This is a genomic window from Lentzea alba, assembly GCF_011067745.1.
Classification (GTDB): Bacteria; Actinomycetota; Actinomycetes; order Mycobacteriales; family Pseudonocardiaceae; genus Lentzea; species Lentzea alba.
The window spans coordinates 340237-453736 of sequence record NZ_JAAMPJ010000002.1 but is presented as its reverse complement, the minus strand read 5'-3'; the positions used below and the strand labels follow the sequence as shown (position 1 = coordinate 453736).

At 68.5% G+C, this 113500-nt stretch carries 114 protein-coding genes and 1 pseudogene (2 of these 115 running past the window's edge); 52 read left to right on the top strand and 63 right to left on the bottom strand.

Annotated elements, in window-relative coordinates; translation table 11 throughout:
- A protein-coding gene (locus G7043_RS10490) for a hypothetical protein (RefSeq protein ID WP_166045375.1) crosses the window boundary here: on the bottom strand, nucleotides 1–292 show its start. It extends 368 nt beyond the left edge of the window; 292 of the gene's 660 nt are visible here — the first part of the coding sequence; the start codon lies at nucleotides 290–292; the stop codon falls past the left edge of the window.
- Between the two features lie 116 nt (nucleotides 293–408).
- Entirely contained in the window at nucleotides 409–2661 is a 2253-nt protein-coding gene (locus G7043_RS10485; RefSeq protein ID WP_166045374.1) for a helicase-associated domain-containing protein, read from the bottom strand.
- An 86-nt stretch (nucleotides 2662–2747) separates the two neighbouring features.
- Here G7043_RS10485 and G7043_RS10480 point away from each other — a divergent pair, with 86 nt between their 5' ends.
- From G7043_RS10480 to G7043_RS49305, 4 genes and pseudogenes are all read left to right on the top strand, one after another.
- Nucleotides 2748–2933, top strand: coding sequence for a hypothetical protein (locus G7043_RS10480; protein WP_030470874.1), 186 nt, complete (start codon nucleotides 2748–2750; stop codon nucleotides 2931–2933).
- 106 nt (nucleotides 2934–3039) lie between these two features.
- Nucleotides 3040–4422, top strand: a complete 1383-nt coding sequence (locus G7043_RS10475) for an NAD-dependent malic enzyme (protein WP_166045373.1) — start codon at nucleotides 3040–3042, stop codon at nucleotides 4420–4422.
- Nucleotides 4423–4507: 85 nt separating this feature from the next.
- Complete coding sequence (moaC, locus tag G7043_RS10470) at nucleotides 4508–4981, top strand: cyclic pyranopterin monophosphate synthase MoaC (protein ID WP_166045372.1); 474 nt, start codon at nucleotides 4508–4510, stop codon at nucleotides 4979–4981.
- Nucleotides 4978–5870, top strand: a pseudogene (locus G7043_RS49305) (molybdenum cofactor biosynthesis protein MoaE). Before moaC ends, G7043_RS49305 begins: the two are co-directional and overlap by 4 nt.
- Before the next feature lie 120 nt (nucleotides 5871–5990).
- On the opposite strand, the gene G7043_RS10455 reads toward G7043_RS49305, so the two are convergent.
- A complete protein-coding gene (locus G7043_RS10455; protein WP_166045369.1) occupies nucleotides 5991–6629 on the bottom strand; it encodes a transglycosylase family protein in 639 nt (212 codons plus the stop codon).
- Between the two features lie 419 nt (nucleotides 6630–7048).
- Between G7043_RS10455 and G7043_RS10450 the strand changes: the two genes are divergently transcribed.
- The gene (locus G7043_RS10450; RefSeq protein ID WP_166045368.1) at nucleotides 7049–9481 is read left to right on the top strand and encodes an ATP-binding protein; all 2433 of its coding nucleotides are present in this window, start codon (nucleotides 7049–7051) and stop codon (nucleotides 9479–9481) included.
- On the opposite strand, the gene G7043_RS10445 is transcribed toward G7043_RS10450, so the two are convergent.
- On the bottom strand, nucleotides 9445–9987 hold the full coding sequence (locus G7043_RS10445) for a hypothetical protein (RefSeq protein WP_166045367.1): 543 nt from the start codon (nucleotides 9985–9987) through the stop codon (nucleotides 9445–9447). The genes G7043_RS10450 and G7043_RS10445 overlap by 37 nt on opposite strands.
- Nucleotides 9988–10024: 37 nt before the next feature.
- Here G7043_RS10445 and G7043_RS10440 point away from each other — a divergent pair, with 37 nt between their 5' ends.
- Together G7043_RS10440 and G7043_RS10435 are read left to right on the top strand one after the other, a co-directional pair.
- Nucleotides 10025–12445 carry a tetratricopeptide repeat protein gene (locus G7043_RS10440; RefSeq protein ID WP_166045366.1) on the top strand — a complete coding sequence of 807 codons (2421 nt, stop codon included), beginning with the start codon at nucleotides 10025–10027 and terminating at the stop codon, nucleotides 12443–12445.
- Nucleotides 12442–14847, top strand: coding sequence for an ATP-binding protein (locus G7043_RS10435; RefSeq protein ID WP_166045365.1), 2406 nt, complete (start codon nucleotides 12442–12444; stop codon nucleotides 14845–14847). Before G7043_RS10440 ends, G7043_RS10435 begins: the two co-directional genes overlap by 4 nt.
- Here G7043_RS10435 and G7043_RS10430 read toward each other — a convergent pair.
- A complete protein-coding gene (locus G7043_RS10430; RefSeq protein ID WP_166045364.1) occupies nucleotides 14811–15083 on the bottom strand; it encodes a MoaD/ThiS family protein in 273 nt (90 codons plus the stop codon). The two genes, G7043_RS10435 and G7043_RS10430, sit on opposite strands and share 37 nt — an antisense overlap.
- A 4-nt stretch (nucleotides 15084–15087) precedes the next feature.
- The gene (moaA, locus tag G7043_RS10425; RefSeq protein WP_313887788.1) at nucleotides 15088–16146 is read right to left on the bottom strand and encodes a GTP 3',8-cyclase MoaA; all 1059 of its coding nucleotides are present in this window, start codon (nucleotides 16144–16146) and stop codon (nucleotides 15088–15090) included.
- Nucleotides 16147–16261: 115 nt separating this feature from the next.
- Here moaA and G7043_RS10420 point away from each other — a divergent pair, with 115 nt between their 5' ends.
- From G7043_RS10420 to G7043_RS10400, 5 genes are all read left to right on the top strand, one after another.
- Nucleotides 16262–16708 carry a MarR family winged helix-turn-helix transcriptional regulator gene (locus tag G7043_RS10420; protein WP_242642092.1) on the top strand — a complete coding sequence of 149 codons (447 nt, stop codon included), beginning with the start codon at nucleotides 16262–16264 and terminating at the stop codon, nucleotides 16706–16708.
- Between the two features lie 3 nt (nucleotides 16709–16711).
- Nucleotides 16712–17503, top strand: a complete 792-nt coding sequence (locus tag G7043_RS10415) for an HAD-IIA family hydrolase (RefSeq protein WP_242642091.1) — start codon at nucleotides 16712–16714, stop codon at nucleotides 17501–17503.
- A 32-nt stretch (nucleotides 17504–17535) separates the two neighbouring features.
- Entirely contained in the window at nucleotides 17536–18342 is an 807-nt protein-coding gene (locus G7043_RS10410; protein WP_166045361.1) for a metallophosphoesterase, read from the top strand.
- Nucleotides 18343–18451: 109 nt separating this feature from the next.
- Complete coding sequence (locus G7043_RS10405) at nucleotides 18452–19513, top strand: serine hydrolase domain-containing protein (protein ID WP_166045360.1); 1062 nt, start codon at nucleotides 18452–18454, stop codon at nucleotides 19511–19513.
- A gap of 107 nt (nucleotides 19514–19620) precedes the next feature.
- Nucleotides 19621–20013 carry a VOC family protein gene (locus G7043_RS10400; protein WP_166045359.1) on the top strand — a complete coding sequence of 131 codons (393 nt, stop codon included), beginning with the start codon at nucleotides 19621–19623 and terminating at the stop codon, nucleotides 20011–20013.
- 59 nt (nucleotides 20014–20072) lie between these two features.
- Here the strand turns inward: G7043_RS10400 and G7043_RS10395 are convergent, their stop codons facing one another.
- Entirely contained in the window at nucleotides 20073–20447 is a 375-nt protein-coding gene (locus G7043_RS10395; protein WP_166045358.1) for a YccF domain-containing protein, read from the bottom strand.
- Nucleotides 20448–20469: 22 nt separating this feature from the next.
- On the opposite strand from G7043_RS10395, the gene G7043_RS10390 reads away from it, so the two are divergent.
- Nucleotides 20470–21426 (top strand): Gfo/Idh/MocA family protein, encoded by a 957-nt coding sequence (locus G7043_RS10390; RefSeq protein ID WP_166045357.1) that lies wholly within the window; start codon nucleotides 20470–20472, stop codon nucleotides 21424–21426.
- Here G7043_RS10390 and G7043_RS10385 read toward each other — a convergent pair.
- Nucleotides 21405–22610: an Nramp family divalent metal transporter gene (locus tag G7043_RS10385; RefSeq protein WP_166045356.1), complete on the bottom strand. Its 1206-nt coding sequence runs from the start codon at nucleotides 22608–22610 to the stop codon at nucleotides 21405–21407. The genes G7043_RS10390 and G7043_RS10385 overlap by 22 nt on opposite strands.
- A 41-nt stretch (nucleotides 22611–22651) precedes the next feature.
- Nucleotides 22652–23194, bottom strand: coding sequence for a TetR/AcrR family transcriptional regulator (locus G7043_RS10380; RefSeq protein ID WP_166045355.1), 543 nt, complete (start codon nucleotides 23192–23194; stop codon nucleotides 22652–22654).
- A gap of 52 nt (nucleotides 23195–23246) precedes the next feature.
- Between G7043_RS10380 and G7043_RS10375 the strand changes: the two genes are divergently transcribed.
- Complete coding sequence (locus G7043_RS10375) at nucleotides 23247–23864, top strand: HAD family hydrolase (protein WP_166045354.1); 618 nt, start codon at nucleotides 23247–23249, stop codon at nucleotides 23862–23864.
- Here the strand turns inward: G7043_RS10375 and G7043_RS10370 are convergent.
- On the bottom strand, nucleotides 23836–24039 hold the full coding sequence (locus G7043_RS10370; RefSeq protein WP_166045353.1) for a hypothetical protein: 204 nt from the start codon (nucleotides 24037–24039) through the stop codon (nucleotides 23836–23838). The genes G7043_RS10375 and G7043_RS10370 overlap by 29 nt on opposite strands.
- Before the next feature lie 125 nt (nucleotides 24040–24164).
- Here G7043_RS10370 and G7043_RS10365 point away from each other — a divergent pair, with 125 nt between their 5' ends.
- Together G7043_RS10365 and G7043_RS10360 are read left to right on the top strand one after the other, a co-directional pair.
- Nucleotides 24165–24554, top strand: a complete 390-nt coding sequence (locus tag G7043_RS10365) for a cold-shock protein (RefSeq protein WP_166045352.1) — start codon at nucleotides 24165–24167, stop codon at nucleotides 24552–24554.
- A 13-nt stretch (nucleotides 24555–24567) separates the two neighbouring features.
- Nucleotides 24568–25152 carry an HD domain-containing protein gene (locus G7043_RS10360; RefSeq protein ID WP_166045351.1) on the top strand — a complete coding sequence of 195 codons (585 nt, stop codon included), beginning with the start codon at nucleotides 24568–24570 and terminating at the stop codon, nucleotides 25150–25152.
- Here G7043_RS10360 and G7043_RS10355 read toward each other — a convergent pair.
- From G7043_RS10355 to G7043_RS10345, 3 genes are read right to left on the bottom strand one after another with little or no spacing between them, the layout of a single operon-like run.
- Complete coding sequence (locus G7043_RS10355) at nucleotides 25149–25583, bottom strand: DUF2771 family protein (protein ID WP_166045350.1); 435 nt, start codon at nucleotides 25581–25583, stop codon at nucleotides 25149–25151. The genes G7043_RS10360 and G7043_RS10355 overlap by 4 nt on opposite strands.
- Nucleotides 25584–25614: 31 nt before the next feature.
- The gene (locus G7043_RS10350; RefSeq protein WP_166045349.1) at nucleotides 25615–27141 is read right to left on the bottom strand and encodes an MFS transporter; all 1527 of its coding nucleotides are present in this window, start codon (nucleotides 27139–27141) and stop codon (nucleotides 25615–25617) included.
- 4 nt (nucleotides 27142–27145) lie between these two features.
- Nucleotides 27146–27898, bottom strand: a complete 753-nt coding sequence (locus G7043_RS10345) for a glutaminyl-peptide cyclotransferase (protein WP_166045348.1) — start codon at nucleotides 27896–27898, stop codon at nucleotides 27146–27148.
- 58 nt (nucleotides 27899–27956) lie between these two features.
- Between G7043_RS10345 and G7043_RS10340 the strand changes: the two genes are divergently transcribed.
- Together G7043_RS10340 and G7043_RS10335 are read left to right on the top strand one after the other, a co-directional pair.
- On the top strand, nucleotides 27957–28694 hold the full coding sequence (locus tag G7043_RS10340; RefSeq protein WP_313887787.1) for a DUF3027 domain-containing protein: 738 nt from the start codon (nucleotides 27957–27959) through the stop codon (nucleotides 28692–28694).
- Nucleotides 28691–31465, top strand: a complete 2775-nt coding sequence (locus G7043_RS10335) for a sacsin N-terminal ATP-binding-like domain-containing protein (RefSeq protein ID WP_166045347.1) — start codon at nucleotides 28691–28693, stop codon at nucleotides 31463–31465. The genes G7043_RS10340 and G7043_RS10335 overlap by 4 nt, the downstream gene beginning before the upstream one ends.
- A gap of 269 nt (nucleotides 31466–31734) precedes the next feature.
- Here G7043_RS10335 and G7043_RS10330 read toward each other — a convergent pair whose 3' ends face one another.
- Nucleotides 31735–32532, bottom strand: coding sequence for a phosphotransferase (locus G7043_RS10330; protein ID WP_166045346.1), 798 nt, complete (start codon nucleotides 32530–32532; stop codon nucleotides 31735–31737).
- A gap of 93 nt (nucleotides 32533–32625) precedes the next feature.
- Entirely contained in the window at nucleotides 32626–33096 is a 471-nt protein-coding gene (locus G7043_RS10325; protein ID WP_166044999.1) for a glycine-rich domain-containing protein, read from the bottom strand.
- A gap of 890 nt (nucleotides 33097–33986) precedes the next feature.
- Between G7043_RS10325 and G7043_RS47555 the strand changes: the two genes are divergently transcribed.
- The 3 genes from G7043_RS47555 (at nucleotide 33987) to G7043_RS10315 (ending at nucleotide 35890) form a co-directional block, all read left to right on the top strand.
- Nucleotides 33987–34352: a helix-turn-helix domain-containing protein gene (locus G7043_RS47555; protein WP_207310922.1), complete on the top strand. Its 366-nt coding sequence runs from the start codon at nucleotides 33987–33989 to the stop codon at nucleotides 34350–34352.
- A 147-nt stretch (nucleotides 34353–34499) separates the two neighbouring features.
- On the top strand, nucleotides 34500–35222 hold the full coding sequence (locus G7043_RS47550) for a hypothetical protein (RefSeq protein WP_207310921.1): 723 nt from the start codon (nucleotides 34500–34502) through the stop codon (nucleotides 35220–35222).
- An 11-nt stretch (nucleotides 35223–35233) separates the two neighbouring features.
- Nucleotides 35234–35890 (top strand): YdcF family protein, encoded by a 657-nt coding sequence (locus G7043_RS10315; RefSeq protein ID WP_166045345.1) that lies wholly within the window; start codon nucleotides 35234–35236, stop codon nucleotides 35888–35890.
- Between the two features lie 727 nt (nucleotides 35891–36617).
- Here G7043_RS10315 and G7043_RS10310 read toward each other — a convergent pair.
- The 3 genes from G7043_RS10310 to G7043_RS10300 are packed head-to-tail and all read right to left on the bottom strand — an operon-like array spanning nucleotide 36618 to nucleotide 39850.
- Entirely contained in the window at nucleotides 36618–37892 is a 1275-nt protein-coding gene (locus G7043_RS10310) for an MFS transporter (protein ID WP_166045344.1), read from the bottom strand.
- Between the two features lie 58 nt (nucleotides 37893–37950).
- Entirely contained in the window at nucleotides 37951–38376 is a 426-nt protein-coding gene (locus G7043_RS10305; protein ID WP_166045343.1) for a MarR family winged helix-turn-helix transcriptional regulator, read from the bottom strand.
- Nucleotides 38377–38416: 40 nt separating this feature from the next.
- Complete coding sequence (locus tag G7043_RS10300) at nucleotides 38417–39850, bottom strand: NCS2 family permease (protein WP_166045342.1); 1434 nt, start codon at nucleotides 39848–39850, stop codon at nucleotides 38417–38419.
- A 16-nt stretch (nucleotides 39851–39866) separates the two neighbouring features.
- Here G7043_RS10300 and G7043_RS48215 point away from each other — a divergent pair, with 16 nt between their 5' ends.
- Together G7043_RS48215 and G7043_RS10290 are read left to right on the top strand one after the other, a co-directional pair.
- The gene (locus tag G7043_RS48215) at nucleotides 39867–40130 is read left to right on the top strand and encodes a DUF2530 domain-containing protein (protein WP_313887786.1); all 264 of its coding nucleotides are present in this window, start codon (nucleotides 39867–39869) and stop codon (nucleotides 40128–40130) included.
- A 9-nt stretch (nucleotides 40131–40139) separates the two neighbouring features.
- A complete protein-coding gene (locus G7043_RS10290; protein WP_166045340.1) occupies nucleotides 40140–40904 on the top strand; it encodes an ABC transporter permease in 765 nt (254 codons plus the stop codon).
- 126 nt (nucleotides 40905–41030) lie between these two features.
- On the opposite strand, the gene G7043_RS10285 is transcribed toward G7043_RS10290, so the two are convergent.
- Nucleotides 41031–41651 carry a superoxide dismutase gene (locus tag G7043_RS10285; protein WP_166045339.1) on the bottom strand — a complete coding sequence of 207 codons (621 nt, stop codon included), beginning with the start codon at nucleotides 41649–41651 and terminating at the stop codon, nucleotides 41031–41033.
- 90 nt (nucleotides 41652–41741) lie between these two features.
- On the opposite strand from G7043_RS10285, the gene G7043_RS10280 reads away from it, so the two are divergent.
- The 4 genes from G7043_RS10280 to G7043_RS10265 are packed head-to-tail and all read left to right on the top strand — an operon-like array spanning nucleotide 41742 to nucleotide 45720.
- Nucleotides 41742–43394, top strand: a complete 1653-nt coding sequence (locus G7043_RS10280) for an ABC-F family ATP-binding cassette domain-containing protein (protein ID WP_166045338.1) — start codon at nucleotides 41742–41744, stop codon at nucleotides 43392–43394.
- On the top strand, nucleotides 43391–43801 hold the full coding sequence (locus G7043_RS10275; protein WP_045312902.1) for a hypothetical protein: 411 nt from the start codon (nucleotides 43391–43393) through the stop codon (nucleotides 43799–43801). Before G7043_RS10280 ends, G7043_RS10275 begins: the two co-directional genes overlap by 4 nt.
- Nucleotides 43802–43838: 37 nt before the next feature.
- Nucleotides 43839–44705 (top strand): hypothetical protein, encoded by an 867-nt coding sequence (locus G7043_RS10270; protein ID WP_166044998.1) that lies wholly within the window; start codon nucleotides 43839–43841, stop codon nucleotides 44703–44705.
- Nucleotides 44706–44733: 28 nt separating this feature from the next.
- Nucleotides 44734–45720: a hypothetical protein gene (locus tag G7043_RS10265; RefSeq protein ID WP_166045337.1), complete on the top strand. Its 987-nt coding sequence runs from the start codon at nucleotides 44734–44736 to the stop codon at nucleotides 45718–45720.
- Nucleotides 45721–45732: 12 nt separating this feature from the next.
- On the opposite strand, the gene G7043_RS10260 is transcribed toward G7043_RS10265, so the two are convergent.
- The gene (locus G7043_RS10260; RefSeq protein WP_166045336.1) at nucleotides 45733–47229 is read right to left on the bottom strand and encodes a glutamate--cysteine ligase; all 1497 of its coding nucleotides are present in this window, start codon (nucleotides 47227–47229) and stop codon (nucleotides 45733–45735) included.
- A 209-nt stretch (nucleotides 47230–47438) separates the two neighbouring features.
- Between G7043_RS10260 and G7043_RS10255 the strand changes: the two genes are divergently transcribed.
- Nucleotides 47439–48230 carry a TrmH family RNA methyltransferase gene (locus tag G7043_RS10255; RefSeq protein ID WP_166045335.1) on the top strand — a complete coding sequence of 264 codons (792 nt, stop codon included), beginning with the start codon at nucleotides 47439–47441 and terminating at the stop codon, nucleotides 48228–48230.
- Between the two features lie 35 nt (nucleotides 48231–48265).
- Here G7043_RS10255 and G7043_RS10250 read toward each other — a convergent pair whose 3' ends face one another.
- From G7043_RS10250 to G7043_RS10235, 4 genes are all read right to left on the bottom strand, one after another.
- Nucleotides 48266–48877: a DUF2537 domain-containing protein gene (locus tag G7043_RS10250; protein ID WP_166045334.1), complete on the bottom strand. Its 612-nt coding sequence runs from the start codon at nucleotides 48875–48877 to the stop codon at nucleotides 48266–48268.
- A gap of 429 nt (nucleotides 48878–49306) precedes the next feature.
- On the bottom strand, nucleotides 49307–50506 hold the full coding sequence (locus G7043_RS10245) for an HNH endonuclease signature motif containing protein (protein ID WP_166045333.1): 1200 nt from the start codon (nucleotides 50504–50506) through the stop codon (nucleotides 49307–49309).
- Nucleotides 50507–50840: 334 nt separating this feature from the next.
- Entirely contained in the window at nucleotides 50841–52658 is a 1818-nt protein-coding gene (locus G7043_RS10240) for an ABC transporter ATP-binding protein (protein ID WP_166045332.1), read from the bottom strand.
- On the bottom strand, nucleotides 52655–54430 hold the full coding sequence (locus G7043_RS10235) for an ABC transporter ATP-binding protein (protein WP_313887785.1): 1776 nt from the start codon (nucleotides 54428–54430) through the stop codon (nucleotides 52655–52657). The genes G7043_RS10240 and G7043_RS10235 overlap by 4 nt, the downstream gene beginning before the upstream one ends.
- 124 nt (nucleotides 54431–54554) lie before the next feature.
- Between G7043_RS10235 and G7043_RS10230 the strand changes: the two genes are divergently transcribed.
- The gene (locus G7043_RS10230; RefSeq protein ID WP_242642090.1) at nucleotides 54555–54779 is read left to right on the top strand and encodes a hypothetical protein; all 225 of its coding nucleotides are present in this window, start codon (nucleotides 54555–54557) and stop codon (nucleotides 54777–54779) included.
- Here G7043_RS10230 and G7043_RS10225 read toward each other — a convergent pair.
- From G7043_RS10225 to G7043_RS10185, 9 genes are all read right to left on the bottom strand, one after another.
- A complete protein-coding gene (locus G7043_RS10225) occupies nucleotides 54766–55188 on the bottom strand; it encodes a hypothetical protein (protein WP_166045330.1) in 423 nt (140 codons plus the stop codon). The two genes, G7043_RS10230 and G7043_RS10225, sit on opposite strands and share 14 nt — an antisense overlap.
- Complete coding sequence (locus G7043_RS10220; RefSeq protein ID WP_166045329.1) at nucleotides 55154–55354, bottom strand: hypothetical protein; 201 nt, start codon at nucleotides 55352–55354, stop codon at nucleotides 55154–55156. The genes G7043_RS10225 and G7043_RS10220 overlap by 35 nt, the downstream gene beginning before the upstream one ends.
- An 8-nt stretch (nucleotides 55355–55362) precedes the next feature.
- Nucleotides 55363–55668 (bottom strand): hypothetical protein, encoded by a 306-nt coding sequence (locus tag G7043_RS10215; protein WP_166045328.1) that lies wholly within the window; start codon nucleotides 55666–55668, stop codon nucleotides 55363–55365.
- Nucleotides 55669–55718: 50 nt separating this feature from the next.
- The gene (locus G7043_RS10210; RefSeq protein WP_166045327.1) at nucleotides 55719–56138 is read right to left on the bottom strand and encodes a hypothetical protein; all 420 of its coding nucleotides are present in this window, start codon (nucleotides 56136–56138) and stop codon (nucleotides 55719–55721) included.
- The gene (locus G7043_RS10205) at nucleotides 56132–56542 is read right to left on the bottom strand and encodes a hypothetical protein (RefSeq protein WP_166045326.1); all 411 of its coding nucleotides are present in this window, start codon (nucleotides 56540–56542) and stop codon (nucleotides 56132–56134) included. The genes G7043_RS10210 and G7043_RS10205 overlap by 7 nt, the downstream gene beginning before the upstream one ends.
- Before the next feature lie 64 nt (nucleotides 56543–56606).
- Nucleotides 56607–56918 carry a hypothetical protein gene (locus G7043_RS10200; RefSeq protein ID WP_166045325.1) on the bottom strand — a complete coding sequence of 104 codons (312 nt, stop codon included), beginning with the start codon at nucleotides 56916–56918 and terminating at the stop codon, nucleotides 56607–56609.
- Nucleotides 56919–56958: 40 nt separating this feature from the next.
- Nucleotides 56959–57915 carry a septation protein SepH gene (gene sepH, locus G7043_RS10195; protein ID WP_166045324.1) on the bottom strand — a complete coding sequence of 319 codons (957 nt, stop codon included), beginning with the start codon at nucleotides 57913–57915 and terminating at the stop codon, nucleotides 56959–56961.
- Between the two features lie 101 nt (nucleotides 57916–58016).
- Complete coding sequence (locus G7043_RS10190) at nucleotides 58017–59150, bottom strand: sensor histidine kinase (RefSeq protein WP_166045323.1); 1134 nt, start codon at nucleotides 59148–59150, stop codon at nucleotides 58017–58019.
- Complete coding sequence (locus tag G7043_RS10185) at nucleotides 59147–59806, bottom strand: response regulator transcription factor (protein WP_166045322.1); 660 nt, start codon at nucleotides 59804–59806, stop codon at nucleotides 59147–59149. The genes G7043_RS10190 and G7043_RS10185 overlap by 4 nt, the downstream gene beginning before the upstream one ends.
- An 89-nt stretch (nucleotides 59807–59895) precedes the next feature.
- Here G7043_RS10185 and G7043_RS10180 point away from each other — a divergent pair, with 89 nt between their 5' ends.
- From G7043_RS10180 to G7043_RS10165, 4 genes are read left to right on the top strand one after another with little or no spacing between them, the layout of a single operon-like run.
- Nucleotides 59896–60402: a hypothetical protein gene (locus G7043_RS10180; protein WP_166045321.1), complete on the top strand. Its 507-nt coding sequence runs from the start codon at nucleotides 59896–59898 to the stop codon at nucleotides 60400–60402.
- Nucleotides 60399–61436, top strand: a complete 1038-nt coding sequence (locus G7043_RS10175) for a peptidoglycan-binding domain-containing protein (RefSeq protein WP_166045320.1) — start codon at nucleotides 60399–60401, stop codon at nucleotides 61434–61436. The genes G7043_RS10180 and G7043_RS10175 overlap by 4 nt, the downstream gene beginning before the upstream one ends.
- Nucleotides 61433–62083: an ABC transporter ATP-binding protein gene (locus tag G7043_RS10170; RefSeq protein WP_166045319.1), complete on the top strand. Its 651-nt coding sequence runs from the start codon at nucleotides 61433–61435 to the stop codon at nucleotides 62081–62083. Before G7043_RS10175 ends, G7043_RS10170 begins: the two co-directional genes overlap by 4 nt.
- The gene (locus G7043_RS10165) at nucleotides 62083–63225 is read left to right on the top strand and encodes an ABC transporter permease (RefSeq protein WP_242642089.1); all 1143 of its coding nucleotides are present in this window, start codon (nucleotides 62083–62085) and stop codon (nucleotides 63223–63225) included. The genes G7043_RS10170 and G7043_RS10165 overlap by 1 nt, the downstream gene beginning before the upstream one ends.
- 102 nt (nucleotides 63226–63327) lie before the next feature.
- Here G7043_RS10165 and serC read toward each other — a convergent pair whose 3' ends face one another.
- The 6 genes from serC to G7043_RS10135 form a co-directional block, all read right to left on the bottom strand.
- Entirely contained in the window at nucleotides 63328–64455 is a 1128-nt protein-coding gene (gene serC / locus G7043_RS10160) for a phosphoserine transaminase (protein WP_166045318.1), read from the bottom strand.
- Nucleotides 64456–64723: 268 nt separating this feature from the next.
- Nucleotides 64724–65608, bottom strand: a complete 885-nt coding sequence (locus G7043_RS10155; RefSeq protein ID WP_166045317.1) for a hypothetical protein — start codon at nucleotides 65606–65608, stop codon at nucleotides 64724–64726.
- A 164-nt stretch (nucleotides 65609–65772) separates the two neighbouring features.
- Nucleotides 65773–66375, bottom strand: a complete 603-nt coding sequence (locus G7043_RS10150) for a response regulator (protein WP_166045316.1) — start codon at nucleotides 66373–66375, stop codon at nucleotides 65773–65775.
- Nucleotides 66372–67427: a sensor histidine kinase gene (locus G7043_RS10145; protein ID WP_166045315.1), complete on the bottom strand. Its 1056-nt coding sequence runs from the start codon at nucleotides 67425–67427 to the stop codon at nucleotides 66372–66374. Before G7043_RS10145 ends, G7043_RS10150 begins: the two co-directional genes overlap by 4 nt.
- Complete coding sequence (locus G7043_RS10140) at nucleotides 67406–68203, bottom strand: ABC transporter permease (protein WP_166045314.1); 798 nt, start codon at nucleotides 68201–68203, stop codon at nucleotides 67406–67408. The genes G7043_RS10145 and G7043_RS10140 overlap by 22 nt, the downstream gene beginning before the upstream one ends.
- The gene (locus tag G7043_RS10135; RefSeq protein ID WP_207310919.1) at nucleotides 68200–69024 is read right to left on the bottom strand and encodes an ABC transporter ATP-binding protein; all 825 of its coding nucleotides are present in this window, start codon (nucleotides 69022–69024) and stop codon (nucleotides 68200–68202) included. The genes G7043_RS10140 and G7043_RS10135 overlap by 4 nt, the downstream gene beginning before the upstream one ends.
- Before the next feature lie 144 nt (nucleotides 69025–69168).
- Here G7043_RS10135 and G7043_RS10130 point away from each other — a divergent pair, with 144 nt between their 5' ends.
- The 8 genes from G7043_RS10130 to G7043_RS10095 all read left to right on the top strand — a co-directional run bounded on the left by G7043_RS10130 (nucleotide 69169) and on the right by G7043_RS10095 (nucleotide 77666).
- A complete protein-coding gene (locus G7043_RS10130; RefSeq protein ID WP_166045313.1) occupies nucleotides 69169–69768 on the top strand; it encodes an urease subunit gamma in 600 nt (199 codons plus the stop codon).
- The gene (locus G7043_RS10125) at nucleotides 69765–71447 is read left to right on the top strand and encodes an urease subunit alpha (RefSeq protein WP_166045312.1); all 1683 of its coding nucleotides are present in this window, start codon (nucleotides 69765–69767) and stop codon (nucleotides 71445–71447) included. Before G7043_RS10130 ends, G7043_RS10125 begins: the two co-directional genes overlap by 4 nt.
- Entirely contained in the window at nucleotides 71444–72055 is a 612-nt protein-coding gene (locus G7043_RS10120) for an urease accessory protein UreF (protein ID WP_166045718.1), read from the top strand. The genes G7043_RS10125 and G7043_RS10120 overlap by 4 nt, the downstream gene beginning before the upstream one ends.
- A complete protein-coding gene (ureG, locus tag G7043_RS10115; protein ID WP_313887784.1) occupies nucleotides 72045–72680 on the top strand; it encodes an urease accessory protein UreG in 636 nt (211 codons plus the stop codon). Before G7043_RS10120 ends, ureG begins: the two co-directional genes overlap by 11 nt.
- Before the next feature lie 10 nt (nucleotides 72681–72690).
- Complete coding sequence (locus tag G7043_RS10110; protein ID WP_166045311.1) at nucleotides 72691–73392, top strand: urease accessory protein UreD; 702 nt, start codon at nucleotides 72691–72693, stop codon at nucleotides 73390–73392.
- A 155-nt stretch (nucleotides 73393–73547) separates the two neighbouring features.
- The gene (gene pdxH, locus G7043_RS10105) at nucleotides 73548–74204 is read left to right on the top strand and encodes a pyridoxamine 5'-phosphate oxidase (protein WP_166045310.1); all 657 of its coding nucleotides are present in this window, start codon (nucleotides 73548–73550) and stop codon (nucleotides 74202–74204) included.
- Nucleotides 74205–74411: 207 nt separating this feature from the next.
- A complete protein-coding gene (gene asnB / locus G7043_RS10100; protein WP_166045309.1) occupies nucleotides 74412–76346 on the top strand; it encodes an asparagine synthase (glutamine-hydrolyzing) in 1935 nt (644 codons plus the stop codon).
- A gap of 57 nt (nucleotides 76347–76403) precedes the next feature.
- Nucleotides 76404–77666 (top strand): MFS transporter, encoded by a 1263-nt coding sequence (locus G7043_RS10095; protein WP_313887783.1) that lies wholly within the window; start codon nucleotides 76404–76406, stop codon nucleotides 77664–77666.
- Here the strand turns inward: G7043_RS10095 and G7043_RS10090 are convergent.
- The gene (locus G7043_RS10090; RefSeq protein WP_166045308.1) at nucleotides 77650–78438 is read right to left on the bottom strand and encodes a hypothetical protein; all 789 of its coding nucleotides are present in this window, start codon (nucleotides 78436–78438) and stop codon (nucleotides 77650–77652) included. The genes G7043_RS10095 and G7043_RS10090 overlap by 17 nt on opposite strands.
- 72 nt (nucleotides 78439–78510) lie before the next feature.
- Between G7043_RS10090 and G7043_RS10085 the strand changes: the two genes are divergently transcribed.
- A complete protein-coding gene (locus G7043_RS10085; protein WP_166045307.1) occupies nucleotides 78511–79905 on the top strand; it encodes an APC family permease in 1395 nt (464 codons plus the stop codon).
- 3 nt (nucleotides 79906–79908) lie between these two features.
- Here G7043_RS10085 and G7043_RS10080 read toward each other — a convergent pair whose 3' ends face one another.
- Both G7043_RS10080 and G7043_RS10075 read right to left on the bottom strand, forming a co-directional pair.
- Nucleotides 79909–80628 carry an AAA family ATPase gene (locus tag G7043_RS10080; protein WP_166045306.1) on the bottom strand — a complete coding sequence of 240 codons (720 nt, stop codon included), beginning with the start codon at nucleotides 80626–80628 and terminating at the stop codon, nucleotides 79909–79911.
- The gene (locus tag G7043_RS10075) at nucleotides 80625–81401 is read right to left on the bottom strand and encodes an MBL fold metallo-hydrolase (RefSeq protein WP_166045305.1); all 777 of its coding nucleotides are present in this window, start codon (nucleotides 81399–81401) and stop codon (nucleotides 80625–80627) included. Before G7043_RS10075 ends, G7043_RS10080 begins: the two co-directional genes overlap by 4 nt.
- Before the next feature lie 38 nt (nucleotides 81402–81439).
- On the opposite strand from G7043_RS10075, the gene G7043_RS10070 reads away from it, so the two are divergent.
- Nucleotides 81440–82330 (top strand): aldose 1-epimerase family protein, encoded by an 891-nt coding sequence (locus G7043_RS10070; RefSeq protein WP_166045304.1) that lies wholly within the window; start codon nucleotides 81440–81442, stop codon nucleotides 82328–82330.
- A gap of 60 nt (nucleotides 82331–82390) precedes the next feature.
- A complete protein-coding gene (locus G7043_RS10065) occupies nucleotides 82391–83602 on the top strand; it encodes an amidohydrolase (protein ID WP_166045303.1) in 1212 nt (403 codons plus the stop codon).
- Here G7043_RS10065 and G7043_RS10060 read toward each other — a convergent pair.
- Nucleotides 83599–84738 (bottom strand): acyl-CoA dehydrogenase family protein, encoded by a 1140-nt coding sequence (locus tag G7043_RS10060; RefSeq protein WP_166045302.1) that lies wholly within the window; start codon nucleotides 84736–84738, stop codon nucleotides 83599–83601. The genes G7043_RS10065 and G7043_RS10060 overlap by 4 nt on opposite strands.
- A gap of 83 nt (nucleotides 84739–84821) precedes the next feature.
- Here G7043_RS10060 and G7043_RS10055 point away from each other — a divergent pair, with 83 nt between their 5' ends.
- The 4 genes from G7043_RS10055 to G7043_RS10040 all read left to right on the top strand — a co-directional run bounded on the left by G7043_RS10055 (nucleotide 84822) and on the right by G7043_RS10040 (nucleotide 89202).
- Nucleotides 84822–85412, top strand: a complete 591-nt coding sequence (locus tag G7043_RS10055) for a TetR/AcrR family transcriptional regulator (protein WP_166045301.1) — start codon at nucleotides 84822–84824, stop codon at nucleotides 85410–85412.
- Between the two features lie 6 nt (nucleotides 85413–85418).
- Nucleotides 85419–86351, top strand: coding sequence for a carbohydrate kinase family protein (locus tag G7043_RS10050; RefSeq protein ID WP_166045300.1), 933 nt, complete (start codon nucleotides 85419–85421; stop codon nucleotides 86349–86351).
- A 225-nt stretch (nucleotides 86352–86576) separates the two neighbouring features.
- Entirely contained in the window at nucleotides 86577–87890 is a 1314-nt protein-coding gene (locus G7043_RS10045) for a citrate synthase (RefSeq protein ID WP_166045299.1), read from the top strand.
- A 70-nt stretch (nucleotides 87891–87960) separates the two neighbouring features.
- Nucleotides 87961–89202, top strand: coding sequence for a cryptochrome/photolyase family protein (locus tag G7043_RS10040; protein ID WP_166045298.1), 1242 nt, complete (start codon nucleotides 87961–87963; stop codon nucleotides 89200–89202).
- On the opposite strand, the gene G7043_RS10035 is transcribed toward G7043_RS10040, so the two are convergent.
- Nucleotides 89192–90373 carry an ABC transporter permease gene (locus G7043_RS10035; protein ID WP_166045297.1) on the bottom strand — a complete coding sequence of 394 codons (1182 nt, stop codon included), beginning with the start codon at nucleotides 90371–90373 and terminating at the stop codon, nucleotides 89192–89194. The genes G7043_RS10040 and G7043_RS10035 overlap by 11 nt on opposite strands.
- A complete protein-coding gene (locus G7043_RS10030) occupies nucleotides 90370–91278 on the bottom strand; it encodes an ABC transporter ATP-binding protein (RefSeq protein ID WP_166045296.1) in 909 nt (302 codons plus the stop codon). Before G7043_RS10030 ends, G7043_RS10035 begins: the two co-directional genes overlap by 4 nt.
- A gap of 129 nt (nucleotides 91279–91407) precedes the next feature.
- Between G7043_RS10030 and G7043_RS10025 the strand changes: the two genes are divergently transcribed.
- The 3 genes from G7043_RS10025 to G7043_RS10015 are packed head-to-tail and all read left to right on the top strand — an operon-like array spanning nucleotide 91408 to nucleotide 93931.
- Nucleotides 91408–91860 (top strand): YbaB/EbfC family nucleoid-associated protein, encoded by a 453-nt coding sequence (locus G7043_RS10025; protein ID WP_086666297.1) that lies wholly within the window; start codon nucleotides 91408–91410, stop codon nucleotides 91858–91860.
- Nucleotides 91861–91883: 23 nt separating this feature from the next.
- Nucleotides 91884–92195 (top strand): hypothetical protein, encoded by a 312-nt coding sequence (locus G7043_RS10020; protein ID WP_086666278.1) that lies wholly within the window; start codon nucleotides 91884–91886, stop codon nucleotides 92193–92195.
- The gene (locus tag G7043_RS10015; RefSeq protein ID WP_166045295.1) at nucleotides 92192–93931 is read left to right on the top strand and encodes a WXG100 family type VII secretion target; all 1740 of its coding nucleotides are present in this window, start codon (nucleotides 92192–92194) and stop codon (nucleotides 93929–93931) included. Before G7043_RS10020 ends, G7043_RS10015 begins: the two co-directional genes overlap by 4 nt.
- Before the next feature lie 147 nt (nucleotides 93932–94078).
- Here the strand turns inward: G7043_RS10015 and G7043_RS10010 are convergent, their stop codons facing one another.
- The gene (locus G7043_RS10010) at nucleotides 94079–95464 is read right to left on the bottom strand and encodes a glycerol-3-phosphate dehydrogenase/oxidase (protein ID WP_166045294.1); all 1386 of its coding nucleotides are present in this window, start codon (nucleotides 95462–95464) and stop codon (nucleotides 94079–94081) included.
- Complete coding sequence (locus G7043_RS10005; RefSeq protein ID WP_166045293.1) at nucleotides 95461–96036, bottom strand: TetR/AcrR family transcriptional regulator; 576 nt, start codon at nucleotides 96034–96036, stop codon at nucleotides 95461–95463. The genes G7043_RS10010 and G7043_RS10005 overlap by 4 nt, the downstream gene beginning before the upstream one ends.
- On the opposite strand from G7043_RS10005, the gene G7043_RS10000 reads away from it, so the two are divergent.
- Complete coding sequence (locus G7043_RS10000; protein WP_166045292.1) at nucleotides 96035–97597, top strand: FAD-binding oxidoreductase; 1563 nt, start codon at nucleotides 96035–96037, stop codon at nucleotides 97595–97597. The two genes, G7043_RS10005 and G7043_RS10000, sit on opposite strands and share 2 nt — an antisense overlap.
- 62 nt (nucleotides 97598–97659) lie before the next feature.
- Here G7043_RS10000 and G7043_RS09995 read toward each other — a convergent pair whose 3' ends face one another.
- The 16 genes from G7043_RS09995 to G7043_RS09920 all read right to left on the bottom strand — a co-directional run.
- Nucleotides 97660–98673, bottom strand: coding sequence for an NADP-dependent oxidoreductase (locus tag G7043_RS09995; protein WP_166045291.1), 1014 nt, complete (start codon nucleotides 98671–98673; stop codon nucleotides 97660–97662).
- A gap of 82 nt (nucleotides 98674–98755) precedes the next feature.
- Nucleotides 98756–99472, bottom strand: a complete 717-nt coding sequence (locus G7043_RS49835; protein WP_166045290.1) for a GNAT family N-acetyltransferase — start codon at nucleotides 99470–99472, stop codon at nucleotides 98756–98758.
- Nucleotides 99473–99928 (bottom strand): hypothetical protein, encoded by a 456-nt coding sequence (locus G7043_RS09985; RefSeq protein ID WP_166045289.1) that lies wholly within the window; start codon nucleotides 99926–99928, stop codon nucleotides 99473–99475.
- Nucleotides 99925–102744, bottom strand: coding sequence for an FtsK/SpoIIIE domain-containing protein (locus tag G7043_RS09980; RefSeq protein ID WP_166045288.1), 2820 nt, complete (start codon nucleotides 102742–102744; stop codon nucleotides 99925–99927). The genes G7043_RS09985 and G7043_RS09980 overlap by 4 nt, the downstream gene beginning before the upstream one ends.
- On the bottom strand, nucleotides 102744–102995 hold the full coding sequence (locus G7043_RS09975; RefSeq protein ID WP_166045287.1) for a hypothetical protein: 252 nt from the start codon (nucleotides 102993–102995) through the stop codon (nucleotides 102744–102746). The genes G7043_RS09980 and G7043_RS09975 overlap by 1 nt, the downstream gene beginning before the upstream one ends.
- Nucleotides 102995–103255 carry a hypothetical protein gene (locus G7043_RS09970; protein WP_030467713.1) on the bottom strand — a complete coding sequence of 87 codons (261 nt, stop codon included), beginning with the start codon at nucleotides 103253–103255 and terminating at the stop codon, nucleotides 102995–102997. The genes G7043_RS09975 and G7043_RS09970 overlap by 1 nt, the downstream gene beginning before the upstream one ends.
- Nucleotides 103256–103495: 240 nt before the next feature.
- Nucleotides 103496–103915, bottom strand: coding sequence for a hypothetical protein (locus G7043_RS09965; RefSeq protein ID WP_166045286.1), 420 nt, complete (start codon nucleotides 103913–103915; stop codon nucleotides 103496–103498).
- Between the two features lie 13 nt (nucleotides 103916–103928).
- On the bottom strand, nucleotides 103929–104405 hold the full coding sequence (locus G7043_RS09960; RefSeq protein WP_166045285.1) for an alpha/beta hydrolase: 477 nt from the start codon (nucleotides 104403–104405) through the stop codon (nucleotides 103929–103931).
- Complete coding sequence (locus G7043_RS09955) at nucleotides 104406–104990, bottom strand: DUF4232 domain-containing protein (protein WP_166045284.1); 585 nt, start codon at nucleotides 104988–104990, stop codon at nucleotides 104406–104408.
- Between the two features lie 86 nt (nucleotides 104991–105076).
- Nucleotides 105077–105640 (bottom strand): dihydrofolate reductase family protein, encoded by a 564-nt coding sequence (locus tag G7043_RS09950; protein WP_166045283.1) that lies wholly within the window; start codon nucleotides 105638–105640, stop codon nucleotides 105077–105079.
- A gap of 57 nt (nucleotides 105641–105697) precedes the next feature.
- Complete coding sequence (locus G7043_RS09945) at nucleotides 105698–106642, bottom strand: gamma-glutamylcyclotransferase family protein (RefSeq protein ID WP_242642088.1); 945 nt, start codon at nucleotides 106640–106642, stop codon at nucleotides 105698–105700.
- 268 nt (nucleotides 106643–106910) lie between these two features.
- Nucleotides 106911–107861, bottom strand: a complete 951-nt coding sequence (locus G7043_RS09940; protein WP_166045281.1) for a LysR family transcriptional regulator — start codon at nucleotides 107859–107861, stop codon at nucleotides 106911–106913.
- 186 nt (nucleotides 107862–108047) lie between these two features.
- On the bottom strand, nucleotides 108048–109319 hold the full coding sequence (locus tag G7043_RS49830; protein ID WP_166045280.1) for a PhzF family phenazine biosynthesis isomerase: 1272 nt from the start codon (nucleotides 109317–109319) through the stop codon (nucleotides 108048–108050).
- Nucleotides 109320–109334: 15 nt separating this feature from the next.
- Entirely contained in the window at nucleotides 109335–110729 is a 1395-nt protein-coding gene (locus G7043_RS09930; protein ID WP_166045279.1) for a hypothetical protein, read from the bottom strand.
- Nucleotides 110726–112525 (bottom strand): dynamin family protein, encoded by a 1800-nt coding sequence (locus G7043_RS09925; protein ID WP_207311013.1) that lies wholly within the window; start codon nucleotides 112523–112525, stop codon nucleotides 110726–110728. The genes G7043_RS09930 and G7043_RS09925 overlap by 4 nt, the downstream gene beginning before the upstream one ends.
- Nucleotides 112526–112713: 188 nt before the next feature.
- Nucleotides 112714–113500 carry the 3' portion of an IniB N-terminal domain-containing protein gene (locus tag G7043_RS09920; RefSeq protein ID WP_166045277.1) on the bottom strand. 122 nt of this gene lie beyond the right edge of the window, so the window shows 787 of its 909 coding nt (coding positions 123–909); its start codon lies off the right edge, out of view; its stop codon occupies nucleotides 112714–112716.

The following is a 113500-nucleotide window of genomic DNA, read 5'->3' as shown; positions in this document are numbered from 1 at the left end:
CGACCGACGCGTCGGCCCAGACGTCCGCGTGGCCGATGTTCATCGCGAGCTGGATGCCCTCGTTGGTGTCGAGGGTGATGCCGCTGCCGGTGTTGAGGCTCGCGCCCGCGCCCAGACTGACCGGGATCGAGTTCACGTTGTTGTTGTAGGCACCAACGGTCACGTTGACGTTGTTGTCCCCGAGAATCTCGATGATCGGGTCGGCCTGGGCTGTTCCTGTCGAGAACGGCAAGGCGAACGCCAATGCCGTTGCGGTGAGGACCGCTCTACGCGCCCACCGGGTGATGGCCATTGCGCTGCTCCTCCTTCGTCGAGGGAGCGTCGTGAAACGCTCACGCCACTCGACGCTAGGTCGCGAAACAGCCACGCAAGGGTGGTCGTGCGGATCGACCGGGGGATGACCGACGGTCAGCCCTCGTCCACCAATGCGGCGGACGTGATGCGATGAAGAGGGAACCTGAGCACCTCTCCGTAGCTGTGGTCGTAGCCTTCGAGCACGCCGCCGCCGACCACGTGCGGCTCGATCACGCGCTGTGCCGCCGTGCCGTGGGAGTCGACGAACCCGACGAGCACTCTCCGTCGCGCCCGTGCGGCCTGCTGGAGCAACGACAGGGTGGCGGACGGCCCGGCGCCGAGGTGGCCGGGAACGGCGATGCGTTCACCCCGTGGTGTCGCGGCGGCACGATCTCCGGCTCGGACCAGCCGGACGAGTTCACCCGACCGCTCGTCGGCGGGCACTGCGGGTGACGCCGGTTTGCGTGCCGAGCGCTGCCTCGGCGTGGTCCGGCGCCCGCCCGGCCGCAGGTCGAGGACCTGGCCGTCCGGGCCCTCCGCGGCCGGGGCGAACCCGGCCGAACGCAGCCCCTCCAGCACGTCCGCCAGCGGCAACGGGCTCACCAGCACGGTCGGCGCGATCCGCCGCAGCTCCAGGCGCGCGGCCTCGGGGTGCGCGAGGACCTCGCTGATCAGCACCGGGTCGTCGCACCGCAGGAACGACCCGGCGGCGCCGCCGCGGAGCCTTCCGTGCCGGCGTGCGGCGTCGTCGATCAGGTAGGTCAGCGACTGCGGAACGGGCGTGCGTGAACGGATCTTGAAGAGTTCGTGCAGCTCATCGGCGGTGCGGCCGGAGTCGAGCGCGCGACGGACGGTGCTCTCGCTGATCCGGTAGACGGTGGCGCTGCCCGCCGACTCGACGTTCGCGACGATCGCCAGCTCGTCCGCGAGGTCCGGTTCGAGGCGGCCCGGCGCGACGACGGTGAGGTCGGCCTGCACCAGGACGTGGTCGAGCGGTTCCGGCAACGCCTCGCCGAGGGTCTTGGCGGCGTGGCCGGGGCCCTCGTCGAGCAGCACGCGGCCCGCGCTGGTGATCGCGCCGAGCGCGAGCACGCCGACCGCGGTGCCCTCTTCGACGGTCCAGCGCACCAGTTCGTCGCGCTGCCGCCCGCCCCGGCGCGGCGCCCGCCAGCCGAGCAGCGCGGCCAGGTCGGCGGGGTTCGCGATCGCGGTGCCCTTGGGGAACGCGCCGAGCGCCTCCAGGACCCACCTGCGGTCGCGCGGTGCCTGGGCGCGGCGGACCTCGTCCGCGAGCGGGGTGAAGAGCTTGTCCTTCTCGTCGCGGCGGCCGATCAGCGCGGGGAGCCTGGGCAGCTCCAGCCAGGCGTGGGCGAGCGTGGCCCAGCGGACCTCGGCGGTCGCGGCGAGCCACACGTCGGCCTTGGTCGTCGGCACCCATTCCGGTTCGGCGGCCTCGGTGTTCGCGACCAGGTCCGCACCGACCACGAGCTCGATCAGCAGAGCGGCCCGGCGTTCGTCGACGTCGAGGTCCTTGGCGGCTTTGCGCAGCTCGCGGACGCCCAGACCGCCCGTGCGCAGCACCGGTGCCGGTTCGGCGGACCAGCTCGCGATGAGCTTCTCGACGTGCCGGACGAGTTCCAGGGCCTCGCCGCCGCCCGTGGCGTCGATGCTGGTCTGCTGGAGCGTCGAGGTCTTCGGCTTCGGCTCGGTGACCTGGATCGGGCCGAGCGGGCGTTCGCCGCGCAGCTGGAGGGCGATCTCGCGCGGCAGCTCGACGGTGCCGGGGTCGCGGCGCAGCAGCAGGTTGCGGGCGAGCAGCCGTTGCACGGGCGTCTCGGCCTTGTCGAGCGGCACGACCCGGGAGGCGTCCTTGGTGTCGCCGATCGGCGGTCCGGCGGCGAGCTTCTGCAGCACGCGCTGCTCGCCCTCGGTGATGCCGCTCAGGTCGTACGTCTGCCCGGTCGCGCGGCCGAGGTTGCCGGGGTAGGTGCCGAACGCCTCCCGCGTGACCGGGGGGATCGACAGCGCGTCGTCCTCGCCCCACAGGAGCGCCTGGGCCCTGAGCCTCGCGACGGCCTGCTTGAGCGGCTTGGGCTTCACGTCCGGCCCGAGCACCTCCGCGAGTGTGGCCAACGCCACGGGCTCGGTGTCGGCACCCTGCACGACCAGGCCTTCGAGGACGGCGAGCGTGAAGGTGTCGAGGTCCTCGCAGGCACGCGCGACCGACGCCCTGGTGCCGACCCGTGTCGCGAGCACGGACATATCGGCAGGTGGGGGCGTTGCCAGGTCAGGACGCGCGCGCAGCAGTGCGACGAGAGCGACGTCGTCCCGGGCGCGCAGCCAGTCGGCGAGAGTGATGCCGGACATTCTCACCACGTTATATGGGCCGGTGGCAGCCACGTCGTGCTCTGTCACACTTGTGCCCGTCATCAGGCACCACCGAGGAGGAGAAAGTGGCGAAAGGACGCCCTGGACGGGTCGACCCGCACTGGCCGGAAGGCCCCGACGGCGGCCACCCCGTCACCGAGCTCACCAGTGACACGCAGGGTGCGCTCTCCCCGTTCGGCACGGTCACGTTCCCGCTGCCGGTGGAGGACCTCGGCTACACGCACCCGGTGACCGAAATCAACAAGTCCTGATCGGACTGTCAGGGCGGTCTTAAAACTGCCGAGTCGCGTGCGTACCGCAATGGGCCCGGGGATAGGCTCGTTTCCCACTTGAGCTGCACTTCGTGGGAGGACGACGATGCCGGTCCCCGGCCCTGGTTACTCGATCACCGTTCGCTTGGAGGCGCCGCCGTCAGCGAGCGCTGCGGGTGACCTCACGTCGGCCGTCGGCCGCGCGGGCGGTGTCATCACGGCGTTCGACGTCGTGGAGTCGCACAACGACCGCGTCGTCATCGACCTCACCTGCAACGCGCTGTCCGCGAACCACGCCAAGGACATCACCGACACGCTGGAGACGTTGCCCGGCATCGTCGTCCGCAAGGTGTCGGACCGCACGTTCCTCGTGCACCTCGGCGGCAAGATCGAGATCTCGTCGAAGGTTCCGCTGCGCAACCGTGACGACCTCTCCCGCGCGTACACGCCGGGCGTCGCGCGGGTCTGCGAGGCGATCGCCAAGAACCCGGACGACGCGCGTCGTCTGACCATCAAGCGCAACACCGTGGCCGTCGTGACCGACGGTTCGGCCGTGCTGGGCCTCGGCAACCTCGGCCCCGCCGCCGCGCTGCCGGTGATGGAGGGCAAGGCGGCGCTGTTCAAGAAGTTCGCTGGCGTCGACGCCTGGCCGGTCTGCCTGGACACCCAGGACACCGAGGAGATCATCCGCGCGGTCGAGCTCATCGCTCCCGTGTACGGCGGCATCAACCTCGAGGACATCTCCGCGCCGCGCTGCTTCGAGATCGAGGCCCGCCTCCGCGAGAAGCTCGACATCCCGGTCTTCCACGACGACCAGCACGGCACGGCCATCGTCGTTGTCGCCGCGCTGCGCAACGCCCTGCGCGTGGTGAACAAGGACATCAAGGACTGCCGCATCACGGTCTGCGGCGTCGGCGCGGCCGGTTCCGCGATCATCCGCCTGCTGCAGGCCCAGACGCCCGGCGACATCATCGCCGTCGACGTGGACGGCATCGTGCACCGCGACCGTCCCGGCCTGGACTCGAACCTGAAGTCCATCGCCGCGTCCACGAACAAGGACAACCAGTCCGGCCGCCTGCACGACGCGCTGGTCGGCTCGGACGTGTTCATCGGCGTCTCGGCTCCCAACCTGTTCGGCGCCGACCAGGTCGCCACGATGGCCAAGGACGCCATCGTGTTCGCGCTGGCCAACCCGGACCCGGAGATCGACCCGATGGAGGCCCAGCAGCACGCCGCCGTCGTGGCGACCGGCCGCTCGGACTTCCCGAACCAGATCAACAACGTGCTGGCGTTCCCCGGCGTGTTCCGCGGCCTGCTGGACGCGCACGCCCGGACGATCACCGACGCGATGCTGCTGGCCGCCGCGCAGGCCATCGCCGACGTGGTGGACGGCGACCGCCTCAACGCGTCGTTCATCGTCCCGTCGGTCTTCGACAACACGGTTGCTCCGGCCGTGGCGGAAGCGGTCCGCAAGGCCGCCCAGTCCTGATTTCGGGGAACGCGGGGGCCCCACGTTTCCTTCAGGGGAACGCGGGGCCCCCGCGTTCCCCTGGAAGCGGGCATACGATCGCGGCATGACCAAGCAGTTCACCCACCTGGACTCCCACGGCGCGGCCCGGATGGTCGACGTCTCCGGCAAGGAGCAGACCACGCGGACGGCCGTGGCCACCGGGATCCTGCACACGACCGCCGAGGTGGTTGAGCTGCTGGGTGCCGATGGCCTGCCCAAGGGCGACGCCATGGCCACGGCCCGCATCGCCGGCATCATGGCCGCGAAGCGCACCTGGGAGCTCGTGCCGCTGTGCCACCCGATCTCGTTGTCGTCGGTGGTGGTGGACCTGGCCCTGGCACCGGACTCGGTGCTGATCACGGCCACGGTCCGCACCACCGACCGCACGGGCGTCGAGATGGAGGCCCTGACCGCGGTGTCGGTGGCCGGCCTGACCCTGCACGACATGGTGAAGTCCGTCGACCCGGCCGCGTCGCTGGACGCGGTGCGGGTGGAACGCAAGGAAGGCGGCAAGTCCGGCCTGTGGGAACGCCCGTGAAGGCAGTGGTGATCACGGCCTCCAACCGTGCCGCCGCCGGGGTCTACTCCGATCGCAGCGGACCTCTGATCGTCACGTGGCTCGCCGAGCGCGGCTTCTCGGTCTCCGAGCCGGTCGTCGTGCCGGACGGCGAACCTGTTCGACTCGCGTTGGCCGAGGCGGTGTCCTCGGGTGCCGATCTCGTGGTGACCACGGGCGGCACCGGCATCAACCCGACCGACCGGACCCCGGAAGCCACGCGCGCGGTGCTGGACTACGAGGTGCCCGGCCTGGCCGACGTCATCCGGATGTCGGGCTGGCCGCGCGTGCCGGGCTCGGTGCTGTCGCGCGGCGTGGCCGGAGTGGCGGGCCGAACCCTGATCGTGAACCTGCCGGGCTCGACCGGCGGCGTGCGCGACGGGCTGGACGTGCTGGGGTCCGTCGTAGAGCATGCGCTGGACCAACTGCGTGGAGGTGACCACAAATGAGCGTGGTGCTGCGGGCCGTCGTGACCGAGGAACCGCTGTCGGTCGAGGAGCACGCCGCTCTGGTGGGTTCGGACCGAGCCGGCGCGGTGGTGACGTTCTCCGGCGTCGTGCGCGACCACGACGGTGGACGTTCGGTGCTGGAGCTGGAGTACCACTCGCACCCGTCCGCTGCCGATGTCGTGGCCGAGGTCGTGGAGTCGCTGGCCGCCAAGTACTCCGGGGTGCACGGGATCGCGGTGTCGCACCGGGTCGGGCCGCTGAAGATCGGTGATGTCGCGCTGGCTTGCGCGGTGGCGGCTGAGCACCGCGGGGAGGCGTTCTCGTTGTGCTCGGACCTTGTGGACGAGGTTAAGGCCCGGTTGCCGGTGTGGAAGCGGCAGGTGTTCTCGGACGGCAAGGACGAGTGGGTCAACTGCCCCTGAGCTGGACCTCGGAAACGCAACCAGGGACCTCACCGCCGGGGGGTAGCGGTGAGATCCCTGGTTCCTGCATCAGCCCACGGCAAAACAGGGCCAACGTTCAGAATCGGACTGGATCGCTGATCAGATCAGGATCTTGTCGCCCGGGAAGATCAGGTCCGGGTTCGTGAGGAATTCCTTGTTCTTCTCCACGATGGCCTGGTAGCCGCCGGCGACCTTGTTGGCGTCGGCGATCTTCGACAGCGTGTCGCCCGGCTTGATCTCGTAGTTGCCGTTCGGGTTCGACTTCGAACCCGCGAGGGCGACTACCGGCGCCTGCTGCACCGGGGCCTGGCGCTGCTGCGGCTGCGCCTTGCGCTGTTGCGGGGCCGGGGTGGCCTTCTTGGGGGCCTGGCCGGTGTAGTTGCCCAGCCTGGCGCTGCACGAGGGCCAGGCGTTGCGGCCCTGGCCGGCGAGCACGCGCTCGGCGACAGCGATCTGCTGCTCGCGCGAGGCGTTGGCCGGGTTGCCCTGGCCGCCGTAGGCGTTCCAGGTCTGCTGCGTGAACTGCAGGCCGCCGTAGTACCCGTTGCCGGTGTTGGCGGCCCAGTTGCCACTGGCTTCGCACTGCGCGAGTGCGTCCCAGTCCATGCCGGGCGCGGCGTTGGCGGTGCCAACGGCGAGGCCCAGAGGGGCGCTGGCGAGAATGCCGAGCGCCGCGACCTTGGCGATAGTGCGAGCGGCGGAACCCTGCTTGCCCTGCTTGCCACGGTTGAAAGCCATGTGCCTCTCGGTCCACCGCACCTGCGGTCAGGAACTCGGGTTCGGGGCCCGGTACGTCCCTGCGTCCCAGTCCGGCGGTTTCTCTCGCTCGGGGTTTGTGCCGGAGAACCCTCGGACTGGGCTCGGTGCTCGGTCCTCCGGTCGTGCTCGTGACTGGTCGGGGCCAGCCGAGGAGCGACCGTACGTAACCGAAGTCGGGCTCACCAAATGTTTCGAGCTGTGACGCGCATCACAGTAACACTGCGGATTGTTGTGCTGGGCCTACAAACGCGCAGCTCAAAGGTGTCGTTATCGGTCCGTTTCCATTCTGAGATCCATCGAGATTTATCACGCAAAGTGAGGCGTGGCTCACGCGATTCCGCCATCGGAGACACGCCGGTTCTGGCCATCACCGCGATCGGATGGCCAAGATCGAAGGCATGAGAATCGACGCGCTGCGGCGAGCGCTGGGGGCCAAACCCGGCCAGCCCGTGTCGTTCGACGAGCTGATCGACGCCATCTGGGGCGCCGAACGGCCGGCGAACCCGAAGTCGGCGTTGCGCAACCTCGTCCAGCGGCTCCGCGCCACCGAACAGGTGGTCACCGAACCGTCCGGTTACCGGCTGGTGCCGCGCAAACCCGGTCCGCGGCAGCTGCCCGCGGACCTGCCGGACTTCGTCGGGCGAACGGGCGAGATCACCGCCGCGCTGGCGTCACGCGCACCGGTGCTCGCGATCACCGGGCCGCCTGGCGTCGGCAAGACCTCGCTCGCGATCCACCTCGCGCACCGGCTGAGCCCGCGCTTCGCCGACGGCCAGCTGCACGTGAACCTGCGCGCGTTCTCGCCGGGCACCCCTGTCACCCCGGAGCAGGCCGTCTCCCGGTTCCTGCGCGCGCTCGGCGCCGACGACATCCCCGTCTCCCTCGACGCTCAGACCGCGCTGTACCACCAGCTGACCGCCGACCGCGCGGTGCTGATCGTGGTCGACAACGCCACCCGTGACCTGATCGGCCCGCTGCTGCCGGCCGGCGACCGGTGCCGGGTGATCGTCACCAGTCGCACGGACCTGCCCGAGTTCGAGCAGCTCAAGATCGGCGTGTTCGACCACCGCGAGGCCCAGGACCTGTTGTCCCATCTGAGGATCGGCGGCAGCCACGGCGAACGCGCCGAGCTCGCGCGCTTGTGCGGGCACCTGCCGCTGGCGTTGCGCATCGCCGCGGCGAACGTCGTCGAGAGCCACCTGCCCGACTACCTCACCGAACTGCGCGGCGACGACCGACTCGGCGCGCTGGAGATCGAGGGCGACGCCGCGGTGCGGGCGACCTTCGACCTGTCGTACCGCGCGCAGTCCGCTGTGGCACAACGGTTGTTCCGGTTGCTCGGCCACGTGCCGGGCCCGGACTTCGGGGTCGCCGGCGCCACCGCGTTGCTCGGCGCGGACGCCACCGCGCCCCTCGGCCAACTCGTCGACGCGAACCTGGTGCAGCGCAACGGAGATCGCTACTTCCTGCACGACCTGCTGCGCATCTACGCGATGCGGCTGGGCGAGCCGTCGCTGGACCGGCTGCACGACTACTACCTCGTCAACGCCTACGCGGCGGGCAAGGCGCTGCACCCGGAGTTCAGCCGGTTGCCGTTGCCACCGCACGAATCCGTGCCGGAACACGACCTGTCCGACACACCCGACGCGCTTTCCTGGCTCGACGCGGAACGGGCGAGCATCGTGGCGGCGATCCTCGCGGCCGCCGACCGGCCGCTGACGTGGCTGCTCACCGATGCCATGCGGGCCTACTTCTACTTCCACAGCCATCTCGTCGAATGGGTCACCACCGCCAGGGCCGGCCTCCGGGCCGCGCGCAACCGCGGTGACCTGAACGCCGAAGTGACCATGCGCAACGCACTCGGCCTCGCTCATTGGCGCGGCGGCCAGTTCGCCGAGGCGCTGGGGGAGTTCGAACCGGCCGTGGCGATCGCCCGCGACCTCGGGGACGAGCAGACGCTGAGCTCCGTGCTGACCAACCTCGGCATCGTGAACTGGGAGCACGGCCGGCTCACCGAAGCCGCCGACGCCCTGCGCGAGTCGCTGGCCATCGAGCCCGACAGCGCACCGGCGGTGTTCAACCTCAGCGGCATCCACATGGACCTCGGTCCACTCGACCTGGCCGTCTCCTACGCCGAGGAGGTCGGCCGGCTGTCCGTCGCGCAGAACATCCCGGTGGGCAGGGTGTTCGCCGCCGGGCACCTCACCGACGCCTACGTGCTGATCGGCGACGTCGAGAGCGCGGCGGCCCAGTTCGACGAGATCGACCGGCTCGACCTGACACCGGCCGGCCCGGCGTTCGCCGCCCGGAACTCCGACACCCTCGCGTTGCTCGACCTGGAACGCGGTGACTTCGCCGCCGCGGAGGCCCACGCCCGCCGCTCGATCGAGCTGGCGATCGACTGCGGCGACCCCAAGTCGGAAGCGGACGGGCACAACAGCCTCGGCTTCGCGCTGTCCGGCCAGGGACGTGCGGGCGATGCCTCCCCGCACCACCAGGAGGCTCTCGGGCTGTGCCACAAGGTCGGCTTCCTGCGCGGCGAGGTCGACGCTCTCATCGGACTCGCCGCCTGCCTGCGGGTGAGCGGGCACCTGTCGGAGGCGTTCGAGCACGCCACCAAAGCCGTCGCCGCCGCTGAACGTGGCCAGCTGCGGGTTCGCGAGGTGCCCGCGCTGGCCGAGCTCGCCGAGGTGCACCGGGCGATGGGTGCGGCGGAGCAGGCGGACGAATGCCGGTCGCGTGCGCTGGAGCTGGCGCGCGTCACCGGGCGGCGCTCGTGGGAACGGCGGCTCGCTCAGAGGTCCGGGAGCTGGTCACCGGCGACCGGGTAGCGGCCTCGTTCCAAGCGGAAGAGGTAGGCCTGGAGGTCGCTCCTCAGCTCACCGGCCAGGTAGGCGAGGAAGTCGCGGGCGCCTTCGGCGGCCTCCTGGTCCTCGGGATCGGGAAGAGCGGAGAACTGGACGACCAGCCCGGCGACGTGTTCCTCGACCTCGTTCCGCGCGTCCCACCAGGCGCGGACGGCGTCCGGTGTCCACCGCGAGTCGCCGTCGCCGGCGTAGCCGTCCAGAGGGTCGTCCCCGGCGGCCTCCAGCAGGCACGCGACCTCCGCCTTGGTCTTCGGCTGGCGGTAAACGAACTCGTTGAGGTACTCGCCGCCGTAGAGGACGTGTCGTGGTGCGGACTTCCGACCCATCCAACCGGTGTCGGTCTCACCTGTGTAGAAGGGGCCGGGCACGTTCAACCAGTGCTTCACCGCCCACTTCCTGCCGTCGTCGGAGGTGAGGTAGTTCGGCGGGACGTACGAAATCGGATCCGGAGGCGCAGGTGTGTCGGTCACGCCACCAGCATCCCGGGATTCTCCCTACGATCAACTCATGGCGGAGGCAAGCAGACTGCGCGCGCTCCACAACGCACTCGCCGTGCGTCCCGGCGAACCCGTCCCGTTCGACGACCTCATCTCGACCGTCTGGCCGGAAGCGCCGCCCGCCAACCCGAGGGCCGCGCTGCGCAATCTGGTGCGCCGTCTGCGCCGCGCCCACGAGGTCGTCACCGAACCGCTCGGCTACCGGCTCGTCGTGCGCCCGCCCGGCCCGAGCCAGTTGCCGGCGGACCTCCCGGACTTCGTCGGCCGTGGCGAGGAGCTCCGCAGGGCTCACGGCAGCGACGCCGGGGTCCTCGCGGTCACCGGCCCGCCCGGCGTCGGCAAGACGTCGTTCGCGGTGCACCTCGCGCACCTCCTGCGCGCCGAGTTCCCGGACGGCCAGCTGCACGTCAACCTCCGCGCGTTCTCGCCGGGCGACCAGGTGCCGCCGGAACAGGCGCTCGCGCGGTTCCTGCGCGCGCTAGGTGCCGAGCACGTCCCGGTCGACCTCGATGCGCAGACCATCCGCTTCCGCGAGCTGACCAGGAACCGCCGCGTGCTGCTCGTGATCGACAACGCCACGCGCGACCAGCTCCGGCCGTTGCTGCCGGACAGTCCGACGTGCCGTGTGATCGTCACGAGCCGCACGGACCTGCCGGAGCACGAGCAGATCAGGCTCGGCGTGTTCGACGAGCACGAGGCCCACGCGTTGCTCGACAACATGCGGATCGCCGGCGGGCATCGCGACCGGGCTGAGCTGATCCGGTTGTGCGCCAACCTCCCGCTCGCGCTGCGCATCGCCGGCGCGAACCTCGCCGACCGCTACCTCCCCGACTACGTGAGCGAGCTGAGGGGCGACGACCGTCTCGGCGCGTTGCAGATCGAGGGCGATGCGGCGGTGAACGCCACGTTCGACCTCTCCTATCGTGCGCAACCCGTTGTCGCGCAACGACTGTTCCGCCTGTTGGCACTCGTGTCCGGACAGGACTTCAGCGTCGAGGGTGCCACCGCACTGCTCGGCGAGGACGCCACCGAACCTCTCGGGCAGCTCGTCGAGGCGAACCTCGTGCAGCGCTCGCACAACCGCCACAGCCTCCACGATCTGCTCCGCATCTACGCGAAGCACCTCGGTGCCGAAGCCACCGCCCGCACCCGGCTCTTCTCCTACTACCTGGTCAACGCCGAAGCAGCGGCCCGCACGCTCAACCGGGAGTTCTTCCGTCTCGACCTGCCGGAGCTCCCCGACGACCTCCCACGGCACGACCTCGAGTCGGAGTCGGCCGCCGTCGCGTGGCTCGACGCCGAACGGGCCAACATCGTCGCCGCCATCCAGCAGGCGGGACCGGACCCCGTCGCGTGGTTGCTCACCGACATGCTGCGCGGCCACTTCCACTTCCAGGCGCATCACGTCGACTGGTTCGCCGCCGCCAGAGCCGGCCTCAGGGCCGCCCAGCAGGCGCGGCAGCCGATCCCTCAGGCCGTCATGCACGGCAGCCTCGGCCTCGCCCACTGGAGCACCGGCAACCTCGCCGACGCCGGCGAGGAGTACGGCAAGGCGCTGGACATCCTGCGCGTTCACCGCGACGAGCGGGTGATGACCTCGCTGCTGATCAACAGCGGCATCGTGAACTGGGAACTCGGGCGCCTCCGCGCCTCCGCACAGCTGCTCGGCGAGGCACTGGAGATGTCACCGGACAACCCGGCGATCCTCTTCAACCTCGGCGGCGTCCACCTCGACCTGGGCCCGCTCTCGGCGTCGGCCGCCCACGTCATGAGGGCCCTGAAGATCGCGGAGGAGCAGGACCTGTTGGTAGGACGCATTCTCGCGCTGAACGCGGTCGTCGAGGTCCATCAGCTGCGCGGCGACTACGACCTGGCCGAGGAGTACCTGGCCAGGGCCGACGAACTGCGCGCCCACGCCCCGCCCGGCCTGGTCCGCCGCATCCCCGGGCTGGACTCGCACGCCGTCCTCGCGTTCGTCCGAGGCCGCACCGAGGAGGCGCTCGACCTCGCTCTTCAATCGCTGGAACACGCCCAGGAGGCCCACAGCACCAAGGACGAGTGCGACGCCTACGACACGCTCGGCGAGATCCACCGTGCTCTGGGCGACATCGACAAGGCCATGAGCGCGCACAACGAGGCGTTGGCCATCAGCCTGAAGAACGGCTATCTGCGCGGCGAGGTCAACGCCCTCGCAGGCCTTGCCGCCGACCACCACGCGGCGGGCGAGCTCAGCGAGGCGCTGAAGGTCGCACTGCGCGCCCGTGAACGGGCTCGTGAGGGTGAGATGCGGGTACGCGGAGTCCGGACGTTCGTGGTGCTGGCACGCGTGCAGCGGTCGATCGGCGACCACGCCGCCGCCGACGAGACCGCCCGCGCGGGGCGGGAACTGGCCGCCGAGACGGAATGCCGCTTCTACGATCACTTCTCGTGAACGGCGAATCGAGGTTGGCGGCGCTGCACCGGGCCCTGGCCGCCCGTGCCGGAGAGCCGGTGTTGTTCGGAGATCTCGTCCAGGCGGTCTGGGGAGCCGAGCCACCGGCGAAACCGTTGCCCGCCTTGAGAAGTCTCGTGAAGAGGCTGCGGCGGTCCGTCGACGACGAGATCGTCACCGACGCCTCCGGTTACCGGCTCGTCGTGCGCGCACCGGGCCCGGCGCAGCTGCCCGCGGACCTGCCGGACTTCGTCGGACGAGAGGACGAGCTCGCGGCACTGTCCTCTTCGGACGCTCCGGTGCTCGCGATCACCGGTCCGCCCGGTGTCGGCAAGACCGCGCTCGCGATCAGGCTCGCGCACCGGATCCGCGACCGGTTCCCCGACGGTCAGCTGCACGTCAACCTGCGGGGTTTCGCGACGGGCCCGGCGGTCACCGTCGACCAGGCGCTCGGCCGTTTCCTGCGCTCGCTCGGGGTGCCGCCCGCGAAGGTTCCGCTCGACCTCGACGAGCAGGTGGAGCTCTACCGGTCGAAGCTGCGCGGCCGCCGGGTGCTGGTGGTGCTCGACAACGCCACGGAGCTGAGCCCGCTCGTGCCGGACGTCGAAGGCTGCATGGCCGTCGTGACCAGCCGCAACGATCTCCCCGGCCAGACCAGGCTGGAGGTGCTGGCCGATGAGGACGCTCGCGCGTTGCTCGACCGGTGGGAGATCGAGGGGACAACCGAACAGCGCGCCGAACTGATCAGGTTGTGCGCACATCTGCCGCTGGCGTTGCGCATCGCGGACGCGCATCTCACCGACCGGCATCTGTCCGACTACCTGACCGAGTTGCGCGGCGACCACCGGCTGGACGCGCTGGAGATCGAGGGTGACGCGGCGGTGCGGGCGGCTTTCGAGCTGTCCTACCAGTCGTTGCCGGACGACGCGCGCCGGTTGTTCCGGCTGCTCGGTGTGTACCCCGGCACGGACTTCGACGTGACGGACGCGGCCGTGCTCGGTCATCTGTCCACTGAGGACAGTGCGCGGCAGGTGGGTGTGCTGGTGCGCGCAGGGCTCGTGCAGCAGGCAGGAGAGCGGTTCCAGCTCCACGACCTGATCCGCCTCTTCGCCTCGGAGCAGGTCGGTGCCGACGGACCCGCCGCGTTGCGCCGGCTGTTGTCCTTCTACCTGGCCACCGCGCGCACCGCCGCCGAACTCGCCACCCCCGCGGTCAAACGGCTGGACCCGCTACCGCTGGACGTCGAGGGACTCGCGTTCGCCACTGCCGACGACGCACGAGCGTGGCTCGATGCGAAACGCGCGGTGCTCGTGGCGGCGGTGCAGGTCGCGCCGCACCCGTTCGCGAGCCATCTCGCCGACTCGTTGCGCGGCTACCTCTACTACGGCGGCTACCGCCCGGAGCTGAAGATGTTGCTGGAGACGGGGCTCGCGTCCGCACGCGCGGCGGGCGATGCCGTCTGTCAGGCGGCGATGCACAACGGACTCGGCCACCTCCGGTGGATGCTGGGAGAGTTCGACGAGGCGCTGGCGTCGTTCGGCGAGGCGGTCGAGCTGACCAAGTCGGATCGTTCGAGGGCCTCGGTGCTCAACAACAGGGGGGTGGTGAAGCGGGACACCGGTGATCTCACCGGTGCGCTGGCAGACCTGGGAGAAGCGGTACGACTGTGGCGCCTGGGCCCCGACGAGCCCGGCGTTCTCGCGGCCATGTTGTTCAACCTGGGCACGATCCACGGTGCCCGCGCCGAGCTCCGCACGGCGATCGCGCACTTCGAGGAGGCCAGGCAGATCGCGGAGGCGACCGGTTCCACGATCAACCTGGCCACCGCCGTCGAGGGCATCGGCATCGCTCACCGCGAGCTCGGGGAGTTCGACGAGGCACGGCGCTGCCTGGAGGCCGCGCGGGCCGGCTACCAGGAGGGCGGGGCGTCGGAAGGCGAGGCGAACGTGCTCTTCAACCTGGCGGTGGTGGCCGAGGAAACGGGTGACTCCGAGCAGGCCAGGACGTTGGCGCTGCGGAGCCTCGAAATGGCACGGAAGTTCGGTGAGCTCTCGGTCGAGGCCGACGCGCTGGTCGTGCTGGAGGACCTGCGGGTGGCGGTCGAGCTGGCGGACCGGATCGGCTACCCGGTGGCGCGGCGCAGGGCGCAGCTGAAACTCGCCAGGCACGATCCGGGAATCGCCGAAGAGCTGGTGCGGGACGTGCGAGACAACGGTGACCTGTTGCTGGAGGCCCCGGCAGTGCTGGTGCTAGCCGAGGTGACCGGCGATGCGGCCGTGGCCCGGGAGGCGCTGGAACTGGCGAAGGCCCGGGAACAGAGCGCGGTGGTGGCCCGCGCGGAGGCGTTCCTGGCCGCTCTGGCCGCTCAGCCGCCCGCGAACGGCGGCAGCACGTCCAGCTGAGAGCCGGCGGGCACGCGCGTCGAGGTGTCCCGCACCGCGACGCCGTCCAACAGGAAGCTGGACGCGGCGAGGACCTTGCCGAGCTGGGCGCCGTGCCGTTCGCCGATGGTGCTCACCACGAGCGCCACGGTGGGTTCGGAGGCGTCGAGCAGCAGGTCCTCGTCGGCCACCCCGGCCGCGGCGCGCGCACCCGCGAAGTAGCGGACCTTGACGGCGGTCCCGGACAGGGGTGTCACAGCTTCATCCTCCGATGGCGCTCATGGGGCGGTCGGGCTGGTGGAAGCCCGCGTCGTTGATGCCGTGACCGGCCGCCTTGGCCCACATGGTGGCACGCCAGGCGTCGGCGATCGCCTCGTCAGGGCTGCCGTCGCGCAGCAGTGCCCGCAGGTCGGTCTCGCCCTGGCTGAACAGGCAGTTGCGGATCTGGCCGTCGGAGGTGAGCCGGGTGCGGTCGCAGGCGGCGCAGAACGGCCTGGTCACCGACGCGATCACACCGACGACCGAGGGGCCGCCGTCGACCAGCCAGCGCTCGGCCGGCGCGCCGCCGCGAGGGGTTTCCTCGGGCGTGAGGGTGTACGCGGTCGAGAGCATCTCGAGGATCTCGTCGGCCGTGACCATGTTCGTGCGCGTCCAGCCGTGCTGCGCGTCCAGCGGCATCTGTTCGATGAATCGCAGCTGGTAGCCGTTCTCGACGCAGAACCGCAGCAGCGGCACGGCCTCGTCGTCGTTCACGCCGCGCATCAGCACGGAGTTGACCTTCACCGGCTCCAGCCCGGCCTCGCGAGCGGCGTCCAGGCCGTCCAGCACGTCCGTGATGCGATCGCGCCTGGTCAGCGTCGCGAACCGGTCGGGGTCGAGGGTGTCGAGCGAGACGTTGATCCGGTTCAGGCCGGCGTCCTTGAGCGACTTCGCCCGGCGGGACAGCCCGATGCCGTTCGACGTCATCGACATGCGCGGACGCGGCTCCAGCTCGGCCGTCGCGGCGATGACCTGTTCCAGGCCGCGGCGCAGCAACGGCTCGCCGCCGGTGAACCGGATGTCCGTGACGCCCAGGTCGACCACCGCGATCCGCATGAGCCGGATCAGCTCGGCGTCGGTGAGCAGCTCGTCCTTGCGCAGCCAGTCGAGGCCCTCGGCCGGCATGCAGTACGTGCAGCGCAGGTTGCACCGGTCGGTCAGCGACACCCGCAGGTCCTTCGCCACCCGGCCGAACCGGTCGACGAGCAGCGGCGAGTTCGGTCGTGCGGACGCGTCAGGCGTGCCGCGCACGACGGGTAGTCCCAGGTCCACTGCTGTCACCTTGTTCAGCTTAATGAACAACCCCTTGTAGGTGACTCCACAAACGAGGTTTCTCACGTTCCGCCCGTTTGGAGCACCGTCACAAGGAATTGTCTTAGCGGCTAAGATGTTCGACATGGAACCTGAAGCGCTGGAGAGGTTCACCTGGTACATGCGCGAGATCAGCGCGATGACCATCATGTTCCACACGAAGATCGCCGAGCAGATGGGCGTGTCCGCGACCGACGAGAAGTGCATCGATCTCATCATGAGAGCCGATGGACCGGTCACCGCCGGCCGGATCGCCGAGCTGTCCGGTCTCTCCACCGGCGCCGTCACCGGCGTGATCGACCGCCTCGAACGTGCCGGTTTCGTCCGTCGTGTCCGGGATCCGCACGACCGCCGCAAGGTGTTGGTCGAGGTCACGGTCGGCGACGTCGAGAAGTTCGGTCAGCTCTTCGAGGTGGCCCGGCAGAGCCTGATCGAGGTGCTCAGCCACTTCGACGAGGGCGAACTCCAGGTTATCGAGCGTTATCTCCAGGTCCAGATCGAGACGTTCCGCAAGCGCGTGATCGATACTTAGGCCATGTGGCACTACTTGATGGACATGGACGGCGTCCTCGTGCACGAGGAGCACCTGATCCCCGGAGCGGACGAGTTCGTCGCGGAGCTGCGTGCTTCCGAGACCCCGTTCCTCGTGCTCACCAACAACTCCATCTACACGCCACGGGACCTCCGCGCGCGGCTGCAGCGCACCGGCCTGGACATCCCGGAGCAGTCGATCTGGACGTCGGCGCTGGCCACGGCCAGGTTCCTGGACTCGCAGCGCCCGAACGGCTCGGCGTTCGTGATCGGCGAGGCCGGCCTCACCACCGCGCTGCACGAGATCGGCTACGTGCTGACCGACCGCGACCCGGACTACGTGGTGCTCGGCGAGACCCGCACCTACAGCTTCACCGCGATCACCAAGGCCATTCGCCTGGTCGAGGAGGGCGCGAAGTTCATCGCGACCAACCCGGACGCGACGGGCCCCTCGCGTGAGGGCTCCCTGCCCGCGACCGGCGCCGTGGCGGCGTTGATCGAGCGCGCCACCGGCCGTGAGCCTTATTACGTCGGCAAGCCGAACCCGTTGATGATGAGGTCGGCGCTGCGCGCGCTGGGCTCGCACTCCGAGAACGCGCTAATGATCGGCGACCGGATGGACACGGACGTGCGCTCGGGCCTGGAAGCCGGTCTGTCGACCATCCTCGTGCTCTCCGGGATCTTCACCTCGGAGCACGCCGAGATGTACCCGTACCGTCCGACGCGCGTGCTCAAGTCGATCGCCGAGCTCGTCGGTCACTCTCAGGACCCGTTCGGCGACTGGACTGACCACTGACGCGCGAGCGTCCATCACCTATCGTCGCGGACGTGGACACGGATCGACGCTCGACGTACGTCGTCGGCGACGTGCACGGGCACCTCGCCGAACTGACCAGGGCCCTGCACGTCGCCGAACTGTGCGACGAGGAAGGGCACTGGACAGGCGGCGAGGCCGAGCTGTGGTTCCTCGGCGACTTCGTGGACCGCGGCCCGGACGGCGTGGGCGTGATCGACCTGGTCATGCGCCTGTGCGAGGAGGCGGCCGAGGCGGGTGGGTCGGTCAACTCGTTGATCGGCAACCACGAGGTGCTGCTGCTCGGCATGCACCGGTTCGGCGACGACCAGGTGCCGGACAGCCTGGGCCCGCGGTCGTTCGCGCGCAGCTGGCTGCTCAACGGTGGGCTGCGCAGCGACCAGGACCGGCTGACCGAGGAACACGTCGAGTGGCTCACCAGCCGACCGGTGCTGAAGCTGCGCGACGACCACCTGCTGATGCACTCCGACACGGTGGCCTACCTCGAATGGGGGGCCTCGATCGAGGAGGTCAACGAGGCCGTTCGCCAGGTGCTCAAGGGCGACGACCTCGTCGACTGGTGGGAGTGCTGGCGCAAGATGACGACCCGGTACGCGTTCCGGGGTCCGCAGGGGCCCGAGATCGCGGACGAGTTGCTCGCGACGCTCGGCGGCAGCACGATCGTGCACGGGCACAGCGTCATCGCCGACCAGCTCGGGGTGCCGCCGGACCAGATCGACGGGCCGCTCGTGTACGCCGACGACAAGGTGCTGGCGATCGACGCGGGCCTCTACAGCGGTGGGCCGTGCCTGGTCGTGCCCTTGCCGTACACCGGAGCCTGACCACAGGGGCGGATCAGGGTACGACCGGGGTGATCACCGATGGGCGCCGCCGACTCGGCACAGCAGAGTCGACCCCATCACCAAGATCCTTTCCCCGGAGCGGCCCACCATGCGCAAACGCGTCACCTCCGCAGTACTGGCCACCGCCCTCGCGATCGGCACGGCGTTGCCCGCGACGGCCGCCACCAGCCTCCTGGAGGGGTTGCCCGACGACGTCGTCGCGGGCGCCCTCGTCAGACGGGACGGCGCAGGAGACGCGGCCGGTCCGGTCACCGCCGACGCGCACTTCCGGATCGGCAGCGTCACGAAGGTGTTCACCAACACCGTGGTGCTCCAGCTCGTCGGCGAACACCGTGTCGACCTCGACGCGCCGGCCCGGCGCTACGTCCCGGACCTGGTGCCCCGCCAGTACGACGGCGTGACCGTGCGTCACCTCCTGAACCACACCAGCGGCCTGCCCAAGCCGGCCGCGACCCCGAGCCCGCTGGACGGTGCCGGGTGGTGGCTCAAGTCAGTGTCGCCTCGGGACGCCCTGGCCGCCTCGTTCGCCGCGGCCACCGGTGTGCCACCCGTGCCCGGTTCCGAGCAGCAGTACAACGGGCTCAACTCGCTCGTTCTCGGCCTGGTCGTCGAGAAGGTCACCGGCCACTCCTTCGCCTGCGAGCTGGAGCGGCGGATCATCCAGCCGCTGCGACTGCGGCACACCAGCCTGCCCGCCGCCGACGACCCGACGATCCGCTCGCCTCACGCGCGGGTGTACGTCAACGGGGACGAGGTGACCGAGCAGAGCCCGTACCCGTGGGCGGAGGGCGGCATGATCTCCACGGCCGCCGACCTGGACCGCTTCCTCGTCGCGTTGTTCCAGGGGCGCCTGCTGCTCCCCGCCGAGCAGAAGCTGCTGTTCGACGTGCCGAACGTGCCCGGAGCGGCGACCAACACGAGGTACTGCTTCGGCACCGAGGCGTGCTACAGCGTCGGCGGGCTGATGCGCTACCGGCTGCCGAGCGGGGAGTACGCGTGGGGCAAGACCGGCTCGCGTCCCGGCTGGGACAACGGTTTCTTCGCCACGAGGGACCTGCGCCACCGCGTGGTCTACTCGCTGAACCCGACCGGGCGGGGCTCCGATCTCGACCACGTCAAGGCGATCGTCGGCGCCGGGCTCGCCGACTGAACTCCAGCCGTGTCCGGGGAACTACGGCGGGCGACGGGGCGGAAAGACCCTTGTGGACGGAGTGTGACGCGCGCAACATCGGTGGATTCCGCCAGAAGGAGGCGCGCATGCTCACCGCCACCAAGACCACCACGATGCTGCCCGTCGAAGACGCCGACCGCGCCGGACGCTTCTACGCGGACATGCTCGGCCTCAAGCCCGTCACCACCGCCCCGGACGGCACGCGGATCTTCGCGCTCGGCCAGGGCGACGCGCTGGGGCTGATGCCCGCGGAAAAGGGTGCGCAGACCGCACACACGGTCCTCAGCTTCGAGGTGCCGAACCTCGAGGACGAGATCCGCGAGCTCGAGGACAAGGGCGTGCACTTCGAGGACTACGACCTGCCCGACTTCAAGACGATCAACCACATCGCGGTCATGGGCACCGAGCGCGCGGCGTGGTTCACCGACACCGAGGGCAACATCCTGTGCCTGCACGAGCTGATGGGCGACGACGCCTGACGGCGAGTGCCTGCGCCAGCGGTCTCTCGCGACCGTCCCCGGACGGCCGCGGGAGACTCTCACGGCACCTCGACGATCTCCTTGCCCAGCGGCACCAGCGAGACCTTCACCAGCTTGAAGCTGGCGATGCCGAGCGGGATGCCGATGATCGTGACGCACAGCGCGATGCCGGTGACGATGTGGCCGATGGCGAGCCACCACCCGGCGACGACGATCCAGATGATGTTGCCCAGCAGCGACCCCGCACCCGCGCCCGGCTTGTCCACGACCTCTCTGCCGAACGGCCAGAGCGCGTAGTTCGCGTTGCGGAACGACGCGATCCCCCACGGGATCGTGATGATGAGGATGCAGCAGATGATGCCGGCGACCGCGTACCCGACGGCCATCCAGAACCCGGCGAACACCAGCCAGATCACGTTCAGGATGAGGCGCATACCTCCAATCTAAGCTCACCTCATGAAGTGGGGTGTGATCGCTACCGGCGGAATCGCGCAGACCGTGACCGCCGACATGCTGAAAGTCGAGGGCGTCACGGTTCTCGCGGTGTCCTCCCGCGACGTCACGAGAGCGCAAGCGTTTGCCGAGCGGTTCGGCATCGAGCGGGCGTACGGCGACTACCGCGAACTGCTCGCTGATCCGGAGGTCGAGGTCGTCTACGTCGCCACCCCGCACGGTCAGCACCACGAGGTCACGCTCGCCGCGCTCGACGCCGGCAAGCACGTGCTGTGCGAGAAGGCCTTCGCGCTCACGGTCGCCCAGGCCGAGGAGATGATCGCGAAGGCCGAGGAGAAGAACCTCTTCCTCATGGAAGCCATGTGGACGCGGTTCAACCCGTTGATCCGCAAGGTGCACGAGGCCATCCGCAACGGTGAGATCGGCGAGGTCCGCTCGTTGCGAGCAACCTTCGGCTTCGCGCTCGGGTTCGACCCCGACCACCGGCTCTGGGCCAAGGAGGCGGGTGGCGGAGCGTTGCTCGACCTCGGCGTCTACCCGGTCGCGCTCGCGCACATGCTGCTCGGGGTTCCCCAGGAGATCCGGGCCTGGGGCGGCAAGGCGTCGTCCGATGTGGACTCCGACGCCGGCCTGCTGCTCGGGTATCCCGGCGGCGTCCACGCGTTGCTGAGCTGCTCGCTCGTCGCGAACATCGGCTGCACCGCGGACATCGTCGGCACCTCGGGCCGAATCGACCTCGCCGAGCCGATGTTCAACGCGACGAAGGCGACGATCAACGGCGTCGAGCACACCATCGAGGACGAGGGCTACACGCACCAGATCCGCGCCGTCGAGGAGTGCATCGCCGCCGGGCTCACCGAAAGCCCGTCGATCACCTGGCAGAACACGCTGGAAGTCATGCGCACGCTGGAAGAGGCGCTGAACCAGCTGGGCGTGAGCTACGCGGACACCGTCAAGTAGATCAGCGCCACGTTCAGCGCGACCACCGCGAACGCCACAACGCAGGCGGCAACGGTGACCGAGCGCCGGTTCGTGAACGAGCCCATCACGGACCGGCGCGCGGTCAGCCACACCAACGGGATCAACGCGAACGGGATCCCGAACGACAGCACGACCTGTGACAGCACCAACGCGAACGTCGGATCGACGCCGAACGCGAGGATCGCCAGCGCCGGCACGAGCGTCACCAATCGGCGTGCCAGCAATGGAATCCGCACCCGCAGCAGGCCGTCCATCACCACCGCGCCGGCGTAGCAGCCAACGGCGGTCGACGCGAAACCCGAAGCCAGCAAACCCAAAGCGAACAACAGCGCGATCCCGCCGCCCAACGTGGCACCGACAGCCGCGTGCGCGCCTTCCAGAGTGTCCACACCGGAAACACCCTGCAAGGCCGAAGCCGCGAGCAGCAGCATCGCCATGTTCACCGCACCGGCCAGCACCATCGCCACGACGACGTCGATCTTCGTCGCGCCGAGCACTGAAGGGTTCCTGCCGTGCCGGTCGCGCGCCAGTGCCGAGTGCAGGTAGACCGCGTGCGGCATGACGGTCGCCCCGAGCATGCCCGCCGCGAGCAGCACGCTGTCCGCGCCGTCGAACCGCGGCACCAGACCGGAAACAGCGCCGGAGACCGACGGCGGTGACACGAAGAGTCCCGCCATGAACCCGACCGCGATGACGACCAGCATCGTCGTGATCACGCGCTCGAACGGCTGCTGCCCGCGTTTGTCCTGCACCAGCAGCAAAATCGTCGACACGACACCGGTGATCACGCCACCGAGCAGCAGCGGCAGGTCGAACAACAACGACAGCGCGATGGCCCCGCCGAGCACCTCGGCGAGTTCGGTCGCCATCGCGACCACCTCGGCCTGGCCCCAGTACGCGAGCCGCACCGGCCGGGGCAGGTGGTCCCGCACCGCCTCCGGCAACGACTTCCCGGTGACCAGCCCGAGCTTCGCCGACAGGTACTGCACGAGCCCCGCCATGACGTTCGCGACCACGAGCACCCACACCAGCAGGTAGCCGTAATGAGCGCCCGCCGCGGTGTTGGTGGCCACGTTGCCGGGGTCGACGTACGCGATCGCGGCGACGAACGCCGGACCGAGCAACGCCGCGCCCGCGCGCAAGCGCGTCGAAACAGCGACCACCGGACACCTCCCCTTGTTGCAAGATTATTGCAACAAGGAGGTCAGGCTTCCATTGTGGCCCTGGCCACTCGCACGACGGCGTCCATCGCGCTGTCGAGGTCACCGCTGGGCATCAGCAGGTGGCTCAACGCGAGCCGCACGGTCGTTTCCGCCGTGAGTCGCACGCGCCTGCCGGGGAAGTGCTCGCTGAGGTGCCGTTCAACGACCTCGGTCGCGTGGAACAGCACGGGATGGCCGCGAATCGTGAGGAACGGCAGCAGGTCCTCGGCGTCCTGGCCGGTGAGGATGGCGGACACCAGCCGGTCCTTCTCGGTCCGCTCGAAGGTGTAGCGGAACGCCGACCGCATCGCCTCCCACGGGTCCGGGTTTTCCTTGAGTCGGGTCACGATCCCGGTGAGGTACTCCTCCGTCTGATGGGCCGCGACGGCCTGGACGAGCCCCTCCTTGTTGCCGAACTCGTTGTAGACGGTCTGTCTGCTCACCCCGGCGCGGGTGGCGACCTCGATCATGCGCAACCCGTGGAAACCGTGGGCCGCGAGCAGGTCAGCGGCCGCATCCAGTAAGAGCTCGGTGATGTCGCTCACGCCCTCAGCTTTACACATTAATTGACTTTGTAAAGACGTACAGTTGGGTTCTGTGCCGTTCACCGTGGGCTTCGACCTGGACATGACCCTCATCGACCCGAGACCGGGCATGGCCGCGGTGCTGAACGAGGTGGGCGCCCGCAGCGGGCACGCCCTGGACGGCGAGCACTTCGCCGCGAACCTCGGCCCGCCCCTCGACATGACCTACCGCGAGATGGGCGTGCCGGAGGAGGAGATCCCGGAGCTGGTCACGCTGTTCCGCGCGCTGTACCCGGACGTCGTGATCCCGGCGACCGTCGCGCTGCCGGGAGCCGCCGCGGCGCTGCAGTGCGTGCGCGCGCTCGGCGGCCGGACCATGGTCGTGACCGGCAAGTACCGCAAGAACGCCGCGCTGCACCTGGAAGCCCTCGGCTGGGAGGTCGACCACCTCTACGGCGAGCTGTGGGCGACCGGCAAGGCGGAGTCGCTCAAGCTGCACGGCGCGTCGGTCTACGTGGGTGATCACATCGGCGACATGCGCGGGGCGGCGGCGGCCGGAGCACTGGGCGTCGGCGTCGTCACCGGGCCCTGCGGTCGTGCCGAGCTGGTCGAGGCGGGTGCCGCGGTCGTGCTGGAGGACCTGCGCGAGTTCCCGGAGTGGCTCAGGACTTCTTCTGGCGTGCTTTCCTGATCACCGCGATGATTCCGAGCCCGAGGCCGATCGCGGGCAGGTAGGTCGCCGCGACGTTCAGCCAGACCGGCAGGTCGCTGTGACCCGTGGCGAAGAGCACGAAGACCGCGATGATCGCCAGTACGCCGACGGCGAACAGGCCGATGGCCAGTGGGATCAACTTCGGAGCGGTCATGCCCGAGAGCCTAGTCGCGCTAACGGAGGTGCCTTCGAGCTGGTCTTCTGGCTACTCTGGTGAGACGCGTCTCGGGTACGCCTGGGGCGCGTTCGTTGTGTAAAAGCAAGGGAATGGTGAGCGCGGTGCCGACCGGCAAGGTCAAGTGGTACGACACGGAGAAGGGCTTCGGCTTCGTCACCCAGGACGGTGGCGAGGACGTCTACGTCCGCAAGGCGGCGTTGCCTCCGGGTGTCGACGGCCTCAAGGCCGGCCAGCGCATCGAGTTCGGCATGGCGGAAGGCCGCCGTGGGCCGCAGGCGCTGTCCGTGCGCCTGGTCGACCCGGCGCCGTCCGTCGCGGAGGCACGCCGCCGTCCCGCCGAGGAGATGCACGGCCTGATCGAGGACATGATCAAGCTGCTGGAGAACAAGGTCCAGCCTGACCTGCGCCGCGGCCGTTACCCCTCCGACAAGAAGACCATGAAGCTCGTCGCCGAGGTCGTCCGGGCGGTGGCGCGGGACCTCGATCCGTAAAAAGATCAGCGTCATGTCTGATGCTGACAGGATCGTCGAGTTCCTCTACGAAGTCGGCCAGCTCAAGCGCCTGCCCCGAGCGGGGTGGCTGTTCGCCGGGGTGCAGCACCCCGAGTCGGTGGCGGCCCACTCGTTCCGGGTGGGCGTTCTGTCGTACGCGATCGCCGTCCAGGAGGGCGCGAACCCGGACCGGGCGGCGACGCTGGGGCTGTTCCACGACGTGCCCGAGACGCGGATCGGCGACATCCCGTACGTCGGCAAGCTCTACGTCGACGTGAAGATGGCGCCGGAAGCCGTTGCCGCCGACCAGGTCCGGCACCTGCCCGCGCCGCTGGCCGCGCACATCGAACAGTTGGTCGCCGAGCACGAGTCGGCGAAGAGCGACGACTTCACGCCGGAAGCGCGCTGCTCGCGGGACGCCGACAAGCTGGAGTTGTTGCTGCAGGCCCGCGAGTACCAGGCCGCGGGGATCACGAAGATGGAACGCTTCATCCAGACCATGCGGGCGTCGGTGGTCACCGACACCGGCAAGGCCCTGATGGAAAGCGCCTTGCGAATCGTCCCCAGCGAGTGGTGGGAAGCGTTCGGCAGGCGTTAGTGCGTGATGTCGACGACCCAGGAACCGCGCATCAGCGGCTGGCCGGTCTCGAGTACTGCGCCCGCCGCCTCGTGCACCTCGATGCGCAGCAGCTGGTCGGAGTCGTTCGGCACGGCCAGCGTGTAGGTGTAGTTCTCGCCCTTGCCGAGCAACGGCGAGGTGCAGCCCTCCTGGACCTTCGCGGCGTTCTCGTACACGCACACGACCTCCCAGAGGCCGTCCGCGAGCTGCCCGTCCACGGAGATCTGCACGACCTTGCCCGCCGGCACCTTCAGGCTGGCCGGAGCGTTCTTCTCCGCGCAGTTCTCGCCGGTGACGTCGCAGTAGATCGTCGGCTCGACGCGGATGGTCTTGCCGTTCGCGTAGAACGTGACCTCGGGGTCGTGCTGCTGCAGCGAGCAACCGGACAGCACGAGAACACTGGCAGCCATTACAGAAGCAAGTCGACGCACGTCAGGCAGCCTACGGGGTGGCCGCGGCCGGCCTGCGGACGAGCCGGTGCAACACCAGGTGCAGCGACGTGCCGTTGCGGTACATCCACGTCTGCGTGAGGCCCAGCGCGAGCAACACCGAGAGCACCAGGAAGCCGACCCAGAACGTCGCGGGCAGCAGCACGCCCAGCGCGCCGCCGAAGACCCACGCGAGCTGCAGGATCGTCTCGGAGCGGCCGAACGCGGACGCGCGCGACTCGTCCGGCAGGTCGTCCTGGATCACCGCGTCCAGGCTGATCTTGGCCAGCGCCGACGCCGTCGCGCCCAGCAGGCCGACGATCGCCGCGGTCACCAGACCGGGCAGGACGGCGGCCACGATCGTCGCGGCGAGCGCGGTGCCGACGCAGGCCAGGACCACCTCGTCCGGTTTGCCGAACTGCTGGCGCGCGCCGATCGCGTTGCCGAGGAAGCTGCCGACACCCGCGGCACCCGCGATCACACCGAGCAGCAGCAGTTGCTGAAACGCGTCGCCCTCGGTCTGCGCCCGGACCACGAACGCTGCGAACAGCGTGAGGAACCCGGTCAGCATGCGGATGGAACCGTTGCCCCACAACGCGACCACGATGTGCCGGGACATGTGTTGCTTGGCGGGTTTGGACGTCAGCGTCGCGGGGACCTCGCCCTCGGTCACCTCGACCCACGCCGGGATCTTCATGCACAGCCACGCGTTCACCAGGCACAACACCGCGGTGAACCACAGCGCGCCGGGCGAGCCGAACAGGTGCGCGAAGCCCGCCGCGAACGCGCCGAACACCGCACCCGCCGCGAGTCCGAAGACCGTCATGCGGGCGTTCGTCTTGGACAGCGTGATCTCGCGCGGCAGCACGCGCGGGGTGATCGCGGACTTGAGCACCGTGAACGACTTGCTGAGCACCATGCTGCCCAGCGCGGCCGGGTACAGCAGCCAGTTGTCGAAGTTGAGCGCCATCACGATCGACAGCACGATCCGCAGCACGCAGGAGGCGGCCAGCGCGAGCCGCCGGCCGCGTTGGATCTTGTCCAGCAACGGCCCGATCACCGGCGCGATCAACGCGAACGGCGCGACGGTGATCAGCAGGTACAGCGCGACCTTGGTCTTGGACTCGGCGCTCGCGGCGCTGAAGAACAGCGTGTTCGCCAGCGCCACGGCCATCGCCGCGTCGGCCGCGTAGTTCATCATCACCGCGTAGGTGACCGAGGACATGCCGGACTTCTTGGCGCCGTCCGCGTGGGCCGCGCGCCGGAACGCCGCGACCGCCTGCTGCGAGAGCTGCTTGCCGCGGAACCAGGCGACGCGCGTGACCGTGAGCTTCTTCGGCGGCTTGGGCGTCGGGGTGGTCTGCTGATCCTGGTTCGGCAGCGGCCGGGTGTTCTGCGGACGCTGTGCCGGACCTCTGGGCGGGGCCTGGAAACCGTGCTCGGACGCGTCGCGAGGACGCTGCCGCGGCTGGTACTCGTCGTCCTGCCACGGGTAGCGCTTCGGAGTCGGTTCGTCACTCCACCCGCGGTCGCCCGTCACACCCTCAATCCTGCCCCATCCCGTTGAACCTCACCCGGAAGATGGTGGGCCAGTTCTTGCCTGTGACCAGGAACTCGTTGGTGCCGGGGACGTGCGCGATGCCGTTGAGGACGTCGACATCACCCGGAGGTTTGAGCGCCGACAGGTCGTAGGTGTCGGTCACCTGTCCGTTGGCGGGGTCGATGCGGACGATCTCGTCGGTCTTCCACACGTTCGCCCAGACCTTGCCACCGACGCACTCCAGTTCGTTGAGCTGCTCCAGCGCCTTGCCGTCCTTGGTGACCTGCACGTTCCCGGTTTCCTTGAACGACTTCGGGTCGCGGAAGGTCAGCTTCGCGCTGCCGTCGCTCATGACCAGGCGCTGCCCGTCGTCGCAGATGCCCCAGCCCTCGCCCTGGTACTCGACGCGGCGGAGCTCGTTCAGCGTCTTGCGGTCGCGTTCGATGGCCACGCCGTTGCGCCAGGTGATCTGCCAGATGGTGTCGCCGACGACGGTGATGCCCTCGCCGAAGAAGTCCTGCGGGAGGTCGACCTTCTTCTGGACGTTCCCGCTCGACGGATCGAGCGCCCGCATCGTCGACTGGCCCTCCAGACCGGTGCCCTCGTAGAGGACGCCGTCGACCAGTTCCAATCCCTGGGTGAACGCCGAGGTGTCGTGCGGGATCTTTTGCAGGACTTCTACCTGCGGTTTTGTCTCTTGCGGCGACGAGCAGGCAGCCAGGACCGCGACGAGGACCAGCCAGACGGGTGAGCGCACCCAACGGAGGGTGGCACGAGTTTTCGTCCCGGCGAAGACCTGCGGCACAATTCACCACGTGACCGCGACTGAGATGCTCCTCGACGCCGTTGATCTCGCCCGCGCCGCCGCTGAGGAAGAGGCAGGTGTGGAGCGCGTCGGCGCTCACGTCGGGGTGCACGGCGAGGACGAGTTCTCGGTGACGCACCTGTTCGAGGCCGAGCACGCGGGCTACCGCGGCTGGAACTGGGCCGTGACCGTCGCCTTCGCGGGCGAGGGCACCCCGGTGTCGGTCAGCGAGGTCGTGCTGCTGCCGGGTCAGGACGCACTGGTGGCCCCCGAGTGGGTGCCGTGGAGCGAGCGGGTCCGCGCCGGCGACCTCGGTGTGGGCGACCTGATGCCGCCCCGCGAGGACGACCCGCGCCTGATCGAGGCCTACGTGCAGTCCGACGACCCCGCGGTCGAGGAGGTCGCGCTGGAGATCGGCCTGGGCCGCCAGCGCGTGCTGTCCCGCGAGGGCCGCCTCGACGCCGCCGACCGCTGGGCGGCCTCCGACTTCGGCCCCAAGTCCGACATGGCCCGCAGCGCCCCCGCGCACTGCGGCACGTGCGGCTTCTACACCCGCGTCGCCGGTGCGTTCGGTGCGGCGTTCGGCGTGTGCGCGAACGAGATCGCGCCCGCGGACGGCCACGTCGTGCACGTCGAGTACGGCTGCGGCGCCCACTCGCAGGCCGAGGTCGACATCAGCCCGATGGTGCCGGTCGCCGACCTGGTCTACGACGACGCGCAGCTGGACGTTCTGGACGTCTCGGAGTGACCGACCCGTTCGGCACCGAGGCCCTGCGCACCTCGGTCCTCGCCGCGTGGCGTGGTTCGCCCACCCGCTTCCGTGAAGACGCGAACGCCGAGGAAGACCTCCGTCTCGGCGGCTACCGGGACCGGCTGCTCGTCGAGCTCGCCCAGAACGCCGCCGACGCGGCCGGTGCCGAGCCGGGTGTGCTGCGGATCACCTTGGTCGACGGCGAACTCCGTGCCGCCAACACCGGTGCCGCTCTGACGTCCGCGGGCGTGGCCGCACTGGCTTCGCTGCGCGCCTCGGCCAAGGAGTCCGGCGTCGGCCAGTTCGGTGTCGGGTTCGCGGCCGTCCTGGCCGTGTCGGACGCGCCGCGCGTGGTCTCCGTCTCGGGTGGCGTGGAGTTCTCCGCTGCCCGGACCCGTGCCGAGGTGCCGGAGCTGGCGTCCGAGCGCGGTGGCGACGTGCCGGTGCTGCGCCTGGTGTGGCCTTGCGACGAAGTGGCCCCCGAGGGCTTCACGACCGAGGTCCGGCTGCCGCTGAAGGTCTCGGTCTCGCTGGACGACCTCGCCGCCGAGGTGCCGGACCTGCTGCTGGCGTTGCCCGGCCTGCGTCGCATCGAGGTCGGTGCGCAGTCGTGGGAACGCTTCGTCACCGCGGACGGCGTCGTCACCGTCGGGCAGTCGCGCTGGCTGGTCGAGCGCGCCGTCGGCGAGCTGCCCACCGAACTGGTGCAGGGCGTCGAGCACCGTCCTCAGTGGACGGTCTCGTGGGCGTACCCGCTGGACGCCCCGCTGGGCGAGGACGTGCTGCACGCACCCACGCCGACCGATGAACGCGTGTCGTTGCCGGCCCGCCTGATCGCCACCCTGCCGGTCGAGCCGTCGCGCCGCCGCATCCTGCCCGGCGCGGCCGCGTGGTCGGTGCTGGACGCCGCCGCCGAGCTGTACCCGGCCCTGATCGCACGGGTCCCCGCCGTCGAGCGAACCGCCCTGGTGCCGCTGCCCGGCTTCCCTCTGTCCGAAGTGGATGATCGACTGCGGTCCGCGGTGCTGCGCTCGTTGCGCGCTGCTTCTTGGCTTCCGCTGGCTTCGGGGGAGTGGATCGCGCCCGCCCGGGCGCGTGTGCTGGACGTCGGCTCCGAGGAGCTCGTCGAACTGGTCGAGGACGCGCTGCCCGGTCTGCTGGACGCGGAACTGTCCGCGCCGGTGCACGCCAAGGCGTTGGCCGCGTTGGAGGTGCCGCGGGTCTCCACCGCCGAGGTCGTCGCGGCGCTGGCCGGCGTCTCCGGCGATCCGGGCTGGTGGCGTGACGTGTACGCCGCCTTCGAGCCGTTGGCCGAGGTGGATCCGGACGTTCGCGAGGCCCTGCAGTCACTGCCGGTGCCGCTGGCCGACGGCCGGACCGTCACCGGCCCGCGCACGACCTTGATCGCCGACGAGCCGTTGCCGGGACTTCGGGTTGTGCACCCGGACGCCGTGCATCCGTTGCTGGTGCGTCTTGGCGCGGTCGAGGCCGGAGCGTCGGAGCTGCTGGCGGATCCGTCGTTGCGCGAGAACGTGGCGCGGTCGCTGGAGGACGCCGAGGCCGGGCTCGACGGGTTCGATCTGGTCGAGACGGTGCTGCGGCTGGTGGATCGGGCCGCATTGCGGGCCGGCGAGGAACCGTGGCTGGGAGCGCTGGCGCTGCCGGACGGTTCCGGCGAGTGGCACCGCGCCGACGAGCTGCTGCTGCCCGACTCGCCGTTGGTCGGCGTGGTCGAGGCGGACGCGTTTCCGTTGCTGTCCAAGGAGATCGCCGAGTCCTACCCGCGTGCCGCGCTGGTCGCGGTCGGGGTGATCGACGGCTTCTCGGTGGTCGTCGACGACGAGCCCGCTGGTCCGGATCACGATCTGCCGGACGAGTCCGCGTGGTGGTCATCGGTGCCGGACGAGCCTGCTCGGGTGGTCGCCGTCCGGGACCTGGACCTGGTGGCCGACTGGCCTGCTGCGTTGCGGCTGCTGGCCTCGGATCCGGTTACGTGGCGGGCGGTTTCCGAGCCCGACGGGTACACGGGGTGGTGGATCGCCCGGCACGCGTTGCTGGCCGGGAAGGCGCCGCGGGAGTACCGGCTGGCTGAGGCTTCGCTGTTGGACGGGCTGTTCGACACCGTCCCGGACCTGGAGTTGCCTGAACACGTGCTGCGGGCTGCCGGAGTGCGGTCGCGGCTGGAGATCCTGGACGAGGACGACGCCGAGTTCGTGTTGGAGCGGTTGGGCGATCCGGATCGCGCCATCGCGGACGCGGTTGTGCTGCGGGCACATGCGGCTTTGCCGGACAGCAATTTCGCGCCGCCGGCTCGGGTTCGGGCGTTGAGCGGTGCCGTGGTCGCGGCTGACGACGTCGTGGTGCTGGATCACCCGTGGTTGCTCGGGGTCGTGCCGACTGACCGGGTCCTGCTCGCGGACGGGTCCGAGGAGCTGGCGGATCTGTTGGATCTGGCGCTTGCTTCGGAGGAGTTCGAGGGGTCTCCCGATCACGTTGGTGAGGTTGTGGAGTGGCGCGACCTCGGGGCGGTTCGGATGGCTTGTGAGTTGCTCGAGGTCGCGTTGCCTGACGGGGTTGTGGTGGTGCACGACTCGTTGTTCGTTGATGGGCAGCGGGTTGAGTGGTGGATGGCTGACGGGGTGCCGCATGCTGCGGACACGCCTGAGGGGTTGGCTCGGGCGTTGGCTTGGGTGGCTGGGCGGTGGGGGGACCGGCACACGTTTGCTGCGCTGATCGGGGATCCGACTGCTGCCACGTTGTTGGGCTGATTTCTTGTCAGGGTGTCTGAGTACGTTGGGTTCTACCAATTTGGTGACCTACCGGTGAGCTGGGAACACTCGCCTGGTTGCTGCTACTGACGGTCGGATGTGCTGCTACGCGGTAGCGTCACATCCGATCCTCGGTAGCACTCTCGGGTCGCCTGTGAGCTGCGCGGTAGCGGGTAGCACCTCGCGAACGCCGAACACAGTGTCGCTGTGTGGTTCTACGCGCGCACGCTCTTGCAGAGAAGTGTTCCTGGCGTCGCTGCTACCAGCCGTCAGTGGTTGTCGAGCCTGTGTTCAAGCCAGCAGCGCGCGCCTTCGGTGGCGTCCGTCCCGGCGAACTTCCGCTCCCAGAGACGCACGAGGGAGGCGGTATACGCAGTGATCCCGTCCGGATCCGCTGCCCTGAATCCGTCGAGTTGCCCGGCCCATGCTTCAGCGTCTGAGGGCGAGTGTCCTGCGGCGATGAGACGAACAGCGACTTGAGCGCCGTCAACCCACGGAGCGCCAGACCTCCACCATGCCCAATCCACGACACGAGCGCGGTCCGAGATGAGGAAGTTGAACGGGTTCAGGTCGGAGTGGATCAGGGCCGTGCCGTCCATGTAGGCGGGTGCGCGGCAGGCCCACTCCCTGATTGTGGCTGCGTTCTCCCGAGACCAGGCGTGGGCGTCTTCGGGTAGCTCCATGCTCAACTCGCGGTCGAGAGCGGTAGCCCATTGCTTCCCCATCTCGCGCTTCGCAGAGGAAGTAGGGGGTGCGTTGGTCGTGCTGATCGTTCGCACAGCGTCGGCCAGCATCGGCAAATGCGGCGATCCAGGGGAAAAGTCGGCGTGCTGCCCGGACACGTGCTCGAACCCGAGCAGCAGCCAACCTTCCTCTTCGATCTGCCACAGCAACCGTGGTGCCAGCCCCTCGGGCAGGAACGGATTCACGGTTGCTTCGTTGCGGTGCATGAAGGACTGAGGATCGTCCGCCTTGACGCCCTTGCAGAAGAACCTGCCATCCGCAGCCATGAGCGAGACGGCGATCTCGGAGTTCCGGCCCGCTGGCGCGTCCTCCGTGTCGATCACACCTCCGACCTCCTTCTCGACTGCGTTCACGAGGGCCGGAGGTAGCACGGTCCAGTCAAGGCGGTTAATCGTCAGTCTCCTGTTCAGGCGGTGTTACGGTTGGTCTTCCTGCCCGCAGCTGGTACAGCCGGCGTGGCATTGAGTGCACTTGCCCGCTTCTGCGAACCACAGCTCTTTGTGGATCGGCAGCCCCGCTGCTTCGATCGCGCCCACCGTAGGCCTCAACGTGTCGACTACGGCGGTACCTTCCCCGCTCGGCGCGGCGAACTTCTCCGGGACGTGGTGAAGGAACCGGCCCGCGACGCGCTCGCAGAACTCGGCGTAGTCCCTTGTGTTCAGGATGAACTGATGCCAGCCGATGTCGACCTTTTTGCTCGGCCGGTAGCGGTTGCACGGGTTCAGCGCGCATACGGTGAGGAAACTCAACGTGTCGCTGATGATCCTGTCCGCCTCCATCAGCGGGAGTCCGCTGTCCTCCATGATCTGATTCCGCCACGTCATGCGGAACTCCGTAGAGACAGTTGCCTGAGCGGCCTTGACCTCAGGCTCAAGAGTTGTCGTCATTGTGCGTCCTGTCGTCGTTTCCTGTGTGACAACCGCGATTGCGCGCAGATGATTGGTGCCGCCGAGTAGGAGCCTTCGGGGGCTCCGCTGCTCATAGCTGGGGTCTCTCTGTGCTTTGTGGTGGCCGGATGCCGCGATTCCGGACGAAGGGTTCGGCGGCTTCGGTCAGGTGGGTCGGCACTGATCGATGTCCTAGCAGTTGCCCCCTGCAGCCCGGGAGCAGGCAACGCGAGGGAAGCTCGGAAGACGTGTACGGGCTGGTCGGAATAGGTCCAGGACACGAAGTTGGGTGCGAACGGGTCGGAAGATGCGGTGAGAATCCCGCGATAGCCGTACGCATATCCAGGCCGCGTCATGATGGCGACATCGGCGACTCCCCGAGCGCGATACTCAAAAACCGCAGCGAGCCGTTCGATGTTCTCGCGGTCCGGGTAGTACGCGAACGTCCAGCGCCGCTCAGCCATCATGCGGAGCAAGATCGTGAGTTCATCGGTGACCACGTCCGCGCTCACAGCTTCCGCTCCGGGCCGAGTGAGCAGCGCTCGACGAACGCGAGGCAACTCACGCACCCACAAGCCCTCGCGTGAAACAAGCGGTACGCATAGACCGCGAGGAGCCCGAGCGCTACTCCCGATAGTGCGAGCACAATCCCTGCGAACATCAGACTCCTCCCGACCGCGCGAACGAGACGGAGACTGAAGCGCCCCGGTGTGTCAACTGGCCAGGTTGAGGCCTCTCGCTCATGGCCGCTCCCTTGTGGACGAACTCAGACATTGCCCGTGCGACCGAGGTGTCACACGGCGTCATCGCAGACGGTAGGTACGCCCAGCGGCGTGAACCGGGAGGATTTCTCTGGGGTCCTCACCTGCGCGGATGCGAGGGTGGGCGCCATGCGAGGAATGACCGACGGCATGACGATCGGAGAACGCGTCGCGTTCTACCGGCAGCGGCGGGGTCTGACCCAGGTCGTCCTGGCCGGGCTCGTAGGTCGCACCGAGGACTGGCTGCGAAAGGTTGAGCACGACGTGCTCCCACTGGACCGACTCTCGGTGCTGCGCCGCCTTGCCTACGCGCTCGACGTCGCCCTCGGCGACCTGATCGGCGAACCAGTACTGATGGCCTGGGCAGACGAGCCCGGTCGGCGGACTGTCCCCGCACTCAGGGTGGCGCTCATGGACCACCGCCAGTTCCTGACCGGCCTGCGGCCAGGAGACCCGATCCGGCTTGACACTCTGGCCATCAACATCGATGAGTAGTGGAGCGACTACCAGAACTCTCGCTACGCCCGACTCACCCAGCGCCTGCCGCTCCTGATCACCGATGCCCAGGCTGCCTGTCAGCACTACGGCACCACCAGCGACGACGGGCTCCGCGCGCACGCACTCGCGGCTGCTGCCCACCAGTTGGCCACCGCGTTGCTGACCAAGCTCGGCGAAGCCGATCTCGCGGCGATCTCTGCGAGCCGTGGCCTTGCCGCCGCCAACACCAGCGGCGACATTCTGATGATCGGTTCGCTGTACCGGTCGGTGGCACACGCGCTGTTGGCTATCGGCGAGTTCGAGCAGGCCATCGCACTGACCCGAGCCGCCGCAGACCACCTCGAACCAGGCCTGGGCCTTGCGACCCCGGAGTACCTCTCGGTCTACGGAATGCTGCACCTGGTCGGCGCGGTCGCCTCATCCCGCCGCGACGACCGCGTCGACACCACGGCGTTCCTCACCGAGGCAGATCAGGCCGCAAGCCGACTCGGCCACGATGCGAACTACCTGTGGACCGCTTTCGGCCCCACCAACGTCAAGATCCACCGGGTCACCGCCGCGATGGAACTCGGGGACGTCCAAGTCGCCGTCGACCTCGGCCCCCGCGTCGATACCCGCAGTCTTCCGACCGAACGGCGCGTCCGCCACGCCATCGAGACCGCTCGCGCCTACGTCCGGTGGAACCGCGTTGACGAGGCACTCGCTGTGCTTCTTACCGCTGAGCAGGACGCACCTGAACAAGTCCGGTACCACCGACTGTCCCGCATCCTCGTCCGCGAGATGATCAGACTGCCTCGTCCTGCCACCCGCGCCGTCGAGCTGGCTCATCGGATGGGTGTTCACGGCACCGACCCTCGTCAGCCGTAAGGTGCCTGGGCATGGCGACCACCATGCTTCCCCGAGGCCTGCGTGCGGATGTCGAGACCTTGTGGGCCTACCACGACATGGGTCACGAACCTCGCCGTTGCGACGTTGGCATCGGCCTGGGTAGCCACGACCTCGGTGTTGCCACTTACACCGCCGAGCTTTATCACCAGGGCATGTTCCCGCGCATTGTGTTCACCGGCGCCAATGCGCCCACCACAATCGAACGATTCCCCCGCGGTGAGGCCGTGCACTACCGCGAACACGCTATCACTCTCGGCGTGCCCGCCGAGGTGATCAGCATCGAGACCCAGGCCACCAACACCGGCCAGAACCTCACCAACAGTCGCCAGATCCTTGCCGAGGCAGGAGTCCGACCCGAGTCGATCATGCTGATCTCCCGGCCCTACCAGCAGCGACGAGCCTATGCGACCTGCCGCAAGGTATGGCCTGAGATCAACGTCATGTGCTCATCCCAACCGTTACCACTCGACGAGTACATCGCCGGGATCGGCGACGTCGACCGCGTGATCAACATGTTGGTCGGCGACACCCAGCGCATCACCGAGTACGCCCGGCGAGGATTCGCCATCGAGCAGGACGTGCCCGACAACGTGGTTGATGCGTTCCAGCGGCTTGTTGAGGCCGGGTACACCAGCCGCCTGATCTAACTACCGCTGACGCGCAACCATCCCTTCAACGACTCGGGGCGAGGGCGCGGCCGTCGGTGTTCGAGAACAGAGGCGTTCGGCCAGCACATGGCTCGGAACCACCTGATCAGGTTGATGAACCCCGACCGCCTGAGAAAGCTGGGATCGGCAACTCGATCACCGCGCCTGACCGCGATCCGAGCCTCGCGGTTGTTCATGTCCTCTGATCGCGGGTCGACCAGTCCCGGGCTGCTGGTTCAGTCGCCTGCCCAGGGCCACCCTCTCGGATGAAGGCATCTTGGAGGTACCGAGTTGCACTGTGGAGGAACGTTGACTCTGGACAGCACTGTGCGAACTCAAGAGGCTGGCAGCCCGACGTGCCTCAGCAGCGTGCCGTAGCTGTCCTGCCCGCTCGCGCCACGCTGAGGTGTTGTGACTTGGCTGATTTCTGCTTCGTGACTCACGGTTGGAGTAGGTCGCCAGGTCGGTAGATCTCTTGTGATGTAGGGGTTCCGAGAGCGGGGGACGCCTGCGTCAGCGTGCGTGGGTCGCGTTCCGAGTCTCGGCGCGACCTTGCGGGTGGTCACCGTGCGGGCGGCGACCATGCGGTTGCGTGCTTCCACCCGGGGCTCTGCCCCAGACCCCGCCAATCTGATCAGGGGTACCACGCCTCCAGCGGGTTGATGGCACGCCTGTTGCGTTGGGCGGCTGCGCCGTCGGGTCGTCTCGGCTTCGCCATCGGCGTGATCTAGCGGTCCGACGGCTGCAGTTCTGCTGGGCTGACTTCTTCTTGTTGTTGTTGTTGTTGCTTCTGTCTGCGCAGGCGGGGTTTCGCTATGTCGCCGCGCCTCACCAGGATGATCCAGGCGGTGATCGTCACGATCATCGAGACGGCGCCGCCGATGATGATCGGTGCGCGGCCGTTGATCTCTCCCAGCCAGCCCATCAGTGGGCCTCCCACCGGGTTGCCGCCCAGGAAGACCAGCATGTAGATGCCCATCACGCGGCCGCGCATCTCTGGTTCCACGGCCAGTTGGATGGTGGCGTTCGCGGTGGTGTTGAAGGTCATCATCGCGATGCCGACCGGGATCATCATCAGGCCGGTGAGGATCATCGTCGGCATCAGGCCGGACACGATTTCCAGCGCGCCGAACAGCACGCCCGCGCCGATGAAGACGCTCAGCCTGGGGGTTTTGCGTCTGGCGGCCCAGGTTGCGCCTGCCAGGGTGCCCACGGCGATCAGGGTGGAGAGCAGGCCGTAGGCGTCGGCGTCGCCGCCGAAGACGTTGCGGGCCATGATTGCCAGGGTCATGTAGAAGTTCATGCCGAAGGTGGCGATGAAGAAGACCAGCAGCATCACGGTCAGCAGGTCTGGGCGGTGTTTGACGTAGCGGAGGCCGGAGAGCAGTTGGCCTTTTTCGCGCGGTACCGGGTCGGAGCGTTGTAGTTGGGACGTGCGCATGAGCCAGACGCCGCCCACGACGCCGACGAAGCTGATGGCGTTGGCGATGAAGACCCAGCCGGTGCCGATGGCCACGATCGTCACGCCCGCGATGGCCGGGCCGATGATGCGGGCCAGGTTGAACATCATCGAGTTGATCGCCACGGCGTTGGTGAGCTGGTCGCGGCCCACCATTTCGACCACGAACGATTGGCGCACCGGGGTTTCCACGGCGGAGAAGCAGCCGAGCAGGAAGCAGAGCACGTAGACGTGCCAGAGTTCGGCTACGCCGGTCACGTCCAGCAGGCCGAGGGCCAGTGCGCAGACGCCCAGGGCGGATTCCAGCCACAGCAACAACTTGCGCTTGTCCATGCGGTCGGCGAGGACGCCGCCCCACATGGAGAGGAGCAGGACTGGGAGGAACTGCAGGGACGCGGCGAAGCCCAGGGCGATGGGGGAGCCGTTGGTGAGTTCCAGGACCAGCCAGTCCTGGGCCACCCGCTGCATCCAGACGCCGACCAGCGAGATGATCTGGCCGGAGGCGTAGAGGCGATAGTTGTATATGCCTAAGGAACCGAACATTCCGGTACGACGAGGTGGCGAACTGTCTGCTCCACCACCCGCGTAACCCGACACGTCCTTACTGCCCCGCCATCCTGTCGATGATCTCGGCGGCTTGCGAGAGCAGTTCCCGTTCGCCGGGTTCCAGCTCCGCGAGCCTCTTGTCCAGCCACGCTTCGCGGGCTGTGATCTCGTCTTCCAAGTACGACAAGCCTTCGCCGGTCAGCTCGACGATGGCTTGACGGCCGTCGGTGGGGTGCGGGCTGCGCGTTGCGAAGCCGAACTCCTCCAGGGCGGCGATCACGCGCGTCATCGACGGCGGTTGCACGCCTTCCTTGGCCGCGAGCTCGCCTGGCGTCAGCGGTCCGCACTTGTGCAGCGTGGACAGCGCGGACACCTGCGTCAGCGACACCGACGAGTTGGTGCGCTGGGCCCGCAGGCGGCGGTTGAGGCGCACGACGGCAAGCCTCAGCCTGCTCGCCAGTCCGTGCTGATCGGTCGCCACGTAGTTAGCATACCTCACGAAATAGTTTCCTGCCGAAAGGTCAGTTGAGCAGGGCCTGGATCGGGCCCAGTGCGAAGTAGACGATGAAAGCGGCCGCCACGATCCACATCAACGGGTGGATGCCGCGGGCTCGGCCGGTCAGCGCCTTGAGCAGCACGTAGCTCACGAAGCCCGCGCCGATGCCGTTCGCGATCGAGTAGGTGAACGGCATGACCACGATCGTCAGGAACGCGGGCAGGGCGATGGTGAAGTCGCTGAAGTCGATCTCGCGGACCTGCATCATCATCAGCGCGCCGACGATCACCAGTGCGGGCGCGGCCGCTTCGATCGGCACGACCTGGTAGAGCGGCGTGAAGAACATCGCCAGCAGGAAGAGAACGCCGGTGACGACGTTCGCGAGGCCCGTGCGCGCGCCCTCCGCGATGCCGGACGCCGATTCGATGTAGACGGTGTTCGACGAGCTGGACGCGGCACCGCCGGCCACCGCGCCGAGGCCGTCGACGAACAGCGCCTTGCCGACGTTCGGCAGCTGGCCGTCCTTGTCGATCAGGTCTGCTTCCTTGCCGAGACCGGTCATCGTGCCGACCGTGTCGAAGAAGTCGGTGAGCACCAGCGTGAAGACGATGAGGGCCGCGGCCAGCGCCGGGAGCCGCGTCCAGGCGCCGAACGACACGTCACCGAGCAGGCTGAGGTCCGGCACGCCGAAGACGTGGTCGGGCAGCGCGGGGTAGCCGAGGTTCCAGCCCTTGGCGTTGGTGCCCGCCGACGGACCGGCCTTGACGATCGCCTCGAGGATGATCGCGAAGATCGCGGTGCTCACGATGCCGATGAGGATCGCGCCCTTGATCCTGCGGGCGAACAGCACACCGGTGACCACGAGTCCGACCACGAACACCAGCGTCGGCCAGCTCGCGATCGACCCGTTGATGCCCAGGCCGACCGGAACCGTGGTGTTGGCGGCGTCCGGGAGCCGGCGCACGAACCCGGCGTCGACCAGGCCGATGAACGTGATGAACAGACCGATGCCGACCGCGATGGCGGCCTTGAGCTCGTTCGGCACCGCGTTGAACACCGCGGTCCGCACGCCCGTGACCACCAGCAGGAGCACGACGAGGCCGTTGACCAGGATGAGGCCCATCGCCTCTGGCCAGCTGACCTTCGCGGCCACGCTGACGGCCACGAACGAGTTGATGCCGAGCCCGGTGGCCAGCGCGAACGGGTAGTTCGCGATCAGTCCGAAGAGGATGGTCATCACACCGGCGACCAGCGCCGTCACCGCCGCGACCTGACCGACGGGCAGGATGTTGCCCAGCACGTCCGGGTGCGCTCCGGGCCCCGTCGGCGCGAAGCTGCCGATGATCAGCGGGTTCAGCACGACGATGTACGCCATCGTGAAGAACGTCACGACACCGCCGCGCACTTCCCGCGCCACGGTCGACCCGCGCTCGGAAATCTTGAAGAACCCGTCCAGCATCTGGTCTCCTAACGATGTGTCCGAACGCGACTCCGCCCCACACCCACCGCCGCTGCCACATCGGCTGGCCGACCCCGTGCCGGTGGTGCTGGGTGGAACCGCGCTGTGGTTCCTCGGATTTCTGGTCGTTCTCGTCGTCGACCGCTCGAACAGCACGCTGCTGTGGACGACGCTGTCCGGCGGTCTGCTCGGGATCATCGGCTACGGAGTGTTCTACTGGCAACGCCGGGCCGCGAGGCGAGGGTCACGTGGGGCTCAGCAGGGCCTTGACGAGGCCTAGCCGCGCCTGATGATCGACGTCACCGACTGGGTCCGGCTGCTGATCGTCTGCGTCGTCTTCACCGCGACCGCCGGTGCCATCGCGTGGTTCGCCGGCCTCACCAAGCCGATGCCGTTCCTCGGGGCCGCAGCCAGGGCCGTCGTGCAACTCGCCGCGGTCAGCGCCGTCATCACGTTCGTCCTGCAGCACCTCGGCCTCACCGGCCTGTTCCTGGCGCTGATGGCGATCGTGGCCACCGCGACCTCGGCCCGCCGCGCGCAGACCGGCTGGAAAGGCACGTGGGTGGCGGTGGCGATCCTCATCGGATCGGTGCCCTCCCTCGGCCTGCTGATCGCCATCGGCCTGCTCCCGATCAAGGGAATCGCGCTGATCCCGGTCGGCGGCATCCTGATCGGCGGCGCGATGACCGCGACCACCCTCTCGACCAGGCGTGCCCTCGACACGCTCAGGGACCGGCACGGCGAGTACGAGGCCGCGCTGGCGTTGGGCTTCCTGGAGTCGCAGGCGGCACGGTTCCTCATTCGCCAGCCGTCGGCCGAGGCTCTGCTGCCGGCGCTCGACCAGACCAGGACGGTCGGTCTTGTCACCCTTCCGGGTGCTTTTGTCGGCATGCTGCTGGGAGGGGCTCCCGTTTGGCAGGCCGGCGCACTACAACTCGTGGTCCTGCTCGCGCTTCTCGCGGTGGAGGTGGCCGCCGTGGCGGCCGTCGTCGAACTGGTCGCGAGGGGTCTGATCAGGAGGGCTTCCCAAGGAAGCGAAGTTAGGCTAACCTAAGTCTCGTCGCTTCGTGGTGGGAGCGGCAGTCAGTTCGGGAACGGACGAGGCCCCCGCTCTGGGCAGAGCGGGGGCCTCGTCGTGTTCAGCGGGCGGGAAGCTTTGTCGGAGCACCCACCGCCGAAGTCAGAGCTGCAGGCCGTTCTGGCCCGCGCGGGCGGCCTCGAAGCGGGCCGACACGTCCTCCCAGTTGACGACGTTCCACAGCGCGCTGATGTAGTCGGCCTTCAGGTTGCGGTACTGCAGGTAGTACGCGTGCTCCCAGATGTCGAACGCGAGCAGCGGCGTGGTCGCGATCGACAGGTTCGAGTGGTGGTCCTTGAGCTGCAGCGTGACCAGCTTCTGGCCGATCGGCTCCCACGCGAGGATGCCCCAGCCGGAACCCTGGATCGAGGACGCGGCCGCGTTGAGCTGACCGCGGAACTTGTCGAACGAACCGAAGTGCTCGTCGATCGCCGCGGCGAGCTCGCCGACCGGCTTGTCGCCGCCGTTGGGCGAGAGGTTCTTCCACCACACCTGGTGCAGCGCGTGGCCGGCCAGGTGGAACGCCAGCGTGGTCTCGAGGCCGACGATGGAGCCGAAGGACTCCTTGTCGCGGGCTTCCTCGATCTGCTCGAGCGTGTCGTTCGCGCCCTTCACGTAGGCGGCGTGGTGCTTGCCGTGGTGCAGCTCGTTGATCTCGCCGATGATCGCCGGCTCCAGGTCGCCGTAGTCGTAGTCGAGATCCGGCAGCACGTACTGGGCCATGACAACTCCCCATTTGCAATCTCTTGGTAGTTGCAACTTACTAGCAACAAGGTCGAGTTAACCAGTTGCGGGGGCACGTACCGTCGAAGCGTGTCCGTGCTGACAGCCAGGAATATTTCGCTGTCGTTCGGTCCGAGGACCGTGATCTCGGAGGTTGATTTCGATGTTTCGCCTGGTGACCGCGTCGGTCTGAGCGCGCCCAACGGTGTCGGCAAGTCGACTTTGCTCCGCCTGCTCTCCGGCGAGCTGCGTCCGGAGACCGGATCTGTCTCAAGCACCGGGACCGTCGCGCACCTGACGCAGGAGACCCTCCACGTAACTGGAGAGTCGCTGCGCGACCACCTCGCCCGCCGCACCGGCGTCGCCGAAGCGGAAGCGTGGCTGCAACGTGCGGCCGAAGCGCTCGGCGAGGGTGGTGGCGACGACTACCCGGACGCGCTCGACCACTGGACCGCGATCGGTGCCGGTGACTTCGGCGAACGCGCGGACGCGGTCTGCGAACGCCTCGGCCTGAAGGCGGATCTGCTCGACGGTCGTGCGCCGGACGAGCTGTCCGGTGGGCAGCAGGCGCGGCTGCGGCTCGCGGCGGTGTTGCTGACGCGCGCGGACGTGCTGTTGCTCGACGAGCCGACGAACGACCTCGACGCCACCGGGCTCGATCTCCTGGAATCCCACGTCAGCGGGTATCCGGGCGCGATCGTGCTGGTGAGCCACGACCGGGAGTTCCTGGCGCGCACCACGACCGCGATCGCCGAACTCGACGAGTTCACGCACCGGCTCACCGTGTTCGGTGGCGGCTGGGACGCCTACGTCGAGGAGAAGGCGAACGCCGGCCGGCGGGCCCAGGAGGAGTACGAGGCCTACGCGGGCAAGCGCGACTCGTTGGTGCAGCGCAGCCGGCAGGTCAAGGAGTGGTCGCGCAAGGGCGTGCGCCGGGCGACGAGTGCCAAGGCGCGCAACGACGAGCCGGACAAGAACATCCGGGCGGCCCACAAGCGGGGAGCGGAGAGCCTGACCGCGAAAGCGTCCGTTGTGGACCGTCAGCTGGAGCGACTGGAGGAGGTCGAGGAACCGCGCGAGGCGTGGGAACTGCGGCTCACCCTGCCGTCGGCCGGGCGCGGCAGCTCGGTGGCGTTCACGTTGCGCCAGGCCGTGGTCAGCCGCGGGGACGTGACGCTCGGGCCGGTCGACCTCACGATCGGCGCGGGCGAGCGGTGGCGGATCACCGGGCCGAACGGCTCCGGCAAGTCGACGTTGCTCGGCGCGCTGCTCGGCCGCATCCCGCTGGTCTCCGGCGACCGCTCGATCGGGCCGGGCGTGGTGGTCGGCGAGGTCGATCAGCTGCGCGCCGAGTTCGCCTCGGACGCTTCGGCGTTGCGGATCGTGGCCGGCGCGACGGGCCTGCAGGACGTCGAGGTGCGCACGTTGCTCGCGAAGTTCCGGTTGGGCGCGGACACGGTCCTGCGGCCGGCGCGCGAGCTGTCGCCGGGCGAACGAACCCGGGCAGGCCTGGCCTTGTTGCAAGCTCGTGGCACCACTTGTTTGGTTCTCGACGAACCGACGAATCATTTGGATTTGCCGGCGATCGAACAACTGGAACAAGCGCTCGAAAACTACGAGGGCACGTTGTTGCTGGTCACGCACGATCGGCGGCTCGCATCGGCCGTGCGGGTGGATCGCGAGATCAACGTTCGCGACCTCCTCACGTTTCCTCGTGTTAAGGGTGGAAGATATGAGCCATGACCACCGAGGAGGACTGGCCGGTCGAACAGACCTGGTCAATGCGCAACACCCACTGGCACGCCTATGTGGAGCACACGTCCCTCGACCACGCTTCTCCTCGGCAGGTCCGGCTCGAACGCACGCCTGAGGAGGTGCTCACGTCGCCGGCCGAGGTCGCGGCGTGGCTGGAGGTCAACCTCCGCAGCGCGACGCGGCCCGAGGAGACCGGGAAGAAGCGCGTGAAGGACGAGCGCGACTTCACCGACTCGAACCGCGTGCACGCCTCGCTGGCGTCCCGCGGTGAGTCGATCTACACGGGTGTGAAGGGCGAGTTGACGCTGGCAGTCGAGGCCGTGACGCCGGACGAGTGCCGCACCTCGCACGACGGTGCTGACGTCGCGCCGCTGAAGTCTGGACGTCGCCGCTAGATTCGATCCCCTGGGAGTTTCGTGATCTGGGGGATCCGTGAAACGTCTTCTGCCGAGATTCGGCGCGCTCGCCCTCGTCGCGGCGCTGGTCGGTGCGGTGGTGTGGCTGCGGCCTGAACCTCCGGGGCCTGCGCCGGCACCGCAGGAAATCCTCCTGCCGGAGGACTTCGTCCTGCAGTACGCGGACGGCTCCAGGATGTGGAGCAGTTCCGACGGCCCGAGGAAGTCGTACCTCGTGAGCCGGGTGCTCGCAGAGCTCAAGGACCAGGGGCTGTCGTTCGACCAGCTCCGGAGCAGCCGCAGCGTGGTTCGAACGACGATCGACGCGAAGGCGCAGACGGTCGCTGCCGCTGTCGTCGGGCGGCTGGTCGCACCTCGGCGACCGGAGCTGGGCGCGGCGGTGGCCGCGATCGATCCGGCCTCGGGTGATGTGCGGGTGTACCTGGGACTCAGCCGGGGCGCCGATCTGGCGGGAGACGAGGCGAAGGAACTGCCGCCGGAGATCGTCCGCCCGTTCACCGACGTGGGTGCGCCGAACCTGGTGCGAGCGCGGATGAGCCCGCTGGACCTGGCATCGGCGTACGGGACCTTCGCCGCGGGAGGCGTCCGGCAGGAGCCGCGTTTCGTCACCTCGGTCAGCGGCGGGGACGGCGCGGAGCTGTACCGGAAGGTGGGCATCGGCCACGTCCCGTTCGATCGCCAGGTGGCGGACCGGGTCACCGCGCAGCTCAAGGAACGGCCCGGCTGCAACGGGGTCGCCTGCGTGCCCGGTGCGCACCAGTGGACGGCCGGCTACACACCAAAGCTCGCGGTCACGGTGTTCGTGGACAAGGCAGACGCCGTGGCCGACGCCGACCTGGCCAGGGTGGTCTGGCAGGAGTTCCTGTCGTCGCTGGCGGGGTGAGGCCGGCATCGGGTTTCTGGGGGATGAGATGAAGCGATTCCTGCCCGTCTTGGGAGTGCTGGTGCTCGTCGGCGCCGTTGCCGCGGTGGTGTGGCAACGGTTCGAGGAGCCACCGGAGCGTTATGTGGTGCTTCAGTACGCGGACGCCTCGGAGCTGTGGCGGTCGGGCGACGCGGAGACACCGCTGGTCAGGCAGATCGTCCGGGAGCTCGGCACGCGGGCGTCGCTGTCGCTGGACCAGCTGCGCAACACCGGTGCCGTCGTGGTGACGACGATCGACGCGAGGGCGCAGTCCGCCGGGGCGGCGACGATTCGCGAGAAGTCGGCCGCGCGGACGTCGGTGACCGCCGTCGACCCGGCCAGCGGTGCGGTGCGGGCCTACGCGCCGGGCAACGATCCGTCGGTGGATTTCGCGGGCGGTGTCGTGAAGGAGCCCGGTTCGGTGTTCTTCCCGTTCACCGCTGTTGCGGCGGTGCAGGAGGGCAAACCGCTCGGTGAGGGTGATGTGGAGCGGGCGATCGGTGTCGCGCGCCGGGCAGGGGTGCCGGAGTTCGCGGACGTCGCGGGCAACCGGACGAAACTGCTCGACGGCCCCGGTGGCGTGTTGCGGCCACTCGACCTGGCGTCGGGCTATGCGACGTTCGCGGCGGACGGTGTGCACCGGGACGCCCACTTCGTCACGCACGTCACCGACGCGCACGGTTCGACGCTCTACCAGGCGTTGGGGACGCCGCAGCCCGCGTTCGACCGGGATCCGGTGCGCAGCAAGGACATCGCGCAGCAGGTCACCAAGGTGCTGAGGGACGACCCGGTGTGTGGTGACAACAACCCGTACCTGGCGTGCCGGCCCGGCGCGTGGCCGTCGGACGGACCGGCTCGGCACGCGTGGATGCTCGGGTACACCCCGGAGCTGTCGGTGTCGGTGTTCGTCGGCGGGGACGAGGCCGGCGGCGCCGTTGACGCCGGCCTGCCCAAGGCCGTCTGGGGGACGTTCCTGGAGAAGCTGAAGCCCTAGCCGGCTGGCCGTTCAGCCGACGGGCCAGGTGTGCACGGGTTCGCCCGCGTGCATCAGCTCCATGTACCGCTTGAGCATGCCGCTCAGGGCCGCTTCCCGCGACATTCCACGTTCCTCAAGCAGCGCAACGGTTTCCCGCTGCCACGACGATCCCGTGCGCCGCGCGAGGCAGCGCTGCTCGATCACGCCGAGGTAGCGTTCGCGGGCCTCGTCGGAGACGCCGCAGTCGCGCAGACCCTCGTGCGCCATCGGCAGGAGCCGGCGCAGCACCAGTTCGTCCGGTGGGATCCAGCCGATGCCGGGCCAGTACAGCTGGGCGTGCATGCCGTGCCGGGCGCCGGTGTAGAGGTTCTCCTCGGCCGCCTGGAACGACATCTGCGTCCACAGCGGACGTTCCTGGGAGGTGAGCGCGCGCTGGGTGCCGTAGAAGAAGGCGGCGTTGGCCATCGTGTCGAGCACCGTGGGGCCCGCGGGCAGGACGCGGTTCTCGACGCGCAGGTGCGGCACGCCGTCGACGACGTCGTAAACCGGGCGGTTCCAGCGCCAGATCGTGCCGTTGTGCAGGCGCAGCTCGGAAAGACGAGGCGCGCCACCGGCTTCGAGGGTCTCCAACGGATCCTCGTCGTCGGTTTCGGGCAGCAGACTGGGGAAGTAGCGCACGTTCTCCTCGAACAGGTCGAAGATCGACGTGATCCACCGTTCACCGAACCACACCCGCGGGCGGACGCCCTGGTTCTTCAGCTCGTCCGGGCGGGTGTCGGTGGCCTGCTGGAACAACGGGATGCGGGTCTCGTGCCAGAGCGCTTTGCCCAGCAGGAAAGCCGAGTTCGCGGCGATGGCCACCTGCACCCCGGCCAGGCACTGCGCGGCGTTCCAGTGCGCGGCGAAGTGCGTCGGCTCGACCTGCAGGTGCAGCTGCACCGAGGTGCACGCGGCTTCGGGCAGGATCGACTCCGCGTAGCTCAGCAACTTCTCCGGGCCTTTGCCCGGCATCGCCGGACCTTCCATGTGCAACACCATCTCCTCGCCACGGGCTTTGAAGATGGTGTCGTTGAGAAGCGCGTACCGCGGTGCCTCGGAGAGCCACTTGCGGTCGAAGTGCCTCTCCCGCAACGTGGGCAACAAGCCGATCATCGCGAGGTTGGCGCCGACGTCGTTGGCCTTGGCGTCGGCGTTGTCGAGCGACGTGCGCAGTTCCTCTTCCAGGCCAAGCATCTCACCTCCCGCCAGCTCGCGCGGCGGGACGTTGATCTCCAGGTTCTGCTGTCCCAGCTCGAGCGTGTAGGAGGGATCGTCGATCTTCTCGAGCACCTCCGAGTTGGCCATCGCCGGCCGCATCGCGTCGTCGACGAGGTTCAACTCGATCTCGAGCCCCATCTGCCGACGGGGAAAGGAAAACGTGTCTTCGGCCAGCATCGTGGCCAATGCGTCGAGACTTCGCTGCATCTTCTCTCGATAACGCTGGCGATCGTCTCTGGTGAACGTGCGGCTGGACACTTCGCTTCCCATGCCGCTACCCCTTCGCTCGGCGCCGGTGGGCGCGGGCCAGGCGGAACGCCAAACGTGACACAGCGGAAACCTCCTTTACATCGCCCAAAACGGTGCTCTCTGTCACGTCGAGGTAACAACCAGCGATCATCCGCTGGTCGGGCGTGTGTGGTTCCACCCTCCGGACTACCTCGCCTGTTCCACATCCGGCCGGATGCGAAACTTCCGGCGTGGCAAAGGTGATCGAGATCAACGACCCGGCCGATCCGCGGCTGGACGACTTCCGCGACCTGTCGACGGCCGATCGCCGGCCTGACCGGCCAGGAGGACGGGGACTCGTCATCGCCGAGGGCGTCGTGGTGGTGGAACGCCTGCTGGCGTCGCCGTACCCGGTGCGCGGCCTGCTCGGCGTGCGCCGCCGCATCGAGGCGCTCGACCTCGCTGACCTGGACGTTCCCGCCTACGTGACGTCAGCCGAGGTGATGGCGTCCGTCGTCGGCTTCCACCTGAACCGGGGCGTGCTGGCCGCCGCCGATCGCGCTCCCGCGGTGTCGCTGGACTCGCTGGTTTCCAGTGCTCAGCGCCTTGCCGTGCTGGAGGGCGTGGGTGACCACGAGAACCTGGGCTCGATCTTCCGCAACGCCGCCGCGCTGGGCGTCGACGGCGTAGTACTGGGCCCCGGCTGCAGCGATCCGCTGTATCGACGCAGCGTGCGGGTGTCGATGGGTCACGTGCTGCGCGTGCCGTTCGCTACCACGGATGAGTGGCCTGCGGCGCTGAACATGTTGCGGCACAAGGGGTTCACAGTTGCCGCTCTGACGCCCAGGCCGTCCGCACTGCATCTTGCAGATGCCAATTTGCGCGGCCGGCGCGTCGCGGTGGTGCTGGGTTCCGAGGGGCCGGGCCTGACCGAGGAAGCGATCGCGGCGGCGGACGTCGCGGTGCGGATCCCGATGTCGTCCGGCGTGGACTCGCTGAACGTGGCCACCGCGGGGGCGGTGGCGTTCTACGCGTTGCTCTGAGTTGGTTGCTCTGAGTTGGTTCTGAGGTTTCCGGTTCAGAGCAGGGTCAGGATCAGCGCGAGCCAGGCGACGAGCACCCCGGTGACGACGCCGTACGCGACCCAGCGCCACACCGGCACCTTGCGTCCCAGCCAGACACTCGGCGCGAGCCCGCCGACGACCAAGATGTTCGCGACGAGCGCGAGCCACCTGCTGGTCTCGCCCAGGCCCAGCGAGAGCGACACGACGGTGACCGCGACGATCGCCGCGGTGATGCCGCTGACCGTGAGCCCGGTACCCCACGGCGTGGGCTCCGGCTCGGTGGCCAGTGGGTACTCGTCTTTCTCGGCTTTCGCGGCTTTCGCGGCGCTCTCGGGTGCTTCGACGCTCACAAGTTCTCCGCTGACCGGGTCGGTGTAGTTGACCGGCGAGTTCATGACCGCCGCGATCCTGCCCGCGAGCTGCTTGCCCCGACGCGTGACCAACGCACTGGCCACCCCGTCGGCCGGCGTCTCGGTGCGCACCACCGCGTCGGCGACCTTCGCCCACTCGTGCAGGGCTTCGGCGAGGTCGGCGCCGAGGGGCAAGCTGTGCGGGTCGACCTCACGCTCACCGGACTCGTCCTCCCCGGCGAGCACGGCGCGGCCGTCCCGGACTCGCAACTCCACGAAACCCTCCTCGGTCTTCCGGAGCCTCGGGGCAGAACCTATCGGACGGGGGTGGCGTGGAGGTGGTCGCGTTGCGGGTGGCTGGTCGCGTTCCAGCGGAGGGGTTGCCTTGCGAGCGGGTGGTCACCTTGGTCGGGTGGTTGCGCGGGCGGGTTGACGAGCCGGGTCAATTCATCGCCGCTGCGCGACGATTGCGATTGGGGCTTGACTTCGGGGCCCTTGCGAGGTGCTTATCGGCCTTCAAAAGCTGGGCATAGAGAGCCCGGCTGATCCGAACACGGTAGCACCTCGCACCCAAAGTCAAGCCCCAATCGCGCGGTGGTTGCGTCATGACCGCTTGCCCAGCGGGGGATCGGCAGCGGGCTCACCCATCGCGGCATTAGGGGGTGCGGCTCTCTCTTCGAGTTGCCGCAGCTTTATTCGTATCGATCAGGCAGTGGCGTGGAGAAGATTTCTCCGGGGCTTGCGCTGCTCGTCCATCCAGCGGGGTGCGTAGAACGTGGGGATGCCGTGCTCCATTGTCACGTCCCATTCGCTTTGGTGGATGAGCGTGTGGTGATGGCGGCAGAGCAGGACGGCATTGTCGACGGAGGTGTCGCCGCCGTCTGACCAGTGGCGAATATGATGGGCATCGCATTGTCTAGGTGGCCTGCCGCATCCGGGGAACGCGCAGCCGCGGTCGCGGGCGACGAGGGTCCGGCGGATTCCGGCGGTGAAGGTGCGGGTCTTGCGGCCGATGTCCATCGGCTGGGACTTCGCCCCCAGTAGCAGCGGGATGATGCCCGCGCTGCACGCCAGCTGACGGACCTGGTCGGCCGGGACGCGTTCGCCGTTGTCCAGCGTGGCCTGGCCGACCTGCTTGGCGAGGTCGTCGTAGCGCATGGTCACGGTGAGCGTGACCGGTTCGCCGCCGTGCTCGGGCAGCTGGTCGGCACGCAGCATCAGGTCGACCAGTTCCGCCAGCGCGTCACCTTCACGCACGGCACGTGACCGCAGGTCGGGACCGTCCTCGACGGTCTCGGGGCGCGGCTTCGCCAGCGGATCGAGCAGCGCCTGGTACTTGGCGCCGGTGACCGTGTCCAGCAGGGCCTTGATCTCCAGCATGCCGTTCTTCCAGTGCATCACGTGCTGGTTGACCTGCGACGCGGGTTCGGGCTCACGGGGCTCGGGGTCGTTCTGGTAGAGCCGGTAGGCCAGGTCCTTGCCGAACGCGCGCACCGCACTGGGCTCGTGCTCACGTGCGAAGCTGACGACGGAGTCTTCGGCTTCGGCAGGCAGGGTCTTCATCACCTCGGCGACCACCGCGACGTGCTCGACCGACAACGCACCCTCGGCCACCGCCTCAGCAGTCACCGGAAGCACGGGCGCGAGCTCGCTGCCGGTCGGCGTAATCTCACTCGCCAACAGCCCGGCATTCGCGACCCATTTCTTGGCCGTCGTAAGATCCCAGCGGACCGCGTGCCGCAACACCTGCGGCAAATTCTTGTAACCCAGTTCAACCGCAGCCCCACGCCGATCCAACTCGGCAATCTTCTGCAACACGGAATTCTCGCGAACCCGAATCTCCACCACCTCATCAACGAGACTGCGCAGCAGCTCGTCGGTGGGGAGGAGTCGGGTTTCGATCACGTGTTCTACTTTACTGCAAGATCACGACGGGATAACGCCTAAAGGCGACCACGATAGAGTGAACCGCTGGCCAAGCGGTGATAAGGCGACCATCGCGCGATTGGGGCTTGACTTTGGGTGCGAGGTGCTACCGTGTTCGGATCGGCCGGGCGCTCTATCAGCCCGGCTTTTACAGGCCGATATGCGCCTCGCAAGGGCCCCGAAGTCAAGCCCCAATCGAAATCGTCGCGAAGCGGCGATGAAATGACCCGGCGCGGTGACCCTCCGCTGGAACCAGTCCCGACGCGGGTCGCGTTCGCGCCAGATCCCCATTGGCGCGAACGCGACCTCAGGCCTAGGCGAGCGAGTCGCGCCAGGCCGTGTGCAGGGCCGCGAAACGGCCCCGCTCACCGATCAGCTCCTCTGGGGAGCCGTCTTCCACCACAATGCCACCATCCAGCACCAGTACGCGGTCTGCGATCAAGACCGTCGACAGGCGGTGGGCGATGATGAACGCCGTCCGGTCGGCCAGCACTGTTTCCAGGGCGGCCTGGACTGCGCGTTCGGTGGGGACGTCCAGTGATGATGTTGCCTCATCGAGGACCAGTACGGCTGGGTCGGCCAGGAAGGCGCGCGCGAAGGCGACCATCTGGCGTTGGCCCGCGGAGAGGCGGCCGCCTCGTTTGCGGACGTCCGTGTCGTAGCCGTCGGGGAGGGCGGCGATGAACTCGTGCGCGCCCAGTTCGGCGGCTGCTGCCTCGATCTCGGAACGGGATGCGGACGGGCGGCCCAGGGCGATGTTGTCCGCCACTGAGCCGGAGAACAGGAAGTTCTCCTGGGTCACCATCGTCACTGCCCGGCGCAGGTCCGTGTCCGCCACGGAACGCAGGTCCACGCCGTCCAGCAGCACGGAGCCTGCGGACGGGTCGTAGAACCGGCCGACGAGCTTCGCCACCGTGGTCTTGCCGGCGCCGGTCGCGCCTACCAGGGCCACGGTCTGGCCCGCGGGCACGTCCAGGGAGAAGCGAGGAAGCACCTGCCGGGAAGTGCCGGGGTAGCTGAACTCGACGTCGGCGAACTTGATGGCTCCCCGCGCGTGCGGCAGGGCCACCGGTGCCGCGGGTTCCGGGACGGACGGTTCCTCCTCCAGGATGCCGGAGATCTTCTCCAGCGCGGCCGTGGCCGAGGAGTAGGAGTTCGCGAACATCGCCAGCTCGTCGAACGGGTCGTAGAAGCGGCGCAGGTACAGCATGAACGCCGCCAGCACGCCCAGTTCCAGGGCGCCGCCCACCACTCGGTAGGCGCCCCAGGCCAGCACGACGGCCAGGGACACGTTGCCGATCACCCGGATCGTGGCGACGAACGTGGCCATCACGCCCAGGGCGTCGGTGTTCGCGTCGCGGAACTGGCCGTTGAAGCCCTTCATGATCTGCTCGTTGCGGGGCTGGCGCCGGAACGCCTGCACCGCGCGGATGCCGTTCATGGACTCGACGAACTGGATGATGATCTTCGCGATGGCGCCGCGCGTGCCCCGGTAGGCCTCCATCGAGCGGCGGCGGAACCAGCGCCAGATGAAGTACAGCGGCAGGAAGCCCGCCACCACGACGGACGCCAGCGGGGCGTCCAGGTAGAGCAGGATGATCGCGATGCCCGCCACCGACAGGGCGGCGTTGAACAGGCTGTCCAGGCCCTCTTCCAGCAGGTCCTGCAACGCGTCGACGTCGCTGGTCAGGCGGGAGATGACCTTGCCGGACGTGTAGGACTCGTGGAACCCGACCGACAGGCGCTGCGAGTGCCGGAAGATCCGCCCGCGCAGGTCCAGGACCAGGTCCTGGCCGACGCGGCCGGAGATCCGCAGGAACGCCCAGCGCAGGAACGTCGTCAGCACCGCGCAGACCGCGTAACCGGCCACGCACCACACCAGGACCCACGCGCCGCCGCTCATCGCAGCCGGGATGCCCTTGTCGATCGCGGCGGCGATCAGCAGCGGGCCCGCGAGGTTCGCGAGGTTGCCGCCGATCACCGCGGCGACCGCCAGTGACGCCAGGCCGATGTGCGGGCGCAGCAACGAACCCAGCAGCTTGCGGGAGCGGGCCTGCAGGCGCAGGCCCGTCGAGTGCGAGATCTCCTCGATCTCCTCCGCGGCGACGCCGCGCCACTGTTCTTCACTCACGACGCCACCTCCTCTTCCACGATCTCCTCACTGTCCATGTTGGACAGAAGGCGCCGGTATTCCTCGTTCGTCTCCAACAACTCCCGGTGCGAGCCGATCGCGGCGATCTTTCCGTCGACCAGCATCGCGACGCGGTCGGCGAGCTGCACCGTCGACGACCGGTGTGCCACGACCAACGCCGTGACGTCGTGCAGCACCCGGCGCAACGCCCCTTCCACCTCGGCCTCGGTGTGGACGTCCAACGCGGACAGCGGGTCGTCCAGCACCAGCACCGACGGCCTGCCGACGACCGCTCGGGCCAGCGCCAGCCGTTGCCGCTGACCACCGGACAGCGACAGGCCCTGCTCGCCGATGCGGGTCGCGAGACCCCACGGCAACGCGTCCACGAACTCCTCGGCCTTGGCCACCCGCAACGCCTCGCGGACCGCGGTCTCGGAGACGTCCGGCACGCCCAGCCCGACGTTCTCGGTGACCGAGGCGGAGAACAGCACGGGTTCCTCGAACGCCGTGCCGACCACCCGCCGCAGGTCCTCGAGCGACAGGTCCCGCACGTCGGTCCCGTCGATCGTGATCCGGCCACCGGTGACGTCCGCGAGCCGCGGCACGAGCGCGGTCAGCGTCGTCTTGCCGGAACCGGTCGCGCCGACCAGCGCCACCGTCTCGCCGGGACGCAGGTCCAGGTCCACCCCCGACAGCACCTCGTTGCCGTCCTCGAACGCGAACCGCACGCCCTCGAACCGAACGTGGCCGCGCAGCGGCGTCGGCAGCGGCGCGGGCGAGGCGGGGCTGGTGATCGTCACGGGGGAGTCGATGACCTCCCAGTAGCGTTCCAGCGCCGACGCGGCCTGGTTCGTCTCCGCCAGCAACCAGCCGATGGAGTCGATCGGCCAGCGCAGGTACGCGCTCACCGCGACGGCCGCGACCAGCGTGCCGACCGTCATCCAGCCGTTCACGATGCCGATGGCGCCGACGCCGAGCATGCCCGCGATCGACAGCTCCGGCAGCACGATCAGCACCGACCACAACGCGGCCAGGATCGAGACCTTGTGCAGCTCGGTCGCCCGCAGCTCGCGGGCCTGCGCCAGGAACCGCTTTGACAGGTCAGGCCCGCGCCCGAACGCCTTGAGGACCCGGATGCCGAGCACCGACTCCTCGACCGTCGTGGTCAGGTCGCCGGCCTGGTCCTGGGCCCGGCGCGCAACGATCTTGAACTTGGCCTCGAAGAAGTACGAGATCACGATCAACGGCAGCGCGCCGCACAGCGACACGATCACCAGCCACGGTGAGAGCGCCGCGATGATGCCCAGGCCGATCAGCACGACCACGGTGTTCACCATCAGGAAGATGACCGCGAACGCCACGAACCGCCGCACGGTCGTGAGGTCGTTCGTCGCGCGGGACAGCAGCTGACCGGACTGCCACTTGTCGTGGAACGCCACGGGCAACCGCTGAAGGCGCTGGTACAGGTCGAGCCGCATGCGCGCCTCGACCTCGGCGGCGGGCCGGGCGACGATCTTGCGCCGGATGTAGAACAGGCCGGCCTCGCTGAGCCCGAGCACCAGCACGCCCAGGATCAGCCACGGCAGCAGGTCGGTCTGCTTGTTCTGGATCGAACCGTCGACGATGCGCTGAGTGAGCAGCGGGATGCCGAGACCGCACAGCATCGCGAGCATCGTCGCCGACAGCACGACAGCCATCCGTGCGCGGTGTGGCCGCACGTACGGCCACAACCTCCGCAAGGTCCGGATCGTCGAGTTACGTTGATCGCTCACGCGGTGAGCCCCCTCCAGGTCGTCTCCAAAGTACGAAGTACGACCGACAGTCAGCATCCGGTTTTTCTCCCCACCGGAGCCTGCTGTCTCGACTTAGGTCGAGGTCAAGGGCACGATGACCACCATGACGCGGTTTCTGCGAACCGAGCAGACGATGGCGTTTCCACACGGACGGCTCATCGCTTCACACGAAGGAGCGAACTACGTGCTGGCGCCCGACGGCTGGGACCACCTGGCCGGCCCGAGGCCTCGGCACGCGATGTTCGTCACCCGTGAGGAGGCCGAGGACTGGTGTGAACGCGAGGGCTGGGACCTGCACCTGCTGGACGAGATCCCTATGCCCTCTTGAAGGTGGCCAGGCCGACCAGCCCGTAGGCGACGGCGGCCAGCAACGCCTCGGCGTGGTGCCGGTTGGTGAACCACCCGAGGACGGGCTCGTGCACCTTGAAGTAGAGCCCGAGGCCCAGCACGATCGGCCCGAGCAGGATGATCGGCCACACCGGCCGCACCCCGAAGATCCACAGGATCGGCCCGGCCAGCACCAGCGAGGACACCAGCGCGAGCGGCAACCCGATCAGCACGAGCAGCAGGAACGTCGACATCGACGTGCTGTCGAGCCACGACTTCAGGAAGCCCGACTCGTACGCCCACGTCCACCCGAGCACCAGCCCTGCCCCGACGGCCATCGACAGGACGACCCGGAACAACAGCCGGCGTCCTGTCCTACCCGTCTTGCCCGCGGTGCTCTGTTCGGTCACGCCGTCCACCGTAACGAGCGGTCACCTCGGCAGCCAAGGCGTAGCCGACGGCCGCCGCGATCGCGACCACGAAGATCGCGCTTTCCGCCGGCAGCTGAATTTGCACGAACACGGTGACGGCCAGCAACACCGCCGCCCCCACCAGTGCCGCCGTCGCCGTCCTCATGCGGCCGATCATGCTGACTTGCCGGAGACCTCGCCATGAGCAGAACCACTCGACCGCCGGCGCCAGATCACCACCGCTGCCGGCCCGAAGGCGACCACCGGCACCGCGACGGGCACGAAGTCGCCACGCAGCGTTCCGAGCACCCCGCACAGGATCAACAACAGCACCCAGCACAGGCAGCCGAGCGCGATCGCGTCGTCGGAGCCGGTCCGTCTGGTCAGCTGGAACACCACGAACACGAGCAGGCTCGCGATGAACGCCCAGAGCAGCGACCAGCCGATCGCGTAGGCCGGCGTGAGGACGTCCGGAAACATGTCGCACGGCTCACCCTTCATCGGGCAGTCCGGAAAGGCGATCGACCGATTCACCGCGCCCTTGCCCTCAAAATCTCCCGCCACGGCCCGAACCCGGTGATCACACCGGCCACCGCGAACGCCGTCGCCGGCACCGCGAGCGCACCGATCAGCCCCCAGGACCCGCGGACCGTCAGGAGAGCGATGACCAGCAACGTCCCCGGTACGACCACCGACCACGGCCGGGGCTGGTCCCGCAGCTTGAGCAGCCAGACGTGCAGCAACGCCGTCCCGATCAGCCCCACCAGCAGCACGACGGGCACCAGCAGAATCCCCTGCTCAGCGGACTCACGGACCACGCACTCCCGGCGCTCCCACGGCTTCGGGGTCACGAACCCGCAGAACCCCAGGTACAGGCCGACCAGGGCCGATCCGGTCCCCACCGCGCCCAGCAACCCGGCGATCGCGCCCATCACCGCACGCGTCACCACGCCCGCCTCCGGCCCGTGCACAGAGCGGCGATCGCGTAGGAGGCACCCGCCGCGGCCAGGTACCCGGCCGCGAGGAACTCATGGCCTTCCTCCTGGTACATGCCGTCCGCGTTCATCCTGAGGTAGATGACCGCCAGGATCAGCACGAACCACAGGCCGCTGCCGATCCCGGCCACCCACCAGCCGCGTTCCATCCGCAGCAGCCGGAACCCCGTGTAGACCAGGGCCGCGGCGACGATCATCCAGAGCGAGAAGCCCAGCCCGAACGTCTGCACGGGCGGGGTACCGCATCCCCTGCGGCCGGGGCCTTCGTAGCAGTACCGCGTGAGCGCTTCGAGAGACGCCACAAATCCGATGCCGGCCAACGTTCCGGCGACGGCCCCCACGACCGTGCGCAACAACATGCGCAAAGAACTATCCGATCACCGCGCGAAGGAGGGCGATCTGCACAGATCCTCTACAACACCTTCACCGCGTCGCCGTGAGCACGGCGATCAACGAGTACAGCGCGGCGAACACCGCGAAGCCGAGAAAGGGCTGGCCGAGCAGGAACACCATGGTCGTCACGGCCATGAGGGTCGCGGGCACGGCCACCAGCCATGCCCGCGACACCTTCAGCGAACGCAGTGCGAACCCGCCCAGGACCGCCCCGGCCACCGCGAAGACCGGCAAGGTCATCACGAAGGCGCCGAGGCAGCCCCAGTCTTCGAACGTGCAGACCGCGCCCGAGCTGATGAGCTCGAACACTCCCCACCAGGCCAGCCCGAGGAATGCACCCACTCCGGCAGCCAGCGCGACACGGCGTCCCACTGGGCGTCAATCAGCGGTTCGACCGCACTCCCAGTAAAACGTCCTCCCACGAAGGGACGATGGGGTGGTTCTTCTTCCCCCGCTTCGGAGGAGGGTCCTTGCGCACCGGCTTCTCGGCCGCGGGCTCCTGCTCCTTCTTCACCGGTGGTGCAGGTGGGGCAGGCGCGGGCTCCGGCTCGGGCTGCTTCTCCTGTACCGGCTTCTCGGCCACCACCGGAGCGGGGGCCGGGGCCGGAGCCGGCGCGGGTGCCGGGGCAGGAGCCTGCGCCGGAACGGACACGGGCTCCTCCGCGATCGGTACCGCGGTGGGCAGCACCGGAGTCGCCTCCAGCGCCTGCCGCGCCAGCTGCGTCACCGGCCGCACCGTGCGCAGAGTCCGGTTCGGGTTCGGGTCCATCAGGTCGACCGCGGCGTCGTCCAGCGCCGTCACCGTGCCGCCCTGCGCACCGGGGTGGAACGCCCAGTGCGCACGGTTCTCCGAGCGCCCGGTCTTCCAGTGCAGCTGCACGATCCAGCGGCCGTCGTCACCGCGCCACGCGTCCCACGAGGTGTCCGAGAGGTCGTGTCCGCGCAGGCCGAACGAGTGCGCGACGACCTCGCCGAGCGTCTGCACGTCGGGCCCGTCCTCACGCACCGGGTGCGCGCGCTGGGCCAGGTCGGCCGTGCGCGAACGCTCCAGCAGCACGGGGTAGGCGAAGCGCTCGATGCGGTGCGTCGGCATGCCGGCGGCAGCCGCGACCTGCTCGATCGACTCACCCGCGCGGATGCGGGCCTGGATCTCCCGCGGCCGCATGAGGGCTTCACCCGACTCGATCTGCATCTGGCCGAGGCGCGCCAGGTCACCGCGCAGGGCCGCCCGAAGGCGCTCGTCAGCGGGGAGCGTGAAGCGCTCGCCGCGGTTTTCGGGGTCCTCGAGGATGACGGACTTGCCGTCCTCGTCGAGCCCGATGACTCGCAGCGCTCGCATCGTGGCCTCCCTGAATTCGCACCTCGCCAGCAGACAACGTTAGGACAACGAGCCGTCCAAGGGTGGGAGACTCGCCGATATCTCAACGTGATCTTGCCAGTTCACGAGGGCTGTCGCACTCCCGTTTCCGGAAGGTTCACCTGGACCACCAGACCGCCTCCCCCGTTCGGACGAGCCTTCACCGACCCCTGATGGGCCCTCGCGACGGACTGCACGATCGACAGTCCGAGGCCGGAGCCAGCGGTTCCGACGCGGTCACGCAGCCGCCGGAACGGTTCGAAGAGACCCGGCACGGCCTCCGCGGGCACGGTCGGCCCGGTGTTCGAGACCACGAGTTCTCGACCAAGGCGGACTGACACGGTCCCGCCAGGTTTGTTGTAGAGCACGGCGTTGCGCAACAGGTTGCCGATGAGCTGGGCCAGCAGCACCGGATCGCCCTCGACGAGGTACGGCCGCACCGACACGTCGAAGGTGACCTCCTTCGACGCCGCCAGCGACGCGCACGACTGGACCTCGTCCTCGATCGTCTCGTCCAGCCACACGAGCTCCCGCGTGGCCAGCCCGCGGTCACTGCGCGCAAGCAGCAACAACCCGTCGATGAGTTTCTCGCTGCGCTCGTTCGTGTCAAGCAGATGCGCTCCGAGACGGCGGATCTCGTCCGACGCGTCGGGAGCGCCCAGCGCCACCTCGATCAACGTCCGTTGCACGGCCAACGGCGTGCGCAGCTCGTGCGAGGCGTTCGCGACGAACCGCTTCTGGCTGTCGAACGACGACGCGAGCCGGTCGAGCATGCCGTCGAAGGTGTCCGCGAGCTCCTTCAGCTCGTCCGGCGGCCCGTCCAGCTCGATCCGCTGGTCCAGCCGCGTCGCCTCCAGCCTGTGCGCGGTCGTGGTGATCGAGTGCAACGGCGCCAGCACCCGTCCGGCCACCACCCAGCCGAGCCAGACGGCGATCACCGCCGCCACCAGCAGCGCGATGATCGACTGCCACAGCACCGTGCTCATCGTGCTTGCTTTCAACTGCTCGCCGGTGACCACCACGGTGTCGGCGGGCAGCTGCGCGGCCTCGATCGTCGCGTAGGACCCGTACGGATCCGTGGGAAGGGCCCGCGCGGCCACCGCCCCGTCCATCGGCATCCACTCGGCGAGCAGCCAGTAGTTCAGCGCGATGAGCGCGACGCCCGCGATCAGGAACACCCCGGCGTACCAGGCCGTCAGCCTGGTCCGCAGCCTCACGAGCCGAACCGGTAGCCGGCACCGGGCACGGTCTGGATGACCTGCGGCGCGCCCAGCTTGCGGCGCAGCGTCATCACCGCCACCCGCACGGCGTTGGTGAAGGGGTCGGCGTGCTCGTCCCAGGCCTTCTCCAACAGCTCCTCCGCGCTCACGACGTTGCCCTCGGCCCGCATCAGCACCTCCAGCACGGCGAACTCCTTCGGGGACAGCGGCAGGAACTTCCCGTCCCGCGACGCCTGGTGCCGGGGCAGGTCCAGGGTCACCCCGGCCCGCATCAGCACCGGCGGCAGCGCGGGCCGGGCGCGGCGGCCCAGTGCCTGCACGCGCGCCACCAGTTCGGCGAACGCGAACGGCTTGGTCAGGTAGTCGTCGGCGCCGAGCCCGAGGCCGGCGACCCGGTCGTCCACTTCGGCTGCCGCGGTCAACATCAGCACCCGTGCCTCGCCACCGGTCGCGTGCACGGCCTTGCACACGTCGTCACCGTGGACGAGAGGCAGGTCGCGGTCCAGCACCACGACGTCGTACGCGTGCACCCCCACCCGTTCCAACGCCGCTTCGCCGTCGTAGCAGACGTCGACCGCCATCGAGAACCTGCGCAACCCCTCGGCGACCGTGTCCGCGAGCAGCTGTTCGTCCTCGACCACCAGCACGCGCATGACACCTATTTTCCGCTTGCCGCGGATAAGCGCCGGATAAAGGCTTTCGCTTAGCGCCGTCGAATGACGTCCTCCGTAGACCTGTCGCCGTGAAGAAAACCATCCCAGTGCTGATCGCCGTGCTGCTGGCGCTCGTCGCCTGTGGCAGCAAGCAGGACAACGGCGGTGCCAAGAAGGACGACACGGGCGACATGGTCAAGTTCGCCCAGTGCATGCGGGAGAACGGCATCGACATGCCGGACCCGGAGGACGACGGCAAGGGCGGCGTCATGATGCGGGCGATGCCGGCCGACGAAGCCGGCGGCGCCGACGGCCAGGCGGGCAAGTTCGAGACCGCGCACAACGCGTGCAAGCAGCACCTGCCCAACGGTGGCGAGTTCAAGCCACCGTCGCCCGAGGAGCAGGACAAGATGCGCCAGCAGGCGAAGTGCATGCGGGACAAGGGACACAACTGGCCGGACCCGGAGTTCGACGGCAACGCCAAGGGACAGGCGATCGAGCTGCCGGACATGGACGACGAGAAGATCAAGCAGGACATGAAGGACTGCGGCATGGAGTTCCAGATGGCCGGCACCGCCGCGGTGGAGGGGAAGTGAAGCGCAAAATCATCATCACCGCGATCATCGCGGCCGTCCTGCTCGGGACCGGCGGCGTCGTGGTCCTCACCAGAGTCGCGTCGAGCCAGGCGAACGCCGAGCCGCCCAAGGCCGAGCCGTCCAAGACGGCCCCGGTGAAGAAGACCAACCTCGCGGACCAGCAGTCCATCTCCGGGCAGCTCGGCTACGGCGCGGAACGAGCGCTGGCCGGCCGCAAAGGAGGCACGATCACCGGTCTGCCGGAACAGGGTTCGGTCGTCGCCCGCGGCAAGCCGCTGTACTGGGCGGACGCGAAGCCTGTGCCGTTGTTCTACGGCTCGCTGCCGCTCTACCGCGACCTGGAAGCGGGCGTGCCGAACGGGCCCGACGTCAAAGTCGTCGAGGAGAACCTCGCCGCCCTGGGGTTCCAGGACTTCGGCACTCCCGACGAGAAGTTCACCTCCTACACCGCCTCCGCCATCAAGAAGTGGCAGAAGGCACTGGGGCTGGAGCAGAACGGAAAGCTCGGCCAGGGCGACGTCGTGGTGCAGCCCGGCGCGGTCCGCGTGTCGGCGCTCAGCGCACAGCTCGGCGCACCGGCCGCCGGTGACCTGATGAAGGTGACCGGCACCGAACGCGCCGTCACCGTCGAGCTCGACACCAACAAGCAGCGCCTCGCGAAGGTCGGCGAGAAGGTCGAGCTGTCGATCCCCGGCGGCAAGCCCACCACCGGCACCATCCAGTCCGTCACCAAGACCCCCGGCAACGGCATGGACCAGAAGCCGAAGCTGGTGCTGACCATCGCCGTGGACGACCCGGCCGCCGCCGAGGGCGTCGACTCCGCCACCGTCTCGACGGTGTTCACGGTCGGCAAGAAGCAGAACGTGCTCGCCGTGCCGATCGGCGCGCTGCTCGCGCTGGCCGAGGGCGGCTACGGCGTCGAGACCGAGGACCGCAGGATCATCAAGGTCACCGTCGGCCTCTTCGCCAAGGGCCAGGTCGAGGTCACCGGGGAGGGCCTGCGGGAGGGCATGAAGGTGGTGACCACCGAGTGATCACCATCGACCACGCCTCGCGGACGTATCCCGGTGGCGTGCAGGCGTTGCGGGACGTGTCGCTGACCGTCGGGGGCGGCGAGATGCTCGCGATCGTCGGGCCGTCCGGCTCCGGCAAGTCCACGCTGCTGCACCTGATGGGCACACTGGACAAGCCCACGACGGGTCGCGTCGAGATCGATGGCCACGACGTGTCGTCGTTGTCGGACAACGCTTTGTCGGCGCTGCGAGCGCGCACCATCGGGTTCGTCTTCCAGCAGTTCTTCCTCACCGACGGGCTGTCGGCGATCGAGAACGTCGCCGCCAGCCTGGTGTACGCGGGCGTGCCACGGCACAAGAGACGGGCTTTGGCGATGTCCGCTTTGGACAGAGTCGGGTTGATCCACCGGGCGTTGCACAAGCCGCACGAGCTGTCCGGTGGTGAACGCCAGCGCGTCGCGATCGCCCGTGCGGTGGTGAACACGCCGGGGATCCTGCTGGCCGACGAGCCGACCGGGAACCTGGACACCCGCAACGGCGCCGGTGTGCTGGAGTTGTTGGAGGGTCTCAACTCCGACGGCACCACGGTCGTGCTGATCACGCACGACCGCGACGTGGCGGCACGCGCTCCGCGTCGCGTCGAGGTCCGCGACGGGGTGATCGTGTGATGGACCTGCTGCGCCTCGGGTTCTTCGGGATGCGCACCCGCCCGATGCGCGCCGTCCTGTCCGCGCTGGGCATCGCGATCGGCATCGCCGCGCTGGTCGCCGTGATCGGCATCCCGGCGTCGAGCGGGCAGGCGTTGCGCGACAAGCTCGCCACCCTCGGCACGAACCTGCTGACCGCCGCGCCCGGCCAGACGTTCGGCGGCAGTGAGGCCAAGCTGCCGGAGACCGCGGTGCCGATGGCCCGCCGGATCGGCGCGGTGACGGGGGCGAGCGCGACCGGCGGCATCTCGGCGAACGTGCGCAAGACCGACCTCGTGCCGTCCAGCGACACGCTGGGGCTGCGGGTCGCGGCGGCCGACGAGGACCTGCTGAAGGTGCTGGAGGCCAAGGTCGACAAGGGTCGCTGGCTGGAGTCCGGCGAGAAGACCATCGTGCTCGGCTCGACCGCGGCGTCCCGGCTCGGCATCGACCGCGTCGGCGCGCAGGTGTGGATCGACGGGCAGTGGTTCAGCGTCGTCGGGATTTTGGCGCCGCTGCCGTTGTCGCCGGAGATCGACCGGGCCGCGCTGATCGGCTGGGAGGCGGCGAAGGAGGCGTTCGGGTTCGACGGCAGCCCGAGCACCGTGTACGTGCGGACCGACAAGGAGCAGGTCGACACCGTCCGCAAGCTGCTCGGCCCGACGCTGAACCCTCAGCAGTCCAACGAGGTGAAGGTGTCCCGGCCGTCGGACGCGCTGGCCGCGCAGCAGATCGCGGAGAACAGCTACAACGCGCTCTTCCTGGGACTGGGCGGGGTCGCGTTGTTGGTGGGTGGCGTCGGCGTGGCGAACACGATGGTGATCTCGGTGCTGGAACGGCGCAGGGAGATCGGTCTGCGGCGGGCGCTCGGGGCGACCCGGCGGCAGATCAGGTGGCAGTTCCTCACCGAGTCGGTGCTGTTGTCCGGCCTCGGCGGCCTGGTAGGGGTGGTCGTCGGGATCGCGGTCACGGCTGGTTACTCGATCAGCCAGAAGTGGCCGGCGGCACTGCCCTGGCCCGCCCTGCTCGGGGGAGTGGGCGCGGCCGTGCTCATCGGCGCCATCGCCGGCGTCTACCCGGCGGTCCGCGCCGCGCGCCAGTCCCCGACCGAAGCCCTCGCCTGAAAGAGGAGGCGCACCGATCCGCCAGGGTGCGCCCCCGGCTGGAAATTGATGAGGCGAGCTTTCACAAACCTCAGGTTTGTGAAAGCTCCCCTCATCAAGCACTCAGAGCTGGCCGACCACCCAGTCGATGGCCTGGGTGAGGATGGTGATGTCGTTCGGCTCGATGGCCGGGAACATCGCGACGCGCAGCTGGTTCTTGCCGAGCTTGCGGTACGGCTCGACGTCGACGATCCCGTTGGCGCGCAACACCTTCGCCACGGTCGCCGCGTCCACGTCGTCGGTGAAGTTGATCGTGCCGACGACCTGCGAGCGGTCGGCGGCCTTCTCGACGTACGGCGTGGTGTACGCGGTCTTCTCGGCCCAGCCGTAGAGACGGTCGCTCGAGTCCTTGGTGCGCGCGACCGACCAGTCGAGACCACCGTTGCCGTTGATCCAGTCGATCTGGTGCGCCAGCAGGAAGAGCGTGGCGACCGACGGCGTGTTGTACGTCTGGTCCTTGGTGGAGTTGTCGAGCGCGGTCGGCAGCGACAGGAACTCCGGCACCCAGCGGTCCTTGAGCTCCTCGACGCGGGCCAGGGCCGCCGGCGACATCAGCGCGAGCCACAGGCCGCCGTCGCTCGCGAACGACTTCTGCGGCGCGAAGTAGTAGACGTCGAAGTCCTCGGCCTTGACCGGCAGACCACCGGCGCCGGACGTCGCGTCGATCGCGATGAGCGCGTCCTTCGAGCCCTCGATCCTGGTGACGGGCATCGCCACACCGGTCGAGGTCTCGTTCTGCGCCCAGCCGACCAGGTCGGCGCCCTCGGCGTAGAACAGCTCGGGCGCGGTGCCCGGCTCGGCCTTGGTGACCAGCGAGTCCTTCAGGAACGGTGCGGTCTGCGTGACCTTCGCGAACTTGCTCGAGAACTCACCGTTGGTGAAGTGCTGCGCGGTCTCGCGGACCAGGCCGAACGACGCCGCGTCCCAGAACGCCGTGGTGCCACCGTTGCCGAGCACGACCTCGTAGCCGTCGGGCAGCTGGAACAGCTCGCGCAGTCCGGAACGAACGCGGCCGACGAGGTTCTTGACGGGCTTCTGCCGGTGAGACGTGCCGAGCAGCGCCGCACCTTCGGACGCGAGGGCCGCGACGGCCTCGGGACGCACCTTGGACGGTCCGCAGCCGAAGCGGCCGTCGGACGGCTTGAGCTCGGCGGGAAGCACCAACGAGGTCGGATCGGCGGTCTGGGTCATGTGGTCACGCCTCCGGGGCGATCGGACTTGAAGTGGACCTGACCGGCGCCGTTGCCGGAGTTCACAGTGTTGCAGGCGGGTGGCCGGGGCATGTCGGCCGGGTGTCGTGGCTCACGCGGCGGTCGAGTTGATCATGACGAGAGAGTTTGTTACGGTCCGCAACCTCAACTCGCAAATGATCACGGAGGGTAACTTCAGTGTTGCGGATGTGTGCAGGTATGGGTGGGAACAGCGGTACCACGGACGAGGACGACTGATTCGCTGCTCGTCAGCGGTGTGAGACCGCACGCTGATCTTTTCTGAGTTCCAGCCGTGCGCCGACGCGATGGCGGACAGGCGGGTCGAACAGCTCCAGGGTGATCGATCGCGTGTTCAGGTCGTCCTGGTCTTTGCGCAGGTCGTAGCCCTCGTCGAGGGGGCCGATCGGTTCCAGGTAGGCATCGGTGCCCGTGGGCAGAACGACCCGGTACACCGCGTGCGCGACCGGTTGGGCGAACATGAGGGAGAACTCGTCCGGCGAGCCTTCCACGAGTGGCAGGCACTGCCTCGGCCAATCCAGTTCGACCGCGAACGAGATTTCGGAATCGTGCAGCGGTGGCTCGTGGAAGTGAATCACCGCTGCCAGTGTTCCGTCTCTGGGCCAGGACAGCGTCTTGTGCAGCGTTGTTCCGGGAGAGCCGTCCACGAGCACGTTGCGCACCGCCATCTTGACCTGGCGCCGATACTTGGCCGGCTGGGGCCAGCCGCAGCCGAACTTCAGGCGAACGAACAGCAGATCTGTTCCCAATGGACGAAGCTTGACCGTCACCTTTGTGCAGGCGTCACCTCGGTCGCCGATGACGGTGGTCTCCTTCCATTCGAGAATCTGATAGCCGGGCCGCGTTTTGTCTAGCTGGTTGCAGTAGCGAGACAGCAGCTCCTGCTGTGTCGCGAGTTCTCGCCGGTCGCTCCGGCGGTTCACCACCAGGGCGATTCCGGCGATCGTGACGAGCAGTACGACGGCGACCAGTGCGCCTGACTTGATCGCGGTGCTGCCGAGGGCCGCGCCCAGGAGCACGGCGAAAGACATGATGCCCACCACGGCTTTGGTCACTGCGGGCGCGCCGCGACCGTGGAGAAATTCCTCCAGGAAAAGAATCGTCTCTCGCAGCACCTGTCCCCCCGACTGATGTTGCGAACAGCGTCGACGACTGCCCGTGATAGTCGAATGAACAGATTGTTGCGCCGATGCCGAGTTCGCCGGGGGGTGGCACTCGAACGGCCGCCGGGCCGCTCGGCTCTTTCACCACTGTGCACTAATGCCGTGACGGCGGGGTGTTACTGCAGCATCCCGCGATCCATCGCAGTGGTGACCGCGGCCGTCCGATCGGACACGCCCAGTTTGTTGAACACCCGCAGCAGGTGAGTCTTCACGGTCGCCTCCGAGATGAACAGCGTCCGTCCGATCTCGACGTTCGACATCCCCTTCGCGACCAGCCGCAACACCTCGGCCTCGCGCGCGGACAGCGGCGGTGTGCGGACCTGCCCGACGACCTTCGCGACCATCGACGGCGCCAGCACTGTCTCGCCGCGCGACGCCGCGCGGATCGCCGCGATGAGGTCCTCCGTGGTCGAGTCCTTCAGCAGGTAGCCGGACGCGCCGGCCTCGACCGCGCGAAGAATGTCCGAATCGGTCTCGTACGTCGTCAGCACCAGCACGCGCGGCCCGGTTCCGACGATCTTCGCGGTCGCGGCGACACCGTCCATTTCGGGCATCCGCAGGTCCATCAGCACGACGTCGGGCTTCAGCAGGGCGGCCTGAGCGATCGCCTCGGCGCCCGACCCGGCGTCGCCGACGACCTCCAGATCGTCGGCGACGAGCATGCCCTTCAACCCCTGACGCACGACGGGGTGGTCGTCCACCAGCAGAATCCTGATCACAGCGGCACCTCCACCAGCACCGACGCCCCTTCGTCCGAAGACAACGAGAGCGTCCCGCCCACCTGTTCCAGCCGGGCCCGCATGCCGCGCAGCCCGAACCCCTCGGGCGCGTCACCGAACCCGCGGCCGTCGTCGCGCACCTCCAGCGAGACGCCGTCCTCGTCGAACCTCATCACAACGTCGACCCGCGTGGCCCCGGAATGCCGGACGACGTTGTTCAACGCCTCCTGCACGGTCCGCAGCAGCACCACCTCGGCCGAGGTCGTCAACGGCACGACGTCCCCGATCACCCGGAACGTCGACGGCAGCGCGACCCCGGAAATCAGCCGCCGCAACGCGTCTTCCAACGTCGAACCGTCCAAAGGTGACGGTGCGTTGGAGGCGACCAACGCCCTGGCCTCGCGCAGGTTCTCCCGCGCGGTCTGCAGCGCCAGCTCGACGTTCGGCTGCGCGCCCTGCAACAGCGTGATGATCGAGGTGAAGCCCTGTGCCAGGGTGTCGTGGATGTCCGCCGACCACCGCGCCCGCTCGGCCTCGATGGTCAGCGCCTCGATGCGCTCCAGCAGCTCACCGCGCTGCTGGTTCTGCTGCACGATCCGGGTGATCGCCCACCCGAACGCCTGGGAGAAGCCGATGATCAGCAGGGCCGCCGCCCACGGCAGGGAGGGCTCGTTGCCCGCCAGCCAGGTCAGGACCTGCGGCGTCAGCACGAACACCACCGTCGGGACGAACGCCCATCCGAGCGGCAGCACCATGTAGATCTGCGGGACCAGGCCGAACAGGGCGAAGGTCGCGTTGCCGCTGAACCAGACCGCCGGGGCGAAGGTGACCAGCGATCCGGCCGCGTAGACGAATCCGCGCCAGTCGTCGTCCCCGCGGACCACCAGCCGCCTGCCGTAGAGCACGAACCACACGCCGTTCAAGCACAACAACCCCGCCGCCGACAGGCGGTCGGCGAGGGTGCTGTTGTCGATCAGGACGAGCACGAGCGCGGTGACCTGCGTGATCGCGAAGAGCACGTACCAGGTGATCAGCTGGCGGCGTTGCTCCACTTGAAAGTCCTGCTCACGAGTACCAGGCCGCCGATCGTCCACGCTCCCAGCACCAGCGCGATCTTCCCGAGCTCCCATGATCCCGCCGCCTCCATGACCGCGTAGCCGTCGTTCAGTGCGAACACCGAGCGGAAACCCTGACACACCCACTTGAGCGGGAAGAGCGAACCCGTCACCCGCAGGGACTCCGGCAGCGCCGCCGTGCTGATGAAGACACCGGACAGGAACTGCAACACGATGTACGGCAGGTTCAGCACGCCCGCCGCGTTCCGGGTGGACTTCGCGATCGAGCTGAGCGCGACACCGATCAGCGAGCACGAGATGATGCCGAGCACGAAGACCCAGCCGAACGTGAACCACTTCTCGGCCGTCGAGGGCAGCTGCACGTCGAACCGCACGATCGCGACGATCATCAGCAGCACGGCCTCGACCAGGCTCGACACGAAGACCAGGATGATCTTGCCGATGAAGTAGGACGTGAACGGCATCGGCGTGCCGCGCAGGCGCTTCAGCGTGCCGTCCTCGCGGTCGGCCACGACGCTCATGCCCAGGCCCACGAACGACGTCGAGATGATGCCGGCGCCGATCATGCTCGCCGCGAACATCTGGCCCTGTGCCACTTCGCGCACGTAGACGGTGCCGAGCAGCAGCATCAGGATCGCCGGCAGCGACACCGTGAAGATGAGGTTTTCCTTCTGCCGGAAGAACTCCCGCAGTTCGGTCGCACCCCTCGCGAGACCGAGGGACAGGGTTCCGGGCAGCACCGCGGTGGTCATTTGATCAGCTCCAGGTAGACGTCTTCCAGCGACGGGCGGGTGATGGTGAGCTCGGCCAGCTCGCCGTTGCGGGACAGTTCGGCGATCGCCTTGGTGGGCTCCGAGGTCCTGATCTCGGTGTAGCCGCGGTCGGACAGCCATCGGACCGTGGCGTCGGCGTGCGCACGGCCGCCGAGCGTTCGCGGCGTGCCCTCGGCGACGATCCGGCCGCCGGCGAGCACGGCCACGCGGTCGGCGAGCGCCTCGGCCTCGTCCAGGTAGTGCGTGGTCAGCAGGATCGTGGTGCCCTCGGCCGCCAGCAGCTTGATCAGGCTCCAGAACTGGCGGCGCGCCTCGGGGTCGAAGCCGGTGGTCGGCTCGTCGAGGAACACCAGCTCGGGGCGGCCGATGATGCCGAGCGCCACGTCGAGCCGCCGCCGCTGACCACCGGAGAGCGTGCCGGCGCGGGACTTGGCCTTCTCGGTGAGCCCGACCAGGTCGATGATCTCTTCCGGGTCCCGCGGGTCGGCGTAGTACTTGGCGTAGTGGTGGACGGCTTCGCGCACGGTGAGCGTGGCGGCGTCCGTCGCGCTCTGCAGGACGATGCCGAGCTTCGAACGCCACTCGCGGCCGCCCTTGGCCGGGTCGACGCCCAGCACGCTGACCTCGCCGCCGTCGCGGTCGCGGTGGCCCTCCAGGATCTCCACGCTCGTGGTCTTGCCGGCGCCGTTGGGTCCGAGGACCGCGAACACCTCGCCTCGTGCGACGTCGAGATCCACCCCTGCCACCGCCTGGTGGCCCTTGTAGGCCTTCCGGAGGCCCCTCACTCGGATCGCGTTCATGGGGTAAATCCTGCGGTTTCGGACCCTCCACGCGGGACGACCGCACCGCTGACTCCGGTTGTCAACCGGTCGGTGGACACGCGGCCGTGTTTCGACCGTGTTTCCACTCCGCGATAGCGCGCTTTCGCGTGTTAGAACAAACGGGTGCATCTGACGCCGCATGAACGCGACAAGCTCCTCGTGCACGTCGCCGCCGACGTGGCCCGCCGCCGGTTGGAACGAGGGGTGCTGCTCAACTACCCCGAAGCCGTCGCGCTGATCACCGACCACGTGCTGGAAGGCGCGCGGGACGGCCGCACGGTCAGCGACCTGATGGAGAGCGGCCGCACGGTGCTCGCGCCGGAGCAGGTCATGCGCGGGGTGCCGGAGATGATCGACTCGGTCCAGGTCGAGGCGACGTTCCCGGACGGCACGAAGCTCGTCACCGTGCACCACCCGATCGCGCCCTCCGCCGGTCCGGCTCCGGGTGAGGTCGTCGTCGGCTCGGAGCCCGTCGAGCTGAACCCCGGACGGCCGCGGGTGACCCTGGTGGTGGTCAACGCCGCCGACCGGCCTGTTCAGGTCGGCTCGCACTTCCACTTCGCCTCGGTCAACACGGGGCTGGAGTTCGATCGCGAGGCCGCGTTCGGGTATCGGCTGGACATCCCGGCGGGCACCGCCGTCCGGTTCGAGCCGGGCGTCGAACGCGAGGTCACGCTGGTTCCGTTGGCAGGCTTGAGGATTGTCCGGGGGTTGCAGCGATGATCGACCGCGAGCGCTATGCCGAACTGCTCGGGCCGACCGTCGGCGACCGGATCCGGCTCGCCGACACCGACCTGTTCATCGAGGTCACCGAGGACCGGTCACGCGGTGCCGGGTCGGGCGACGAGGTGATCTTCGGCGGCGGCAAGGTCATCCGCGAGTCGATGGGACAGGGCGTCGCGACCCGGGCCGAGGGCGCTCCGGACCTGGTCATCACCGGTGCGGTGATCCTCGACCACTGGGGTGTCGTCAAGGCGGACGTCGGCGTGCGCGACGGGCGGATCGTCGCGATCGGCAAGGCCGGCAACCCGGACACGATGGACGGGGTCCACCCCGACCTGGTCATCGGGCCGTCGACGGAGATCCTGTCCGGCAACGGGAAGATCCTGACCGCCGGCGGCATCGACTGCCACGTGCACTTCATCTGCCCGCAGATCGTGGACGAGGCCCTGGCGTCCGGGCTGACGACGTTGATCGGTGGCGGTACCGGTCCGGCGGAGGGCACCAAGGCCACCACGGTCACGTCGGGCGCCTGGTACCTCGACCGCATGCTGACGTCGATGGACCACATGCCGATCAACGTTCTGTTGCTGGGCAAGGGGAACACGGTCTCGCTCGAAGGGCTGCGCGAACAGCTCGCTGGCGGCGCCGGCGGGTTCAAGCTGCACGAGGACTGGGGCACCACGCCCGCCGCGATCGACGCCTGCCTGCGGGTGGCGGACGAGTCCGGCGTGCAGGTCGCGATCCACACCGACACGTTGAACGAGGCCGGGTTCCTGGAGTCCACCGTGGACGCCATCGGTGGCCGGTCGATCAACGCCTACCACTCGGAGGGCGCCGGTGGCGGGCACGCGCCGGACATCATCCGGGTCGTCTCGCTGCCGAACGTGCTGCCGTCGTCGACGAATCCGACGCGCCCGCACACCGTCAACACGCTTGAAGAACACCTCGACATGCTGATGGTGTGCCATCACCTCAACCCGTCCGTGCCGGAGGACCTGGCGTTCGCGGAGTCGCGGATCCGGCCGACCACGATCGCGGCCGAGGACCTGCTGCACGACCTGGGCGCGATCTCGATGATCTCGTCCGACTCGCAGGCGATGGGCCGGGTCGGCGAGGTGATCATCCGGACCTGGCAGACCGCGCACGTGATGTCGTCGCGCCGGTCCATGGACTCGAACCTGCGGGCCCAGCGCTACGTCGCGAAGTACACGATCAACCCCGCGCTGGCGCACGGAATCGCGTCCGAGGTCGGGTCGGTCGAGGTCGGCAAGCTCGCCGACCTGGTGTTGTGGGAGCCCAAGTTCTTCGGCGTGCGGCCGTCGGTGGTGTTGAAGGGCGGGTTCATCGCGTGGGGCGCCATGGGTGACGCCAACGCCTCGATCCCGACGCCGCAACCGGTGTGGGCGCGGCCGATGTTCGGTGCCACGGCCGGCGCGGCGTCGTCGGTGTTCTTCGTTGCGCCCGAGGCGATCGAGGCCGGGATCGGTGATCGCTACGCACGCCGGGTGCTGCCGGTTTCGTCGACGCGGTCGGTCACCAAGGCGGACATGGTGCACAACGACGCGATGCCGGACGTGCGGGTGGATCCGGACAGCTTCGCCGTGCACGTCGACGGTTCGCTCGTGGGGCCCTCGCCCGTCGCGGAACTGCCGATGGCCCAACGGTATTTCCTGTTCTGATGCTGACCGCGCTGATCCTCGCCGACTCCCGGTTCCCCGGCGGCGGACACGTGCACTCCGGCGGCCTCGAGGAGGCCGCCGCGCGCGGGTTGGTCGTCGACGAGCCGTCGCTGGAGTCGTTCCTGCACGGGCGATTGCTCACCGCCGGGTTGCTGGCGGCCGGGTTCGCGGCCGCGGCGGCTCGCGGTGAGGATCTCGATTTGCTGGACGCCGAGTTGGACGCGCGCACGCCGTCGCCCGCTCAGCGCGAGGCCTCGCGGGCGCAGGGACGTGGGATGTTGCGGGCGGCTCGGCGCGCCTGGCCGTCCGCGCGGCTCGCTGCCCTGCCGCGGGATCCGCACCAGCCGCTGGTGATCGGCGTGCTGACCGGTGAGCCGTATGAGGCTGCCTTGACCTGCGCGTACCTGGCCGTCAGCGGGCCGGCGTCGGCGGCGGTCAGGTTGCTCGGACTGGACCCGTTCGGGGTCAACGCGATCGTGGCGGCGCTTCCCGTCGAAGACGTCGCCGCGCGGGCGTGCAAGGAACTGCCCGCGCTCGGTTCACCTGCCTTGGATCTCCTGGCCGAGGCACATGTTCGACGTGAAGGGGTGCGTCTCTTTGGGAGCTAACCACGGGCCCGACCCGCATGATCACCACCACGGCGCCGCACCGCGGATCGGCATCGGCGGCCCGGTCGGCAGCGGCAAGACCGCGCTGACGGCCGCGCTGTGCCGCGCTTTGGGGTCACAGCTGGAGTTGGCGGTCGTCACCAACGACATCTACACGACCGAGGACGCGGACTTCCTTCGTCGCGCGGGCGTGCTGGACCCGTCGCGCATCGAGGCCGTGCAGACGGGGTGTTGCCCGCACACGGCGATCCGCGACGACATCACCGCGAACCTCGACGCGGTGGAGAGGTTGGAGCACCGGTTCTCGGGGCTGGACCTCGTGATCATCGAGAGCGGTGGGGACAACCTGACGGCGGTGTTCTCCCGCGGGCTCGTGGACCGGCAGATCTTCGTGGTCGACGTGGCCGGCGGCGACAAGGTGCCGCGCAAGGGCGGCCCCGGCGTCACGACCGCGGACCTGCTGGTCATCAACAAGATCGACCTGGCGCCGTTCGTCGGCGCGGACATGGACGTGATGATCTCGGACGCGCACCGGATGCGCGGCGAGCTGCCCGTCATCGCCCAGTCGCTGGTGGAGACGCCGGACGCGCCCGAGGTCGCCAAGTGGGTGCTGGCCCAGCTGTGACGGTTCTTCGATGAAGGCAGCAGCTCGGTTGGTGGTGTCGCTGGACTCGCACGGCAACAGCGTCGTGCGGGTCCTGCGGTCTCAAGCGCCGTTGACGTTGGTGCCCGCTCGGCGGGTGGGGCCGGTCGCGTTGGTGCACCTCGTCAGTTCCGTGACGTCACCTCTCGGGGGCGACTCCTTGGAGCTGACGGTCGAAGTCGGACCCGGAGCATCGCTCGATCTGCGCGGTGTGGCGGCGACGTTGATGCTGCCCGGCCCGACCGGTTTGCCCTCCTCGTCTTCGGTGAGGTTCTCGGTGGAGGGTTCGGTGCGCTACCTCCCCGAGCCGACGGTCGTGACGGGCCGGGCTTGCCACACCGCAGTGGTGGAGGCCGAATTGGACGGTCACGCTGAGTTGCTGCTGCGCGAGGTCCTGGTGCTCGGCCGCGTGGGCGAAACGTCTGGGTCCTTGTCGACCTCGGTGCGCGCAACCCGTTGCGGCAAGCCGGTGTTGCACCAACAGCTGGTGGTCGGAGACGCGGCGGTCGACTCGTCTCCGGCAGGGCTCGCGGGCAAGCGCGTCGTCGGAACGTCGCTGATGCTGGACGCGGTGGCGCGCGAGTCGGATGGCGGTGAGTGGTGGAACGTCGTTCCTTTGGCAGCGGGCGGAAGTCTTGCCACCGCACTGGGTGATGACGTGGTCACGGTCACACGTGTGCTCGACGCCATCTGACTCGATCACGGACTCGATACAGAACTGTTCTTTGTACGGACAGTCACCGTTCAGGTGGTGGCCATCACCACGCAGGCGGTTTCGGGATCGGTTCGCCGTGCGTATGGTCGCGGGTCCAGGGACCACGAGTTCTGCCGCCGCTTGGAGGTTCGCCGATGACGGAGACCACGAACATCGCTCTTCCCGCGATGCGCGTGTCCTACGAGCAGGGCTCGCTCAGCGAGTCGGAGCTTGCCGCCACCTGGCACGAACAGCTCCAGCTGTGGCTCGACCAGGCTTCCGGTGCTGGGCTGCCGGAGCCGAACGCGATGGTGCTCGCCACCACCGACACCAAGGGCCGGCCTTCCTCGCGGACTGTGCTGGCCAAGGGGCTGGACGCTCGGGGGTTGGTGTTCTTCACGAACTACACCTCCAACAAGTCGCACGATCTGATGGCTACTCGGTACGCCTCTGCCACGTTCCCCTGGTTCGCGATGCAGCGTCAGGCGCATGTGCGTGGGGTGGTGGAGAAGGTCGGGCCGGTGGAGACCGCTGAGTACTGGAACTCCCGGCCTCGTGGGTCGCAGATCGGGGCTTGGGCTTCGCCGCAGTCTCGAGTAGTGGGTGGGCGGTCCACTTTGGAGTCCGCGCTGCACAAGATCGAGCGGCAGTTCGCTGACACGGAGAGGATTCCTGTGCCGCCGCATTGGGGTGGGTGGCGGATTCGGCCTGAGGAGGTCGAGTTCTGGCAGGGACGGCGGGATCGGATGCATGACCGGTTGCGGTTCCGGTTGGGACGGGATTCTTGGCAGGTGGAGCGGGTTGCTCCGTAGGGCCAGCACGTAGAGGTTGTCGAGACTTTTGCGGATGGGGCGTCTCCTGTGGGCGGGAGGCGTCCCTTTTGCATGTTCGAGGGGCGCCTTCGCCGTCACGGTGAACCTGACCTCCGGTTCGCGCGTCCTCAGGCTGCGGGAAGTGCCCGATTTGTGCACGGGCATACTGGGTTTTCAGCCACAGCGAACTACGAGGTGCGATTTCACGTGTGCGGAGTGCTCGGACTCATCTGTTCCACCGAAGCCGCTGCGGCCTCCGCTCGCGGCTCAGTGGCCGCAGCGCTGCGCTGCCAGCGGCACCGTGGGCCCGACGAGCAGGACACCTGGGCTGATGCTGAGGTCGTCTACGGGTTCAACCGGCTCGGGTTCATCGACCTGGAGCACTCCCACCAGCCGTTGGTGTGGGGGCCGCCGGAGAACCCGACCCGCTACACGTTGAACTTCAACGGCGAGATCTACAACTACAAGGAGTTGCGGGCCGAGTTGGCCATGCACTTCGGGGCTCAGTTCAAGACGGAGGGTGACGGCGAGGCGATCGTTGCCGGGTACCACTATCGCGGGGCGGACTGGGTCAAGAAGTTGCGCGGCATGTTCGCCTTCATGATCTGGGACGCGCAGGAGCGGGTGGTTTTCGGCGCGCGGGATCCGTTTGGGATCAAGCCGTTGTTCTGGGCTGCTGGGCCTGGTGGGGTGGCGTTCTCGTCGGAGAAGAAGTCGCTGTTGCAGCTGACCGGTGTGTTGGGGATCAGTCAGGAGCTGGATCAGACGGCGCTGCAGCATTACTTGGTGTTGCAGTACGTGCCGGAGCCCGAGTCGTTGCACAAGGCGATCCGGCGGGTTGAGTCCGGGACGTCGTTCAAGGTTTCGCCTGGTGGGCAGGTGCTGTTCAACCGGTACTTCAAGCCGGTGTTCACGCCTCGGCCGGTGAACAGCGAGCACGAGGCTGAGGCGCTGCACGAGCGCATTGCCGAGGTCATGCGGGACTCGGTGGCCAAGCACATGATCTCGGACCCCGATGTCACGGTGGGCGCGTTCTTGTCGGGCGGGATCGACTCGACGGCCACGGCTACGTTGGCGAAGTTGCACAACCCGAACCTCATTGCGTTCACCAGCGGGTTTGATCGTCAGGGGTACTCCGAGGTGGACGTTGCCGCGGAGACGGCGGCGGCTATCGGGGTGCGGCACGTCGTGAGGACGGTGTCGCCGGACGAGATGATGGAAGAGCTGCCGCTGATCCTCTGGTACTTGGACGATCCGGTGGCTGACCCGGCGTTGGTGCCGTTGTACTTCATCGCCAAGGAGGCGCGGAAGTACGTGAAGGCTGTGCTTTCGGGCGAGGGTGCGGACGAGCTGTTCGGCGGGTACGTGATTTACCACGAACCGTTGTCGTTGTCGCCGTTCGAGAAGGTGCCGGGCAGCGTTCGCAAGTTGATGGGGGCGGTGTCCAAGAGCATTCCGGAAGGGGTGCGGGGCAAGGACTTGCTTCGGCGCGGGGCGTTGAAGTTGGAGGAGCGGTACTACGGGAACGCTCGCAACTTCAGTGATGCGCAGGTGCGGGCGGTGTTCCCGGGGTATGTGGAGGGCGTCGGCTTCCAGGACGTGACTGCTCCCTGGTACCGCGAGTCCGAGGGCTGGGATCCGGTGGCGCGGATGCAGCACATCGATTTGTTCACGTGGTTGCGCGGGGACATCCTGGTCAAGGCCGACAAGGTGACCATGGCGAACTCGATCGAGCTGCGGGTGCCGTTCCTCGATCCCGAGGTGTTCCGGGTTGCCGCCGAGGTGCCGCTCGACCAGAAGCTGACCGAGGGAACGACCAAGTACGCGCTGCGCAAGGCGTTGGCGAAGACCATTCCGGCGCACGTGTTGAACCGGCCCAAGCTGGGCTTCCCGGTGCCGATCCGGCACTGGTTGCGGGCCGAGATGTACGACTGGGCGCGCGGGATCATCGCGGACTCGCAGACCGGGCACCTGCTCGACAAGAACGCGGTGTACGCGTTGTTGGAAGAGCACAAGTCGGAGCAGTTCGACCGGTCGCGGCAGCTGTGGTCCCTGCTGTGCTTCATGATCTGGCACGGGATCTTCGTCGAGGGCCGGATCAGTCCGAAGGTGCCGGAACCGGTCTACCCGGTTCGTCTCTGAAGTGGTGTTGACGACAACCTCACGTAAAGGGCTTGTTAGTTGCCATAAGCTAACGAAGTGGCCACCCTGGGGAGAAGCGCGCGCTCGACGTTCGTGATCGACACTCGACCGTTGAAGATCGTCGCGTATCGCCGGTTGTGGCTCTCCACGATCGTGACGGCGGTGGGCTCCCAGCTCACCGCCGTTGCTGTGCCCAAGCAGGTCTACGACCTCACCGGGTCGTCCGCGTGGGTCGGCATCGCCGCTGGTGTCGCGTTGGTTCCGCTGCTGGTCTTCGGGCTGTGGGGCGGCGCGATCGCGGACACGGTCGACCGCCGCAAGCTGCTGCTCGTCACCAACATCGGCATCGCCGTGTCGTCGGTGCTGCTGTGGGTGCAGGCGGCGGTGAACATCGGCTCGGTGTGGCTGGTGATCGCGTTGCTCGGCCTGCAGCAGGTGTTCTTCGCGGCCAACGCGCCTGCTCGGCAGGCTTCGATCGCGCGGCTGGTGCCGGCTGAGCTGTTGCCGTCGGCCGGGGCGCTGGGGTCGACGGTCATGCAGTTCGGTGCGGTGCTCGGGCCGTTGCTCGCGGGTGCGTTGATGCCGGTCGTCGGGCTTTCGACGCTGTACCTGGTGGACGCGATCGCGCTCGTCGTCACGGTCTACGCGGTGTGGAAGCTGCCGCCGATGCCACCGCTGGACGGGGTGGTGCGGCGCGCGGGGTTGCGGGACGTGCTGGACGGGTTCGTCTACCTGTGGGCGCAGAAGGTGTTGCTGGCGAGCATGTTGCTGGACATCATCGCGATGGTCTTCGGCATGCCGCGGGCGCTGTTCCCGGAGATGGCTCAGCACACGTTCGGCGACCCGGCCGGTGGCGGGTTCGCGCTGGGCGTGCTGTTCGCGGCGATTCCGGTCGGCGCGGTGCTGTGCGGGCTCACGTCCGGGTGGATCTCGAACGTCAACCGGCACGGTGTCGCGGTGGTGCTGGCCGTGATCGGCTGGGGTGTCGCGATCATGGGCTTCGGCCTGGCCGGCTCGTTGTGGGTCGCGGCGGCGTTCCTGGCGCTGGCCGGTGCGGCGGACATGGTGTCGATGGCGTTCCGGGGCGCGATCCTGCAGTCGGCCGCGACGGACGAGATGCGCGGACGGATGCAGGGCGTCTTCATCGTGGTCGTGGCGGGTGGGCCGCGCATCGCGGACCTGTTGCACGGCACGGGTGGCGCGGCGTTCGGCACTGCCGCGGCGGTGACCGCGGGTGGGGTGCTGGTGGTCGTCGCGACCGTCGTGATGGTGGCGTTGCTGCCGACGATCTGGCGCTATCGCGTCAGATCCGAGGGCTGATCTCGTTCGACGGCGGGTCGGTGATCTGGATGTTGCCGCCCCAGTCGGAGAAGCGGGTCTCGTCGACGATCATCGCGTTCTGGAACTGAGTCGAGAACCTGATGAGCGTCGGCAGGCCGCTGGTGTCCAACTCGATCTCGGCGACCGCGCTCGAGACGTTCTGGTCGAGGGCGAGCTTGACCTCGTTGCGCAGTGCCTCGTCGGTGAGCGTGTCGTAGGCCTTCCGGTAGTCCACCAGGATCGAGTAGTGGGTCCGGTCCGCGACCTGCGTGGTCAGCCTGAGCTCGCCACCCGCCCCGATCACCGGCAGGTGGTACGTCGTGAAGACGGCCTGCTGGTAGATCACGTCGTGGAACCCGAGCAGGGTGTTGGTGAACTCGTCGGTGTCCGCGCGCTGCAGCTTCATCCACGGCTTTGCCGCCTGCAGACCGAACACCGGAGGCAGCTTCACGAACGCGGCGTCCTGCGTGGTCGAGACGTACCGCAGCTCCTCGGCCTTGCCGCCCGTCTGCACGGCGCGGGTGGTCGTCGCTTCGATGCTCGCGTCGCCGTTGCCGGTGAGCCGGACCGAGCCGTTCGCCGGGGCGGTGACCCCGCCCGCGGTCGGTGGCGCGATGGTGAAGTGGTAGGCCGCCTTCTCGTCGACCGCCTTGGTCACGGCGGCGACGAGACTCTTCACGTCGGGCTGCCGCTCAGGTGTGGAGGACGGCTCCGACGACGTGCAGGCGGTCAGCGCGAGGGCCGCGACGAGCAGAGTTGCCGTGCGTTTCATGGTTCCACCATATGGGTGAGGTCGGCGCTGAGCTGTCTTGGTACCCAGGCAAAACGGGCAGAATCAATTGGCATGGCTGAAGCGACTCCACAAACGGAGCAACCAGAGCTACATCGGGCAATCGGCCCGAAGCTGCTGCTGTTCTTCGTCGTCGGCGACATCCTCGGTACCGGTATCTACGCGCTCACCGGCAACGTCGCCGGCAAGATCGGCGGCGCGTTGTGGCTGCCCTTCCTGCTCGCGTTCGTGGTCGCGTTCCTGACCGCGTTCAGCTACCTCGAGCTCGTCGGGAAATATCCCAAGGCGGCCGGTGCCGCGCTCTACACCAACAAAGCGTTCAAGATCCACTTCCTGACGTTCATGGTCGCGTTCGCGGTCATGTGTTCGGGCATCACCTCGGCCTCGTCGGCGGCGCTCGCGTTCGGCCGCACCTACCTGCGGCAGCTGCTGGTCGAGTTCTTCGACGTCGCGCTCAGCCCGGAGTCGCTGGTGATCACCGGCATCGCGGTCATCTTCATCGCGGCGCTGGCGATCATCAACTTCCGCGGAGTGTCCGAGTCGGTCAAGGCCAACGTGGTGCTGACCTGCATCGAGCTGTCCGGCCTGGTGATCATCATCCTGATCGGCGCGTACGCCGTCATCGCGGGTGACGGTGAGCCCAGCAGGCTCACCGAGATCCACGTCCCGTCCGGCAGCAGTGTGATGCTCGCGGTCACCTCGGCGACGGCGCTCGCGTTCTTCGCGATGGTCGGGTTCGAGGACTCGGTGAACATGGCGGAGGAGTGCCGCGACCCGGTCAAGATCTTCCCGCGCGCGATGCTCTGGGGCATGGGCATCGCGGCGACGATCTACGTGCTGGTCGCGATCACTTCGTCGTTGCTGATCCCGTCCGACGAGCTCGCGAAGGCGGGCAGCAGCGCGTTGCTGAGGGTCGTCACCGTCGGCGCTCCCGGCTTCCCGCTGTGGATCTTCGCGTTGATCGGTCTGCTGGCCGTGGTCAACTCGGCGCTGATCAACATGCTGATGGCGTCGCGCCTGCTCTACGGCATGTCGAACGAGAAGATCATCCCGAAGTTCTTCGGAACCGTGCACCCGTTCCGCCGCACGCCGTGGATCTCGATCGTCTTCACCACCGGCGTCGCGGTGATACTGGTGTCGACCGCGGACATCGGCAAGCTCGGCGGCACGACGTCGTTGCTGCTGCTGGTGGTCTTCACCATCGTCAACGTCGCGTGTCTGGTGCTGCGCCGGGAGAAGGCCGAGCACAAGCACTTCAGGGCCCCGACGTGGGCGCCGGTGCTCGGCTCGATCACGTGCGCGTACCTCGCGATGCCGGTGTTGTCCGGCCGGCCGTGGGACGACTACAAGATCGCGGGCTACCTGCTGCTGGCGGGTCTCGTGCTCTGGGTGATCAACCGTGTGCTGCACGGCAAGGTGGAGATCCACCCGGAGAAGCTCGGCAAGTAGTTCTCAGTCCAGCAGGTGCCTCAGGAACCGGTCGGGCTCACTCAGGAAGTTCCGGGTGAGCGCGACCGGTTCCGCTGCGTCATAAGGAACTTCGTCGATCGCCCCGTCCGTGATCTCCAGGATCGCGGCGTCGCGCGCCGCGAGCAGGATCGGCGAGTGCGTGGCGATGATGAACTGCGAGCCCTCGTCGACGAGCTCCTTCATGTGCCGCAGCACGGTGAGGCATCCTTTGACGGACAGCGCCGCCTCCGGCTCGTCGAGCACGTAGAGCCCTCGGCCGCCGAACCGGTGCGCGATGAGGTCCATGAAGCTCTCGCCGTGCGATCGCTCGTGCAACGACTTCCCGCCGTACGAGGCGTGAATGCCCTCGCCGATCCGGTCGATCTCCGTCGCGACGTTGTAGAACGACTCGGCGCGCAGGAAGAACCCCGTCCGCGGCTTGCGGGTGCCCCAGCGCAGCGTCAGGTGGTCGCCGAGCGACGACTCGGTCGCCTTGGTGGCGAAGCGGAACGACTGCGAGCCGCCCTCCGCGTTGAAGCCGGCCGCCACCGCGATCGCCTCGACCAGCGTCGACTTGCCCGCGCCGTTGTCCCCGACCAGGAACGTGACGGGCTTGGTCAGCTCGATCGGGTTCCTGATCAGGTGCTGCACGACCGGCAGCGTGAACGGGTACCGGCGCGTGTCGTGCTGCTGGTCGAGCCTGATCTGGTGGATGAACGTCACGCCAGCCGGGCCAGCTCTACCGGGTCGTGAGCGCAGAAGATCTCGGCCTCGCCGGTGGTCTTGAGCTCTTTCAGGCGTTCCACGTTGGACAGACGCTGCGCGCGGATCGTCTCGGTCTGCTTGGCGGTGAGCTTGAGGGCGAAGATGTTGCTCGGCGGCGTCTCGATCTCGCCGCGGTAGAAGTACGCGTCGCCGGCGTGCAGCAGCCAGCCGTCCTCTCCCTTGACGGCGATGCCGGTGTGGCCGCGCGTGTGGCCGATGAGCGGCACCATCAGGACGTCCTCGGGCAGGCCGGGGATGTTCTTCACGGCCTCGAACCCGAACCAGTCCTCGCCCTCGGCCTTGTGCGTCTGGAAGTTGACGCCCTCGCGCTGGGCCTTCGGGTACCGCGCCCGTTCCTTGGCGTTCCTGGGGCTGGTCGCGGCCTCCAGCTCGGTGTCCAGCACGTGCACGGTGGCGTTCGGGAAGTCGCGCAGACCGCCCGCGTGGTCCAGGTCCAGGTGGGTGAGCAGGACGTGCCGGACGTCCTCGGCCCCGTACCCGCGCTTCTCGACCTGGAAGATCGCGGTCTCGTTGATGTCGAGGACCGGTTTGAGCAGCGTGCGGCTCAGCGGGTCGATGGTGCCCTTCGGGTTGGTCACCTCGTTCGTGCCGAAGCCCGTGTCGACCAGGACGAGGCCCTGATCGGTCTCGATCAGCAGGCAGTGGGCGACGATGCCGCCCGCGACCAGGGGCGGGCGCATCGTGGCGCAGTTGAGGTGATGAACCTTCACGAGCAAATCCTTCCGCTGGCCCCGTAGGCTTCAGCCTCATGTTGGGGATCTCGTACGAGGGTGCCACCGCCGTGATCACGACGGTAGGCGCGGGCCTGCGGTCTTTCGAGGTGGACGGCGTTCCGTATGTGGAGACGTTCGGGCCGGACGAGAAACCGCCGATGAGCGCTGGCGCCGTCCTGGTGCCGTGGCCCAACCGGACTGCTGGGGCTTCGTGGGTGCTGGACGGGGTTGTTCAGCAGCTGGAGGTCACTGAGCCGGCTCGGGGGAACGCGATTCACGGGCTCGTGCGGCGTCGGCCCTGGTCCGTTTTGGAGCACACCGGGTCGTTGGTGTCGTTGCGGGCCCTGATCGAGCCCCAGGCCGGGTGGCCTGCGGCTTTGGACGTCACGGTGTCGTACGCGCTGGATGATCGTGGGCTGACGGTTACGCACGGGGTCAAGAACGTTGGGGATGTTGCTACGCCGTTCGGGGTGGGGACGCATCCTTATCCGCGGGCCGGTCTTGCTGATACCGATTCTTGTGTTTTGACGTTGGCGGCTACGACTGTGCTGCCGTTGGACACTGCTCGGATGGTGCCTTCTGGGGCGGCTGTGCCGGTGGAGGGGACCGAGTTCGACTTCCGGGGTGGGCGGGCGCTGGACGGGGTTCGCCTGGACACGCCGTTCGGGGGCTGCGAGCCGGCGCGGGACGGACTGGTGCACCACTCGCTCGAGTCGGAGGACGGCGGCGTCGAAGTCTGGGCAGACCCCGCTTTCAAGTGGGTGCAGGTCTACACGCCGGACTCCTACCCGGGACGGGGGCGAGCCGTGGCGATCGAGCCGATGACCTGTCCGCCGGACGCGTTGAACTCAGGAGTCGACCTGATCTGGGTCGCGCCCGGTGAGTCCTGGGGCGCTCGGTGGGGGATTCGGCCGCTGGGTTCGTAGCAACCTGGCCGCAGATCTCGGGGTGGCCGACGGACCGGCTAACCGTTAGCGTTGCTAACCATGAACATCGCGATCACCGGGGGCTACGTCGTGCCCGTCGACGGGGAGCCTGTCGAGGGCGGCACCGTTCTCATCCAGGACGGGAAGATCGTCGCGGTTGGCATGGACGTCGACATTCCGGACGGGGTTGAGGTCGTCGACGCCGACGGGGCCTGGGTGTTGCCCGGCTTCGTCGAGGCGCACGGGCACATCGGCGTCCACGAGGAGGCCGAGGGGTGGGCCGGTCAGGACACCAACGAGATGACGGATCCTGTTGGGGCGCGGATGCGGGCGTTGGACGCCATCAACCCCGCTGACCTGGGGTTTGCGGATGCGCTCAGTGGTGGGGTGACCACGGCGGTGATCAAGCCCGGGTCGGGCAACCCGATCGGTGGGCAGACGGTCGCTGTGAAGTGTTGGGGGCGGACGGTTGACGAGATGCTCGTCAGGGAGCCGGTCAGCGTCAAGAGTGCGCTTGGGGAGAACCCCAAGCGGGTGTACGGGGACAAGGGGAAGTTGCCGTCCACTCGGCAGGGGGTCGCGGCGGTCATCCGGGACGAGTTGACCAAGGCACAGGACTACCTGGCCAAGAAGGCCGAGGCGGAGGCTGACGGGAAGGCCTTCGAGCGCAACAACACCCTGGAGATCCTGGGCAAGGTCGTCAGTGGTGAGCTGCCGTGGTGTCAGCACGCGCACCGGGCGGACGACATCGCCACGGCCATTCGGTTGTCTGAGGAGTTCGGGTACAAGCTGATCCTCAACCACGGTACGGAAGGGCATCTGATCGCGGATGTCATTGCGGACAAGCAGATTCCGGTGATCATCGGGCCGTTGTTCACCGCTCGGTCCAAAGTGGAGCTGCGGAACCGTGGGTTGCGCAATCCCGGGATTCTGGCGCGGGCCGGGGTGGAGTTGGCCATCACCACGGACCACCCGGTGGTGCCGATTCACTTCCTGGTGCACCAGGCCACGTTGGCGGTCAAGGAAGGGCTGGACAGCGACACCGCGTTGCGGAGCATCACGACGAACCCGGCCAGGATCATGGGGCTGGACGATCGGGTCGGTGCGTTGAAGCCCGGGCTGGACGGCGATGTGGTGATCTGGTCCGGGGATCCGCTGGACGTGATGAGCCGGGCGCTGCACGTGTACGTGCAGGGGCGCGAGGTTTACACGTGGGACGAGAGCAAGGGTGAAGGGGTCGTGGCCGACCCCTTCTACCGCGAGAGCGACTAGCGGAGGCCCCGGCCGATCACCAGGCGCTGGATCTGGTTGGTGCCTTCGAAGATCTGCAGGACCTTGGCCTCGCGCATGTAGCGCTCCACCGGGAAGTCGCGGGTGTAACCGGCGCCGCCCAGCACCTGGACGGCGTCGGTCGTCACCTTCATCGCCGCGTCGGTGGCGACCAGTTTGGCGATCGACGCCTGCTGGCGGAACGGGAGGCCTCGGTCGCGCCTGCGGGCGGCCTGCAGGTAGGTGGCGCGGGCGGATTCGACTGCTGCGGCCATGTCGGCCAGCAGGAATTCGAGGCCCTGGAACTCGATGATCGGGCGGCCGAACTGGGTTCGGGTCTTGGCGTATGCGACGGCTTCGTCCAGGGCGGCTTGGGCGAGGCCCACGGCGCAGGCGGCGATGCCGAGGCGGCCTGAGTCCAAAGCGGACAGTGCGATTTTGAGGCCGTCGCCCTCGTTGCCGATCAGGCGGTCGGTGCCGAAGTGGACGTCGTCGAACGCCAGTTGCGCGGTGATCGAGCCGGTGAGGCCCATCTTGCGTTCTGGCGTGGCGGCGGTGATGCCCTCGGCGTCGCCGGGGGCCAGGAAGCAGGAGATGCCGCGGCCCGCGTCTGGGGACGTGCGGGCCATGAGCGTGTAGAAGTCGGCGGCGCCGGCGTGCGTGATCCACGCCTTGGTGCCGTTCACGACATACTCGGAGCCCTTGCGGACGGCCCTGGTCGACATGGCGGCCGGGTCGGAGCCCGCCTGGACCTCGGACAGGGCGTAGCCGCCCAGCAGTTCGCCTTCGAGCATCTCGGGGAGCCAGCGGTCCTGCTGCTCGCGGGTGCCGAAGGTGGCTAGGCCGTAGCAGGACATGACGTGCACGGAGAGACCGACGGCGACCGTCATCCACGCTGAGGCGACCTCTTCGAGGGCCTGCAGGTACACCTCGTAGGGCTGCTCGCCGCCGCCGAACTCCTCGGAGTACGGCAGGCCCAGCAGGCCCGACCTGCCCAGCAGGCGGAACGCGTCGCGAGGGAACTTCTCGTTCTCCTCGGCGTCCGCGGCGTGCGGCTTCAGCTCGTCCCGCGCGATCTCCTTGACCAGCGCGATCAGGTCCTCGGCCTCTTGCGTGGGGAGCAACCGCTCGGCGGGCATCGTCGACCTCCGGTGTGTACTGGTAGTAGTACTGTAGGACGTACGCCAGTACAGTTACCAGTGAGTGTGGCAAGGTCCTCACCATGACGCGGGCTCTCACGCAGCGGCAGGCTGAGCTGCTCACCCGGTTGGAAGCGCTCTTCCTCACCGAGGGCTTCGGTCATCTCACGCTGGATGACATCGCGGGCAGGTTGCACTGCTCGAAATCGACGCTGTACGCGCTCGCCGGCAGCAAAGAACAGTTGGCCGTGCGGGTCGTCGGCCGGTACTTCAAGGGTGCCGCCGAACGCATCGAGAAGCGCATCGCCGGCCTCGACGACGTGCGCAAACGCATCGGCAGCTACCTCGCGGGGGCTGCGGAGGAGCTCAACAAGGCCTCGGCGGCGTTCATCGCGGACGTCTCGGACTTCCCGCCCACGCGTGCCACCTACGAACGCAACGCGCGCGCTGCGGCCGAGCGCATCAAGGCGTTCATCCAGGACGGTGTCGAGCGGCACGTCTTCCGCGAGGTGCACGCGGCGCTGTTCGCCGAGATGGCCGGGTTGCTCATCGAGAGCATCCAGACGGGTGTCCTCACAAAACGGGCAGGCGTTTCGGACGCCGAGGCGTTCACCGCGCTGGGCGAACTGTTGTTGGATGGGCTGCAGCGGAACGGGGCCTCCCAGAAGGAGTAGAACGCAGTGATCGTGGTTGCTGGTGAGGCGCTGGTCGACATGGTGCCGGTGGGCGAGGACGAGCTGACGCCGCTCGCGCCGAAGCTCGGTGGCGGGCCGTACAACGTCGCCATCGCGCTCGGACGCCTGGACGTGCCGACGAGCTTCCTGTCCAGGGTGTCGACCGACCACTTCGGGGGGCAGCTGATCAAGCGGCTGCACGCGTCGAACGTGGAGACCGGTCTGGTCCAGCGCGGACCGGAGAACACCACGCTCGCCGTCGTCGGGCTCGCCGAGGACGGCAGTGCGCGCTACGCGTTCTACGTCGACGGCACGGCCGACCGGCTCGTCGAGGATCCCGGGCCGCTGCCGCTGGACGCGAAAGCCGTGTCGTTCGGCACGTTGTCGTTGGTGCTGGAGCCCGGTGCGTCCGTCTACGAGACGGTGCTGCGGCGCGAGAGCAAGCGCTTGCTCACCGTGCTGGACCCCAACATCCGGGCAGGTTTGATCGACGATCCGGGCGCCTACCGCAAGCGGTTCCGGTCGTGGCTGCCGGACGTCGGGCTGCTGAAGGTGTCGATCGAGGACGCGCAGTGGCTCGCCGAGGACAGCGACGTGATCGAGATCGCAAGGACGTGGATTTCACAGGGACCGGCCGCCGTCGTGCTCACCAAGGGTGGTGACGGACTGTCCGTGATCACCGCCACGGGCCAGGTCGACGTGCCGCCGGTGAAGGTGGACGTGGTCGACACGATCGGGGCGGGCGACACGGTGCAAGGTGCCCTGCTCGCGTGGCTGCACGACCACGACGCGTTGAGCGTGGAGAAGGTGCGGGCGCTCACGAACGAGGAATGGACCGACGCATTGGCCCATGCCGGTGCCGCCGCCGCGATCACATGTTCGCGCGCCGGTGCCGAACCGCCTTTTGCGAGCGAACTCACCGCCGCGTTGGGTGGATAAAGCCGGGGATCGGACTACCGTGGGGTAGCCGCGCTAGAAACTGGCATTACGGATGTGATGCCGGTCCCATCTCACAGAATCGGTTCATACCGCTGCTGCGAGGCGGGCCTTCCGCCGACTAGCGTGAGTGAACTTGAAGACTCAGATCCCAACGGGGTGGTCCGAGACGACGGCAGGCCCAGCGTGGCCTGCCGCCACCCCGTCCGAGCGTTGAGAGGGACTTGAATGCCCGACGCGACGACTGCGCCGACCGACCCACAGACCGTCGCGCTGCGCCATGAGGGCGGAGAGCTCGAGATGAAGGTGGTGCCGGCGTCCGAAGGCGCGTCCGGCATCGAACTCGGCAAGCTGCTGTCGACCACCGGTCTGGTAACCCTGGACACCGGTTTCGTCAACACGGCCTCCTGCTCCTCCGAGATCACCTACATCGACGGTGACGCCGGAATTCTGCGTTACCGCGGGTACCCGATCGAGCAGTTGGCCGCGCGTTCGAACTTCGCGGAGGTCAGTTACCTCCTGATCTACGGCGAGCTGCCGACCGCCGCGCAGCTCGAGGACTTCTCCTCCAAGATCAGCAGGCACACGCTGCTGCACGAGGACCTCAAGCGCTTCTTCGACGGCTTCCCGCGTGACGCGCACCCGATGCCGGTGCTGTCCTCCGCGGTCTCCGCGCTGTCGACCTTCTACCAGGACTCGCTGTCGCCGTTCGACGCGAACCAGGTGGAGATCTCCACGATCCGCCTGCTCGCGAAGCTGCCGACCATCGCGGCCTACGCGTACAAGAAGTCGGTCGGTCAGCCGTTCCTCTACCCGGACAACTCCCTTGGCCTGGTGGAGAACTTCCTGCGGATGACCTTCGGCTTCCCGGCCGAGGCCTACGACCTCGACCCGGACCTGGTCCGCGCGCTCGACCTGCTCTTCATCCTGCACGCCGACCACGAGCAGAACTGCTCCACGTCGACCGTGCGCCTGGTCGGCTCGTCCGAGGCGAACCTCTTCGCGTCCATCTCCGCGGGCATCAACGCCCTGTTCGGCCCGCTGCACGGCGGCGCGAACAGCGCGGTGCTGGAGATGCTCGAGAAGATCAAGGCCGACGGCGGCGACGTGAAGGCGTTCGTCAGCAAGGTGAAGAACAAGGAGGACGGCGTCCGCCTGATGGGCTTCGGCCACCGGGTCTACAAGAACTACGACCCGCGTGCCGCGATCATCAAGAAGACGGCCGACGAGATCCTCAACAAGCTCGGCGCCGACGACCAGCTGCTCGACATCGCGAAGCAGCTGGAAGAGGCCGCGCTGAGCGACGAGTACTTCATCTCCCGCAAGCTCTACCCGAACGTGGACTTCTACACGGGTCTGATCTACCGGGCGATGGGCTTCCCGACCAAGTTCTTCACCGTGCTGTTCGCGCTCGGCCGGCTTCCCGGCTGGATCGCGCACTGGCGCGAGATGATCAACGACCCGGCCACCAAGATCGGCCGCCCGCGGCAGATCTACACCGGCCCGACCGAGCGCGACTTCATCGCGATGGAGAACCGCTGATCTTCACCGCTTCACCCGTGCGGGGCGCGCCTGTCATGCAGGCGCGCCCCGTTCGTTTTAGCGTCGAGTGGTGAGTTCTCCATCGCTCGTCTGGTTCCGCAGAGATTTGCGGACATCCGATCATCCCGCGATTCTTGCCGCCGCGGAAAGGTCGCCTCGCGCGCTCGCGCTATTCGTTCTCGACGACAGGTTGCTGAAACCGTCCGGACAGCCGCGAATCGATTTCCTGCACCGGTGTTTGCACGCGCTGAACGATGAACTCGACGGCCGGTTGATGGTCGTGCACGGCGACCCGGTGCAGGTGGTTCCGCAGGTCGCGCAGGAGATCGGTGCGGGGAGCGTCCATATCTCCGCGGACTGCGCGCCGTACGGGCGCCGCCGGGACGAGGCCGTCGAGGAAGCGTTGGGGGACATCGAACTCGTCCGCTCCGGCTCGCCGTACGCCGTGACGCCGGGCCGGGTGCGCAAACAGGACGGCACGCCGTTCAAGGTCTTCACGCCGTTCCGCAACTCCTGGCTGGAGCACGGCTGGCGCAAACCCGCGGACACCGACGCGTCCACTTTGGACTGGACCAAACCGGACCACAGTGTCGAACTTCCCGCTGTCAAAGAACAACTCCCGGACGCGATGAAGCTGTGGGAGGAGTTCCGCGACGAACGGCTGGAGGACTACGACAAGACCCGCGACCGGCCGGACCTCGACGCGACCAGCCGCCTGTCCGCCTTCCTGAGGTGGGGCGTGCTGCACCCCAGGACGTTGCTGCGGGACTGCGACGGCACGTTCCGCAGCGAGCTGGCCTGGCGCGAGTTCTACGCCGACGTGTTGTGGCACAGGCCGGAGACCGCGCGCGAGAACTACGACCGCAAGTTCGACAGGATGACGCACGACAACGACGTCGAGCTGTTCGAGGCCTGGACGCAGGGCCGCACCGGCTACCCGATCGTCGATGCCGGGATGCGCCAGTTGTTGCAGGAAGGCTTCATGCACAACCGGGTGCGCATGATCGTGGCGAGCTTCCTGGTCAAGGACCTGCACCTGCCGTGGTGGTGGGGCGCGCGTCACTTCATGAAGCACCTGATCGACGGTGACCTCGCCTCGAACCAGCACAACTGGCAGTGGGTCGCCGGTTGTGGCACGGACGCCGCGCCGTTCTTCCGGATCTTCAACCCGGCCACGCAGGCCAAGAAGTTCGACCCGGACGGCGCGTACGTCCGCAGGTACGCGCCGGACTCGCCGGACATCCCGCCGATCGTGGACCACGCGGTCGAACGCCAGGTGGCGCTCGACCGCTACCAGCAGATCAAAGCCTGAGCGCTTCGCGGAGCTTGACGCGAGCGCCCGTCCGCAGCACGGCGTTCGCGTAGACCTTGCCGCCCAGCCAGGTGATCGCCGCGATGGCCGCCAGCGCGAGCACGATCGCCAGGACCACCTGCCACGGTGTCGCCACGCCCATCGCCATCCGGCCCGGCATCAGGATCGGGGCGAACGGCGGCAGCAGCGACAGGAACGTGACCGTGGGGCCGGACGGGCTGCCGATCATCAGGTTGATGCCGGCCACGAACGCCACGATGATCGTCATGCTGATCGGCGTCAGCACCGACTGCAGCTCCTCCTGCCGCGACACCAGTGACGCGGCCGCCGCGAACACCGTGGCGTACAAGAAGAATCCCAGCAGGTACCACAGGACTCCGGTCAACAGCGCCGTCCCGCCGAGGGCTCCGGCGTCGATCACGTCGAACGCCGACGAAAGTCCTAGACCGACCGTGGAGATCACGAGTAACTGCAACAGGCCGACCGCGCCGAGCCCGATCACCTTGCCCAGCAACAACTGCCACGGCCGCACGGTCGCGAGCAGGATCTCGACGACCCTGCTGGACTTCTCCTCGACCACGCCCTGGGCGACCATCGTGCCGTAGACCAGCAGCGAGTAGTACAGCAGCGCGGCCACGATCAAGCCGATCGCGAGACGCTGACCTCGTTGCGGGTCAACGGGATCCAGTGCCGTCACGGCGACCTCGACGTTCGCCAGGTTCTGCGCGACCTGCTGCGGCGTGATGCCCGCCTCGGCCAGCTGCGCGACTAACACCTGTTGGCGCAGCACGTCGTTCAGCGCGGTCGTGAGCACGTCGTTGCCGGAGCCCTTGACGATCATCTTCAACGACGGTGGCGCACCGGTGACCAGGGCGTCCAGCTTGCCGTCGCGGACCTGCTCCTCGGCGTCGCCCGTCGTCGTGACGTCCCGCGTCTCGACGTCGATGCCGAACGACCTCGCCTTCTCCCGCAACGGATCCGCGAGCTGCGTCGCCTGTCCGGAGAGCCCGACGACGCTGCGCTGCTGGTCGTCGAACAACACCGACTGCAGCACCACGTACCCGGCGAGCACGGCGATGATCACCGCCGTGCCGATCAGGAACGACCTGGTGCGCACCTTCGTGACGAACTCTCGCTTTGCCACCAACGAGACGGCTCGGGCCGACGTCATGCGATCCTCGCCTCGGTGGTCACCACGTTGCGGAACAACTCGGTCAGCGAGGGCCGCTGCCGGGAGAACTCGTGCACGGGACCTGCTGCGAGCGCGGCGTGCAGCACGGACTGGTCGTCCACGCCGTCGGCGAGCTCGAGCACGCAACGCGTCCCGTTCTTCTCGATCACCCGCACTCCACCAAGGGTGGCAGTCCAGTCGGTGGTTGGCGACTCAACGACAAGTCGCGACACCCCGCCGGACCGGAGCTCGTCCACCGTTCCGACGGCGACCATCGAGCCGGCGCTCACGATGCCGACCCGGTCGCACAGCCGTTCCACCAGGTCGAGCTGGTGGCTGGAGAACACGACGGGCACCCCGGAGGACGCCTTCTCGCGCAGCACCTGGCTCATCACGTCCACCGCGACGGGGTCCAGGCCGGAGAACGGCTCGTCGAGCACCAGCACGTCCGGCTCGTGCACCAGCGCGGCGGCCAGCTGGACGCGTTGCTGGTTGCCGAGGCTCAGCCGTTGCACCTCGTCGGCACGCCGGTCGCGCAACCCGAGGCGCGCGATCCAGTTCTCCGCGCTCGTGTGCGCCTCGTTGGTGCTCATGCCGTGCAGCTCGGCCAGGTAGACCAGTTGGTCGAGCACCTTCATCCGCGGGTAGAGGCCGCGTTCCTCCGGCATGTAACCGATGCGGCGGCGCGTGTCGAGGTCGACGGTTCTCCCGTTCCACCGCACCTCGCCGGAGTCGGCCGCGAGCACTCCCAGCGCGATGCGCATGGTCGTGGTCTTCCCGGCGCCGTTGCTGCCGACGAACCCGAAGAGCTCGCCCGCACGCACGTCGAAAGACATGTCCCGCAGGGCGACCACCTCTCCGTAGCGCTTGGAGATCCGGTCGATCTCCAGCACGCCCTCAGGCACGGTGCACCCCTTCGTTAGCCCGGATGGTCGTAATCGGACTCAAAGTATCGATGAGCAGGGAACGAGTGAAACGATACGGGCGTCTACGGCGAATCGAACGAACGACCAATTCACTCAACGGGGGTGACCATGCAGCCCATTGACCCCGATCAGTGGCTCGCGCAGTACGGGGCCAAGATCGAGCAGGCGAAGCAGCACGCTGAGCAGGCCCGCGACCAACTCGGTGGTGTGGGCGGGAGCGCCAGCTCACCGGACGGCCTGATCACGGTGACCGTCAACGCCACCGGCGTGTTGACCGATCTCCAGATCAAGCCCGAAGCCCGCGGCATGGACCCCAGCGAGATCGCCTCCGCGGTGCTCACCGCCTCGGCGAAGGCCCAGCGAGACGCGTCCGGGCGGGTCGTGCAGATCATGACCGACTTCGTCGGCGACAGCCCCGCTCTCGAGTTCGTGAAGGCGCAGATGCCGAACGGATACGCGGGCGACGGAACCGACGAGGAAGAACCGAAGTCGGAGTTGGAGCGCAAGGACACGCGGCCCGACGACGAGTACTTCACCAACCCGCCCGACGTCATGGCCTGAGTGCAGGAGGAGGGGGTTCGGCGATGCAGTCAGCACACTTCAACATCGATCTCGATGAGCTGAGAAACCACGCCAAGAGCGTGGACCGGCTCATGGAACGGATGCGCAAGGCCACCGAGACGTGCGATCCCGGTGCGCTCACCACCGAGGCGTTCGGAGTCTTCCTCGGGTTCCTCGCCCAGAACGTCCTCGAGCGGGCCGGCCTGTCGCAGGACATGCTCGGCAAGGCCGCGAACTCGTTGATGGACATGGGCACCGGTCTCAAGGAGACCATCGAGCAGTACGAACAGGTCGACCTCGACAACATGTTCGGCTTCAAGGGAGGCCGGGGATGAACGCCCCAGCGTCGCAGGCCAAGGGCACCGACCCTCAGCAGCTGATCAGCTCCATCTCGAACACCTACTCCGCCATCGAGCGCGGCGACTGGGTCAACGCGGGCCTCGGCATCGCGAACTCGGCCATGGGCATCGTCGGCATGGCGTCGAACCCGCTGAGCGGCTTCCTCTCCGCCGGCTTCAGCTGGGCCATCCAGCACGTCGACTTCCTGCGCGAGCCGTTCGACGTCCTGCTCGGCAGCCCCGAGTCGATCGCCAAGATGTCGGAGTCGTTCAAGAGCGCGGGCAAGCAGGTCCACGACATCGCGCGCGAGTACGAGAAGATCTGCGTCACGCAGACCCGCGAGTGGGAGGGCCGCGCGGCTGACGGTTACCGCGCCGCGGCCAAGAAGCACGCCGGTGGCCTGGAGACCCTCGCCAAGTCGGTCGAGGGCATCGCCGGGGCGGTCAAGGGCGCGGGCGAGCTCGTCGGCACCGTCCGCAAGATGATCATGGACCTCATCAGCCAGGCCGTGTCCGACATGGTCATGAAGATCATCCAGTGGCTGGCGGCGTCGTTCCTGACGTTCGGCGCGGCCATCGCGGGCGCGATCGCGGACATCGTCACGACCGCGGTCAACTACGCGAAGAAGCTCGCCGACTTCCTGCAGAAGCTCGTCGGCTCCGTGCAGAAGCTGATGAACCTGATCAAGTCGGTCTCGCAGATCGCCAAGGTCGCCGAGCAGGTCATCGACGCGATCTCCTCGATGGCGCAGAAGGGCGGCGGAGGCGGTGCCGGCGGCATCACCCGGCAGACCCAGGGCGGCTTCGACGGCATCCGCGCCGACCAGCAGGACCGCGCGTCCGCCGGTGCGGGCGGCACCTACACGAGCGGTGCGGGTGGCGTTCCCGGCAGCAGCGGCCTCGGTCAGTCGGGCGCGGGCCCTCAGGTCAACCCGTTCCAGCCGGTCGCCGGTGGCGCTCAGGGCGGTTACCCGGACGGGTGGAGCGCCGGCGGTGGCGCGGGCGGCCAGGTGCGGCCGTTCCCGCCGTTGCCCGGTCAGCCCGGCAGCTACCCCGGCAGCAGGCCGCCCGGAACGCTTCCTCCCGGTCACCCCGGCGGTGGCGCGGGTGGTGGCGCGGGCGGCGTCGGCGGCCCCGGTGCGCCCGGTACGGGCACCGGTCAGGGCCGCTGGGTTCCCGGTCACTGGGAGCCGGCGGACAACACCTCGGCGTCCGGCGGCAACGTGAGCAAGCCGCCGTCGTTCGGCACCACGCCGAGCGCGCCGAACACCGACTGGTACCGCCCGGCCATCACGCCGGTGGACCGCCCGACCTTCACGCCGGTGGACCACGGCACGACCACCGCGGCCGGTGGTGGCGGCGGTGGTGGCGGTGGCGGCGGCATCCCGAAGGGCATGGGCGGCGGCGGTGGCGGGGGCATGCCCCCCGGCTTCGGCGGCGGCCCGGCCGGTGGCGGTGGCGCCGGTGGTACCGCGGCCACGCAGTTCGGTGGCGCGGCGGGTGTCATGGCGGCAGGCGGCGGCGGTGGCGCCGCGGCGGCCGGTGGCGTCCCGCACGGACCTGGCGGTGGCGGCTCCGGTGGCGCGGCCGGCGGCATGATGGGTGGCGCTCCGATGGGCGCCGGTGCCGGCGGTCAGCAGGGTGGCAACGGCGAGCACAAGCGGAAGGTGCGGATCGAGGGCGAGGCCCTGGTCGACCCGCCCAAGGCCGCGAAGCCGGTCATCGGCGAGTGACCTCGCACTCCTGCACCAGTTGATCTTGCGCTGAGAACGGGGCGTCCCTCACGGGGCGCCCCGTTTGTCCGGTATGGGAGGTTGATGAGGGGAGCTTTCATAAACGTCAGGTTTATGAAAGCTCCCCTCATCAACCTCCCGCCGCTTTCAGACGGAGGCGAGGAGTTTGGCGATCTCCGGGGCGGCCTTTTCGCGGTCTGCCGCTACCAGGCCGATTCGGGTGCGCCGGTCGAGGATGTCGTCGACGTCCAGCGCGCCCTCGTGGTTGATCGCGTGGACGACGTCGGCCTCGGTGACGCCCGGTGCGATCGGTGTGGTCGGCCGCGGCCTGTCGTCGACCAGCCGGATGTCCTTGGTGCGGCACGGGATCTGCGTCAGGTTCGTCGCGTTCACCGCGTCCGCCGCCATCTTGCGGTAGGTGGTGAGCTTGCCGCCGACGACCGTGATCACGCCGTTCGGCGCGGTCAGCACGGCGTGGTGGCGGGACAGGTCCGCGGTCTGGCCCTCGGCTTCGAGCAGCGGGCGCAGGCCGGCATAGCTGCCGATGACGTCCGCTCGCGTCAGTTCCCGTTGCAGGACCCCGGAAGCCGTCCTGAGCAGGAAGTCCACATCGGACTCGGGCACCGTCGGCACGTCCGGGATGTCGTCGACCGGCTCGTCGGTGAGACCGAGGTACGCGCGGCCGTTCGACTGGGGCAGCAGGAGCGCGTAGCGGTTGCGTTCGCCGGGCACCGGGATCGTGAGCGCGGTTTCGCTGAGGCCGACGGCTTTCGCGTCCACCACCAGGTGTGAGCCGCGGGACGGCTTGAGCTGCACCGGCGCCAGCGTGCCCGCCCAGACGCCGGTCGCGTTGATCACCGCCTTGGCCCTGATGGTGCACGTGGTGCCGGTGAGGGTGTCGTGCACTTCGGCGCCATCGCCTTGCAACACAACGACTTTCGCCCGCGTGATGATGCGGGCGCCGTACCCGGCGGCGGTGCGCGCGAGGGCGACCACGAGACGGGCGTCGTCGACCAGCTGGCCGTCGTAGTTGAGCAGTCCGCCGGTGAGCCGGTCGGGACTCAGGCCGGGAACCAGCGCGAGCGCCTCCTGCTTGGGCACGCGGCGCGGACGGGGCAGCACGCTGGCGGGCGTGCCGGCGGCGATGCGCAGGGCGTTGCCCGCCTTGAGCCCGGCCATCACGAAGTGGTTCGCGCCCGCGTGCAGCGGGAACAGCATCGGCAGCGTGCGGGTGAGGTGCGGCGCCGTCCTGGTCATCAGAATGCCGCGCTCGACCGCGCTCTCGTGGGCGAGCTTCACGTCGCCCTTGGCCAGATAGCGCAGGCCGCCGTGGACGAGCTTGCTGGACCACCGCGACGTCCCGAACGCCAGGTCGTGCGCCTCCAGCAGCACGGTCTTGAGGCCGCGCGACGCCGCGTCGAGCGCGACGCCCGTGCCGGTGACCCCGCCGCCGATCACCAGCACGTCGGCGACTTCCCGTTGTGCTGCTTCGAGGTCTTGCGCGCGCCTGGTGGCGTTCAGGGAGGTGTTCACGGCTTCAGCGCCCCGTCCAGTTGCTTGCCCAGCTCGTCCAGCAGCGCCGCGAAGTCGAGCCCGGACGTGGCGGGCTTGGTGGAGAGCACCATCGACTGCGTGGTCAGCAACACCACGCGCGCCTGCGTCTTGGCGTCGCCGAACCGGATCGACCCGTCGAGGTGGCCGGCCTCGATCTGGCCGATGAGGAACTGCTCGACCAGCCGCTGCGTGCTGCCGAGCCGTTCGGTGAGGTACGGCAGCATGAGGTCGGCGTCGAGCTGGAGCACCCGTTGCATGAGCGGGTTGCCCGACAACAGCCGGATCGCGTCCTTGGCCATGCCCACGAGCTGCTCGCGCGCGTCGCCCTGACCACTGGCCTGCCCGACCTCTTCGAGCAGTGCGGCGAACTCGCGCGTCATCAACGCCCGCACGAGGTGGTCGACGTCGGGATAGCGCCGGTACAGCGTCATGCGGCTCACGTTGGCCCGTTTCGCCACGTCGGTCAGGGTCGTCCGGCGTACGCCGACCTCGAGAACACACTCACGGGTGGCGTCGAGCAGCGCGTCGTGGGTGTGACGTTGAGACGTCATGTGTAACACTGTAGCAGTGACCAGGGCGAGATGGACCACCGAAACCGTGCCGCTGCCGCCTCACGCGCTGGCTTGGCTCAGTCAGCGCGTCGGGCTGGGGAAGCCGTTCGTCGAGGAGCCGCTGTCGGCGCCGGACTCGGCGTTGACGGCTGATGCCTTCACGGCGCTGGAGGCCGTGAGCACGATCAGCGTGGACGACGCCGACCGGCTGGGCCGGGCAGGAGGTCTGTCCTATTTGGACCTGCTGCGTCACCGCGGTCACGGCACTCCGGCCGTTCCTGACGCCGTGGTCCAGCCCGCCTCGCCGGCCGAGGTGGTCGAGGTGTTGCAGGTGTGCGTGGAGCACGACATCGCCGTGGTGCCGTTCGGTGGTGGCACGTCCGTGGTGGGTGGGGTAGAGGCCCTGCGCGGTGCCAAATCCGCTGTGGTGGCTCTGGACCTGGCGGGGCTCGGGTCGTTGGTGTCGATCGACCCGGTGTCCCGCGTCGCGGTGTTGCAGGCCGGGGTGACCGGGCCCGAGGCCGAGCGGCTGTTGGGGGAGCACGGGTTCACGCTCGGCCATGTCCCGCAGTCGTTCGAGCGGGCGACGATCGGTGGGTTCGCGGCCACTCGCTCAGCCGGCCAGGCCTCCTCCGGCTACGGCCGGTTCGAGGACATGGTCGAGTCCGTGCGCGTTGCCACCCCGGTCGGCGAGTGGGTCGTGGGGGCCGCGCCCGCTTCTGCCGCCGGGCCTGACCTGAAGCAGCTGGTGCTCGGCAGCGAGGGGCTCTTCGGGGTGATCACCGAGGTGTCCGTGCGGGTTCGGCCAAAGCCTTACGGTCCTCGGTACGAGGGTTTTGTCGTCGACGGCTGGGAGGCCGGGGCCGACCTCGTCCGGTCGCTGGCGCAGGACGGCGTGCTGGCCGACATCACCCGTCTGTCCGATGAGGACGAAACCGAGGTCGCGCTGGAACTGGCCGGTCCCAAGGCTTCCGCGCTGAAGAAGTACCTGCGGTTCCGCCGGGTTGAGCAACCCTGCCTGGTGATCCTCGGGTGGGAGTGCCGATCGAGGTCCGCGACCATGAGTGCGTTGAGCGGCAAGAAGGTCGTGCGCCTGGGGCGGGCTATGGGCGCTTCCTGGTTGCACGGACGGTTCAACGGGCCACGCCAGCGGGACGCGTTGCTGGACGCCGGGGTGTGCGTCGAGACGTTGGAGACCGCCACGCAGTGGTCACGCGTGTCGGAACTGCGGGATGCGGTGAAGGCCGCGCTGACCGCGGAACTGGGGAACCCCGTGGTGATGTGCCACATTTCGCACGCGTATGAAACCGGCGCTTCGCTGTACTTCACGGTGTTGGTGCCGCGCGATCTCGATGATCCGGTGGGCCAGTGGCAACGGGCCAAGGTCGCCGCCTCCGACGCGATCTCCCGGCTAGGCACGATCACCCATCACCACGCGGTAGGCCGGGACCACCAACCCTGGCTGGAACGCGAAATCGGCTCAATCGGCGTGGACGTCCTGCGAGCCGTCAAGGCCCAACTCGACCCGACCGGCATCCTCAACCCCGGCAAGCTGCTCTGAAAGGCACGCGGGGCCCTTTCGTACTGTCTGATAGTACGAAAGGGCCCCGCGTGCGCTCAGAATCAGAACTGGACGAGCATCTTGCCGGTGTTCTCGCCGCGCAGCATGCCCAGGAACGCGGACGGGGCCTGGCGGACGCCGCCCTCGACGACGGTCTCGCTGTACTTGAGCTCACCGGAGGCGATCCAGGCGCCGACCTCGGCCACGAACTGCGGCTGCAGGGCCTTGTGGTCGCCCACCAGCATGCCGCGCAGGGTCAGGCGCTTGGCCAGGATCTGGATCATGTTGCTCGGGCCGGAGGGCTTCTCCGACTCGTTGTACTGCGAGATGGCGCCGCACATCGTGATGCGGCCGTTCAGGTTCAGGTTCTCGATGGCGGCTTCGAGGTGCTCGCCGCCGACGTTGTCGAAGTACACGTCGATGCCGTCGGGCGCGGCAGCGGCGAGCTGCTCGGCGACCGGGCCGTCCTTGTAGTTGAAGGCGGCGTCGAAACCGAGTTCCTCGACCAGGTACTTGACCTTCTCGGCGGAACCGGCCGAGCCGATGACGCGCGAGGCACCCTTCAAGCGGGCGATCTGGCCCACCAGCTGGCCGACGGCGCCCGCTGCGCCGGAGACGAAGACGGCGTCGCCTTCCTTGAACTCGGCGGTGGCGAGGAGGCCGGCGTAGGCGGTCAGGCCGGTCATGCCCAGGGCGCCCAGGTAGGCGGAGAGGGGCGCGACGTTCGGGTCGACCTTCACCGTGTGAGTGGCGGGGACCACGGCGTAGTCGCGCCAGCCCAGACCGTGCAGGACGTTGTCGCCGACCGCGAGGCTGGTGACGTTCGTGCCCACGGCCACGACCTCGCCCACCGCGCCGCCCTCGAGAGGGGCACCGACCTGGAACGGCGGGACGTACGACTTGACGTCGTTCATGCGGCCGCGCATGTACGGGTCGACGCTCATGACCACGTTGCGCACCAGGACCTGACCTTCGCCCGGCGTCGGGACCTCGACCTCGGCGATCTCGAAGTTGTCCTCGGTCGGCCAGCCGGTGGGGCGGGACGCGAGCCGGACCTCGAGTGCGGTGCTGGTCATGGTCGAACCATCTCCATCCAAGTTTTGCGGATCAGTTATCCGTTTCAACCGCGGGTGCAACACGACTGTTCCGGAATGTGAGCTAGACCGCAGGAAGAAGGGTGGTGACGTCTCGATACGCGAAGCCGAGCTTGCGGTACAGAGCGATGGCCGGAGCGTTGTAGTTCTCCACGAACAGGGCGCACGTGCCGTAGAGCGACAAGAGAGAGGACGTGACGAACTGGCAGACGCGCCGCCCCAGGCCCTGTCCGACGCACGACGGATGCACCGCCACGCCCATCATGAAACCGACGTCCGCCGACGACCAAGCTTCGGCGGCGGTGGCCACCAGCTTGTCGCCCACGTGCACGCCTGCCCACCGACGCACGCCCGTTTCGCCTGGCCACGCCCATGACCCTGGGTTGGCCGCTTCGAGCAACGGCGAGACGTCATCCACACGGGACAGCCACGACACGTCGTCGTCGGGCAGAGGCAACGAGCCCGAGCGGTCCATCCAACCGAACGGCTTGTCTTCCACCCACGGCGTGGGCATCAGCTCTGCGACCTCGTGCGCGAGTGATCTCGACATCAACGGTCTGAGGGACACACCACGGCCGTGTGCCGCTAACAGCGACGCCACACCCTCTGCGGGTCCGGAGAGCACCAGACGACGGCGGCGGGTCAACGACGGGGCGTGCACGGCGACGGCGCCCCGGTGTTCCCAGGCGGCACCATCGGCCGACAACGCCTGGGACGCCCACCTGACCAGGGGGTCGGAGCAGGCGTCCAGCACGTCGGCCGTGGTGCGTAACCGGCGCACTCAGTCCTTCTGCTTGCGGCGCAACAGGGTTCGCTTGGCCAGCGAGTCCTCCAGCGCCTGGTACGCCAGGTCCATCGCGTGGTTGTACTCGCCCTGAGGACGCGGCGGCACGGACTCGTCCGGCGCCGGGAAGGTGACCATCTGCAGCCAGCGCTCGTTCCACAGCTGCTCGACGGCCTGCTCCCAGTGCAGCGCGGCGCCCATCCGCACGACCCGCTCCCGATCGCGCACCTCGGCGATCTGTTGCTGGGTCGACGCGATCCGCTCGGCGAGCTCGGTGCAGCGCACCTCGTCCAGCTTGCGCTGGCGGGCCGCGGCGTCCGTGGCGATCGCGATGATCTCCTTGTAGCGCTCGACCGCTGAAAGTTTCTCAGCCGGGGCGGGCACCTCGATCACCTCCTCGCTCTGGCGCTGCGCGGGCACCGGCTCGAACATCGTCGTCATCATCGGGTTCATGGAGCTTCTCCAGTGTCGAACGGGATGATCACTTGCGGTCGCGAGTGCTCGAACCTGTCGAAGAACAGGCCACGCCGCGGTCGAGGTGACCACGCCATCACCTGCTCCGGTCCGAGCGACAGCAGTTCCTTGCCCTGGACGTCGAACGCCACCCAGGCGCCGATGTCGTCGTAGACGCCCGGCGGGAGGCTCGCCTTCAGCCTCTGCACGCCGCGCCACCAGCCCAGCACGTGCGTGCGGTTCTCCGGGCCGTGCTTGAGGACGGTCCGCAGGCTGTCCACGCCGGACATCCGTGTCGTCGGGTCCTTCTGCTCCAGCAACGTCTGCGCGGCGTCCACTCCGTACAGCACCAGGTAGTGCGGTGACGGCGGGGTGTCGGCCGTGCCCGTGTTCAGCGACTGCAGCCGGGCCGCGGTGCGGTCCAGCAGTTCGCGGATGCCGTCGATGCCGATCACCGACGCATCGTGACCGTCGGCGCTCAGGCGTTTTGCCAGGTGCAACGCCGACGGCATCACCTCGTCGACCAGGCAGGCCAGCGTGAAGGCCGCCTCGTGCGGCTCGTGCTGCCTGCCCAGTGACGCGGCCGCTCCGCCGAGCACTGCGGCCGCGTCCTGGACCACGGAGCCGATCACCGCGATGTTGCGGCCCGGGGTCCGGGCGAAACGCACACGCGCCGCGCTGCCCGCGACGTCGATGACCTGTCCGAGAAGAACGGTAGGTGATGCGTCGCCCGGCCGCAGATCGAGGAAGTCCGGCAGGGCGTCCAGGAACGGGACCTTGCTGCCGTCGAACAGGCCGGGCGCCTCACCGGGCTCGAAGCGCCACAGATCGTTCTGCAGGGAGTCCATGGTGCCCTTGGACGTCGAGTCCGGGATGCGGCAGATCTCGTTGCCGGGCTTCACGCCCGACTCGTGGTTGATCACCGCGTGCCAGCGCGGCAGTTCCACCGCGGCGTCGTTCGCCGGCTCGGCCAGCACCCGGCGCGCCTTGGGCAGTGCGATCCGGACGGTGAACTGCTCGAAGATCGCGGACTTGCCCCAGAACCCCTCGATGCCCGAGACGTCCTGCGACGACAGCACGAGGTGGATGCCCTGCGAACGACCGCGCCGCGCCACGTCCTCCAGCAGCTGCGTCGCGGCGGCGGTGACCTGGTCGCGTTCGCCGAAGAGGTACTGGAACTCGTCGATCACCGCGACGATCCGCGGCCAGCGACCGGTTGGGTCTTCGGCGCGCAGGTGCTCCAGCTTGGTGACCTCGTGCTGCTTGGCCGCGTCCGCACGCCGGCGCATCTCGTCGGACAGGAACCGCAGCAGGGCCACTCCGAACTCGCGGTCGGTGTTGACGTTCACGCCGACCAGGCGTGCGTGCGGCAGCCACGACGGGTCCTTGCGGCCCGGCGCGAACTGCGCGAACGACACGCCTTCCTTGAAGTCCAGCAGGTACAGCTCCAGCTCGGACGGCGAGTACCGCGCACACAACGAGCCGAGCATCGCATACAGGAAGTTCGTCTTGCCCGAACCCGAAGGCCCGCCGATCAACGCGTGCGGCGAGGAGTCGCCGAGCTGCACGCAGACCGGTTCGCCGTCGTCGAACCCAACGGGCGCAACGACTCCGGCCGCCGAGTTCTCGGTCCACGGCCGTTCGGGCAGCAGATCGCCGAACTTGCTCATGCGCGAACGTCGTTCCTCGCGCTTCTCCGCGATGGCGGCGCAGGCGCGTGGCACGAGAGTGCGCGGCAGCGCGGGATCCAGCGTCACCGTCACGTGCTTGCCGGTCATCGTGCAGAACGCCGTGCCGTCGCCGCGCAACGACACGGTCTCCACCGGCGAGTTGATCGTGATCGGGATGTCCACGATGAACAGCTGCACACCGCACGCCAAACCGTTGCGCGCCACGCGTTGCAGCTGCTGCTGGTGTTCTTCCCGCAACGCCTTGCGGTTGCCGAACAGCACCGCGATCCGCCACGGCTCGGTGCGCCGGCCCTCTCCGCTGACCGAACGCACGGTCAGGTGCCCGTCGACCAGAACCTTGGTGTGCACCTGGCGAATGTGCTCGGACAGCTCGTCGAGCAGCTCGTGCAACCGCGCGGGGTCGTGCACGGTCAGCAAACCGGCGCGGGTCAACGGGTAGAGCCCCGGCAACGACCCGGTCAGCTGCCCGATGTCCCACACGTGCACGTGCACGAGACCCGGCTGGAAGTGCGACAGCACCCGCAGCAACAGGTTCTCCACCAGCGTGTCCGCGATCTGGCGACTGTCCGGAGTGGACGAGACGTGCAGGTGTGCCTGGTCCAGCAACGGGACCGCGACGGGGAACGGCGTGGCTTCCGGTGCGGACGTCACCACGCCCGTGCCGATCCGCCACAGTTCCGGCACGCCTTCGCTGCCGTCGTGCGTGCCCGGCGTGCCGAGCCACGACTCGTGCGGCCACGACGCGGGACCGGCGGCGACCGTGTTCACCAGCGCGGTCAGCTGGTCCGGACCCGACGCGGTCCACTCGTGGTACGACTGCTGCCAGTCGTGCTTGATCTGGGCGAGCCGCTCGGCGAACTCGGCCATCGACAGCGGCGCCTGACGCGGGTTGCGCAGCCGCTTCTCGTCCACGGTCAGGAACGAGGTCACCTGAGCCAGCGCGACGTCCTGCAGGGCGCGGTCGACGCCCATGCCGCGCACGGTGAACTCGAACATGTCCTTCGCGTGCTCGACCGCGAGTGCCCGGTGTTCGCGCGCCACGGAGCCCAGCGCGGCCGAGACGGCGCGCTGGAACTCCGCGAAGGCGTCCTCGACCCTTCGCCGCCGGTCGTCCCGCCTGCTCATCACAGCTCCACGGTGAGTCGTTGGATGCGCTCTAGGGTTCCCACCATCAGCTCAAGCTGATCAGGAAATCTTTCCTTCGCGCGCACGAACTCCGGTGGAAGCAGCGACTCGTGGTGGTTCTCACTCGACTCGGTGAGGATCGCCACCGCCTCGTCGAGGCCGTCCTGCGCGGACCGCACGCTCCGGTACGACTCACGCAGGATTTCGCTCGCCTGCTCGAGCGCGGCACGAACTTCGGCGATGGATGCCATCAAAGCCTGCTGTTGATGCCCTCGGCGCCGGATATGCCCGCACCGAGGTAGTTCTGCAGCTCGCTCACGCCGGAGACGACCTGGGCGAACTGGGCGTTCGTCGTTTCGACGTCCGCCTGCACAGACCCCTGCGTGACCGATGTCAGCAGTTGCTGCGCGTCCTCGGCGAGCTCAGCCGCCTGTTGGAGGGCCGACTGGCTTTGACTCGCCTTGTCGATCGCCTGGGCAATTGCGGCACGGACCTCTTCGATGCTGGCCATGTCGGCTCCCGAACCCTCCCGGAACAGGGTGGTCGTACAACCACCCTCAGTAGAGATTGTGGCGCGATTTTCACAGTTGAGACCGAAGATCGGCTAACCGGGTGGATGCCTGAATCCACTCGAACGGGCCTTGATTTAATGATCAGTTGAGCGTGCTGCTGGCCCCTTGTGCACGCGTGTAGGAACTCTCACAATGCCGCCTACAGCCCGTTGTGTTGATCTGGCGACCAGCCGGGTGAATCAAGACGGCTTGATGGGTGAGTTGTCACGCAAAGTGCCTGCACCAAACGGGTCATCTCCGGCCCACGCCTCCACCAGAACGCGTTCGGCACCCGGCACGAGCGCGCTGATCAGCTCTGGCTCGTCCAGAACGGTCCACGCGGTCGGGGGCTCGCACGCCACCCTGGGCGTGGCGAAACCGTCACCCAGCCCGCGCACGAAGGAGCGAACCGCCCGCGCCAGCGCCGCGGAGACGTTGTGGGTGGCCTTCTCCGGGCTCGGCCGGGTGATGACGACGGCCCAGCAGCCCGGCTCCTCGTCGGAGCAGTCACGGGCGTCCACGACCTGGGCGCCGCTGATGAGCGCGTCGCACGCAGCGAGCGCCTGTTGCTCGTCCGCCGCCTCGACCACGACGGTGATCAGCAGCACGAGGTCATCCACGTCCGAAATGGTGTCAGACGACCCGGCGGGCGAACTCCAGCACCCGAGTGACGGCCTCGGCGTCGGTCAGCAGGCCGTCGACGACGTGCTCCTCGAACGCGGACCCGCGAATCCGGTCGGTTCCCGCCCTCGTGTCCGAAATCGGCACGATCTCGTCGTCCGAACCGTGCAGCCACAACGTCGGCAGGTCGCCCAGCGCCGGCCCGAAGTTGACCTCGTCCATCAGGTCGGCCAACTCGTCGGACGCGCCGTCCCACAGGCCGAGCACCGGCGACACGAGCACCAGCGCGGCGAGCCCGGAATGCGTTTGCGCGTAACGAACCGCGGCGGGCGCGCCGGTGAAGTGTCCAATGAGGATGACCGGCAGCTCGGTCGCCTTCACCGCGGCCTCGACGTCCTCGGTCACCACGACCGGAACAGCGGCGGCGCGCAGCGAAACGGCGATGCGCTCGCCATGCGGCAGCACGGCGAGCCATCCAGGTGCGGACATCTACGAAGCGTAGAACGCGCTGATCTCGATCCGGCCACCGGAACACACAGGTCCGAGCGTCCACGGCACGGTCAGCGGCACCGTCTCGTCCGGCGGGATGGCCGCGGCCTTCGACGGCTCGGGCTGGCACGGGCCCTCGACGGGTTCGTTGCCCGACGGCACGACGCCCCAGTGCAGGTTCGCCGAGGCTTTCCCGCCCGGTGCGAGCGTCAGAGCCGCGGGGGCGGGGTCGGCCTTGCGCTCCAGCTTGGTCGGCACCGCGCCGGAGGCGTTCTCCAGCTGGAAACCGCTGTAGCCGTTCAAGGTACACGGCGCCGTGCTGGAGTTCGTCACGACGAACTTGCCGTACCTGTTGCCCGCGCCGGCGTCGGTCGGGTCGACCTGACCCTTCAACACGGACGAGTCGCAACGCTTCGCGGCAGGGCTGGCCGCGCCGGAGTTGCCGGCGGGCGCGGAGGTGGGGGTCGACGACGGGGTCGACGGGGAGGTGGGCAGCGTCTGCGTGCCGTTGTCCGAGGTTCTGTCGCCGCAGGCCGTCACGCCAGCAAGCACCAGCAGTCCGCAAGCGAGCAACCGTCGAGTCATGGGTGCACCTCCTACCAGTGAGGATGTGCCCAAACATCAACTCGCCCACACAACGTGCCGGTAATTCACCCGATGGTTTGGTGGCCTCAGCGCCTGGTCTCATACCTGGTCAGGAGCACGCCGTCGGGGAACGTCCGGGTCTCCACCAGGGCCAGGTTCACCCAGTTGTCCAGGGCAGTGAAGAACGGTGTGCCGCCGCCCACCAGAACCGGTGCGGTGACCAGCACGTACTCGTCGATCAGCCCGGCGCGCATCGCCGCCGCGGCGAGCGTGGCACCGGTGATGTCCATGGGGCCGCCGTCCTCGGCCTTGAGCCGGGTGATCTCGGTGACCGCGTCGCCGGTGACCAGGCGGGCGTTCCAGTCGACCGTGCTGATCGTGGAGGAGAACACCACCTTCGGCATGCGCAGCCAGCGGCCGGCGTACTCGACGTGCGCCGGTGTGGCGCCGGGCTGCTGGGCAGCGGTCGGCCAGTGGGAACTCATCCCCTCCCACAACTTGCGCCCGTACAGCGCCAACCCCGTCGCCCCCACGCGGTCGGACCACCACTGGAACAGCTCGTCGCTCGGCACGCTCCAGCCGAGGTCGCCGCCGGGCGCGGCGACGTAGCCGTCCAGGCTCAGGTTCATGGCGTAGGTCAATTTCCGCATGGCGTCAGCCTTCCGTGGGTCTGTGTTCGGCGTACAGACCGGCACGGCGCGGGAAAATCATCGGATCTGGTGGACGTCCCATCCGTCGGGCAGCTCGGACATGCCCTTCACCGCCGCGGTCCAGATGTACGTCCAGGCGATCCGGCCGTCCGGCAGCACGACGCGCACGCGGCGGTAGTCCTCGCCCTCGTACTCGTCGAGCAGCGGCAGCGACTGCTCGGGCGACTTCAGCCGCAGCACGAAACCGGGCACGCCCAGGCCGGCACCGGGACGCAACGCCGGGTAGCCCAGGCCCGTGTCGAACAACGTGCCGGGCAGGTGCGTCTCCTCGGACGCCACGACGTGCGGCTCCATCAGGTGCCAAGCGCTTGCGCCCGGCTGGAGCGTGCCGTAGACGAACAGCAGCTCGGGCCAGTCGTCGGCAGACGGCTCGCCGAGCACCTCGGTCACGTCCAGCCCGTCCGTCACGGCCGCCCTCTCGCCCAGGGTGAGGGCGCGTCGCTGCGAGACGTCCTCGCAACGGACCATACGGCCGTTGAAGAGCACGGGCATCCGCTTCTTGGAACCTGCCGTGTAGGCCAACACGCTGTCGATGACACCGCCGTTGTAGAGCACCACACGGCCCGTGTGCAGGCGTACGAGGCGATAGCGCAGTCCGCGGCCCTCGCAGCGGTCCAGCACGCGCAGCTGTTCGGGCGTGGCGAACCAGACGGAGTGCTCCTCGACGTGGCCGGGCTCGGCCGCCAGGGTCGCGGGACGCTGGCCGTCCCGGGCGCGCATGCCGGCGGCCCAGACAGCGGAAAGGCCCTCGCACCGTGCGCGCAGCACGACCGCGGGGCCTTCGAGTCCGAGCTCCTCGCGGAGCCAGGTGACCTTGCTGGGGTTGGCGTTCGAGCCGTAGCCGAGCACCGGCATTCGGGCTGCTAGCGGCGGTTCACCGTGGTTCGCGAGCCATTGGTCCAGATCGATGTTCTCCGGCTCCACGCGCCATCCCGACTCCATCGTGAGGTCCGGTCGCACTGGCCAGCCTGTTTCGTCCACGTGGACGAAACAGTGGTCTGGACGAGTACCCGGATAGGGCTCAGCCGGATGGCTTTCGTCGGTGAACGGTTGGGCCATTGGTCCATTGTGCCAGGGAGAGGGGCCAGATCGCGCCCCCTAATCGTGACCCATCCGATGTCTACTGCCGATTTCCTGGGTATGGGTGAGATCATTCACGTGGCATTCGAGTGACTAACCCGATGTCTATCTGTCGACACTCCGGCCGCGCTCAGGTGAACTCCGGGTGGGCCTCTGGGTGCGCGTCCCACCACCTGCGGTAGTCCGGGTTGCGGTCCAGCACCGACCGGTAGGCATCGGCGGCGCACGCGAACACCTCGTGCGCCCGCCCCGCCACCGGTGAGTCCCGCCGCGTCGCCACGAAGATGTCGGTCATCAGCGGCATCCCGCGCAACCGCCGGATCACGATGCCCTCGCCGGTCCGGGACGGCGCCGCCGCGAACGACACGCAGCCGCCCGCCACCAGGCCGCGCGCCATGCTCGCCTCGCCGGTGTGGTGCGTGAGCCGCGGCACGAACCCCGCGTCCGAGCAGGCCTGGAACATCTGGGTGCGGCTGCCGATGTGCTGTTTGGGCGGCGTCACCCAGTCGCGGTCGGCCAGTTCAGCCAGGTCGACCTCCTCCGACGCGGCCAGCGGGTCGGTCTCCGGCAGCGCGACGAACGACGGTTCGGTGACGAGTTTGCGCAGCTCTATGCCCGCCAGATCGCGCGCGTGCATGCCGTCGAAGAACTCGAACAGCGCCACGTGCACCTGGCCGGCTTCCAGCATGTCCACGATCTCCGCCGACGACGGCCGCACTTCCGCGCGCACGTCGTCGTTGAGCTGTCGCAGGCCCTCCACGAGCTTCGCGAAGTACAGGATCGGGATGCAGCCGAGGAACAACGGCCCGCGCCGGTTCGTCGCGCGGGTCGTGCCCATCAGCTGCGCCACCTCGTCGAGCACGAGTCTTGCCGTGCCCAGCACCCGACGGCCCAGGTCAGTGGGGACGCAGCCGTTGTGCGTCCGGTCGAACAGCTGTCCGCCGACGAGTCTCTCGACCGTGCGCAACTGGGCGGACAAAGCGGGTTGGGTCAGTCCGAGCCGCGTGGCGGCCCTGGTCACACTGCCTTCCTCGGCGATCGTCCGTACCGCGCGGAGGTGGCGGAGCTCCAGCTCGGGCATAAAGACCTTGTATCCCCGTTCTGAATGCGACACCACCCTTCGATCGGGGCATAGTGAGACTCGATCTTCCGGCCCGGCGCTTGCGGCAGCGCTCACGGGTCCGGTGCGGGAGGGTGCGCACCCCTCGGTTCGACGCTGCTGCCGCGCACCCTGCGCTCCGCGGTAGCAGCGTCGAACCCGTGAAAGTCAGGGGATGACAACCGCGGCGCCGGTCACGGACACCCGGCGGTCTTCGCGCGTCGCGTCGACCTCCAGGCGAGACGGCCTGCCCATGTCCTCGCCCTGGCTGATGACGAACCGTTGCGGCCCTTCGAGGTCGCGCAGGTAGCCACCGAACGCGGCGGCGGCAGCGCCCGTCGCCGCGTCCTCCACCACACCACCGACGGGGAACGGGTCGCGGGCGTGCACGACGCCCTCGTCGTCACGCCACCACAGGTGCACGGTCGTGAGGTCGTGCGCCAGCATCAGGTCGCGCAACGCGTCGAAGTCGTAGTCCAGCTCTGCCAACTGCTCCCGGTCGCGCAGCGGGATCAGCAGGTGCCGCGCCCCGCCGAACCCGACGTGCACCGGCGCGTCGCCGATCTCCTTGTACCGCAACGTTTCCAACGCCTGCCGCACCAGCTCCGGGTCCGCCTCGGACGTGCTGGTCGGCACGCTGGTCAACGTCGCCGTGCCGGCAGCGGTCTCGATGCTGATCTCACCGGCCGGCGTGTGGAACGTCAGCGGCCCGTCGCCGATCCGCTCGGCCAGCGCGACCGACGTGGCGATGGTGGCGTGGCCGCAGAACGGCACCTCCGCCTTGGGGCTGAAGTACCGGACGTCGAACTCACGCCCTTCCCGAGGGAGCACGAACGCCGTCTCGGAGTAGCCCAGCTTCGCGGCGATCGCGAGCATCACCTCGTCGGACAGGCCGGTCGCGTCCAGGACGACCCCCGCGGGGTTGCCGCCTGCCGGATCCTTCGTGAACGCGCTGTAGCGCAGCAGCTCCGTGGTCATGTCGCGTTCCAACGCCCATTTGTGCTGAAGTCTTCCGGCCGCGTGGAAGCTCTCCACGTAGGTCATGCCGATCTTCTCCATCACCCGGCCGGACGCGGCGTTGCCGTCGTGGTAGCCGGCGATCACGCGGTGGCTCCGCGCGAGCGCCCGGTCCCGCAACCTCGTCGCCATCCGCGTGGCCAGGCCGCGGCCCCAATGCGCCGGGTCGACCCACCAGCCGATCTCGATGCCGGCCTCGCCGCGGTACATCATCGAGCCGAGCCCGACCACCTCGCCGTGCTCGACCGCTGCGAACCAGCCGTAGCCGAACTCCTCGTGCAGCCGCAACGCCTTCTCGTGCCGTTCCTCCGCGTACTCCGGCGACCAGGGCTCGCCGTCGCCGACGTACTCGATCACCTGCGGATCCGACGACCAGCGCAGCAGGTGCTCGAAGTGCTCGTCCCCCCAAGCAACAAGTTCCATGAGAGCCATCGTGCCTCAGGGGAACTGGGGGAGGAGCCCTTCACAACTGCGGACGACGATCTGGGCGGCCTTGCGATGATCGTGCGACGCGTGCACGTCCGCGGCCTGCGCCTGCCACCGCACCAGCGCGTCGAGCAACGCCTCCCGCTGCTCGCGCGGGTCGGCCTCGTACTCGAAACCCAAGCGCGCCAACGGTGCCGTGCCCTCGGCGCCGACCAGTCGCAACGCCTCGGCCTGCAGTTCCGCCGGCAGCTTCGTGCGTCCGGACTGCAGTGCGGCCACGAGCCGCAGTTCGCGGAAGTCGTGTGCGGAGGCGACGACCCGTTCGAGGTCGGTCATGAGCTTGCGGGCGTTCTGCCGCGGCTCCATCCGGAACAGCACGTCCAGCGCCAGCAACGCCGACCGCGCCTTGAGGATCTCGCGGCGTTCGGAGAAGTGGACCGCGATCGAGTCGCGCAGCTCGCCGAGCCCGCTGCGCTGCACCAGCTGGCCGGTCAGCTTCACCTGAGAGTCGAAGCCCTGCCGGATCAACGCGGTGATCAGCCGGACGCCGAAGATCCCGAACCGTTCCAGCAACGCCTGCCGCACGGTCGGTTCCATCGCCACCGGGAACTGCTCGCCGACGAACCGGTCCGCCGACAGCAGGTGGTCCTCGAGCTCTTCGCGGCCGAGCGACGCCAGCACCCGCAAGGCTTGAAACTCGTCCTCCCGCAACGTCTTCGCGGCGACGGCCAGCAGACCGGCGACCGAAACCACGTTCTGGCACAACGGTTGCACGGCCACGTCACGGCGGTAGCGGCGGGCGATCTGCTTGGCCGACGACAGCGCGTCGATCCGGCCGGCCCCGATCTCGTCGGCCCGGGCGAGCACCGCGACGGTGTGGATCGCGGCGGTCCGGGCGATCGGGTGGTCGTTGGCGGACTGCAGGAACTTCAGGTCGTCGTCCTGCACGTGCCGCATCAGGTAGAGCAACGCGTCCGCGTCGCCGAGCACCTGTTCCGGCGTGGCCTCGGACGGGGTGTCGATCAGCACGACGTCCCGCAACGTCCGCGCGGGCCAGTCGACGACGACCCGGTCGGCGCGGTCGAACTGGCCGATCTCCACGTGGTGCCGGCTGCCCCGCCTGCCGATGGTGACCTCGTGCGGACGGCCGGGCCCGGAGAACACGTGTGCTCGCGGCTCTGCGCCGTTGCGGTACCAGACGAACGAGCTCAGCGGCGCGAACTCGTCGCCGATCAGAGCGCTGACCAGGGTGGACTTGCCGATGCGGGACCGGCCGGCCACCGCGATCCGCACGGGTTCGGTGTAGCGCTCGACGTGGGAGCGCAACCACGCCGTGGCGCGCGGGCTGTCGCGGTAGACGGCCAGTGCTTCGTGCAGCATCGACCAGACGACGCGGTCCAAGGTCACGCGGTGAGCTCCATCGTCGGACCTCCGAGTGCCTGCACCCGCTTGTAGAGCGTGATCAGCTTGTCCAGCTCCTTGCGGCCTTCGCGCATCCGGCGCTCGCGCTCGGTCTGGTCGTCCTGCACCGCGCGCTTGGCGCTGCGGGCCGACTCCAGCAACGTCTCCTGCAGCTCCTCGGCGAGCGTGCTGAAGTGGTTGCGCAGCGAGCGTTGGATGTGGCGGCCGGAGTCGCGGACGTCCTTGGAGAACTTCACGAAGAAGTCGTCCACGTGTCGTTGCGCGGCGGCCTTCGCGGCGGCCTGACGGCGCTTCAGCCGTTGGTCGCTCTCGTCCAGGATCGACTTGCCGCCGAACAGCGCACCGGCGCCGAGCGAGATCACGTTGATCAGCGGCATGCCGGCCAGCGAGGTGACCAGACCGAACATCAGCACGCCGCCGTAGGAGCCGCGCAGACCGGTGAAGAGCTTCTGCGGGATCGAGAACGGCTCGATCTTCGGCTTCTCCAGCCTGCTCGCCGGCTCCAGCAGGTCGTCCGGCAGCACCGAGCCCGGGATGAGGTCTTCCCGGTACACGGGGAAGTTCTTCGCGACCTTCGCGGCGACCCACTCCGCGCGTTCCATCAGCCAGGCGAAGTTCGTGGTGGCGGCCTCGTTGAGGTTGTCCTCCAGCCACTGCTCGAACTTGTCCCAGCCGATCGCGGGATCGGCCTCGTCGTAGGTCTTGTCGACCTCGCGCAGGATCTTGCGGGTGCGATCGCGCAGGTCGTACTCGACGTCGGAGATCAGGTCGGCCATCTCGTCGTTGAGCACGTTCTGCCAGCGCGCGGACCGGCGCCGCAACTCGTCGACGCGCCGTTGGGCTTCCTGCAGCGTCGAGATCGTGGCGACCGTGCGGGACGAGTCGTGGGCCGTCAGCTCTTCGCGCAACGGCGTGACGAGCTGGGTGAGCGCGGACGAAGCGACGACGGCGACGGCGCGGCGGGCCAGCAGATCGGCACTCGCCACGATGTCGCGTTGCACGCACGCCACCAGTTCGGGGAAGCCGGACTCGGTGTTGAGGCGCTGGTCGCCGGTCTTCGCGGCGCGCAGCCTCAGCGCTGACGAAACGGGGATGAGCTTGGCCCGGACGCCGGCGCGGGCGAGCAGCGCCCGGTTGCGCTCCACCACGGTGCGCCAGGCCGGCACCAGGTCGATCTTCGTCACGACCACGGTGACGTTCGGGCAGGCCTCCATGACCTTCTTGAGCAGCGTCATCTCGGCCGAGGTGAGCTCGCCGGTGGCGTCGGAGACCAGCAGCACGGCGTCGGCCTGCATCAGCGTCGCGAACGTGCTCGCGGTGTGCGCGGATCTGGTGTCACCGACACCGGGGGTGTCGATCAGGACCAGACCGCTGTCGAGCAACGCGCGCGGGATGCCGATCTCGGCGCGCACGACGTGCTGCGCGGTGGCCTGTTTCGTCACCTGCTCGATCGGGACCGCGATCCGCTCGGTCGGGGTGTGGAAGATCGACCCGCGGGCCGACGCGTTGCGGACCAGCGCGGCCGACGGCGTGTCGGCGTGCTGGACGAAAGTCGGCACAGTCGTCGTGATGTCGTCGCCCACCGCGCACACGGGGGCGTTGAGCAACGCGTTGACGAGCTGGCTCTTGCCTTGTTTGGACTCGCCGACGACGAGAACGCGCAACTTGGGGTCGAGTTGCTGAGCCCGCTTTTCCCGCAGCCGGGCCTCCAGATCGGGCCGCCGGTGCGTGACGCAGGCCCCGATCGTCTCGTCGAGCACGTCGAGCCAGGGCGGTGCCATCACCTGACTCATAGTGCCGTGTTCACCCCCTTGGGTGAAAGCCTCGAACGCAAGACCGGTTCCGTTCGGGCGAGACCGGGCTGTTCGGAGCAGCGGTGACGTTCCTCACCGGATCGTGGTTTTTCCTGCTGAGACACCGAACCGGCCCTGTCCTGAGGACAGGGCCGGTCCGATTTCGGTCAGAAAGCTCAGCCGCCGAGCAGGCCGCCCAGGTCGAGGTCGCCGACGACCGGAGCGTGGTCCGCGACGCCCGTGACGCTGCCCAGCACGTTGCCGACACCCGCGACGTCGCCGGTCACGCCGGTCACCGAGTGGGTGAGGCCGGTCGCGGTGTCGACCACGCCGGACGCGGTGTGCTGGACCTGGCCGAGGGTGTCGTCGGTCTTCACGCCGATGTTGCCGTCGGAGATGCTGTCCAGGCCGGTCACGTTGAGCACGTTCAACGAGGCGTCGCCGCCACCGAGCACGCCCAGCGCGTCGTGGGTCAGGCCGGTCACGCCGCCCAGGTTGCCGAGGACGCCGTCGAGACCCGGGACGGAGTGCGAAACGCCGCCCAGGGACGAGTCGACGGTCGCGGTCGCGGTGTCGGTCACGTCGAGGACGGTGCCCGTGACCGGGGACGCGGTCTGGTCGAGCACCGAGGTCACGTCGCTGACGGCGGAGAAGTCACCGTCGAGCTTGAGGGCGCCGGCGCCGTAGACGTCGGCGGTGTCCGTGCCGGCCCACACGGTCAGTGCGTTCTCGTCGACGGCGAGCAGGCCGGCGGACGAGGTGGTGAGGTTGTCGAGGGACAGACCCGACGAGGTCAGCTGAGACGCGACGGCCTGCAGCTGGCTGATGGCGCCGAGCGGTCCCTCCGCCAGCACTTCCTCCCCGACGCCCTCCAGGTAGACACCCTCGAGGCTGGGCACGCCGGCGGGGGTCTCCGGGAGCAGGTCGATGACCAGCGGAATGACTTCCTGCACGTCAACGGCA

Coding starts and splice junctions, on each gene's coding strand:
- G7043_RS10260 (WP_166045336.1), bottom strand. CDS start 47,229: ATGGGAAGCGAAGTGTCCAGCCGCACGTTCACCAGAGACGATCGCCAG.
- G7043_RS10230 (WP_242642090.1), top strand. CDS start 54,555: ATGACGCGGTTTCTGCGAACCGAGCAGACGATGGCGTTTCCACACGGA.
- G7043_RS10450 (WP_166045368.1), top strand. CDS start 7,049: ATGAGAATCGACGCGCTGCGGCGAGCGCTGGGGGCCAAACCCGGCCAG.
- G7043_RS10125 (WP_166045312.1), top strand. CDS start 69,765: ATGATCGACCGCGAGCGCTATGCCGAACTGCTCGGGCCGACCGTCGGC.
- G7043_RS10000 (WP_166045292.1), top strand. CDS start 96,035: ATGTGTAACACTGTAGCAGTGACCAGGGCGAGATGGACCACCGAAACC.
- G7043_RS09970 (WP_030467713.1), bottom strand. CDS start 103,255: ATGGCCAGCATCGAAGAGGTCCGTGCCGCAATTGCCCAGGCGATCGAC.
- G7043_RS10140 (WP_166045314.1), bottom strand. CDS start 68,203: ATGACCACCGCGGTGCTGCCCGGAACCCTGTCCCTCGGTCTCGCGAGG.
- G7043_RS10325 (WP_166044999.1), bottom strand. CDS start 33,096: ATGACGACAACTCTTGAGCCTGAGGTCAAGGCCGCTCAGGCAACTGTC.
- G7043_RS10315 (WP_166045345.1), top strand. CDS start 35,234: ATGGCGACCACCATGCTTCCCCGAGGCCTGCGTGCGGATGTCGAGACC.
- G7043_RS10025 (WP_086666297.1), top strand. CDS start 91,408: ATGCAGCCCATTGACCCCGATCAGTGGCTCGCGCAGTACGGGGCCAAG.
- G7043_RS10455 (WP_166045369.1), bottom strand. CDS start 6,629: ATGGCTTTCAACCGTGGCAAGCAGGGCAAGCAGGGTTCCGCCGCTCGC.
- G7043_RS10475 (WP_166045373.1), top strand. CDS start 3,040: ATGCCGGTCCCCGGCCCTGGTTACTCGATCACCGTTCGCTTGGAGGCG.
- G7043_RS10370 (WP_166045353.1), bottom strand. CDS start 24,039: ATGACCGCTCCGAAGTTGATCCCACTGGCCATCGGCCTGTTCGCCGTC.
- G7043_RS10035 (WP_166045297.1), bottom strand. CDS start 90,373: ATGACGTCGGCCCGAGCCGTCTCGTTGGTGGCAAAGCGAGAGTTCGTC.
- G7043_RS10090 (WP_166045308.1), bottom strand. CDS start 78,438: ATGAAACGCACGGCAACTCTGCTCGTCGCGGCCCTCGCGCTGACCGCC.
- G7043_RS10215 (WP_166045328.1), bottom strand. CDS start 55,668: ATGTTTCCGGACGTCCTCACGCCGGCCTACGCGATCGGCTGGTCGCTG.
- G7043_RS10290 (WP_166045340.1), top strand. CDS start 40,140: ATGATCGACGTCACCGACTGGGTCCGGCTGCTGATCGTCTGCGTCGTC.
- G7043_RS10135 (WP_207310919.1), bottom strand. CDS start 69,024: ATGAACGCGATCCGAGTGAGGGGCCTCCGGAAGGCCTACAAGGGCCAC.
- G7043_RS10440 (WP_166045366.1), top strand. CDS start 10,025: ATGGCGGAGGCAAGCAGACTGCGCGCGCTCCACAACGCACTCGCCGTG.
- G7043_RS09955 (WP_166045284.1), bottom strand. CDS start 104,990: ATGACTCGACGGTTGCTCGCTTGCGGACTGCTGGTGCTTGCTGGCGTG.
- moaC (WP_166045372.1), top strand. CDS start 4,508: ATGACCAAGCAGTTCACCCACCTGGACTCCCACGGCGCGGCCCGGATG.
- G7043_RS09925 (WP_207311013.1), bottom strand. CDS start 112,525: ATGGCACCGCCCTGGCTCGACGTGCTCGACGAGACGATCGGGGCCTGC.
- G7043_RS10015 (WP_166045295.1), top strand. CDS start 92,192: ATGAACGCCCCAGCGTCGCAGGCCAAGGGCACCGACCCTCAGCAGCTG.
- G7043_RS09960 (WP_166045285.1), bottom strand. CDS start 104,405: ATGTCCGCACCTGGATGGCTCGCCGTGCTGCCGCATGGCGAGCGCATC.
- G7043_RS10300 (WP_166045342.1), bottom strand. CDS start 39,850: ATGCTGGACGGGTTCTTCAAGATTTCCGAGCGCGGGTCGACCGTGGCG.
- G7043_RS49830 (WP_166045280.1), bottom strand. CDS start 109,319: ATGGAACTTGTTGCTTGGGGGGACGAGCACTTCGAGCACCTGCTGCGC.
- G7043_RS10395 (WP_166045358.1), bottom strand. CDS start 20,447: ATGCGCCTCATCCTGAACGTGATCTGGCTGGTGTTCGCCGGGTTCTGG.
- G7043_RS10070 (WP_166045304.1), top strand. CDS start 81,440: ATGTTGGGGATCTCGTACGAGGGTGCCACCGCCGTGATCACGACGGTA.
- sepH (WP_166045324.1), bottom strand. CDS start 57,915: ATGCGAGCGCTGCGAGTCATCGGGCTCGACGAGGACGGCAAGTCCGTC.
- G7043_RS10185 (WP_166045322.1), bottom strand. CDS start 59,806: ATGCGCGTGCTGGTGGTCGAGGACGAACAGCTGCTCGCGGACACGGTC.
- G7043_RS10055 (WP_166045301.1), top strand. CDS start 84,822: ATGACGCGGGCTCTCACGCAGCGGCAGGCTGAGCTGCTCACCCGGTTG.
- G7043_RS10420 (WP_242642092.1), top strand. CDS start 16,262: ATGGAACCTGAAGCGCTGGAGAGGTTCACCTGGTACATGCGCGAGATC.
- G7043_RS10400 (WP_166045359.1), top strand. CDS start 19,621: ATGCTCACCGCCACCAAGACCACCACGATGCTGCCCGTCGAAGACGCC.
- G7043_RS10065 (WP_166045303.1), top strand. CDS start 82,391: ATGAACATCGCGATCACCGGGGGCTACGTCGTGCCCGTCGACGGGGAG.
- G7043_RS09950 (WP_166045283.1), bottom strand. CDS start 105,640: ATGCGGAAATTGACCTACGCCATGAACCTGAGCCTGGACGGCTACGTC.
- G7043_RS09980 (WP_166045288.1), bottom strand. CDS start 102,744: ATGAGCAGGCGGGACGACCGGCGGCGAAGGGTCGAGGACGCCTTCGCG.
- G7043_RS10205 (WP_166045326.1), bottom strand. CDS start 56,542: ATGTTGTTGCGCACGGTCGTGGGGGCCGTCGCCGGAACGTTGGCCGGC.
- G7043_RS10415 (WP_242642091.1), top strand. CDS start 16,712: ATGTGGCACTACTTGATGGACATGGACGGCGTCCTCGTGCACGAGGAG.
- G7043_RS10275 (WP_045312902.1), top strand. CDS start 43,391: ATGACCACCGAGGAGGACTGGCCGGTCGAACAGACCTGGTCAATGCGC.
- pdxH (WP_166045310.1), top strand. CDS start 73,548: ATGACGGAGACCACGAACATCGCTCTTCCCGCGATGCGCGTGTCCTAC.
- G7043_RS10005 (WP_166045293.1), bottom strand. CDS start 96,036: ATGACGTCTCAACGTCACACCCACGACGCGCTGCTCGACGCCACCCGT.
- G7043_RS10285 (WP_166045339.1), bottom strand. CDS start 41,651: ATGGCCCAGTACGTGCTGCCGGATCTCGACTACGACTACGGCGACCTG.
- G7043_RS10390 (WP_166045357.1), top strand. CDS start 20,470: ATGAAGTGGGGTGTGATCGCTACCGGCGGAATCGCGCAGACCGTGACC.
- G7043_RS10165 (WP_242642089.1), top strand. CDS start 62,083: ATGGACCTGCTGCGCCTCGGGTTCTTCGGGATGCGCACCCGCCCGATG.
- G7043_RS10360 (WP_166045351.1), top strand. CDS start 24,568: ATGTCTGATGCTGACAGGATCGTCGAGTTCCTCTACGAAGTCGGCCAG.
- G7043_RS09940 (WP_166045281.1), bottom strand. CDS start 107,861: ATGCCCGAGCTGGAGCTCCGCCACCTCCGCGCGGTACGGACGATCGCC.
- serC (WP_166045318.1), bottom strand. CDS start 64,455: ATGACCCAGACCGCCGATCCGACCTCGTTGGTGCTTCCCGCCGAGCTC.
- G7043_RS10085 (WP_166045307.1), top strand. CDS start 78,511: ATGGCTGAAGCGACTCCACAAACGGAGCAACCAGAGCTACATCGGGCA.
- G7043_RS10405 (WP_166045360.1), top strand. CDS start 18,452: ATGCGCAAACGCGTCACCTCCGCAGTACTGGCCACCGCCCTCGCGATC.
- G7043_RS10045 (WP_166045299.1), top strand. CDS start 86,577: ATGCCCGACGCGACGACTGCGCCGACCGACCCACAGACCGTCGCGCTG.
- G7043_RS10220 (WP_166045329.1), bottom strand. CDS start 55,354: ATGAGGACGGCGACGGCGGCACTGGTGGGGGCGGCGGTGTTGCTGGCC.
- G7043_RS09985 (WP_166045289.1), bottom strand. CDS start 99,928: ATGAACCCGATGATGACGACGATGTTCGAGCCGGTGCCCGCGCAGCGC.
- G7043_RS09995 (WP_166045291.1), bottom strand. CDS start 98,673: ATGACCAGCACCGCACTCGAGGTCCGGCTCGCGTCCCGCCCCACCGGC.
- G7043_RS47555 (WP_207310922.1), top strand. CDS start 33,987: ATGCGAGGAATGACCGACGGCATGACGATCGGAGAACGCGTCGCGTTC.
- G7043_RS10485 (WP_166045374.1), bottom strand. CDS start 2,661: ATGTCCGGCATCACTCTCGCCGACTGGCTGCGCGCCCGGGACGACGTC.
- G7043_RS10110 (WP_166045311.1), top strand. CDS start 72,691: ATGAAGGCAGCAGCTCGGTTGGTGGTGTCGCTGGACTCGCACGGCAAC.
- G7043_RS10310 (WP_166045344.1), bottom strand. CDS start 37,892: ATGTTCGGTTCCTTAGGCATATACAACTATCGCCTCTACGCCTCCGGC.
- G7043_RS10060 (WP_166045302.1), bottom strand. CDS start 84,738: ATGCCCGCCGAGCGGTTGCTCCCCACGCAAGAGGCCGAGGACCTGATC.
- G7043_RS10355 (WP_166045350.1), bottom strand. CDS start 25,583: ATGGCTGCCAGTGTTCTCGTGCTGTCCGGTTGCTCGCTGCAGCAGCAC.
- G7043_RS10020 (WP_086666278.1), top strand. CDS start 91,884: ATGCAGTCAGCACACTTCAACATCGATCTCGATGAGCTGAGAAACCAC.
- G7043_RS09975 (WP_166045287.1), bottom strand. CDS start 102,995: ATGGCATCCATCGCCGAAGTTCGTGCCGCGCTCGAGCAGGCGAGCGAA.
- G7043_RS09945 (WP_242642088.1), bottom strand. CDS start 106,642: ATGGAGTCGGGATGGCGCGTGGAGCCGGAGAACATCGATCTGGACCAA.
- G7043_RS10265 (WP_166045337.1), top strand. CDS start 44,734: ATGAAGCGATTCCTGCCCGTCTTGGGAGTGCTGGTGCTCGTCGGCGCC.